General features: G+C 69.4%; 114 protein-coding genes (2 of these 114 running past the window's edge). 40 read left to right on the top strand and 74 right to left on the bottom strand.

The genetic code is table 11. The features are described from left to right. The 8 genes from ABGB19_RS04200 to ABGB19_RS04165 form a co-directional block, all read left to right on the top strand. A protein-coding gene (locus ABGB19_RS04200) for a hydrogenase maturation protease (protein WP_347684726.1) crosses the window boundary here: on the top strand, positions 1–339 show its 3' portion. The gene continues 147 nt to the left of window position 1, outside the view; only the last 339 of its 486 coding nucleotides appear in the window; its start codon lies beyond the left edge, outside the window; it ends in the stop codon at positions 337–339. 3 nt (positions 340–342) lie between these two features. Next, positions 343–597, top strand: a complete 255-nt coding sequence (locus ABGB19_RS04195) for a HypC/HybG/HupF family hydrogenase formation chaperone (RefSeq protein ID WP_347684299.1) — start codon at positions 343–345, stop codon at positions 595–597. Further along, on the top strand, positions 594–2,861 hold the full coding sequence (hypF, locus tag ABGB19_RS04190; protein WP_347684297.1) for a carbamoyltransferase HypF: 2,268 nt from the start codon (positions 594–596) through the stop codon (positions 2,859–2,861). The genes ABGB19_RS04195 and hypF overlap by 4 nt, the downstream gene beginning before the upstream one ends. Before the next feature lie 14 nt (positions 2,862–2,875). Beyond that, positions 2,876–3,193, top strand: a complete 318-nt coding sequence (locus ABGB19_RS04185) for a HypC/HybG/HupF family hydrogenase formation chaperone (RefSeq protein ID WP_347684295.1) — start codon at positions 2,876–2,878, stop codon at positions 3,191–3,193. Next, on the top strand, positions 3,190–4,290 hold the full coding sequence (gene hypD / locus ABGB19_RS04180; RefSeq protein ID WP_347684293.1) for a hydrogenase formation protein HypD: 1,101 nt from the start codon (positions 3,190–3,192) through the stop codon (positions 4,288–4,290). The genes ABGB19_RS04185 and hypD overlap by 4 nt, the downstream gene beginning before the upstream one ends. A gap of 25 nt (positions 4,291–4,315) precedes the next feature. Next, entirely contained in the window at positions 4,316–5,356 is a 1,041-nt protein-coding gene (gene hypE, locus ABGB19_RS04175; protein WP_347684724.1) for a hydrogenase expression/formation protein HypE, read from the top strand. Then, positions 5,357–6,052 carry a DUF6390 family protein gene (locus ABGB19_RS04170; RefSeq protein WP_347684291.1) on the top strand — a complete coding sequence of 232 codons (696 nt, stop codon included), beginning with the start codon at positions 5,357–5,359 and terminating at the stop codon, positions 6,050–6,052. 84 nt (positions 6,053–6,136) lie between these two features. Then, complete coding sequence (locus tag ABGB19_RS04165; protein ID WP_347684289.1) at positions 6,137–6,421, top strand: hypothetical protein; 285 nt, start codon at positions 6,137–6,139, stop codon at positions 6,419–6,421. Positions 6,422–6,425: 4 nt separating this feature from the next. Here ABGB19_RS04165 and ABGB19_RS04160 read toward each other — a convergent pair whose 3' ends face one another. Both ABGB19_RS04160 and ABGB19_RS04155 read right to left on the bottom strand, forming a co-directional pair. Next, on the bottom strand, positions 6,426–6,620 hold the full coding sequence (locus ABGB19_RS04160) for a DUF3046 domain-containing protein (protein WP_347684287.1): 195 nt from the start codon (positions 6,618–6,620) through the stop codon (positions 6,426–6,428). A 9-nt stretch (positions 6,621–6,629) separates the two neighbouring features. Continuing rightward, entirely contained in the window at positions 6,630–7,793 is a 1,164-nt protein-coding gene (locus ABGB19_RS04155; RefSeq protein ID WP_347684285.1) for a nucleotide disphospho-sugar-binding domain-containing protein, read from the bottom strand. Positions 7,794–7,835: 42 nt separating this feature from the next. Here ABGB19_RS04155 and ABGB19_RS04150 point away from each other — a divergent pair, with 42 nt between their 5' ends. Further along, on the top strand, positions 7,836–8,276 hold the full coding sequence (locus ABGB19_RS04150; RefSeq protein WP_347684283.1) for a limonene-1,2-epoxide hydrolase family protein: 441 nt from the start codon (positions 7,836–7,838) through the stop codon (positions 8,274–8,276). Between the two features lie 97 nt (positions 8,277–8,373). Here ABGB19_RS04150 and ABGB19_RS04145 read toward each other — a convergent pair whose 3' ends face one another. From ABGB19_RS04145 to pgsA, 4 genes are all read right to left on the bottom strand, one after another. Continuing rightward, entirely contained in the window at positions 8,374–9,204 is an 831-nt protein-coding gene (locus ABGB19_RS04145) for a hypothetical protein (RefSeq protein WP_347684281.1), read from the bottom strand. Between the two features lie 28 nt (positions 9,205–9,232). After that, positions 9,233–10,051, bottom strand: a complete 819-nt coding sequence (pspA, locus tag ABGB19_RS04140) for a phage shock protein PspA (RefSeq protein ID WP_347684279.1) — start codon at positions 10,049–10,051, stop codon at positions 9,233–9,235. A gap of 162 nt (positions 10,052–10,213) precedes the next feature. Further along, positions 10,214–10,540, bottom strand: a complete 327-nt coding sequence (gene clgR, locus ABGB19_RS04135; RefSeq protein ID WP_347684277.1) for a transcriptional regulator ClgR — start codon at positions 10,538–10,540, stop codon at positions 10,214–10,216. A gap of 130 nt (positions 10,541–10,670) precedes the next feature. Then, entirely contained in the window at positions 10,671–11,267 is a 597-nt protein-coding gene (pgsA, locus tag ABGB19_RS04130; protein WP_347684275.1) for a CDP-diacylglycerol--glycerol-3-phosphate 3-phosphatidyltransferase, read from the bottom strand. Between the two features lie 42 nt (positions 11,268–11,309). Between pgsA and ABGB19_RS04125 the strand changes: the two genes are divergently transcribed. Next, positions 11,310–11,819 (top strand): amino-acid N-acetyltransferase, encoded by a 510-nt coding sequence (locus ABGB19_RS04125; protein ID WP_347684273.1) that lies wholly within the window; start codon positions 11,310–11,312, stop codon positions 11,817–11,819. A 48-nt stretch (positions 11,820–11,867) separates the two neighbouring features. Here ABGB19_RS04125 and ABGB19_RS04120 read toward each other — a convergent pair whose 3' ends face one another. Continuing rightward, positions 11,868–14,411 carry a DNA translocase FtsK gene (locus ABGB19_RS04120; RefSeq protein WP_347684271.1) on the bottom strand — a complete coding sequence of 848 codons (2,544 nt, stop codon included), beginning with the start codon at positions 14,409–14,411 and terminating at the stop codon, positions 11,868–11,870. Between the two features lie 95 nt (positions 14,412–14,506). Here ABGB19_RS04120 and ABGB19_RS04115 point away from each other — a divergent pair, with 95 nt between their 5' ends. From ABGB19_RS04115 to ABGB19_RS04095, 5 genes are all read left to right on the top strand, one after another. Beyond that, positions 14,507–14,821, top strand: a complete 315-nt coding sequence (locus ABGB19_RS04115; RefSeq protein WP_347684268.1) for a putative quinol monooxygenase — start codon at positions 14,507–14,509, stop codon at positions 14,819–14,821. Next, complete coding sequence (locus ABGB19_RS04110; protein WP_347684264.1) at positions 14,821–15,633, top strand: mycofactocin-coupled SDR family oxidoreductase; 813 nt, start codon at positions 14,821–14,823, stop codon at positions 15,631–15,633. The genes ABGB19_RS04115 and ABGB19_RS04110 overlap by 1 nt, the downstream gene beginning before the upstream one ends. A gap of 5 nt (positions 15,634–15,638) precedes the next feature. Further along, positions 15,639–16,529, top strand: coding sequence for an SAM-dependent methyltransferase (locus ABGB19_RS04105; RefSeq protein ID WP_347684261.1), 891 nt, complete (start codon positions 15,639–15,641; stop codon positions 16,527–16,529). 91 nt (positions 16,530–16,620) lie between these two features. After that, the gene (locus ABGB19_RS04100; RefSeq protein WP_347684259.1) at positions 16,621–16,950 is read left to right on the top strand and encodes a hypothetical protein; all 330 of its coding nucleotides are present in this window, start codon (positions 16,621–16,623) and stop codon (positions 16,948–16,950) included. A gap of 16 nt (positions 16,951–16,966) precedes the next feature. Further along, positions 16,967–17,383, top strand: a complete 417-nt coding sequence (locus ABGB19_RS04095; RefSeq protein ID WP_347684257.1) for a hypothetical protein — start codon at positions 16,967–16,969, stop codon at positions 17,381–17,383. Positions 17,384–17,391: 8 nt separating this feature from the next. Here ABGB19_RS04095 and ABGB19_RS04090 read toward each other — a convergent pair whose 3' ends face one another. The 3 genes from ABGB19_RS04090 to thyX all read right to left on the bottom strand — a co-directional run bounded on the left by ABGB19_RS04090 (position 17,392) and on the right by thyX (position 20,803). Beyond that, positions 17,392–19,071, bottom strand: a complete 1,680-nt coding sequence (locus ABGB19_RS04090; RefSeq protein ID WP_347684255.1) for a ribonuclease J — start codon at positions 19,069–19,071, stop codon at positions 17,392–17,394. Beyond that, positions 19,071–19,973 carry a 4-hydroxy-tetrahydrodipicolinate synthase gene (gene dapA / locus ABGB19_RS04085; protein WP_347684253.1) on the bottom strand — a complete coding sequence of 301 codons (903 nt, stop codon included), beginning with the start codon at positions 19,971–19,973 and terminating at the stop codon, positions 19,071–19,073. Before dapA ends, ABGB19_RS04090 begins: the two co-directional genes overlap by 1 nt. Before the next feature lie 65 nt (positions 19,974–20,038). Beyond that, positions 20,039–20,803 carry an FAD-dependent thymidylate synthase gene (gene thyX / locus ABGB19_RS04080; protein ID WP_347684251.1) on the bottom strand — a complete coding sequence of 255 codons (765 nt, stop codon included), beginning with the start codon at positions 20,801–20,803 and terminating at the stop codon, positions 20,039–20,041. A gap of 172 nt (positions 20,804–20,975) precedes the next feature. Here thyX and ABGB19_RS04075 point away from each other — a divergent pair, with 172 nt between their 5' ends. Further along, positions 20,976–21,275 carry a DUF4193 domain-containing protein gene (locus ABGB19_RS04075; protein WP_347684249.1) on the top strand — a complete coding sequence of 100 codons (300 nt, stop codon included), beginning with the start codon at positions 20,976–20,978 and terminating at the stop codon, positions 21,273–21,275. Positions 21,276–21,278: 3 nt separating this feature from the next. Here the strand turns inward: ABGB19_RS04075 and ABGB19_RS04070 are convergent, their stop codons facing one another. From ABGB19_RS04070 to ABGB19_RS04050, 5 genes are all read right to left on the bottom strand, one after another. Beyond that, on the bottom strand, positions 21,279–22,490 hold the full coding sequence (locus tag ABGB19_RS04070; protein ID WP_347684247.1) for a crosslink repair DNA glycosylase YcaQ family protein: 1,212 nt from the start codon (positions 22,488–22,490) through the stop codon (positions 21,279–21,281). Between the two features lie 17 nt (positions 22,491–22,507). Then, complete coding sequence (locus ABGB19_RS04065; RefSeq protein WP_347684245.1) at positions 22,508–23,098, bottom strand: TetR family transcriptional regulator C-terminal domain-containing protein; 591 nt, start codon at positions 23,096–23,098, stop codon at positions 22,508–22,510. 1 nt (position 23,099) lies between these two features. Then, positions 23,100–23,822 (bottom strand): hypothetical protein, encoded by a 723-nt coding sequence (locus ABGB19_RS04060; protein WP_347684243.1) that lies wholly within the window; start codon positions 23,820–23,822, stop codon positions 23,100–23,102. A 72-nt stretch (positions 23,823–23,894) separates the two neighbouring features. After that, the gene (locus ABGB19_RS04055) at positions 23,895–24,389 is read right to left on the bottom strand and encodes a dihydrofolate reductase (RefSeq protein ID WP_347684241.1); all 495 of its coding nucleotides are present in this window, start codon (positions 24,387–24,389) and stop codon (positions 23,895–23,897) included. Next, positions 24,386–25,186, bottom strand: coding sequence for a thymidylate synthase (locus ABGB19_RS04050; RefSeq protein ID WP_347684239.1), 801 nt, complete (start codon positions 25,184–25,186; stop codon positions 24,386–24,388). Before ABGB19_RS04050 ends, ABGB19_RS04055 begins: the two co-directional genes overlap by 4 nt. Positions 25,187–25,229: 43 nt before the next feature. On the opposite strand from ABGB19_RS04050, the gene ABGB19_RS04045 reads away from it, so the two are divergent. Continuing rightward, positions 25,230–25,970 carry a dienelactone hydrolase family protein gene (locus ABGB19_RS04045; RefSeq protein ID WP_347684237.1) on the top strand — a complete coding sequence of 247 codons (741 nt, stop codon included), beginning with the start codon at positions 25,230–25,232 and terminating at the stop codon, positions 25,968–25,970. Positions 25,971–26,006: 36 nt separating this feature from the next. Beyond that, positions 26,007–26,930, top strand: a complete 924-nt coding sequence (locus tag ABGB19_RS04040; RefSeq protein ID WP_347684235.1) for a CoA ester lyase — start codon at positions 26,007–26,009, stop codon at positions 26,928–26,930. Here ABGB19_RS04040 and ABGB19_RS04035 read toward each other — a convergent pair. Genes ABGB19_RS04035 through dapB form a run of 4 tightly spaced genes read right to left on the bottom strand, consistent with a single transcriptional unit; the run spans position 26,924 to position 29,076 of the window. Next, positions 26,924–27,385, bottom strand: a complete 462-nt coding sequence (locus ABGB19_RS04035) for a hypothetical protein (RefSeq protein WP_347684233.1) — start codon at positions 27,383–27,385, stop codon at positions 26,924–26,926. The genes ABGB19_RS04040 and ABGB19_RS04035 overlap by 7 nt on opposite strands. A gap of 2 nt (positions 27,386–27,387) precedes the next feature. Next, a complete protein-coding gene (locus ABGB19_RS04030) occupies positions 27,388–27,846 on the bottom strand; it encodes an NAD(P)H-dependent oxidoreductase (RefSeq protein WP_347684231.1) in 459 nt (152 codons plus the stop codon). Continuing rightward, positions 27,843–28,310, bottom strand: coding sequence for a hypothetical protein (locus ABGB19_RS04025; protein WP_347684722.1), 468 nt, complete (start codon positions 28,308–28,310; stop codon positions 27,843–27,845). The genes ABGB19_RS04030 and ABGB19_RS04025 overlap by 4 nt, the downstream gene beginning before the upstream one ends. Positions 28,311–28,341: 31 nt before the next feature. Next, on the bottom strand, positions 28,342–29,076 hold the full coding sequence (dapB, locus tag ABGB19_RS04020) for a 4-hydroxy-tetrahydrodipicolinate reductase (protein WP_347684229.1): 735 nt from the start codon (positions 29,074–29,076) through the stop codon (positions 28,342–28,344). A gap of 403 nt (positions 29,077–29,479) precedes the next feature. On the opposite strand from dapB, the gene ABGB19_RS04015 reads away from it, so the two are divergent. Beyond that, positions 29,480–30,382: an NAD(P)-dependent oxidoreductase gene (locus ABGB19_RS04015; RefSeq protein WP_347684227.1), complete on the top strand. Its 903-nt coding sequence runs from the start codon at positions 29,480–29,482 to the stop codon at positions 30,380–30,382. A 15-nt stretch (positions 30,383–30,397) separates the two neighbouring features. On the opposite strand, the gene ABGB19_RS04010 is transcribed toward ABGB19_RS04015, so the two are convergent. Beyond that, positions 30,398–30,700, bottom strand: coding sequence for a hypothetical protein (locus ABGB19_RS04010; protein ID WP_347684225.1), 303 nt, complete (start codon positions 30,698–30,700; stop codon positions 30,398–30,400). A 62-nt stretch (positions 30,701–30,762) separates the two neighbouring features. Beyond that, entirely contained in the window at positions 30,763–31,278 is a 516-nt protein-coding gene (locus ABGB19_RS04005; protein WP_347684223.1) for an Lrp/AsnC family transcriptional regulator, read from the bottom strand. Between the two features lie 91 nt (positions 31,279–31,369). Here ABGB19_RS04005 and ald point away from each other — a divergent pair, with 91 nt between their 5' ends. Then, positions 31,370–32,485 (top strand): alanine dehydrogenase, encoded by a 1,116-nt coding sequence (ald, locus tag ABGB19_RS04000; RefSeq protein WP_347684221.1) that lies wholly within the window; start codon positions 31,370–31,372, stop codon positions 32,483–32,485. Between the two features lie 195 nt (positions 32,486–32,680). Here the strand turns inward: ald and bla are convergent, their stop codons facing one another. The 5 genes from bla to ABGB19_RS03975 all read right to left on the bottom strand — a co-directional run bounded on the left by bla (position 32,681) and on the right by ABGB19_RS03975 (position 38,894). Beyond that, entirely contained in the window at positions 32,681–33,577 is an 897-nt protein-coding gene (bla, locus tag ABGB19_RS03995) for a class A beta-lactamase (RefSeq protein ID WP_347684219.1), read from the bottom strand. A gap of 18 nt (positions 33,578–33,595) precedes the next feature. Further along, entirely contained in the window at positions 33,596–34,960 is a 1,365-nt protein-coding gene (locus tag ABGB19_RS03990; RefSeq protein WP_347684720.1) for a pitrilysin family protein, read from the bottom strand. Beyond that, positions 34,926–37,196 (bottom strand): polyribonucleotide nucleotidyltransferase, encoded by a 2,271-nt coding sequence (locus ABGB19_RS03985; RefSeq protein WP_347684217.1) that lies wholly within the window; start codon positions 37,194–37,196, stop codon positions 34,926–34,928. The genes ABGB19_RS03990 and ABGB19_RS03985 overlap by 35 nt, the downstream gene beginning before the upstream one ends. Positions 37,197–37,504: 308 nt before the next feature. Further along, positions 37,505–37,774, bottom strand: a complete 270-nt coding sequence (gene rpsO / locus ABGB19_RS03980; RefSeq protein ID WP_347684215.1) for a 30S ribosomal protein S15 — start codon at positions 37,772–37,774, stop codon at positions 37,505–37,507. Between the two features lie 145 nt (positions 37,775–37,919). After that, the gene (locus ABGB19_RS03975) at positions 37,920–38,894 is read right to left on the bottom strand and encodes a bifunctional riboflavin kinase/FAD synthetase (protein WP_347684213.1); all 975 of its coding nucleotides are present in this window, start codon (positions 38,892–38,894) and stop codon (positions 37,920–37,922) included. Positions 38,895–38,974: 80 nt separating this feature from the next. On the opposite strand from ABGB19_RS03975, the gene mntR reads away from it, so the two are divergent. After that, positions 38,975–39,679 (top strand): manganese-binding transcriptional regulator MntR, encoded by a 705-nt coding sequence (mntR, locus tag ABGB19_RS03970; protein WP_347684210.1) that lies wholly within the window; start codon positions 38,975–38,977, stop codon positions 39,677–39,679. Positions 39,680–39,786: 107 nt separating this feature from the next. On the opposite strand, the gene truB is transcribed toward mntR, so the two are convergent. The 3 genes from truB to ABGB19_RS03955 are packed head-to-tail and all read right to left on the bottom strand — an operon-like array spanning position 39,787 to position 42,301. Next, positions 39,787–40,674 (bottom strand): tRNA pseudouridine(55) synthase TruB, encoded by an 888-nt coding sequence (truB, locus tag ABGB19_RS03965; RefSeq protein ID WP_347684208.1) that lies wholly within the window; start codon positions 40,672–40,674, stop codon positions 39,787–39,789. Then, complete coding sequence (locus tag ABGB19_RS03960; protein WP_347684206.1) at positions 40,671–41,351, bottom strand: 4'-phosphopantetheinyl transferase; 681 nt, start codon at positions 41,349–41,351, stop codon at positions 40,671–40,673. The genes truB and ABGB19_RS03960 overlap by 4 nt, the downstream gene beginning before the upstream one ends. Continuing rightward, positions 41,348–42,301 carry a metallophosphoesterase gene (locus tag ABGB19_RS03955; protein WP_347684204.1) on the bottom strand — a complete coding sequence of 318 codons (954 nt, stop codon included), beginning with the start codon at positions 42,299–42,301 and terminating at the stop codon, positions 41,348–41,350. Before ABGB19_RS03955 ends, ABGB19_RS03960 begins: the two co-directional genes overlap by 4 nt. Before the next feature lie 131 nt (positions 42,302–42,432). On the opposite strand from ABGB19_RS03955, the gene ABGB19_RS03950 reads away from it, so the two are divergent. Further along, entirely contained in the window at positions 42,433–43,002 is a 570-nt protein-coding gene (locus ABGB19_RS03950) for a DUF3558 domain-containing protein (protein ID WP_347684201.1), read from the top strand. Positions 43,003–43,070: 68 nt separating this feature from the next. Here the strand turns inward: ABGB19_RS03950 and ABGB19_RS03945 are convergent, their stop codons facing one another. Both ABGB19_RS03945 and ABGB19_RS03940 read right to left on the bottom strand, forming a co-directional pair. Continuing rightward, positions 43,071–44,150, bottom strand: a complete 1,080-nt coding sequence (locus ABGB19_RS03945) for a hypothetical protein (protein ID WP_347684199.1) — start codon at positions 44,148–44,150, stop codon at positions 43,071–43,073. Further along, on the bottom strand, positions 44,140–45,273 hold the full coding sequence (locus ABGB19_RS03940) for a sulfotransferase (RefSeq protein ID WP_347684197.1): 1,134 nt from the start codon (positions 45,271–45,273) through the stop codon (positions 44,140–44,142). Before ABGB19_RS03940 ends, ABGB19_RS03945 begins: the two co-directional genes overlap by 11 nt. Positions 45,274–45,397: 124 nt before the next feature. On the opposite strand from ABGB19_RS03940, the gene ABGB19_RS03935 reads away from it, so the two are divergent. Both ABGB19_RS03935 and ABGB19_RS03930 read left to right on the top strand, forming a co-directional pair. Next, the gene (locus ABGB19_RS03935; protein ID WP_347684195.1) at positions 45,398–46,015 is read left to right on the top strand and encodes a TetR/AcrR family transcriptional regulator; all 618 of its coding nucleotides are present in this window, start codon (positions 45,398–45,400) and stop codon (positions 46,013–46,015) included. Between the two features lie 10 nt (positions 46,016–46,025). Then, positions 46,026–47,684, top strand: coding sequence for a CocE/NonD family hydrolase (locus ABGB19_RS03930; RefSeq protein ID WP_347684193.1), 1,659 nt, complete (start codon positions 46,026–46,028; stop codon positions 47,682–47,684). On the opposite strand, the gene ABGB19_RS03925 is transcribed toward ABGB19_RS03930, so the two are convergent. Next, on the bottom strand, positions 47,673–48,236 hold the full coding sequence (locus ABGB19_RS03925; protein WP_347684718.1) for a DUF1802 family protein: 564 nt from the start codon (positions 48,234–48,236) through the stop codon (positions 47,673–47,675). The two genes, ABGB19_RS03930 and ABGB19_RS03925, sit on opposite strands and share 12 nt — an antisense overlap. Further along, the gene (locus ABGB19_RS03920) at positions 48,233–48,508 is read right to left on the bottom strand and encodes a DUF2277 domain-containing protein (protein WP_347684191.1); all 276 of its coding nucleotides are present in this window, start codon (positions 48,506–48,508) and stop codon (positions 48,233–48,235) included. The genes ABGB19_RS03925 and ABGB19_RS03920 overlap by 4 nt, the downstream gene beginning before the upstream one ends. Before the next feature lie 22 nt (positions 48,509–48,530). Between ABGB19_RS03920 and ABGB19_RS03915 the strand changes: the two genes are divergently transcribed. The 4 genes from ABGB19_RS03915 (at position 48,531) to ABGB19_RS03900 (ending at position 51,997) form a co-directional block, all read left to right on the top strand. Beyond that, positions 48,531–49,292, top strand: coding sequence for an enoyl-CoA hydratase (locus ABGB19_RS03915; protein WP_347684189.1), 762 nt, complete (start codon positions 48,531–48,533; stop codon positions 49,290–49,292). 89 nt (positions 49,293–49,381) lie between these two features. Next, the gene (locus ABGB19_RS03910; RefSeq protein WP_347684187.1) at positions 49,382–49,951 is read left to right on the top strand and encodes a class I SAM-dependent methyltransferase; all 570 of its coding nucleotides are present in this window, start codon (positions 49,382–49,384) and stop codon (positions 49,949–49,951) included. Positions 49,952–50,042: 91 nt separating this feature from the next. Continuing rightward, the gene (locus tag ABGB19_RS03905; protein WP_347684182.1) at positions 50,043–50,663 is read left to right on the top strand and encodes a hypothetical protein; all 621 of its coding nucleotides are present in this window, start codon (positions 50,043–50,045) and stop codon (positions 50,661–50,663) included. Positions 50,664–50,695: 32 nt separating this feature from the next. Further along, a complete protein-coding gene (locus ABGB19_RS03900) occupies positions 50,696–51,997 on the top strand; it encodes a sigma-70 family RNA polymerase sigma factor (protein WP_347684180.1) in 1,302 nt (433 codons plus the stop codon). Positions 51,998–52,089: 92 nt separating this feature from the next. On the opposite strand, the gene ABGB19_RS03895 is transcribed toward ABGB19_RS03900, so the two are convergent. The 7 genes from ABGB19_RS03895 to rimP form a co-directional block, all read right to left on the bottom strand. Then, positions 52,090–53,436, bottom strand: coding sequence for an MATE family efflux transporter (locus ABGB19_RS03895; protein ID WP_347684178.1), 1,347 nt, complete (start codon positions 53,434–53,436; stop codon positions 52,090–52,092). Next, a complete protein-coding gene (locus ABGB19_RS03890; protein WP_347684176.1) occupies positions 53,402–54,400 on the bottom strand; it encodes a bifunctional oligoribonuclease/PAP phosphatase NrnA in 999 nt (332 codons plus the stop codon). The genes ABGB19_RS03895 and ABGB19_RS03890 overlap by 35 nt, the downstream gene beginning before the upstream one ends. Continuing rightward, a complete protein-coding gene (rbfA, locus tag ABGB19_RS03885; protein ID WP_347684174.1) occupies positions 54,375–54,878 on the bottom strand; it encodes a 30S ribosome-binding factor RbfA in 504 nt (167 codons plus the stop codon). The genes ABGB19_RS03890 and rbfA overlap by 26 nt, the downstream gene beginning before the upstream one ends. Continuing rightward, positions 54,879–57,614, bottom strand: a complete 2,736-nt coding sequence (infB, locus tag ABGB19_RS03880; protein ID WP_347684172.1) for a translation initiation factor IF-2 — start codon at positions 57,612–57,614, stop codon at positions 54,879–54,881. It lies immediately after the preceding gene. 67 nt (positions 57,615–57,681) lie between these two features. Continuing rightward, on the bottom strand, positions 57,682–58,074 hold the full coding sequence (locus ABGB19_RS03875) for a YlxR family protein (protein ID WP_347684170.1): 393 nt from the start codon (positions 58,072–58,074) through the stop codon (positions 57,682–57,684). 57 nt (positions 58,075–58,131) lie between these two features. Continuing rightward, positions 58,132–59,175 (bottom strand): transcription termination factor NusA, encoded by a 1,044-nt coding sequence (nusA, locus tag ABGB19_RS03870; protein ID WP_347684168.1) that lies wholly within the window; start codon positions 59,173–59,175, stop codon positions 58,132–58,134. Between the two features lie 3 nt (positions 59,176–59,178). Beyond that, positions 59,179–59,712, bottom strand: coding sequence for a ribosome maturation factor RimP (gene rimP, locus ABGB19_RS03865; protein ID WP_347684166.1), 534 nt, complete (start codon positions 59,710–59,712; stop codon positions 59,179–59,181). A gap of 134 nt (positions 59,713–59,846) precedes the next feature. On the opposite strand from rimP, the gene ABGB19_RS03860 reads away from it, so the two are divergent. Together ABGB19_RS03860 and ABGB19_RS03855 are read left to right on the top strand one after the other, a co-directional pair. Next, positions 59,847–60,356 (top strand): hypothetical protein, encoded by a 510-nt coding sequence (locus ABGB19_RS03860; protein WP_347684712.1) that lies wholly within the window; start codon positions 59,847–59,849, stop codon positions 60,354–60,356. Next, positions 60,353–60,823, top strand: coding sequence for a ferritin-like domain-containing protein (locus ABGB19_RS03855; RefSeq protein WP_347684164.1), 471 nt, complete (start codon positions 60,353–60,355; stop codon positions 60,821–60,823). Before ABGB19_RS03860 ends, ABGB19_RS03855 begins: the two co-directional genes overlap by 4 nt. 19 nt (positions 60,824–60,842) lie before the next feature. On the opposite strand, the gene ABGB19_RS03850 is transcribed toward ABGB19_RS03855, so the two are convergent. The 9 genes from ABGB19_RS03850 to mqo form a co-directional block, all read right to left on the bottom strand. Beyond that, positions 60,843–62,585, bottom strand: a complete 1,743-nt coding sequence (locus ABGB19_RS03850) for a proline--tRNA ligase (RefSeq protein ID WP_347684162.1) — start codon at positions 62,583–62,585, stop codon at positions 60,843–60,845. Between the two features lie 23 nt (positions 62,586–62,608). Beyond that, a complete protein-coding gene (locus ABGB19_RS03845; RefSeq protein WP_347684160.1) occupies positions 62,609–64,135 on the bottom strand; it encodes an MFS transporter in 1,527 nt (508 codons plus the stop codon). A 75-nt stretch (positions 64,136–64,210) separates the two neighbouring features. After that, positions 64,211–65,803 (bottom strand): MFS transporter, encoded by a 1,593-nt coding sequence (locus ABGB19_RS03840; protein ID WP_347684159.1) that lies wholly within the window; start codon positions 65,801–65,803, stop codon positions 64,211–64,213. Between the two features lie 32 nt (positions 65,804–65,835). Continuing rightward, a complete protein-coding gene (cobA, locus tag ABGB19_RS03835) occupies positions 65,836–67,041 on the bottom strand; it encodes a uroporphyrinogen-III C-methyltransferase (protein WP_347684157.1) in 1,206 nt (401 codons plus the stop codon). Positions 67,042–67,070: 29 nt separating this feature from the next. After that, positions 67,071–68,441, bottom strand: coding sequence for a cobyrinate a,c-diamide synthase (locus tag ABGB19_RS03830; protein WP_347684155.1), 1,371 nt, complete (start codon positions 68,439–68,441; stop codon positions 67,071–67,073). Positions 68,442–68,544: 103 nt separating this feature from the next. Then, positions 68,545–69,159: a cob(I)yrinic acid a,c-diamide adenosyltransferase gene (gene cobO, locus ABGB19_RS03825; RefSeq protein ID WP_347684153.1), complete on the bottom strand. Its 615-nt coding sequence runs from the start codon at positions 69,157–69,159 to the stop codon at positions 68,545–68,547. 34 nt (positions 69,160–69,193) lie between these two features. Next, positions 69,194–71,008: a magnesium chelatase subunit D family protein gene (locus tag ABGB19_RS03820; RefSeq protein ID WP_347684151.1), complete on the bottom strand. Its 1,815-nt coding sequence runs from the start codon at positions 71,006–71,008 to the stop codon at positions 69,194–69,196. Beyond that, positions 71,005–71,451 (bottom strand): GNAT family N-acetyltransferase, encoded by a 447-nt coding sequence (locus tag ABGB19_RS03815; protein WP_347684149.1) that lies wholly within the window; start codon positions 71,449–71,451, stop codon positions 71,005–71,007. Before ABGB19_RS03815 ends, ABGB19_RS03820 begins: the two co-directional genes overlap by 4 nt. Beyond that, positions 71,448–72,947, bottom strand: coding sequence for a malate dehydrogenase (quinone) (gene mqo / locus ABGB19_RS03810; protein WP_347684147.1), 1,500 nt, complete (start codon positions 72,945–72,947; stop codon positions 71,448–71,450). The genes ABGB19_RS03815 and mqo overlap by 4 nt, the downstream gene beginning before the upstream one ends. Before the next feature lie 89 nt (positions 72,948–73,036). Here mqo and ABGB19_RS03805 point away from each other — a divergent pair, with 89 nt between their 5' ends. Both ABGB19_RS03805 and mtr read left to right on the top strand, forming a co-directional pair. Continuing rightward, positions 73,037–74,056, top strand: a complete 1,020-nt coding sequence (locus ABGB19_RS03805) for an alpha/beta hydrolase (protein WP_347684145.1) — start codon at positions 73,037–73,039, stop codon at positions 74,054–74,056. 5 nt (positions 74,057–74,061) lie between these two features. After that, entirely contained in the window at positions 74,062–75,477 is a 1,416-nt protein-coding gene (gene mtr / locus ABGB19_RS03800; protein WP_347684143.1) for a mycothione reductase, read from the top strand. On the opposite strand, the gene ABGB19_RS03795 is transcribed toward mtr, so the two are convergent. From ABGB19_RS03795 to ABGB19_RS03775, 5 genes are all read right to left on the bottom strand, one after another. Then, positions 75,474–76,568: a HoxN/HupN/NixA family nickel/cobalt transporter gene (locus ABGB19_RS03795; RefSeq protein ID WP_347684141.1), complete on the bottom strand. Its 1,095-nt coding sequence runs from the start codon at positions 76,566–76,568 to the stop codon at positions 75,474–75,476. The genes mtr and ABGB19_RS03795 overlap by 4 nt on opposite strands. A 33-nt stretch (positions 76,569–76,601) precedes the next feature. Further along, positions 76,602–77,555, bottom strand: a complete 954-nt coding sequence (locus ABGB19_RS03790; RefSeq protein ID WP_347684139.1) for an LLM class flavin-dependent oxidoreductase — start codon at positions 77,553–77,555, stop codon at positions 76,602–76,604. 2 nt (positions 77,556–77,557) lie between these two features. After that, the gene (locus ABGB19_RS03785) at positions 77,558–78,394 is read right to left on the bottom strand and encodes a methyltransferase domain-containing protein (protein ID WP_347684137.1); all 837 of its coding nucleotides are present in this window, start codon (positions 78,392–78,394) and stop codon (positions 77,558–77,560) included. Between the two features lie 97 nt (positions 78,395–78,491). Further along, positions 78,492–79,928 carry a PGRS repeat-containing protein gene (locus ABGB19_RS03780; protein ID WP_347684135.1) on the bottom strand — a complete coding sequence of 479 codons (1,437 nt, stop codon included), beginning with the start codon at positions 79,926–79,928 and terminating at the stop codon, positions 78,492–78,494. A gap of 119 nt (positions 79,929–80,047) precedes the next feature. Continuing rightward, on the bottom strand, positions 80,048–82,933 hold the full coding sequence (locus ABGB19_RS03775) for a BTAD domain-containing putative transcriptional regulator (protein WP_347684132.1): 2,886 nt from the start codon (positions 82,931–82,933) through the stop codon (positions 80,048–80,050). Between the two features lie 143 nt (positions 82,934–83,076). Between ABGB19_RS03775 and ABGB19_RS03770 the strand changes: the two genes are divergently transcribed. Beyond that, entirely contained in the window at positions 83,077–83,586 is a 510-nt protein-coding gene (locus tag ABGB19_RS03770) for a hypothetical protein (protein WP_347684127.1), read from the top strand. Positions 83,587–83,653: 67 nt separating this feature from the next. On the opposite strand, the gene ABGB19_RS03765 is transcribed toward ABGB19_RS03770, so the two are convergent. The 8 genes from ABGB19_RS03765 to ABGB19_RS03730 form a co-directional block, all read right to left on the bottom strand. Next, entirely contained in the window at positions 83,654–86,560 is a 2,907-nt protein-coding gene (locus ABGB19_RS03765) for a BTAD domain-containing putative transcriptional regulator (RefSeq protein WP_347684125.1), read from the bottom strand. Between the two features lie 94 nt (positions 86,561–86,654). Further along, positions 86,655–88,136: a PGRS repeat-containing protein gene (locus ABGB19_RS03760; RefSeq protein WP_347684123.1), complete on the bottom strand. Its 1,482-nt coding sequence runs from the start codon at positions 88,134–88,136 to the stop codon at positions 86,655–86,657. Between the two features lie 172 nt (positions 88,137–88,308). Beyond that, a complete protein-coding gene (locus tag ABGB19_RS03755) occupies positions 88,309–88,638 on the bottom strand; it encodes a metalloregulator ArsR/SmtB family transcription factor (protein ID WP_347684121.1) in 330 nt (109 codons plus the stop codon). Positions 88,639–88,701: 63 nt separating this feature from the next. Further along, entirely contained in the window at positions 88,702–89,451 is a 750-nt protein-coding gene (locus ABGB19_RS03750; protein ID WP_347684119.1) for an FCD domain-containing protein, read from the bottom strand. A gap of 4 nt (positions 89,452–89,455) precedes the next feature. Further along, a complete protein-coding gene (locus ABGB19_RS03745) occupies positions 89,456–90,229 on the bottom strand; it encodes a 3-oxoacyl-ACP reductase (RefSeq protein ID WP_347684117.1) in 774 nt (257 codons plus the stop codon). Beyond that, positions 90,230–91,597: an aldehyde dehydrogenase family protein gene (locus ABGB19_RS03740; protein WP_347684115.1), complete on the bottom strand. Its 1,368-nt coding sequence runs from the start codon at positions 91,595–91,597 to the stop codon at positions 90,230–90,232. It abuts the gene before it with no gap. Beyond that, a complete protein-coding gene (locus ABGB19_RS03735) occupies positions 91,594–92,358 on the bottom strand; it encodes a gamma-glutamyl-gamma-aminobutyrate hydrolase family protein (RefSeq protein WP_347684113.1) in 765 nt (254 codons plus the stop codon). Before ABGB19_RS03735 ends, ABGB19_RS03740 begins: the two co-directional genes overlap by 4 nt. After that, positions 92,345–93,724 (bottom strand): glutamine synthetase family protein, encoded by a 1,380-nt coding sequence (locus tag ABGB19_RS03730; protein WP_347684111.1) that lies wholly within the window; start codon positions 93,722–93,724, stop codon positions 92,345–92,347. The genes ABGB19_RS03735 and ABGB19_RS03730 overlap by 14 nt, the downstream gene beginning before the upstream one ends. Before the next feature lie 186 nt (positions 93,725–93,910). On the opposite strand from ABGB19_RS03730, the gene ABGB19_RS03725 reads away from it, so the two are divergent. Next, entirely contained in the window at positions 93,911–95,443 is a 1,533-nt protein-coding gene (locus ABGB19_RS03725; protein WP_347684109.1) for an amino acid permease, read from the top strand. A gap of 1 nt (position 95,444) precedes the next feature. Here the strand turns inward: ABGB19_RS03725 and ABGB19_RS03720 are convergent, their stop codons facing one another. Next, entirely contained in the window at positions 95,445–96,041 is a 597-nt protein-coding gene (locus tag ABGB19_RS03720; protein WP_347684107.1) for a TetR/AcrR family transcriptional regulator, read from the bottom strand. Positions 96,042–96,099: 58 nt separating this feature from the next. Between ABGB19_RS03720 and ABGB19_RS03715 the strand changes: the two genes are divergently transcribed. From ABGB19_RS03715 to ngg, 3 genes are read left to right on the top strand one after another with little or no spacing between them, the layout of a single operon-like run. After that, on the top strand, positions 96,100–96,510 hold the full coding sequence (locus tag ABGB19_RS03715) for a DUF6463 family protein (protein ID WP_347684105.1): 411 nt from the start codon (positions 96,100–96,102) through the stop codon (positions 96,508–96,510). Positions 96,511–96,567: 57 nt separating this feature from the next. Continuing rightward, a complete protein-coding gene (locus tag ABGB19_RS03710) occupies positions 96,568–98,373 on the top strand; it encodes an N-acetylglutaminylglutamine amidotransferase (protein ID WP_347684103.1) in 1,806 nt (601 codons plus the stop codon). Then, positions 98,370–100,151 carry an N-acetylglutaminylglutamine synthetase gene (ngg, locus tag ABGB19_RS03705; RefSeq protein WP_347684101.1) on the top strand — a complete coding sequence of 594 codons (1,782 nt, stop codon included), beginning with the start codon at positions 98,370–98,372 and terminating at the stop codon, positions 100,149–100,151. Before ABGB19_RS03710 ends, ngg begins: the two co-directional genes overlap by 4 nt. Positions 100,152–100,165: 14 nt before the next feature. On the opposite strand, the gene ABGB19_RS03700 is transcribed toward ngg, so the two are convergent. The 4 genes from ABGB19_RS03700 to map form a co-directional block, all read right to left on the bottom strand. After that, entirely contained in the window at positions 100,166–100,729 is a 564-nt protein-coding gene (locus ABGB19_RS03700; protein WP_347684099.1) for an alpha/beta hydrolase, read from the bottom strand. A 64-nt stretch (positions 100,730–100,793) separates the two neighbouring features. Further along, the gene (locus ABGB19_RS03695) at positions 100,794–101,420 is read right to left on the bottom strand and encodes a hypothetical protein (protein WP_347684710.1); all 627 of its coding nucleotides are present in this window, start codon (positions 101,418–101,420) and stop codon (positions 100,794–100,796) included. Between the two features lie 35 nt (positions 101,421–101,455). After that, the gene (locus ABGB19_RS03690) at positions 101,456–102,940 is read right to left on the bottom strand and encodes a cobyric acid synthase (RefSeq protein ID WP_347684097.1); all 1,485 of its coding nucleotides are present in this window, start codon (positions 102,938–102,940) and stop codon (positions 101,456–101,458) included. Positions 102,941–102,950: 10 nt separating this feature from the next. Then, positions 102,951–103,808: a type I methionyl aminopeptidase gene (gene map, locus ABGB19_RS03685; protein ID WP_347684095.1), complete on the bottom strand. Its 858-nt coding sequence runs from the start codon at positions 103,806–103,808 to the stop codon at positions 102,951–102,953. A gap of 41 nt (positions 103,809–103,849) precedes the next feature. On the opposite strand from map, the gene ABGB19_RS03680 reads away from it, so the two are divergent. Beyond that, positions 103,850–104,296 (top strand): nuclear transport factor 2 family protein, encoded by a 447-nt coding sequence (locus tag ABGB19_RS03680; RefSeq protein ID WP_347684093.1) that lies wholly within the window; start codon positions 103,850–103,852, stop codon positions 104,294–104,296. Here the strand turns inward: ABGB19_RS03680 and ABGB19_RS03675 are convergent. Continuing rightward, positions 104,278–104,871, bottom strand: a complete 594-nt coding sequence (locus tag ABGB19_RS03675; RefSeq protein ID WP_347684091.1) for a DUF1707 domain-containing protein — start codon at positions 104,869–104,871, stop codon at positions 104,278–104,280. The genes ABGB19_RS03680 and ABGB19_RS03675 overlap by 19 nt on opposite strands. Before the next feature lie 27 nt (positions 104,872–104,898). After that, positions 104,899–105,501 (bottom strand): TetR family transcriptional regulator, encoded by a 603-nt coding sequence (locus ABGB19_RS03670; RefSeq protein ID WP_347684089.1) that lies wholly within the window; start codon positions 105,499–105,501, stop codon positions 104,899–104,901. An 82-nt stretch (positions 105,502–105,583) separates the two neighbouring features. Here ABGB19_RS03670 and ABGB19_RS03665 point away from each other — a divergent pair, with 82 nt between their 5' ends. Beyond that, the gene (locus tag ABGB19_RS03665) at positions 105,584–106,615 is read left to right on the top strand and encodes a DUF1214 domain-containing protein (RefSeq protein WP_347684708.1); all 1,032 of its coding nucleotides are present in this window, start codon (positions 105,584–105,586) and stop codon (positions 106,613–106,615) included. Next, complete coding sequence (locus ABGB19_RS03660; protein WP_347684087.1) at positions 106,612–107,793, top strand: sulfotransferase; 1,182 nt, start codon at positions 106,612–106,614, stop codon at positions 107,791–107,793. Before ABGB19_RS03665 ends, ABGB19_RS03660 begins: the two co-directional genes overlap by 4 nt. A gap of 4 nt (positions 107,794–107,797) precedes the next feature. Here the strand turns inward: ABGB19_RS03660 and ABGB19_RS03655 are convergent, their stop codons facing one another. The 5 genes from ABGB19_RS03655 to ABGB19_RS03635 form a co-directional block, all read right to left on the bottom strand. After that, a complete protein-coding gene (locus tag ABGB19_RS03655; protein ID WP_347684085.1) occupies positions 107,798–109,600 on the bottom strand; it encodes a penicillin-binding transpeptidase domain-containing protein in 1,803 nt (600 codons plus the stop codon). Between the two features lie 305 nt (positions 109,601–109,905). After that, complete coding sequence (locus tag ABGB19_RS03650) at positions 109,906–110,565, bottom strand: GNAT family N-acetyltransferase (protein ID WP_347684083.1); 660 nt, start codon at positions 110,563–110,565, stop codon at positions 109,906–109,908. Between the two features lie 35 nt (positions 110,566–110,600). Continuing rightward, positions 110,601–111,455, bottom strand: coding sequence for a GNAT family N-acetyltransferase (locus tag ABGB19_RS03645; protein ID WP_347684081.1), 855 nt, complete (start codon positions 111,453–111,455; stop codon positions 110,601–110,603). A 46-nt stretch (positions 111,456–111,501) separates the two neighbouring features. After that, complete coding sequence (ispG, locus tag ABGB19_RS03640; RefSeq protein WP_347684079.1) at positions 111,502–112,662, bottom strand: flavodoxin-dependent (E)-4-hydroxy-3-methylbut-2-enyl-diphosphate synthase; 1,161 nt, start codon at positions 112,660–112,662, stop codon at positions 111,502–111,504. Positions 112,663–112,671: 9 nt separating this feature from the next. Further along, a protein-coding gene (locus ABGB19_RS03635) for a M50 family metallopeptidase (RefSeq protein WP_347684077.1) crosses the window boundary here: on the bottom strand, positions 112,672–113,242 show its final stretch. The gene runs 656 nt beyond the window's last position; only the last 571 of its 1,227 coding nucleotides appear in the window; the start codon falls outside the window, past its right edge — the gene reads right to left on this strand; its stop codon occupies positions 112,672–112,674.

Raw genomic sequence — 113,242 nt, 5'->3', positions numbered from 1 at the left:
TACGACCTGCTCGACGGATGCTCGGGGCTGGTGCTCGTGGACGCCCTGCCGAGCCGGGGGGCGCCCGGAACCGTGCACGTCTTCGAGGCCGACCATGAAAGCCTCACCGCCACGACCGGTCTCGATGCCCACGCGATGGATCCTGCCGCGGTCTTCGCGAGCCTCAACGCGCTCGGTGGGTCCCCCCCGTACACGGTGGTCGTCGGGTGCGAGATCGACGCCGCCGAGGAGGGCATCGGCCTGTCCGAGGCGTGCGCCGCCGCGGTTCCCGTGGCCGCGCAGGCCGTCCAGGACGTGGTGGCAGATCTGCTGACCCGCGCCGCGGCGGGAAGGGGTTGACCCATGTGTCTGGGAATTCCGGGACAGGTCGTCGGCATGGTCGAGGGCTATGGCGACCAATTGGCGCTCGTCGACGTCGCAGGACAGCACCGAAAGGTCAACGTCGGCATGCTGCCCGAGGAGCACTTCGCGCCGGGCGACTGGGTGATCATCCACATGGGGTTCGTCATCGAGAAGACCGACAAGGCGGGCGCGGACGCAGCACTGGCGGGGTTGGAGCTCATGGGCCGGGGCCACAACGTCGAGGACACCCGATGACCGACCGTCGGCGCATCCGGGCCTGCGTGCGCGGGGTGGTACAGGGCGTCGGCTTCCGGCCCTTCGTCTACACCCAGGCGGCACAACTCGGGCTGTCCGGTTCGGTGCGCAACGACAGCTCCGGGGCCATCGTGGAGGTCGAGGGTACGGTCGCCGACATCGACCGCTTCCTGCAGCTTCTGCGCGACGACCACCCCCCGCTCGCCGTGATCGACGACATCGACACACAGTCCATCCCGCTGGTCGGCGGCACGGGCTTCACGATCGCCGACACCTCCCGCACCGGCGGCGGCCGCACCCTCGCCTCCCCCGACGTCGCCATGTGCGCCGACTGCGCCGCCGAGCAGCGCGACCCGCGGAACCGGCGCTTCCGGCACGCGTTCATCAACTGCACCAACTGCGGTCCGCGGTTCACGATCATCGCCTCCCTGCCCTACGACCGGTCCTCGACCACGATGGCCGAATTCCCGATGTGCGCCGACTGCGCCCGCGAATACGCCGACCCCCGCGACCGCCGCTTCCACGCCCAGCCTGTCTGCTGTCCCCACTGCGGGCCGGCCCTGACCTACCGGGCCACCGACGGACGTCGGGTAGCCGGCGAGGCCGGGTTGCGCGAGGCGCGGCGACTGCTGCGCGACGGCGGCGTACTGGCCGTAAAGGGTGTCGGCGGGTACCACCTCGCCTGCGACGCGGCCGACGACAACGCCGTCGCGACGCTGCGTTCGCGGAAGCGCCGCGGCGCCAAGCCGTTCGCCGTCATGGCCGCCGATCTGGCCACCGCGCAGGCCATCGCCGAGGTGGACCCGGTGTCGGCCGCGATGTTGTCGGGACCCGCACGACCGATCGCCCTGCTGCCGAGGCGCTCGTCCGCCGCGGTCGCGGACTCGGTTGCCCCGCACAACCCCGACCTGGGCGTCATGCTCCCCTATGCGCCGCTGCACACGCTGCTGTTCGGCCTGGACGGCGATGAACCCGGTCCGCAGGTGCTGGTGATGACCTCGGGCAATCTCGGCGGCGAGCCGATCTGCTACACCGATGACGATGCGCTGGAGCGGCTTTCGCATCTGGCCGACGGGTGGCTCCTGCACGACCGGGCCATTTTGGTGCCGTGTGACGACTCGGTGATGCGTGCGGACATGCCGGTTCGGCGCTCCCGCGGGTACGCGCCACTGCCGATCGCCCTGCCGGTAGCGGTCGCCCCGACCCTCGCGGTGGGCGGCGACCTGAAGAACACCATGGCCGTCGCCGACGGGAAGTACGCGTGGCTGAGCCAGCACATCGGTGACATGGACGACCTCGCCACGCTGTCCGCCTTCGACTCCGCGCAACAGCACCTGCAGCGCCTGACCGGTGTGGATCCGCAACTCCTCGTCGCCGACGCGCACCCGCTCTATCGCTCGACGGCCTGGGCGCACCGCAATGCCGCAGGCCGGCCGGTCCGCACAGTGCAGCACCACCACGCCCACATCGCTGCCGTGATGGCCGAACACGGAATGAACGGCACCGAGCAGGTGCTCGGATTCGCCTTCGACGGAACGGGTTACGGTCCCGACGGGGCCGTGTGGGGCGGTGAGGTGCTGCTGGCCGATTACAAGGGCTACCGACGCTTGGCCCAACTGAAGTACGTCCCGCTGCCCGGCGGAGACGTCAGCGTGCTGCGGCCGTACCGGATGGCGCTGGCCCACCTGTGGTCGGCGGGGCTGCCGTGGGAGCCGGACCTGCCGCCGGTGCGGGCCTGCCCGGCCGACGAGCAAAAGGTGCTGCGCCATCAACTCGAGACCGGTCTGGCGTGCGCGCCGACCTCGAGCATGGGCCGGCTCTTCGACGCCGTGTCGGCGCTCGTCGGCGTGCGGCAGGTCGTCGCCTACGAGGCGCAGGCGGCGATCGAGCTCGAGGGATTGTCGCGGCGCTGCGACGGCCTGGACGGTTACCGGTTCACCGTGGACCACGGACAGTCACCGGCGCTGATCGACCCGGCGGCGGTACTGGCGAGCGTCGTCGACGACGTCCGCGCCGGGGTCGCACCGGGCGTCGTCGGTGCCCGGTTCCACCGTGCCGTCGCGGCGCTGATCCTCGAGCTGGCATCCACGTGCCGCGGATACCGAATCGCCCTGTCCGGTGGGGTGTTCCAGAACGCCCTGCTGCTGCGACTCGCCCGCACGGCACTGACCGACAACGGATTCGACGTGATCACGCACCGCCAGGTGCCGCCGAACGACGGCGGGATCGCGCTCGGTCAGCTCATACTTGGGAACACCGCTTAGAAGGGAGAACGCCGATGTGCCTGGCGGTACCGGGGAGGATCATCACTATCGAGGAGCGCGACGGCACCCTGATGTCGGTCGTCGACTTCGGCGGGGTCAAGAAGGACGTGTGCCTGCAGTACATTCCCGACGCCGAGGTGGGCCAGTACGTCGTCGTGCACGTCGGCTTCGCGATCCAACGGCTCGACGAGGAGTCCGCGATGCGCACGCTCGCGGAGTTCGAGCACCTCGGCGTGCTCTCCGAGGAGTTCGCCGACGGCTTCGAGGTGGCCGCCCGGCAGGCCGGGACCACCAATCCGAACACCAATGGAAGTTCCGAGGTGACGTCATGAAGTACCTGGACGAGTTCAGCAACCCCGAGTTGGCGCTGCGGCTCATCGAGCAGATCAGGTCCGCCACCAGCCGACGCTGGTCGATCATGGAAGTCTGTGGCGGCCAGACCCATTCGATCATCCGCCACGGCATCGACCAGCTGCTGCCGGACACGATCGAGATGATCCACGGGCCGGGCTGCCCGGTCTGCGTCACCCCGCTCGAGGTCATCGACAAGGCGCTCGAGATCGCGTCCCGCCCGGAGGTGATCTTCTGTTCGTTCGGCGACATGCTGCGCGTGCCGGGCAGCGAGAAGGACCTCTTCAGGGTCAAGAGCGAAGGCGGTGACGTGCGCGTGGTCTACTCCCCGCTGGACGCGCTGACGATCGCGCGCGCGAACCCCGACAAGCAGGTGGTGTTCTTCGGCATCGGGTTCGAGACCACCGCACCGGCCAACGCGATGACCGTCTATCAGGCGAAACGGCTTGGTGTCGAGAATTTCTCGCTACTGGTCTCCCACGTCCTGGTGCCGCCGGCGATCGCAGCGATCATGGAGTCGCCGACCTGCCGGGTTCAGGCTTTCCTGGCCGCGGGCCACGTGTGCACCGTGATGGGCACCGACGAGTACCCGCCGCTGTGCGACAAGTACGGCATCCCGATCGTCGTCACCGGATTCGAACCGCTGGACATCCTCGAAGGCATCCGGCGCACCGTCATCCAACTCGAAGCCGGCCGCCACGAGTTGGAGAACGCCTATCCGCGGGCGGTGCAGGACGCGGGCAATCCGGCCGCCAAGGCGATGCTGACCGACGTGTTCGAGGTGACCGACCGGGCCTGGCGCGGGATCGGCATGATTCCCAGCAGTGGGTGGCGGCTGTCGCACGCCTACCGCGAGTACGACGCCGAACACCGGTTCGCCGTCAGCGACATCCGTACCGAGGAGTCCACGCTGTGCCGGTCGGGCGAGGTGCTGCAGGGCCTGATCAAGCCGCACGAGTGCGCGGCGTTCGGGACCGTCTGCACACCCCGCAATCCGCTTGGCGCGACGATGGTTTCGTCGGAGGGCGCGTGCGCGGCGTACTACCTCTACCGTCGGCTCGAGGTGACCAGTGCCTGACACGGAGCCGAAGGCGACCATCGATATGGAGTCGTGGGTCTGCCCGGCGCCGCTGCGCGACGCGCCCAACATCGTGATGGGCCACGGCGGCGGCGGGGCGATGTCGGGTGAGCTCATCGAGCACCTGTTCCTGCCCGCGTTCGGGCCGGCCGCCGACGCCGCCATGGGCGATTCGGCGATCGTCGACATCGGCGGCGCCCGACTGGCCTTCTCGACCGACTCGTTCGTCGTCAAACCGATGATGTTCCCCGGCGGCACGATCGGCGACCTGGCGGTCAACGGGACGGTGAACGACCTGGCAATGGCCGGCGCGACCCCGGCGGTGCTGTCGACGGCGTTCATCCTCGAAGAGGGCACTCCGCTCGAGGAGTTGGCGCGCGTCGCGCAGGCCGTCGGCACCGCGGCCATGGCGGCCGGAGTCAAGCTCGTCACCGGCGACACCAAGGTCGTCGACTCCGGACACGGCGACGGCATCTACATCAACACCGCAGGAATCGGGTTGGTCGACGACCGCACCGACATCCGGCCTGGGCGCGCGGCACCCGGCGACGCGGTCATCGTCAGCGGCGACCTCGGCGTGCACGGGGTGGCGGTGATGAGCTGTCGCGAGGGGCTGGAGTTCGCGACGGCCGTGGCCAGCGACACCGCTCCCCTGCACGGCCTGGTGGCGGCGATGGTCGACAGCGGCGCCGACATCCACGCGCTGCGCGACCCGACGCGCGGTGGGCTGGCCGCCACACTCAACGAGATCGCCAAGGCGGCCGGGGTGGGCGTGCAACTCGACGAGCGCGCGCTGCCGATCCCGGCGGAGGTCCGCGACGCGTGCAGCATGCTCGGCCTTGACCCGCTCTACGTGGCCAACGAGGGCAAGCTCGTGGCGTTCGTGCCCGCCGCGGACGCGCAGCGGGTCCTCGCCGCGATGCGGGCCCACCCGCTGGGCGCCCGTGCCGCGGTGATCGGCGTCTGCGCGGCCGAGCATCCCGGCATCGTGGTCGCCAAGACCGCGCTGGGCGGCACCCGTGTCGTGGACCTGCCGATCGGCGAACAACTGCCGCGGATCTGCTGAATGACCGGTGACGGGCTGTTCGCCAGCTACGCCTACCCGCCGAACGAACTCGGGTACTGCGGGCCGGCCGACACGGCCGTCGACCAACTCGCCGCGCACGCAAGCGAATTCGACGGTGCGTGGCCGTACCTGCTGGCGATCGCGGACGGTGCCGGCGTCGGTGATCCGCTCGACACCGACGTCGTGCGCAACTACTGGATCGGCGGGCGCCTGTTGGACAAGGTCGACGGTGCGCAACTGCTCGCCCGCCTGCGGGAGGCGTTCAGCGGTCAGGTGACCGGCCTGCTGGCCGACCTGAGCGGCCCCGACCGGGTGCTCGCGCACCACAGCTTTCACGTGTTCGTCGTTTACCCGTGGATCCGCTTCCTCGACCGCGACCCGGCCACCCCGCTGCGGGTGATGCAGAGCTGCCGGATCCGCTGGGGAACGGTCGACGCCGTGCACGACGACCACGCCACGATCATGTCGCGTCCGTTGATCCTGGCCGGGTCCGAACTGCGCCTCGGTGACCCCGTCGCCGAACACGTGAGGTGGAACCAGAGCGGGACGATGTCGGCGGCCAGGCCGACGCCCGGCCAGGCGGTGACGGCCCACTGGGACTGGCTCTGCGGCGCCCTCACCGACGACGAGGTCGCCGCCCTGGAACTGGCCACCGGAACGACGCTCGATCTGGTGAACCGCGCCCGACGCGCCTAGTTCGCGCCGCATGGCCCGGCGGCGCCGGGGGTATCCGACAGTCAGCGCCGTCGCGACCTCTGCGACGGGCTATGAGGAGTTGCCATGACCAATCCGGAAGAAAAGGGATCGCGAGGAACCGGATCCGACGAGCCGTCGGGCGGGCCCGCCGATCGACCATCTGGCGCCTACCAGGGCGACGAGTCGGTGCCGCAGTACGGCAGCGACGAGAAAGCCGACTTCGAAACGGGATTCACGAAGGAGGCGCCGCACGAGGTCGAGCCCGAGGTTCCGCCGTACGAGGGCCGTAAGACGTCCGCGGAGCAGACGACGGAGGGCAGCGGCGCGACCGCGCCGACCACCGCCGGGCGCGGCGAACAGGAGCGCTGAGGGCTCACCACTGATCACGCGGGACGTCGAAGTCGGCGCACAGCGCCCGCCAGACGTCCCGTGGGTCGACGCCGTCCTCGATGGCCTGCGCGGCGGTGCGGCCACCGAGGCCGGTCAGCACATGGTCGACGAGCAGCGACGCGCCACGAACCGGGCCGAATTGGCCATCGACGAGTTCATGGAATTCGGTCAACCGCACGCCACCAACCTACGTCAGCGCTTCCTGGCACACCCGTACCGGATCGGTGACCTCAGCCGCCGAGGCCGCGGCGCGCCGGGCCGCCTCCCGGTAGCCGGGTCCGGCCAGCACCCCGCGTACCGCCTGGGCCAGGGCGTCGGCGCTCAGCGGACGCACCAATTGCGCACTGCCTTGCCGGACAACGCGATTGGCGATCTCCCATTGGTCGCCACCGCCGGGCACCACCACCATCGGCACCCCCGCGAGCAGAGTCTTGGACACCATGCCGTGTCCGCCGCCGCAGATCACCACATCGGCCGCCGACAGCAGTTCGTCCTGCCTGCCCAGCCCGACGACGGCCCACGGCGGCACCGGTACGTGCGCACCGCCGAGTCGCGACACCACGATCCGCGACCCCGGCGGCAGGGCCTTTCCCGGGATCAGCGTCTCCAGGGCGATCTCGGCAAGGCCGCCCGCGCCCGTCGTTGCGGTGGACGGCGCGACGACCACCACCGGCCCGGCGCCGGGCGGGATGTCCAGCGTCGCGGTGGTCGGTTCGAAGTGCAGTGGCCCCACCACCGCGGCTTCGGCCGGCCAGTCCGGACGCGGCACCTCCAGCGCCGGCAGTGTGGCGATCAGGCGCCTGCGCGGGCCCGGATCGTGTGCCGGCAGGCCGATTCCGGTCCGGACGGCCGCCCGCTGCGCAACGCCCTGCCGCCACGACCGCGCCGACAGCGCCCGCAGCACCGCGTCGCGGATGCGGCCGCGCACCCCGACGCCTGGCGCAAGGCCGCTACCGATCGGTGGCAGGCCCTTCGACGGCCGGTACAACGGATGAGGGTTGAGTTCGACCCACGGCAGCCCCAACAGTTCGGCGCACAGCCCGCCCGCGGTGGTGATGACGTCGGAGATCACCAGGTCCGGCGCCAATTCCTGCAGCTGCGGCGCGTTGAGCACCGCCATCCGCGCGCCGCGCTGGTGGATTTTGGCGCCGGCGTCGGCGTCGTCGTCCGATCCGGTGGGGTCCAGCCCGAGCAGTTCGACGGCCGCGACGCCCGCCGCGCTCGCCGTGTCCAGCCATTGCACGCCGGTCAGCAACGTCGGCGAGTCCCCGTTGGCGAGAAACCGCAGACACAGCGCGATGGCCGGGAAGGCGTGTCCCGGATCTGGGCCGGCAATCACGGCGACGCGCATTGGGCTACCCTGCCACAGCCGTCGGCCACTACGCTGAGGGCCATGACCGACCAGGCTTCCGGTACGCGCACCGATCTGGACAACGTCCGTGCGGTGGAGAACTTCCTCTACGCGCTGCAGGACGAGGATTTCGAGACCGCCGACAACCTGCTCGCCGACAACGTCGCCTGGCAGAACGTCGGGTTACCCACCATCCACGGTCGCGAGCGCATCATCAAGATGATGCGCCGCGGCGAGGGCCGCTTTGGTTTCGAGGTGAAGATCCACCGCATCGCCGGGGAGGGCAACACGGTGCTTACCGAGCGCACCGACGCATTGGTCATCGGACCGGTCCGCATGCAGTTCTGGGTGTGCGGCGTCTTCGAGGTGCATGCCGGCCGAATCACGTTGTGGCGCGATTACTTCGACTTCCTGGACTTCACCAAGGCGCTCCTGCGGGGCATCGTGGCGACGCTGGTGCCGTCGCTGCGCCCCACGATGTAGCGCGGCTAGGCCTGTTGCGTCGGACTCTCCCCTACGCTTCGCGTGGGAGGTAACCCCCACGACGCGGCTCGTGCCTCGCCGCTTGATCGTCGTCCGACTAGGCGCCGCGAGCGCGACCGAGTTCGTCGAACGCCTGCGCCCACCCGATGAGACGGTCGGTGGCGGTGGACAACTCGTCGCGGTAACGCTGCTGCCACATCGGTGAACTCGACATCGGCCCGGCGTTCACCGCCGACACCAGTTGGGCGGCGGCGCTGACCATCTCGTTGTACTGCCGGGCGCCGTGATCGAGCTGCGCGGTGAACGCCTGAATGGTCGGGATCAGGTGTGCGCGCGACTGCGGTGCGGAGCGGGCCGCCCGTTCCATCGACATCACCTCGTTGGCCGTCGCGGCCATGGTTGCGGAGGTGTGGTTGGCCGCCGCGGTCAGCTCGCGGAGTTCGTCGGCGGGCAGCATCCGGCCGCGCTCCATGACACCGAGCAGCGAGTGCAGCCCTCGCTCCGAGGCGGCCAGCGCCGCCATCGGCTGGCGGGCGGCCGACCCCCACGGTGGCAGCCGACGGGCGAAGCGGGACCGCTGTGGTGGCAGCGGTTCACCCTTGAGCCACCGGTAGCGCAGGAAGGTCAGGGTGGCCAGGAACGCCGCCCCGACCGCGATCGGCGTGGGGATGAACAGTGCCCACCACGGCGTGCTCCACGCCGCCAGCAGAGCGGTCACCCCGACCCAGAACACACACGACACGGTGAAGAACACCGTCAGCCGCAGCGCCCAGCGTCGCTTGCGCAATAGCTTGGCCCGCGGGTCGGCGGCAGCGTTGAGCTTCGCGGCCATCAGGTCGGACCATTCGGCGGCGGTGTCAATGCCGTTTTGCATACCGCGCTGCAACAACGAGCGCCACGCCTCTGGCCGACTCGAGTGCGAACTCACGCCGATCCTCCCTGGTGTCGGGGTCGAGTTACTGCGACAGCGGGTTTTCCGGTGTCGCCTGCGGGTTGGCCGCCGGGGTTGCGGGAGGGCTGGCCGGCGTGGCGGCGCCACCGGCCGGCAGTTGCTCGCCACGCATCGACGCGCGGATCTGCTCCAGCCGCGAGTGCCCGGCCATCTGCACGCTGGCCTGCTGGACCTCGAGCATCCGGCCCTGCACCGAATTCTGAGCGAGCTCGGCCGAGCCCATCGCGTTGGCGTAGCGGCGTTCGATCTTCTGGCGCACCTCGTCGAGACTCGGCGTGGTGCCCGGCGCCGCCAACTCGCTCATCGACTGCAGCGAGGCACTGACCTGCTCCTGCATCTTGGCCTGCTCGAGCTGGGACAGCAGCTTGGTGCGCTCCGCGATCTTCTGCTGCAGCATCATCGCGTTCTGTTCGACGGCCTTCTTGGCCTGGCCCGCCGCCTGCAGCGCCTGATCGTGCAAACCCTTGAGGTCCTCGACGCTCTGCTCGGCGGTCACGAGTTGCGCGGCGAACGCCTCGGCGGCGTTGTTGTACTCGGTGGCCTTGGCGGCGTCACCGGCCCCGGTGGCCTGGTCGGCCAGGGTCAGCGCCTGCCGGACGTTGACCTGCAGCTTCTCGATGTCGGCGAGTTGGCGGTTGAGCCGCATCTCGAGCTGGCGCTGGTTGCCGATGACCTGGGCGGCCTGCTGCGTCAACGCCTGGTGCTGGCGCTGCGCCTCCTCGATGGCCTGCTGGATCTGCACCTTCGGGTCGGCGTACTCATCGACCTTCGAGCTGAACAGCGCCATCAGATAGCGCCACGCCTTGACGAACGGATTGGCCATGAATCACTCCGCCTTCGTGTCTCTAGGTTGTGTCGGCCTCGCCGGCATCCGGCTCACCGTGCTGCCCAATCTATCGGGTCGGCACCATCACCACACCGTCCATGGTCGGACTCCCCATCGCGGCTCGTCCCTCGCCGCTTGTCGTCGTCCGACGGCACCGGGTCAGGCCACCGCCATCGACACGACCTGGGGAATGACGACCTTGGTGGCGACGTCGATGTTGGCGGCGCCGGCCGTCGCGAACGCCGCGCGCTCTTCGCGCTCCATCTCCTGGCCGGCGTCGGACAGCACCCGCGACAGCGGGATGTCCAGGGCGCCGCAGATCGCGCTGAGCAGTTCGCTGGAGGCTTCCTTGCGTCCGCGCTCCACTTCCGAGAGATAACCCAGGCTGACCCGGGCGGCGTCGGACACCTCGCGCAGGGTGCGGCCCTGGTCGGTGCGGGCACGGCGCAGCACGTCGCCGACCACCTCGCGCAGCAATGCCGTCATCGTGCTCTCCCTCCCAGGATTCAGTGAGCGTCAATGGACTCGGTATCAGTGCAACGCTGTACGCCCGCGGGTTGGTTCCCGAATGGGCACAAATCACGCTGACCAGCGCTCGCGGTGCCGGTCCGTCCCCTCAGCGACCCGCGGGCCGTGCGCGCGAGTCCCTGACCGCCGAGACCACGTAGTCCACGCCGGTGACCACGGTCAGCAGGACCGCGGCCCACATGACGACCCAGGCGCCCGAGAGCCACGCGCCCGACAGCGGCAGCACGAACAGCCCGATCGCCACCGCCTGCACCAGGGTCTTGAGTTTGCCGCCGCGACTGGCGGGAATCACCCCGTGCCGCAGCACGACGAAGCGCAGCACCGTGATCCCGATCTCGCGCACCAAAATGACGACGGTCACCCACCAGGGCAGGTCGCCCAGCACGGACAACCCGATCAGCGCGGCGCCGATGAGGGCCTTGTCGGCTATCGGGTCGGCCAGCGTGCCGAACTCGGTGACCATCCCGTAGCTGCGCGCCAATGCGCCGTCGAAGCGGTCGGTGATGACGGCCACCGCGAACACGACGAATGCGATTACCCGCCAGAACGTTTCATGACCATCACCGACGAAGAGCACGAGAAGGAATACCGGAACCAACACCATTCGCACGCCGGTGAGCACATTTGCGATGTTCGCTACACGGGCGCGCGGAACCAGTGGATCGGTATGGGGTTGGCCCGACACCGCAACAGAATATCGGTTGCGGTGAACGGATAGTCTCCACGTGTGAGTGCGGAGTCTCCGCAGCTCGTCGTGCGGCGGGCGCGAACCTCGGACGTGGCCGCGATCAAAGCCCTGGTCGATATCTACGCCGGCAAGATCCTGCTGGAGAAAAACCTGGTCAACCTCTACGAGGCGGTTCAGGAGTTCTGGGTCGCCGAGAGCGACGGCGAGGTGATCGGCTGCGGCGCCCTGCACGTGCTGTGGGCGGACCTCGGCGAGGTCCGCACGGTCGCGGTGCACCCGAAGGCCCGCGGACAGGGCGTCGGCCACGCGATCGTCGAGCGGCTCCTCGACGTGGCACGCGAACTGCACCTGCAGCGAATCTTCGTGCTCACCTTCGAAGTCGAGTTCTTCAGCAGGCACGGCTTTGCCGAAATCGACGGCACGCCCGTCACCGCGGAGGTCTACGAGGAGATGTGCCGCTCCTACGACACCGGCGTCGCGGAGTTCCTGGACCTGTCCTACGTCAAGCCCAATATCCTAGGCAACACGCGAATGCTGTTGACGCTATAGCGATTTGTGAGTGATTTCGTGCGCTGACCGCACGAAATCACGCCCGAGTCACTCCTCGTCGTCGCCGCCGCGAATCAGCGTGAGCGTGCCCGCCAGCTCGTCGGGCTTGACCAGCACCTCGCGCGCCTTGGAACCTTCGCTCGGGCCGACGATGTTGCGGGTCTCCATCAGGTCCATCAACCGCCCCGCCTTGGCGAAGCCGACCCGCAGCTTGCGCTGCAGCATCGAGGTCGAGCCGAACTGGCTGGAGACCACGAGCTCGACCGCCTGCAGGAAGACGTCCATGTCGTCGCCGATGTCGGGGTCGACGTCGGTGCGCTCGCCGGTGGTCTTGGCGGTGGTGACGCCCTCGGTGTACTCCGGTTCGGCCTGCGCCTTGGTCGACTCGACGACGGCGTGGATCTCCTCGTCGGTGATGAAGGCGCCCTGGAGGCGGATCGGCTTGTTCGCGCCCATCGGCAGGAACAGGCCGTCGCCCATGCCGATCAGCTTCTCCGCGCCCTGCTGGTCGAGAATGACGCGGCTGTCGGTCAGCGACGACGTGGCGAACGCCAACCGCGACGGGACGTTGGTCTTGATCAGGCCGGTGACGACGTCGACCGACGGCCGCTGCGTGGCCAGCACCAGATGGATGCCCGCCGCGCGCGCTTTCTGAGTGATGCGCACGATGGCGTCCTCCACGTCCCGCGGCGCGGTCATCATCAGGTCGGCCAACTCGTCGACGATCGCGATGACGTACGGGTAGGGCTTGTACTCGCGCTGGCTGCCCAGCGGCGCGGTGATCTCCCCGGAGCGCACCTTCTTGTTGAAGTCGTCGATGTGGCGCACCCGGGAGGCCTGCATGTCCTGGTAACGCTGCTCCATCTCCTCGACCAGCCACGCGAGCGCGGCGGCTGCCTTCTTGGGCTGGGTGATGATCGGGGTGATCAGGTGCGGAATGCCTTCGTAGGGCGTCAGTTCCACCATCTTCGGGTCGATCAGGATCATCCTGACCTCCTCGGGCGTCGCGCGCACCAGCAGCGACACCAGCATCGAGTTGACGAAGCTCGACTTGCCGGACCCGGTCGAGCCCGCCACCAGCAGATGCGGCATCTTGGCGAGGTTGGCCGAGATGTACTCGCCCTCAATGTCCTTGCCCAGGCCGATCACCAACGGGTGGTGGTCGCCGCGGGTGGACGGGTCGGTGAGCACGTCGGCAAGGCGCACCATTTCGCGGTCGACGTTGGGCACTTCGATGCCCACGGCGGACTTGCCGGGGATCGGCGCCAGCATCCGCACACTCTCGGTGGCGACCGCGTAGGCGATATTGCGTTGCAGCGCCGTAATTTTCTCGACCTTGACGCCGGGGCCCAACTCGACCTCGTAGCGGGTGACGGTCGGGCCCCGGGTGCAGCCGGTGACGGAGGCGTTCACCTTGAACTGCTCGAGTACCTCGGTGATCGCCTCAATCATCCGGTCGTTGCCCGCGCTGCGCCGCTTGGGCGGATCCCCCGCGATCAGCAGGTCCAGCGACGGCAGGGCGTAGGGTCCGTCGACGACCCGGTCCAGCGACATCGTCTGCTGCTTGGCCGGTTTCTTCTTGCGCGTCTTGGCGGTCGGCTCGGGAATCGTCGGCGACTCGTCCTCGATCGGGTAGTTCTCCATCGGGGTGGCGCCGTTGAACGTCGTGGGGGACCCGGCAGACGGCCACGCCTGCTGCTCGTCACCCGACAGGGCGTCGTAATAGCCGTCGGAGAAGTCCTCGGCATCGATGACGACGGTGTCCTCGTCGTCGTAATCCTCGTCGTAGTCCTCGTTGCGATATCCCCGCGCCGAGAACAAGGCCATCACCGTCGACGGCACCTCCCGGATCGTCGTTCCGGTCACCAGCAGCACGCCGAACAGCACGCCGATGAACAACAACGGCGCGGCGATCCATGCCGTCAAACCGTCCGACAGCGGGCCACCGATCGCGAAACCGATGAAACCGGCGGCATGCTGGCGCGCGGTGGGATCCAGCGGCGAGCCGGCCCACAGGTGCCACAGGCCGAGCGCAGGCAGCGCGATCATCGCCGACCCGAGGATCAACCGGGGCCGGGCTTCCGGGTCGGGTTCGGTGCGCATCAGCGTGACGGCGACCGCCGCGAGGGCGATCGGCAACAGCACCACCGCCGAACCGATGAGCACCCGCAGCACGGTGTCGATCCACCCACCGACGGGTCGGGCCGCGCCGAACCAGGCACTCGCGGCGATCACGACCGCCAGACCGAACAGCGCCAGCGCGATCCCGTCGCGGCGGTGACCCGGCTCCAGGTCGCGGGCCCGCCCGACCGACCGCGCGGTCGATCCGGCCCCCTTGGCCAGCATCAGCCAGCCCGCCCGGACGCCCCGACCCACGGACGCCCCGGCCGACGAGATCGGCGAGGAAGTGCGGCGTGGGGCCGGTTTACGACGGGGCGCCGGCTTGGCGCCCGCCCGCGATCCGGCCTTTGACCTGCTCGAACGGGCGCCGGCGCGGGCGGCGGTCTTACTTGGCATGAATGCAAGCCTAGTCGCTTCAGCCCCAGAATCACCATCTGCCACACGGGTCACAGGTTGGTGTCGTTGCGGCATCGTGACCAGCACGCGGTACGGACGTGAGACGGTGACGCGGATGGACGAGACAGTACGGTGTCATCTGTTCAGTCACGCTCACCGAGGAGTCGTCCATGCCCGTCGTCGTCGTCGCCACCATGACCGCCAAGCCCGAGTCCGTCGAGACCGTTCGCGACGCGTGCAAGCAGGCTATCGAGGCGGTGCACCAGGAACCGGGTTGCGAGCTGTACGCGCTGCACGAGGCCAACGGCACCTTCGTGTTCGTCGAGCAATGGGCCGACGAGCAGGCGCTGCAGACGCACAGCACCGCGCCCGCCATCGCAACGCTGTTCGGCGCTGTCGGCGAGCACCTCGACGGCGCACCGGACATCAAGATGCTGCAGCCGGTCGTCGCGGGTGATCCGGCCAAGGGCGCGTTGCGGTCCTGATGGGCGGGCTCGCAGGGAAAGTCGCCTTCATCACCGGCGCCGCCCGCGGTCAGGGCCGGGCGGAGGCGGTCAGGCTGGCCGCCGACGGCGCGGACATCATCGCCGTCGACATCTGCGAGCAGATCGCGTCGGTGCCCTATCCCCTGGCGAGCGCCGACGACCTCGCCGCCACCGTAAAACTCGTCGAGGACACCGGTGCGCGAATCGTCGCACGCCAGGCGGACGTTCGCGATCAGGAGGAGCTCGCGACGGCGCTGCAGGCGGGTCTCGACGAGTTCGGCCGCCTCGACATCGTGGTCGCCAACGCCGGTATCGCACCGATGCAGTCGGGCGCCGACGGCTGGCGCGACGTCATCGACGTCAACCTCACGGGCGTGCACCACACCGTCGAGGTGTCCACCCCGACGATGATCGCGCGGGGCCACGGCGGGTCCATCGTGCTGACGAGTTCGGTCGTGGGCCTCGTCGGGATGGGGAGCGACGATCCTGGTGCCATCGGGTACGTCGCGGCCAAGCACGGCATCGTCGGGCTGATGCGGCTCTACGCGAACCTGTTGGCGCCGCACAGCATCCGGGTCAACTCCGTGCACCCAGCCGGCGTGGACACCCCGATGATCAACAACGACGCCACCCGGGCGTGGCTCGGCAGCATCGCCGACAAGACGCCGCAGGACATGGGCAACGCGCTACCGGTGCAGGTGCTGCAACCGGAGGACATCGCGAACGCGGTGGCGTGGCTGGTCTCGGACGACGCGCGCTACGTCACCGGGGTAGCGCTGCCGGTGGACGCCGGATCGGTCAACAAGCGCTGACGGCGATGACCCGCGAGAACCCGGCCGCATCAACGGCTTTCGGTCCGATGGTGTTGGCCGCGGTGGAGCAGAATGAATCGCCGTCGCACCGCTTGGTGCACGACGATCTGGCGTCGGCCTTGCTGCCTTCCGGCCTGCGCGCCCTGGTCAGCGCCACACGATTCGGGCCGCTGCGGCGCCTGATGATCGGCGCCAGTGAGCGCGCAGGACCCGGCCTGTGGGCGAACCTGGCCTGCCGCAAGCGGTTCATCGACGACAGTCTCGACGCGGCGGCACCCGCCGTCGACGCGGTGGTCGTCCTCGGCGCCGGAATGGACAGCAGGGCATACCGGTTCGCACGCCGGTCGGATCTGCCCGTCTTCGAGGTCGACCTGCCGGTGAACATCGCCCGCAAGCGAGCCGCCGTGCAGCGGGCGATCGGCGCGGTGCCCGCCTCGGTCCGGCTGGTGCCGCTCGATTTCGAGCGCGACGACCTGATCGCCACGCTGGCCGGGCACGGGTACCGCACGGACGCTCGCACATTCGTCGTCTGGGAGGGCGTGACGCAATACCTGTCCGGGGACGCCGTCTGCGCCACGCTGGATGCGCTGCAGGCAGTCGCGCCCGGAAGCCGGCTCGTGTTCACCTATGTCCGGCGTGACTTCATCGACGGGGTGAACATGTACGACGCCCCAACGCTGTACCGGCGCTTCAGGCAACGGCAGCAGGTGTGGAAGTTCGGGCTGCAACCGGACGACGTCGCACCGTTGGTTGCCGAGTACGGTTGGCGGCTCGTCGAGCAGGCGGGACCGGATCGTTACCTGCGCAACTACATCGAGCCGACGGGGCGCGGCCTGCGCGCCTCGGACCTGGAATGGACTGCCTACGCGGAGAAGTCCCAGCCCCTAACCCCGTAGCGTCACCTGCTGCCGCAGCCCCTAATCGGGTCGGCGCGGCACGGGTATGCAACCCGTTTTCCCCGCAGGCCGCACAGCGCAGCATCTGATCATGAACCTCGACGACGAAGCCGTAGCCGAACAGGCTTCAGACGCTGAGCATCGAGTCGTCATCGTGTACCGGGTCCGGATCGGCAACTCCTATGCGGCTTGCTCGTGCGGCTGGTCGGCCCGACGGAGGATGCTCAAGGCCGCGGCGTGCCAGGACGCCTGGACACACTCGGCACGCGGTGCTTGCCATGTCAATTTTCCTCTGATCGTCCCTGCCGGAACAGCCGCGAATCCGTTGATGCGTGCGGGTCATCGGGTGGATAATCATCGCCATCCAACGGTCGGGACCTTCCGTCCGGTGCGGGGATCGGCGTTCAAGGCCCTCCGATGAGGGAAGGAGACGACGCGTGTCAGGTCTGAAAATTTTTGCGGCACTCGTCATCGCATTGGCGGGCGGCATGGCGGGCAGCGCAACCGTCGATCCCGCGATCGCGTGCGCCGCCCCCAATCAGGAGTGGGATATCGGCGCATATGACCGATGCATGAAAGCGGTCGAGGATGCCTGGTTGAACGGTGAACTGAACGGGCCGGTCGGCGACGCTCAGCGCGAATGTTGTGAGAAGACGGGCGGCGTCTGGAGTCCTTCCCCCGGTGCACCACCGGCCTCGGGAGCCGGGTCCTGCGCAGCTCCGCCCGCGAACGCCGCTCAGGGACCGATGGCCCCCCCTGGCAGCGTGGCCACCCAGACGCTCGAGCCCGAGCCGCCGCCGGTCGTCCGCAACCCGGGCGTGATCCAGACGTTCACGCCGGCCCCAGTCGGCTGACGAACGGCTCAGATTTCGATGACCGTCGGCACGATCATCGGCTGGCGGCGATAGGCCTCGCCGATCCACTTGCCTATCGCTCGCCGCGCCGCCTGCGCGATGCGCGTGACGTCGGTGACACGTTCCGCGGCAAGGCTTTCGAGCGCCTCCTCGACCTTGCGAGCCCCCGGTTCCAGCGCCTTCGGATCCTCGGAGAAGCCGCGCGAGTGCAGGTGCGGCGGAGCCGCCAGCTTGCCGGTGTCGCGTTGGACGACAACGGTGATACCGATGAAACCCGAGGAGAGCGTGAGCCGTTCGCCGACCACGGCATCCCCGACGTCCCCGGTGACCAACCCGTCGACGAACATCTTGCCCGTCGGCACGGCGCCGGAGATCGACGCCCGGCCCGCCACCAGGTCGACACTGACACCGTTCTCCGCCAGCACGATGTTTTCTTCCGGCACTCCCGTGCGAGCGGCCAGACTCGCGTTGGCCCGCAGCATCCGCCAGGTTCCGTGCACCGGCATCACGTTGCGCGGTCGCACTCCGTTGTAGAGGAAGAGCAGCTCACCGGCGTAGGCGTGCCCGGAAACATGGACGCGGACCTGCGCATTCGTCACGACGCGCGCGCCGATCTTGGCCAGTGCGTCGAGCACGCCGAAGATCGCCTCTTCGTTACCCGGAATCTGCGACGACGACATGATGATGAGGTCGCCCGGCGTCAGCGTGATGCTGCGATGCTCACCGCGCGACATCCGCGACAGTGCGGCCATCGGCTCGCCCTGGGTCCCCGTGGTGACAAGCACGACGCGCTCGGGCGCCATCATCTCCGCGGCGCCGATGTCGATGATGTCGTCGTCGTCGGCCAGCGTGAGGTAGCCGAGCTCCTTGGCGATCCCCATATTGCGCACCATCGACCGGCCGACGAACGCCACCTTCCGGCCCAGGGCCACCGAAGCATCGACGATCTGTTGCACGCGACCGACATTGGAGGCAAAACAGGCCACGATGACCCGTCCCTGTGCGCTGCGGATCAGGCGGTGCATGTTCGGCCCGATCTCACTCTCCGACGGTCCAACGCCGGGGATCTCGGAATTCGTTGAATCGCAGAGGAACAGATCCACCCCGGCATCGCCGAGTCGTGACATGCCCGGCAGGTCAGTCGGTTTGCCATCGGGCGGCGACTGGTCGAGCTTGATGTCACCGGTGTGCAGCACCGTGCCCGCACCGGTGTGGATCGCGATGGCCAGGCAGCCGGGTATCGAGTGGTTGACCGCGAAGTACTCACATTCGAACACACCGTGAGTCGAACTCTGCCCCTCGTCGACCTCCTCGAACTTCGGCTTGATGCGGTGTTCGCGACACTTCTCGGCAACCAACGCCAGCGTGAACTTGGAGCCGACCACGGGGATGTCGGGGCGCAGCTTCAGCAGGAATGGGATCGCGCCGATGTGATCCTCGTGCGCATGCGTCAACAACAAGGCCTCCACATCGTCGAGGCGGTCCTCGATGAGGCGCAGGTCGGGCAGGATCAGGTCGACACCGGGCTCGTCGTGCGTGGGGAACAACACCCCGCAGTCGACGATGAGCAGTCGGCCCAGATGCTCGAAAACGGTCATGTTGCGACCGATTTCGTTGATGCCACCGAGCGCCGTGACCCGCAGCCCTCCGTGAGCCAGCGGCTCCGGTGGGTTCAGTTCTTCGTTCACTACCGCAGCACCGTGGCGGCTCGCATGTCGGCCGCCAGCGCGTCGAGTTGGTCGGAAGTGGCCGGCACCTGCGGCAGCCTCGGATCTCCGACCTCGAAGCCCTGCAGCCGCAACCCCGCCTTGGCCAAGGTCACGCCGCCGAGCCGCGACTGGGCATTGCTCAGCGGGCCGAGGGTGACGTTGATCTTGCGCGCCGTCGCGACGTCGCCGGAATTGAACGCCGACAACATGTCTCGCAGCTGGCTCGCTGCCAGGTGCCCCCAGACGCTGACGAAGCCCACCGCGCCCATCGCCAGCCACGGCAGGTTGAGCGCGTCGTCGCCCGAGTAGTACGCCAACCCGGTCTCGGCGATGATCTGCCCGCCGCCGTGCAGGTCACCCTTGGCGTCCTTGATCGCGACGATGTTGGGGTGCTGGGCCAGCGTGCGGATGGTGTCCCACTCGATCGGCACCACCGAGCGGGGCGGGATGTCGTAGAGCACGACGGGCAGATCCGTCGCGTCGGCAACCGCGGTGAAGTGCGCGAGAAGACCGGCCTGCGGGGGCCGCGAGTAGTACGGCGTCACGACCAGCAGCCCGTGCGCGCCCTCGGCGGCGCACGCCTTGGCCAGGTGCACGCTGTGCGCGGTGTCGTAGGTGCCCGCGCCGGCGACGATGCGCGCCCGGTCGCCGACGGCCTCGAGCACGACGCGCAGCAGTTCGCGCTTCTCGTCGTCCGTGGTGGTCGGTGATTCGCCGGTGGTGCCGGAGAGCACCAGGCCGTCGCAGCCCGCGTCGACCAGTCGGGTGGCCAGCCGCGCCGCGGTGTCGGTGTCCAGCGAGCCGTCGGGCTTGAACGGAGTCACCATCGCGGTCAGGACGGTGCCCAACCGGGCGGTGGCGTCGAATCCGCTGGTGCTCACGGGGCCTAAGGTTACCCGCTAGACCTCCCGGTTCGGTGATCCGGCCGGTCGGTCATGCCGGTCAATCAGGCTTCCGTGGCCAGCGGGCTGGTCGCCACCTCGGTGCCGTCCGACAGCGCCGAGATCTCGAAGTCGGAGAACGCCTGCGGTGCGACGTCGATGAGCTGGCGCAGGCAGGTGATCGCCAGCCGTCGTATCTCCACGTCGGCGTGCTCGCTGGCGCGCATCGCGATGAAGTGCCGCCACGCGCGGTAGTTGCCGGTGACGACGATGCGCGTCTCGGTGGCATTGGGCAGCACCGCGCGGGCGGCTTGGCGCGCCTGCTTGCGCCGCAGCACCGCTGATCCCTTCCCCGGCTCATCGCCCATGAACTTGGCCTCGAGACGTTCGAGCAGTTCGGAGTAGGCGGCGCGGCTGGCGTCGGCGGCCGCGGCGAAGATTTCGGTCAGCTCCGGGTCGCCCTCGATGCCCGGCGGCACGACCACCTGAGCGTCGTGCTCGGGGACGTAGCGCTGCGACAACTGCGAATAGGAGAAGTGGCGGTGCCGGATCAGCTCGTGGGTGCACGAACGCGAGATCCCGGTGATGTAGAAGGACACCGATGCGTGCTCGAGCACGGAGAAGTGGCCGACATCGATGATGTGCCGGACATAGGCGGCGTTGGTCGCGGTGCGCGGATTCGGCTTGGACCAGCTCTGATAACACGCGCGACCGGCGAACTCGACGAGCGCGGGGCCGCCCTCGGCGTCGGTGCTCCACGGCACGTCCGGCGGCGCCACGAACTCGGTCTTGGCGATCAGCTGGACGCGCAGAGGCGTGGTCTCGGCCACGGCTCACCCTAACGCGAGCCGAACGGGCGAATTCATTCCCGACGCGCCGACCACGGCGGATGAAAGCACGCAGTCGCCCCGCCGAGGACCGGGTTTGACGATGTTTCGCACCGGGAACAAAGCGGTTCTCCACCGGCGTTACTCAAGCGCTGATCTTCGAGGAGGGTGATCAATGGCCACCGATTACGACGCGCCCCGCGTCAAGGACACCGACGAGGTCGCCGACGAGTCGCTGGACGCCCTCGCCGCCCGGCGACGCGAAGTCGACGTGGCGGTGCTCGACGTCGACGACGGTGATGCGGTCGATTCGATCGACCTGCCCGACGCCGATCTGTCGGGCGAGGAACTGACCGTGCGGGTGATACCGAAGCAGGCCGACGAGTTCACCTGCTCGAGCTGCTTCCTGGTGCAGCACCACAGCCGGCTGGCTCTGCAGTCCGGCGACAGGATGATCTGCGCCGACTGCGCCTGAGCCTCAGCCGAGCGCCCCGGCCAGCCGTTCGACCAGATCGCCCTTGTCGCCGACCGCCACGTCAGGCAAGCCGAGCCAGGACGCCATCGTCCGCAGCTCGTTCGCCAACGCCCCCGCCACCCGTGTGGACTCCCTGCCGGGCTCAGTGAAGGCACCGACGACATTCAGCACGCCCGCCGCCCGATCGGCCTTGAGGTCCACCCGGCCGACCAACTCGCCGTCGAGCAGGAACGGCCAGACGTAGTACCCGTACCGGCGCTTGGTCGCCGGCGTGTAGATCTCGATGCGGTAGTGGAAACCGAACAACCTCTCGACGCGCGGCCGGAAGAAGATCAGCGGGTCGAACGGACACAACAACGCCGTCCCGCGGTCGCGGCGCGGCACGATCCGCCCGGCCCGCAGGTAGGCCGGTGCCGTCCATCCGTCGACCTCGACCGGCTCCAGTTCACCGTCGGCGACCAGCTTGGCGACCGCGGGCTTCACCTGCTGCGCGGACAGCCGGAAGTAGTCCCGGATGTCGGGCTCGGTGGCCACACCAAGCGCACCTGCCGCACGCAGGGTCAGTTCGCGAACGGCGTCCTCGTCGTCGACCTCGCGGGCCAGCACGTCGGGCGGCAGCACCCGCTCCGCGAGGTCGTAGTGCCGTGCGAAACCGACCCGCGTCGCCGTCGTCAGCACGCCCGATGCGAACAGCGCCTCGGTCACCCACTTGGTGTCGCTGCGGTCCCACCACGGCCCCTTGCGGCCGCGCTGCTCGGCGCCGAGGTGCGCCTCGATCTGCCCAGAAGTCGAGGGCCCCAACTCCGTCACCGCGGCGACGACGTCGTCGGCCAGCTTGGCGTTCTTCTTGACGATCTCCTTGCCCCAGCGGCCGTGGGTGTACTCGCGCATCCGCCAGCGCAGCAGCGGCCAGTCCTCGACGGCCATCAGCGCGGCCTCATGAGCCCAGTACTCGACCAGCAGCCGCGGGGATCGAGGGGAATGACTCCACGCCGCGCGGTCGAGCACGTCGCGGTCATACGGGCCGAGCCGACTGAACACCGGCGCGTAGTGGGCGCGCACCGCCACCGACACCGAGTCCAGCTGCAGCACCTGAATCCGCGAAATCAACCGCCGCAGGTGCGCACGGGTGACCGGGCCACGCGGCTTAGGCTCCCCCAGTCCCTGCGCCGCGACGGCGACCCGGCGCGCCTGGACGGCGGTCAACGTGGGCACGGCGCCATGGTGCACCACTACACCGACAAGTCAGCCGGCGGCAGGATCCGTTGGAAGATCAGGTGCACCACCTTGTCGACCGGTGCACCGTCGCCCGTGAGTTTGGCGCGCAGCGCTGCGCCCTCCCAGCTGTCGACGATCAACTCCGCCGTCCCCTCCGCTTCGACATCGCGGGAGATTTCGCCCGCTTGCTGACCGTCGCGAATGGCTTCACTCAGCGCCGAGTGCCAGCTGTTCATCGCGGCCGCCACCGCAGCGGTGAGCGCCGGCGCTCCGGACGGGGCCTCGGCGGCGAAATTGCCGAACATGCAGCCCCTGCGGTAGTCGTGTGCGGCCAGATCCGCCTTCAGATGGGCCAGGTGATTCCGAATGCGTTGCAGGGCAGCGACTCCGGGCTCGGTGAGCAGCTCGAGACGACGCCCCTGCCCGTATCGGGAGAGCACCTCGAGGGCGAGTGCTTCCTTGCTGCGGAAGTGGTTGTAAAAGGATCCCTTGGGCGCGCCGGCCGCCGCCGCGATCGTCGCCACGCCGGTGGCCGCATACCCGCCCGCACTCAGTTCGTCGAACCCGGCATCCAGCAGCGCGTCTCGCAAGCTCGGCCTGGGCATGTCAGCTCACCGCCACCTCGTCGATGTCGATGGTGACAATGACCATGTCACGCGCGGGCCGGTCGTGCTCGTCGCGCCCGTAGACGATGCGCTTGACGGGCAGGACGATGCCGCCGAATTCGCGATGCTCGTCCATGTAATGCGCGGCCGGTGAACCGCCGCTGATGTCGACCGTGTAATCGCGGCGCCGCAGCAGACCGTCGGAGTCGACATAGAGCACCTGTTCGGCGCTGTGGGTGGCGATGTTCGCCGGGTAGTGGACACCCAGCCGACGCCAGGTCTGACCGTCCTCGTCCCACTTGCCGAGTTCTTCGGTGTGCACGCCGGGACGCGTCAATGAGTACGGCTCGGACAGATACGTCCACATCGCATAGCCGGCGAAATACGCCAGTTGCAGCATCGACCACGGCGTGTCCAGGCCGTGGTCGGCGAAGGACTCCCGCGGCGACGTCAGGGTGTCCATGATCCGGGGGTTTTCCTCGTCGGTTTCGATCGCGACACGGTCGGGGGTGAAGGACGACCGCAGCCCGGCTTCGGGAAGCGGCCGATGCCAGGCTCGCTGCTCCTGCACACTGATCTCCACGGTCGAGTCGTTGAGCACGCCGTCGACGCCTTTGAGCGGCCATAACGCGCCACCGACGGTCTGGTGGATCTTGATGGTGTCGACATGCCGCCAGCGATCCGCGCCACCGTATGCGCCCATCACTTCGTCGAGAAGTCTCATGATCCCGCTCCCGTCCCGGCAGAGCCGCCGCGATTTATATGACCGGTCGTCTTAACGGCGGGCTGGGGCGGGTTATTCCGCGGCGTCCGCTCGCCGGTAGCTGTGGAACCGGTAGCGCAGCCCGGAGGCACTGGTCAGCCAGTCCCCTGTCGTACCGGTCCACGATTCGTCGAGCGCGGGCGCGACCACGTCGGCGTCCTCGCGCTTCAGGTCGATCTCGACCTCGGTGACCTCACACCGCGTCGCCAATGGCAACGCCGCCAGGTAGATCTGCGCACCCCCGATCACCCACGTCGGGTCGTCGGTCACCGCGTCCTCCAACGAGGCCACCACCTCGGCGCCGTCGGCCACGTAATCGGGGCGATGCGTCAGCACGATGTTGCGGCGCCCCGGCAGCGGCCGCACCTTCGCCGGCAGCGACTCCCACGTCAGCCTGCCCATCACCACCGCTTGGCCCATGGTCAGCTCCTTGAACCGCGCCTGGTCCTCGGGCAGTCGCCACGGAATCCCGCCGTCACGGCCGATGACCCCGGAGGTCGACTGGGCCCAAATCAGCCCTACGTTCACACGGCCACCGGGGCCTTGATCCCCGGGTGCGGGTCGTAGTTGAGGATCGCGACATCGTCGTAGACGTAGTCGAAGATCGAATCGCGATGCGCTAGGACGAGTTCCGGATACGGCCGGGGATCCCGACCGAGCTGCAACCGCACCTGCTCGACATGGTTGTCGTAGATGTGGCAGTCGCCGCCGGTCCAGATGAACTCACCGACCCCCAGCCCGGCCTGCGCCGCCATCATGTGCGTGAGCAACGCGTAGCTGGCGATGTTGAACGGCACCCCGAGGAACAGATCGGCGCTGCGCTGGTACAGCTGGCACGACAGCCTGCCGTCGGCGACGTAGAACTGGAAGAACGCGTGGCACGGCGGCAGCGCCATCTGCGGGATCTCCCCCACGTTCCACGCCGAGACGATGTTGCGCCGCGAGTCCGGATCGGACTTGAGCAATTCCAGTGCCGCGCTGATCTGGTCGATGTGCTCACCCGACGGGGTCGGCCACGACCGCCACTGCACCCCGTACACCGGACCGAGATCGCCTGTCTCAGAGGCCCATTCGTCCCAGATTGTGACGCCGTTCTCCTGCAGCCAGCGTACGTTCGAGTCGCCTCGAAGGAACCACAGCAGCTCGTAGACGATCGACTTGGTGTGCACCTTCTTGGTGGTGATCAGCGGGAAGCCGGCCGTCAGGTCGTAGCGCATCTGGTGGCCGAACACGCTGCGGGTACCGGTGCCCGTGCGGTCGGACTTGGGCGTTCCCCGCTCCAACACCAGCCGCAGCAGATCCTCGTAAGGCGTGGCGATCGGCACGCCGGTCAGCTTACTTCCAGTGCCTGCGAGTAGAACGGAAGCCATGCCGAGCATCTCCGCCACCGTCGCCACCCCCGACGGCGCCTGTCCTGTCACCCTGCACACCCCGAACGGCACCGGCCCCTGGACCGGTGTGGTGATGTACGTCGACGCCGGCGGCGTGCGCGACACATTCCAGGAGATGGCCGCCCGGTTGGCCGGCTTCGGGCACGCGGTGCTGCTGCCCGACGTCTACTACCGCCACGGCGACTGGCAGCCCTTCGACATGAGGACCGCGTTCACCGACGCGCGCGAGCGCAAGCGCCTGTTCGGCATGATCCAGAGCATCACCCCGGACATGATGGCCGCCGACGCGACCGCGTTCTTCGACTTCCTGGCCGGCCGGCCGGAGGTCAAGGGCGACGCGTTCGGTGTTTGCGGGTACTGCATGGGTGGGCGAACGTCGGTGATCGTGGCTGGCCGGGTGCCCGATCGGGTCGCCGCAGCAGGATCCTTCCACGCCAGCGGCCTGGTCACCGACGAACCCACCAGCCCGCACCTGCTCGCCGACCGCATGCAAGCCACGGTGTACGTCGCCGGCGCCGAGAACGACCACGGCTTCACGGCGGACCAGGCCGAGACCCTCGACAAGGCGCTGACCGCTGCGGCGGTGGCCCACACCGTCGAGTTCTACCCCGCCGGGCACGGCTTCGCCGTCCCCGACAACGCGCCCTACGACGAAGAGGCCGCCGAACGGCACTGGATCGCGCTGCAGCAGTTGTTCGAATCCGCGCTGCCAAATTGACGGCGCGGCCGCCGACCGATAGGCAACGATGAACGGATGTACGACTTAGAAACCGGTGACCAGTCCGACCACGGCGACGTCGGATTTCGCATCGACCCGGTGCTGGCCCGCAGTTGGCTGCTGGTCAACGGCGCGCAGTACGAACGCTTCGCGCCTGCGATGCGGTCGCGTGCCGACATCGTCGTGCTCGACATCGAGGACGCGGTCGCCCCCAAGGACAAGATCGCGGCCCGCGACAACGTGGTGCGCTGGTTGGGCGAGGGCCACACCGACTGGGTCCGCGTCAACGGGTTCGGCACCCAGTGGTGGGCAGACGATCTCGACGCGCTGACCAAGACGGGAATCGGCGGGGTGATGCTGGCGATGGTCGAATCCGTCGACCACGTGACCGAAACCGCCAAACGGATGCCCAACGTGCCGATCGTGGCACTGGTCGAAACGGCGCGGGGGCTGGAGCGGATCACCGAGATCGCCGCGGCCAAAGGCACTTTCCGGCTGGCGTTCGGCATCGGCGACTTCCGGCGCGACACCGGCTTCGGCGAGCACCCGACCACCCTCGCCTATGCCCGCTCGCGATTCACGATCGCGGCCAAGGCCGCCCATCTGCCCAGCGCGATCGACGGCCCCACGGTCGGCTCGAGCGCGCTGAAGCTGAGCGAGGCGACGGCGGTGTCGGTCGAATTCGGCATGACCGGCAAGATCTGCCTGATGCCCGAGCAGTGCCCGATCGTCAACGACGGGCTCTCGCCGTCACTCGAGGAAATCAGCTGGGCGAAGGAGTTTTTCACCGAGTTCGAGCGCGACGGCGGCGAGATCCGCAACGGGTCCGATCTCCCCCGCATCGCGCGGGCCAACAAGATCCTCGACCTGGCCCGCGCCTACGGCATCGAGGTGTCGGAGTTCGACGACGTCGACGACCCCGCCCACATCCCGGCCCCCTCGGACACCTACCACTACTGAGAGCGGCGGTCCCTTCGGCGCAGGAACCTGCGGACTGCGCGGAACAATCCGCGGAGCGCGTAGATGCCTGAGATCACCGAGAAGATGACCAACAGGATGAACATGACCAGCCAGTTGGACCGGCTGTGGCTGACATGCCACCAGACGATGGTGAACAGCACTGCGCAGACGAACACCACGACATCGCGCCAGTTGCCTTTATAGGAGGCGGCGGCCAGGCGCAGCTCGCGCGTCTTCTCCGCGGTCGCGATCAGGTCGTCGATCCGCTCGTAGATGGCCTGCTGCAGCCGTTGCCGGCGCTCGACCTGCTCGGGCGGGATCCGTTCCAGCAGGTCCAGGTCCTTGATGATTCCGCCGCGGACATCAGGCCCCTTGATGCCGCCCGCGGCGATGCCGAGCAGTGCGCCACCGGCGATCGGCGCTGCGCCTAAAGCGATCTCTGCGATGCCCGGCATGTCTAGTCCTCCATCAACGTCGCGGCCAGCGTGCCACCGAGCTCGTAGGCCCGCTCGCGCACACCGGCGTCGACGCCGCCGATCACCTCGAGGACGTCGGCCGCCTTGGCCAGGGCGAGCCCGGTCGCAAGCTTTTCTACCGCGTTGACCGCCCCCGCGGTGTCGTTATTGCCGTGCACCCACAGCCCGTACGGGCGCCCGGCGACGTGGTCGAGGCTCGGGTAGTACACCGTGTCGAAGAAATGCTTGAGCGCGCCGCTCATATAGCCGAAGTTCGCCGTGGTGCCGAACAGGTAGCCGTCGGCGTCGAGCATGTCCGGCAGCGTGGCGGCCAGTGCCGGGCGGACCACGACGTGCACGCCGGTGATCTCGGGATCCCTGGCGCCGCCGAGAACCGCCTCGAGCAACTCCCGCGTCCCCGGCGAGGGCGTGTGGTGCACGACGAGCAGCGTCCTGCTCACCTACGCTCCTCCATCTCGACCGCCTTCCGCATCGTCTCGCGTGCCCGACTGCGGTCCCCGGCGTAGTCGTAGGCCCGCGCCAACCGGTACCAGCGCAGCCAGTTGCCGGGGTCGTCCTCCAGTTCCGCGCGCACCGTTTCGAACATCGCATCGGCCGCGTCGCGCTCGATGCGCCCGGACGCCGTCCGCGGCAGCGCGCTGACGTCGAGTTCCATGCCGCGGTCGGCGGCGATGCGGGCCAGCCGCTGATGGGCCAGGCCGGCGCGCAGCGTGCTGACCATCGCCCAGATGCCGATCAGCGGCAGGATCATCAGCGCCAGGCCGAGTCCGATCGCCGCCGGCTCGCCAGTGGTGATGAACGCCATCGCGATCCGGCCGAGCAGCACGAAGTAGACGATCAGCGCGATGCACATGAAGCCGATCAGCAGCTGGATGCGCAGCGCGCGCCGCCCCTCCTCGGCCATCAGTGCGTTCGGTTCTTCGCGCAAGCGCTCATCACAGGTCGAGCAGAGGTTCGATACCGACGGTCAATCCGGGACGCTCGGCCACCCGTCGTACAGCGAGCAGGACGCCGGGCACGAACGAGGTGCGATCGAGGCTGTCGTGGCGGATGGTGAGCGTCTCCCCCTGAGTCCCGAACAGCACCTCCTGGTGGGCGACGAGTCCGGCGAGCCGCACCGAGTGCACGGGAACGCCGTCGACATCGGCGCCGCGTGCGCCGTCCAGACCTGTGCTCGTCGCATCGGGGTTGGGCGGCATGCCTTTTCGCGCCTCGGCGATGAGCCGGGCGGTGCGTGCCGCGGTACCCGACGGTGCGTCGGCCTTCTGCGGATGGTGCAACTCGATGACTTCCACGGATTCGAAATGGCGGGCGGCCTGTTGCGCGAAGTGCATGCACAACACGGCACCGATCGCGAAGTTCGGGGCGATGATGACCGAGACCTCGGAATGGTCGGCCAGCCAGGCCGTCACCTGATCGAGACGGTCGTCGGTGAAGCCGGTGGTGCCGACGACGGCGTGAATCCCGTTCTCGATGAGGAATTGGAGGTTGTCCATGACCACGTCGGGATGGGTGAAGTCGATGACCACCTCGGTCCCGGTCTCCACCAGTCGGCTCAGCGGATCGCCGGCGTCGACCCCGACGGTGAAGGTCAGATCGTCGGCGGCCTCGACGGCTTCGACCATCGTCGTGCCGACCTTGCCCTTGGCGCCCAGTACTCCGACTCGCATGGCGTCACCCTATCGCCGCCCCAAACTTGTCGGTGGGTCGAACTAAGTTGCGGCCTGCCCGCGGTAGCCGCCGAGCACGGTGTACCGCCTTTCAGCACATAGGAGAACAACGTCGCCTCTTCCATCGGCCATTGGGCAGGCATAGCCTGGAGGTAGCGGCGGAGTCAGGGCCGGTTGCGTTCACTTCTCCGTTGCTAGATGGCCGTTGGTGCAACTGTGGTGTTAAGCAGTCAGCATCAGACTGGCCGCCGTCGAAATTCTGCTGTGTGCGCAGACGCAGCCAAATCCCCTCGTGGCCGGTGACGATGGTCGCGAGGGGGCTTGTCGAGTCAACTGTGACGTTCTGACGGTTTACGAGGCGATCCCCCACCCCGGCTCAAGGCGGGCACCTACCATCAGCCCAATGCGTGGCTCCAAGATCTTGATCACCGGGGTGACCGGTCAGGTCGCCCTGCCCGTCGCGCGAGCTCTGGCCGCCGACAACGAGGTGTGGGGCATCGCCCGGTTCTCCGACGCCGCGGCCCGTGAGGAACTCGAGAAGGCCGGCGTGCGATGCGAGACCGTCAACATGGCTGCGGGCGACTTCGGTGCGTTGCCTGCGGATTTCGACTATGTCCTCAATCTGGCGGTCGCCAAGAGCGGCAGGTGGGACAAGGACCTCGCCGCCAACGCGGAGTCGGTCGGCCTGCTGATGGCGCATTGCCGCGGCGTGAAGGCCTTCCTGCACTGCTCGTCGGCGGCGGTGTATGACCCGCCCGACGACGAGCTTCGCACCGAACGAACAGTGCTCGGCGACAACCACAAGCCTCTGCTGCCCACGTACTCGATATCGAAGATCGCCGGCGAGGTGGTCGCCCGGTCGGTCGCGCGGGTGCTCGGCGTGCCGACCATCATCGCCCGGCTCAACGTTCCGTACGGCGACAACGGCGGGTGGCCCCTCTACCACCTGGAGATGATCCTGGGCGGCATACCGATTCCGGTGCCGCCCGGCGGCCCCGCCCGCTACAACCCGATCCACGAGGACGACATCATCGCGATGATCCCGAAACTCCTGGCGGCGGCGTCCGTTCCGGCCACCACCGTGAACTGGGCCGGCGACCAGATCATCAGCCTGCAGGAGTGGTGCGGATACCTCGGCTCACTGGTGGGCAGGCAACCCGTCTTCGAGGTGAGCGAACAGGCGTTGCGCGGCAACCCCGTCGACGTGAGCACCTTGCGCGAGCTGGCCGGCAGCACCACGGTGGACTGGCGCGACGGGATGCGCCGCATGGCGGCCGTCTTCCACCCCGACCTCATCGGCGTATAGCGCCGCCGGCGGACCTCAGCACGACACGTCGAGATACACGGTCTTACCGGTGACGATCGTCGTGATGCCGGTGTGGCCGCGCGGACCGGGCACGTCGGACTCCATCCGCTGGTAGGTCTGGCCCGGCCGCACCGCGGCGACCGCGCACTGGTCCAACGGGCCGTTCCCGGTCTTGTTCACGATCACCTGAAAACCCTGCGACTCAAGGGTTTTCACCGTACGAGACACATCCGGTCCCATTGGGGCAGCCGAGGCGACCCCGGCGAACGCGAGGGCAGCGGCACCGGCGGCGACAAGCGGCAGCGTGGACGACTTCATTGGTGTTCCTTCCGACAGCGGTTTGCGCTTATCTGCTGTCGTGTGGCGATGCCCGCGATGCGTTACAGCGGTGAGGCGCCGCGCAGGTGCTCGAAGATCAGCGACGTCTGCGTGCCCGCGACGTCGGCGTCGGCGTTGAGGTTCTCCACCACGAACGACCGCAGGTCGTCGGTGTCGCGCGCGGCGACGTGCAGGATGAAATCGTCGGCGCCCGCTAGGAAGTACACATCCATCACCTGGGGCATGCGCCGGATCTGCTGAATGAAGCTGTGGATTTTGCCGCGGGCGTTCGATTGCAGGCTCACCGAGATCATCGCCTGCAGGGTCAACCCGATGGCCGCCGGATCGATGTCGGTGTAGAAGCCTCGGATCACCCCGAGGTCCTGCAGACGCCGAACGCGGCCGTGGCATGTCGATGGCGCGATGCCGACCGCGTCGGCCAGAGCGTTGTTGGAGATCCGCGCGTCTCGGTGCAGGACGGCCAGAATGCGGCGGTCGACGTCGTCGAGCGCGACGGGCCGAACATCCTTCGACGAACCCGGCCGTCCGAGCGGCTCTATCGATACTTCTTCTGACATCGGCCCATCTTAAGGAATTTTAGCCAGGTTTGTTGCGGTGATATCGAAGTTTCTTCACAATTTGTCTAATCCCCCGATACGAGGAGCGATCATGCGAGTCGGCATTCCGACCGAGATCAAGAACAACGAGTACCGCGTCGCGATCACCCCGGCCGGTGTCGCCGAACTGGTGCACCGCGGTCACGAGGTCATCATCCAGTCGGGCGCGGGTGACGGTTCGGCGATCTCCGACGCCGACTTCAAACGCGCCGGCGCCCAACTGATCACCAGCGCCGACCAGGTATGGGCCGAAGCCGAACTGCTTCTGAAGGTCAAGGAACCGATCGCGGCCGAGTACCCGCGGATGCGTCGCGGCCAGACGCTGTTCACCTACCTGCACCTCGCCGCGTCCAAGGCCTGCACCGACGCGCTGATGACGTCGGGCGCCACGTCGATCGCGTACGAGACCGTCCAGACCGCCGATGGTGCCCTGCCCCTGCTTGCGCCGATGAGCGAGGTCGCCGGACGGCTGTCGGCCCAGGTCGGCGCCTATCACCTGATGCGGAGCCACGGCGGCCGCGGGGTGTTGATGGGCGGTGTGCCCGGCGTCGCGCCCGCCGAGGTCGTGGTGATCGGTGGCGGCGTCGCCGGCTACAACGCCGCCCGCATCGCCAAGGGCATGGGCGCCCACGTCACCGTCTTCGACCTCAACGTCAACACGCTGCGCAAGATCGACAACGAGAACAGCGGCGCCATCGAGACCCGCTACTCGTCGCTCTTCGACCTCGAAGACGCCGTCAAGACCGCCGACCTGGTCATCGGCGCGGTGCTCGTGCCCGGCGCCAAGGCCCCCAAATTGGTGACCAACTCGACCGTCGCGCACATGAAGCCCGGCGCCGTGCTGGTCGACATCGCGATCGACCAGGGCGGCTGCTTCGAGGATTCCCGCCCGACCACGCACGACGACCCGACCTTCGCGGTCCACGACACCGTCTTCTACTGCGTGGCCAACATGCCGGGCGCGGTGCCCCGCACGTCGACGTTCGCGCTGACCAACGCGACCATGCCGTACGTGCTCAAGCTCGCCGACAAGGGCTGGCAGGACGCCTGCCGGGCCGACGCGGCGCTCGCCAAGGGGCTGTCGACGCACGACGGCGCGCTGCTGTCCGAGCAGGTCGCCCACGACCTGCACCTGCCCTTCACCGATCCGGCGTCGGTGCTGGCCTGAACCCTGTTCGCGCAGGTCGGCGCCGTCGGGTAAGGGTCGCCGCCCAAAACGATAGGGATTCGCCCGATTCCTCCGGCACCCCCGCGTGCCATACCGTTTAGTCCAGCGGCTGGCGCTGGGGGCCGCGTGGGGGGACAGCCGCTCATCCAGTCGCCCCCGACCATGGGGGATGGTCGGGGCGGCCTGGTGAATGTCTCAGGCGAGCAGCGCCGGAACCAGCAAAGTGGCCAGTTCACCGACCAGCGGCCGCAGGCCGGGCGCGTCCGGGCCGTCGGCGGCCGATCGCGTCATGACCGCGATCAGCAGCCGCTGGCCGTCGGGACCATAGGCCACACCCACGTCGTTCGTGCTGCCGTAGTCGCCGCTGCCGGTCTTGTCGGCGCTGGTCCAGCCGGGCGGGAAACCCGCCCGCATGCTCGACGTCTGATTGCCGCGCATCCACTCCTCGAGCTGGTGGCGTTGCGGCGGCGCCAACGCGTCGCCGGCGAGCAGCGCGCGGTACCCGCCGCCCAGCGCATCCGGGGTGCTGGTGTCGCGGGGATCGCCCGGCACGGCCGCGTTGAGCTCGATCTCCCACCTGTCCAGCCGCGACCGCTCGTCTCCGATGCTGCGCGCGAAGTCGGTGATGCGCGACGGTCCGCCGATCACCCGCAGCAGCCAGTTTCCTGCGGCGTTGTCGCTTCGCTGCAGCGCCGCCTGGCACAGCTCGGCCAGCGTCATGTTCTGTCCGACCCGGGTCTGCGTCACCGGCGAGTTGACCACGATGTCGTTCGGCTCGATGGTGACCGCGCGGTCCAGCGTCAGCTCACCGCGTTCGGCCATCTGCAGCACCCGCGCCGCCGCGTAGGTCTTGAACGTCGAGCACATCGCGAACGGCTCCTGTGCCCGGTGCGCGACGGTCCTGCCGGTGTCGAGGTTGGCGGCGAACACCCCGATGAGTGCGTTGTGCCGCCGCTCCAGCGGGCCGATGCGGTCCTCGACCGGGGGCAGGGGTTCGGCAGGGTCGGCCAGGACGGGTTTCTCCGAGCATGCGGCCAGGGCCGCGAGCGTGAGTCCGCCGACCAGCACGCGCCGCCGGGACAGTCCAGTCATCGCCCCTAGCGTAGGCGATCAGCCCGCGATGGCCCGAAGCGGCTGCGGCAGCGACTTTTTCGATCTTTGCGGGCCGAGAACGGCACCGCCGTAAGCTCGGGTCAGCAGCCGGCGCGCGACGGCGTTCACCTCGTCGAGCGTCACCGCTTCGATCTTCGCCAGCGTCTGCTCGATCGTGCGGTGTTCGCCGTAGTGCAGTTCGCTGCGGCCGATGCGGTGCATCCGCGAACCGGAGTCCTCCAGCCCGAGCACCAGACCGCCCCGCAGCGAGCCCTTCGCGATTCGGCACTCCGACTCGGTGATGCCGTCGGAGGCGACGGCCTGCAGCACGTCGGTGGTGACGCGCACGACCTCGTCGAACCGCTCAGGCAGGCACCCGGCGTAGACCGACAACGCACCGCTGTCGGAGAAGGTGTCGACCGTCGAGTACACCGAGTACGCCAGGCCGCGCGTCTCGCGGATCTCTTGAAAGAGGCGCGAACTCAATCCGCCGCCGAGGGCGGTGTTGAGCACCGACAGCGCCCAACGGTGATCCCAGTGCCGACCCGGCGTGCGCACGCCCAACGTCAGATGCGTCTGCTCGGAGTCGCGGTTGACCAGTTGCAGGCTCGGCTCGCCGCCGAGGCGCCCGGTGCCCTTGCGCGGCGGCACCGGGCTACGGCCACGAATCAGGCGCGGGCCGAAGTACTCCCGGGCCAGCGCCACCACCTTGGCGTGGTCGACGTTGCCTGCGACCGCGAGCACCATGCGCTCCGGTGTGTAGCGGCGGACGTGGAACGAGTGCAACTGCGTCCGCGTCATCGTCGTGATCGAGTCCACGCTGCCGATCACCGGACGACCGACCGGGTGTGCGCCGAACATCGCCGAGAGGAAGACGTCGCCGAGCGTGTCCTCGGGATCGTCGTCGCGCATCGCGATCTCCTCGAGCACCACGTCGCGTTCGATCTCGACATCGTCGGCGGCGCACCGGCCGCGCAGCACCACGTCGGCGACCAGGTCGACGGCCAACTCGAGGTCGGTGTCGAGCACGTGCGCGTAGTAGCAGGTGTGCTCGCGGGCGGTGAACGCGTTCAGCTCACCGCCGACCGCGTCGACGGACTGGGCGATCTCAACCGCGGAGCGCGTCGGCGTCGACTTGAACAGCAGGTGCTCCAGGAAGTGCGCCGCGCCGGCCACGCTGGGCCCCTCGTCGCGGGAACCGACGTTGACCCATACGCCCACCGACGCCGAATGCACCGACGGGACGTATTCGGTGACCACGCGCAGGCCACCGGGCAGCACGGTGCGGCGCACCGTCGAGAGATCCCGAGTGGATGACTCCGCGGTGGTGTCACCGCGGCGCAATGCCCTAGCTGCTGGCCGTGGCGGCATCTGCCGGTGCAGTCGCGGTGTCTGTCGTGGCAGCCGCCTCTTCCTCGGCGACGAGGATCAGCGAGATCTTGCCGCGGTTGTCGATGTCGGCGATCTCCACCCGCAGCTTGTCGCCGACCTTGACGACATCCTCGACCTTCGCGATGCGCTTGCCACGGCCGAGCTTGGAGATGTGCACCAGCCCGTCACGTCCGGGCAGCAGCGACACGAACGCGCCGAAATCGGTTGTCTTGACGACGGTTCCGAGGAACCGCTCGCCGACCTTGGGCAGCTGCGGGTTGGCGATCGCGTTGATCTTGTCGATCGCGGCCTGGGCCGCCTCGCCGTTGGAGGCGCCGACGAACACGGTGCCGTCGTCCTCGATCGAGATCGACGCGCCGGTCTCCTCGGTGATCGAGTTGATCATCTTGCCCTTGGGCCCGATCACCTCGCCGATCTTGTCGACCGGCACCTTGATCGTGGTGATCCGCGGCGCGTACGGGCTCATCTCGTCCGGCTTGTCGATCGCCTCGGCCATCACCTCGAGGATGGTGATCCTGGCGTCCTTGGCCTGCGCCAGCGCGCCGGCGAGCACCTGCGACGGGATGCCGTCGAGCTTGGTGTCCAGCTGCAGCGCGGTGACGAAGTCCTTGGTGCCGGCGCACTTGAAGTCCATGTCGCCGAAGGCGTCCTCGGCACCGAGGATGTCGGTCAGCGTCACGAAGCGCCTTTCGACGCCACCACCCTCGACCTCGACGTCGTCGGACACCAGGCCCATCGCGATGCCCGCGACCGGAGCCTTCAGCGGCACACCGGCGTTGAGCAGCGACAGCGTGGACGCACACACCGAGCCCATCGACGTGGAGCCGTTGGAGCCCAGTGCCTCGGAAACCTGACGGATGGCGTACGGGAACTCTTCGACGCCCGGCAACACCGGCATCAACGCCCGCTCCGCCAGTGCGCCGTGGCCGATCTCGCGGCGCTTGGGCGAGCCGACGCGACCGGTCTCACCGGTCGAATACGGCGGGAAGTTGTAGTGGTGCATGTAGCGCTTGCTGGTCTCGGGCCCCAGCGAGTCGATCTGCTGGGCCATCTTGACCATGTCCAGCGTGGTGACACCCATGATCTGGGTCTCGCCGCGCTCGAACAACGCGCTGCCGTGCGCCCGCGGGATGACGGCGACCTCCGCGCTCAGCGCGCGGATGTCGGTGACGCCGCGACCGTCGATGCGGAAGTGGTCGGTCAGAATGCGTTGCCGCACAAGTTTCTTGGTCAGTGACCGGAACGCGGCCCCGACCTCCTTCTCGCGACCCGCGTACTGCTCGGCCAGCCGCTCCTGCACCTCGACCTTGATCTCGTCGGTGCGGTCGTTGCGCTCCTGCTTGCCCGCGATGCTCAGCGCCTCGGACAGCGCGTCGGTGGCCACCGAGGCGACGGCGTAGTAGACATCCTCGCCGTACTCGGGGAACACCGGGTAGTCGGCGGTCGGCTTGGCGGCGCGGTCGGCCAATTCCTGCTGTGCGTCGACCAGCGCGGCGATGAACGGCTTGGCGGCTTCGAGGCCCTCGGCCACAACGGTTTCCGTCGGTGCCTGCGCTCCGCCGCCGACGAGCTCGATGACGTTGTCGGTGGCCTCGGCCTCGACCATCATGATCGCTATATCCGATTCGGCGGCGTTCTCGACCTTGCGGCCGGCGACGACCATGTCGAACACGGCCCGCTCGAGCTGCTCGACGGTCGGAAACGCCACCCATTGACCGTCGATCAGCGCGACCCGCACGCCGCCGACGGGACCGTTGAACGGCAGTCCGGAGATCTGCGTCGACGCCGACGCGGCGTTGATCGCCAGCACGTCGTACAGGTCCTTGGGATCGAGGCTCAAGATCGTCACGACGACCTGGACCTCGTTGCGCAGGCCGGAGATGAACGTCGGCCGCAGCGGACGGTCGATCAGCCGGCAGGTGAGGATCGCGTCGGTGGACGGGCGTCCCTCGCGACGGAAGAACGAGCCGGGGATCCGCCCGGCGGCGTACATGCGCTCCTCGACGTCGATGGTCAGCGGAAAGAAGTCGAAGTGGTCCTTCGGCGACTTGCCGGCCGTGGTCGCCGACAGCAGCATGGTCTCGTCGTCTAGGTAGGCGACGACGGCTCCGGCGGCCTGCTGGGCGAGGCGGCCGGTTTCGAAGCGGATGGTGCGGGTGCCGAAGCTCCCGTTGTCGATGACGGCGGTCGATTCGTACACGCCGTCCTCAATCTCAACTACAGACATGGGCGTCCGTATGGCCTCTCTGGGTTCACTGTTTAGCTGTTTCGCGTCGTCACAGCGTTCGAACCACCGGCCTCGATGCGGCTACGGCCATCGATCGAAGCTGCCGGCATTGATGATCCGGCAGCCACTACCGAAGACCGCGCGATCGAGCGGGTTCCGATATGACGCTCGCGGGAGCGGTGCTCGCGGGACTGCGATGCCGCACCCGAGTCGTTCGCGCCGAGACGGCCGACGAACCAGACCATCGTACTCTGCCGCAGCTACCCGGCCGAAATCCCGGCCCGGCCCGGGTGCGTACTGGCGCGTCGTCAGCGACGCAGGCCGAGCCGCTCGATCAGCGAGCGGTAGCGCTGCACGTCGACCTGCGCGACGTACTTGAGCAGCCGACGCCTGCGGCCGACGAGCAGCAGCAGACCGCGCCGCGAGTGGTGGTCGTGCTTGTGCACCTTGAGATGCTCGGTGAGATCGGCGATGCGCTTGGTCAGCAGCGCGACCTGGGCCTCCGGCGAGCCGGTGTCGGTGTCATGCAGGCCGTAATCGCCAAGGATCGACTTCTTCTGTTCGGCGGTGAGCGCCACGAATCAACTCCATCTTTTCAGTCCGCGGGATATCTCGGGCCGTGGCCGCCGCGAACTGCAGCGCACGCCAGGTCGGCGAGAAGTCTAACAGCGCGCCCGCAACGGCGTGAAATCGCAGCTCACCGAGGCGGAGCCGCGCAGACTATCACTGCGCCGACAGGAGGGTACGGGCGTGCTCGGTGTCGGCGCCCATCTGCTCGACGAGGTCCTCGACCTTCGCGAACTTCTCCTGCCCGCGCAGGCGGGCGACGAAGTCGACGGCGACGTGCTGGCCGTACAGGTCGGCGCTGGTGTCGAGGACGAACGCCTCGACCGTGCGGGTGCGACCGGAGAACGTCGGGTTGGTGCCCACCGACACCGCGGCCTGATAGCGCTCGCCGGGGACGACGGTGCCGGTGATCGGGCCGTGGCCGAGCACGGTGAACCACGCCGCATACACCCCGTCGGCGGGGATCGCCGAATACATCGGTGGTGCGACGTTGGCGGTGGGAAAGCCCAGGACCTTGCCCCGGCCGTCGCCGCGGACCACCACGCCCTCGACCCGATGGGGACGGCCCAGCGCCTCGGCCGCGGCGACGACGTCACCGGCGTCCACGCAGGACCGGATGTAGGTCGAAGAGAACGTCACGGTCTCGTCTTGATGATGCTCGGCGACCAGCGACATGCCCTCGACCGCGAAACCGAACCGCTCACCGGACTTGCGCAGCAGCGCGACGTTGCCCGCGGCCTTCTTGCCGAACGTGAAGTTCTCCCCCACCACGACCTCCACCACATGCAGCCGCTCGACCAGCAGTTCATGGATGTAGCGCTCGGGGGTCAGCTTCATGAAGTCCGAGGTGAACGGCATCACCAGGAAGACGTCAATGCCCATTTCCTCGACCAGTTCGGCGCGCCGGGTCAGCGTGGTCAGCTGGGCGGGGTGGCTGCCGGGGAACACGACCTCCATCGGGTGCGGATCGAAGGTCATCAGCACGGTCGGCACTCCGCGCGAGCGACCGGCCTTGACGGCGTGGTTGATCAGCTCCTGATGGCCGCGGTGCACCCCGTCGAACACGCCGATGGTGACGACGCATCGGCCCCAGTCGGTCGGGATCTCGTCCTGTCCCCGCCAGCGCTGCACGGGGCTAGCCTACGGCGCGGCCACGCCTCGCCGCTTCGCTGCATGCCCAGATGAGGTGACCATTGCCTAAACTTTGTTCTGTGAATCCTGCCGGCGATGCGCGCGACCTGACGACGGTTGCCCAGGACTACCTGAAGGTCATCTGGACCGTGCAGGAGTGGTCGCTGGAGAAGATCAGCACGAAGCTGCTCGCCGAGAAGCTCGGCGTGTCGGCCAGCACGGCGTCCGAATCCATCCGCAAGCTGGCCGACCAGGGGCTGGTCAACCACGAGAAGTACGGCGCTGTGACGCTGACCGACGCCGGGCGTGCCGCCGCGCTGGCGATGGTGCGCCGGCACCGCTTGATGGAGACGTTCCTGGTCCGCGAGCTCGGATACAGCTGGGACGAGGTGCACGACGAAGCCGAGGTGCTCGAGCACGCGGTGTCGGATCGGATGCTCGATCGCATCGACGCCAAGCTGGGCCATCCGACGCGCGATCCGCACGGTGACCCGATCCCGGCCGCCGACGGCCGGGTGCCCACCCCCGACGCGCGGCAGCTGTCGGTGTGCCGCGACGGCGAGACCGGCACCATCGCGCGCATCTCCGACGCCGATCCGGAGATGCTGCGGTACTTCGACAGCGTCGGCATCAGCCTGGATTCTCGCTTGCACGTGCTGGCCCGACGTGACTTCGCGGGAATGATCTCGGTGGCCGTGAAATCCGCCGACGCCCGCGAGGACGATCCCGGCACCACCGTCGACCTGGGAAACCCTGCGGCAGAAGCAATCTGGGTGGTCAGCTGAGGGTTGGCGCCGATCGCGCCCATGACCCGGGTGCGCGCGCACGCGAGCTCCGTCGACCCCAGTGGCCATGAACCTAGGTTGCCTGCAGGATTGAACTGAACTGCGGATTACCGGGTGAGGGTGGCCGGGCGGATGACGACGACCGACTTCGTGTGCTCGGCTCCGTCTGTCAAGAGCGCGACGACTCTTCCGTCCGGTGCGACCGCGGCGTAGATGCCCTCGATGCCAGCGGGATTCAAAGGCCTTCCGTGACTGGCCGATTCGGCCTCGTCGGCCGTAAGGTCGCGACGGGCAAAGGTCAGCAGGCAGGCCTCGTCCAGCGAGTAGCTCAGCCGCGGTTCGTCGGCCAACTCCTCCAGCGTGCGGGCTTGATCGAGTCCGAAGCCGCCCACCCGGGTGCGACGCAGGGCGGTCAGATGTCCGCCCACACCCAGGGCGGCGCCCACGTCACGAGCCAACGCCCGGATGTAGGTCCCGCTTGAGCAGTCGACCTCGACGTCCACGTCGACCAACCCGGGTTGCCGCCGCACGGCAACGACTTCGAACCGGTCGACCCGAATCCTGCGGGCCGCCAACTCGACCGCCTGTCCCTCGCGGGCCAGCTTGTAGGCCCGCTGCCCGCCGACCTTGATCGCGCTCACCGCCGAGGGGACCTGGTCGATCTCGCCGCGCAACGCGGCCACCGCCTGCTCGATCTGCGCATCGGTGACATGGGCAGTTGAAAACGTCTGCAGCACTTCGCCTTCGGCGTCCTCGGTCGACGTCGTCTGCCCGAGCCGGATGGTGGCCGAATAGCTCTTGTCGGTGGCGGTGAGCAGGCCGAGAATCTTGGTGGCACGCTCGATCCCGACCACCAGCACGCCCGTGGCCATCGGGTCCAGGGTGCCCGCGTGTCCCACCTTGCGGGTGCCGAAGAACCGGCGGCATCGGCCGACGACGTCGTGGCTCGTCATGCCGGCGGGCTTGTCGACGACCACGAGACCGGCCTCGGTCACAGGACGATCGCGGTCAGCGCGATCCCGTCGCGCACCGACCAGCGCCCCGCCAGCGTCTCGAGCGGCGGCCCGATCTGCGCGACCGGATCGATCAGGATGCGGGACACGAAGCCGCCCGACGTCCCGCTGTCGTCGACGTCGAAGACGATATGGGCGTCCTCGAAACCCAGCCAGCGCCGGGTCAGTGGATACCACGCCTTGTACGTCGCCTCCTTGGCGCAGAACAGGACCCGGTCCCAGTGCAGGCCCCCGGGCAGTTCACGCAGTTCGGCGCGTTCTGCGGGCAGGCTGATCGCGTCGAGCACCCCGGTGGGCAGCACACCGTGCGGTTCGGCGTCGATGCCGACCGACCGCACGTCGGCCTGCCTGCCCACCACCGCACCGCGGTAGCCCTCGCAGTGAGTCAGGCTGCCGACCACTCCCTCGGGCCAGCACGGTTCGCCCTTCTCGCCCTTCAGGATCGGTACCGGACCGACGCCCAGTTCGCCCAACGCCTGCCGGGCGCAGTACCGGACGGTGATGAACTCGTTGCGGCGCTTGGCCACCGACCGGGAGATCAGCGGCTCCTCTTCGGGCAAGGGCATCAGTTCCGGTGGGTCGCTGTACAGTTCGGCGGCGGCCAACGACGGTGTCGCATCGAGCAGCACACCCGAGAGCAGCGATGCGGCCGTGGTCATCGACCCAGCCTTTCCGAAACCCGCTGCTGCACCTTCTGCGCGTGTTCGCGCATCTCCTGGGTGATCTCGAAGTGGCCGCCGAACTCGTTGAGGTAGCCGGGCGCGTACTTCGGGTCCGGCAGGATCTGCCGCAGCCACCGATACGGCTTGCGCCGCCGCCACTCTCGCGGATAGCCGACCGACACCTCCTCGAACCGCACCCCGTCGTACCACGTGGTGCGCGGGATGTGCAGATGGCCGTACACCGAACAGATCCCGTTGTAGCGGGTGTGCCAGTCGGCGGTCGCGGTGGTGCCGCACCACAGCGAAAACTCCGGATAGAACATCGCGTCGCACGGTTCGCGCACCATCGGGAAGTGGTTGACCAACACCGTCGGCGTCATCCAGTCGAGGTCCTCGAGCCGCTTGCGGGTGTAGGCCACCCGGTCGCGGCACCACGCGTCCCTGGTCGCATACGGCTCGGCCGACAACAGGAACTCGTCGGTGCCCACGATGTTGCGCTCCCGCGCGATCGCCAGGCCTTCGGCCTTGGTGGCCGCCCCGGCGGGCAGGAAGGTGTAGTCGTAGAGCAGGAACATCGGCACGATCGTGGCCGGGCCGCCCTCCTCGGTCCACACCGGGAACGGGTGCTCAGGAGTGACGATGCCCATCTCGTCGCACATGTTGACCAGGTAGTCGTAGCGGGCCTTGCCGAAGATCTGCATCGGGTCGCGGTTGGTGGTCCACAGCTCGTGGTTGCCCGGGATCCAGATCACCTTGGCGAACCGCTTGCGCAACAGATCGAGCGCCCAGTGGATCTCGTCGGTGCGCTCCGCGACGTCGCCCGCGACGATCAGCCAGTCGTCGGGTGAGGCCGGATGCAGCGACTCGGTCACCGGTTTGTTGCCGGTGTGACCCGTGTGCAGGTCGCTGATCGCCCACAGGGTGGGGCGCCGGCCGTCGCGTGTCACAACCGACCAGCCTACTGAACCGGCGGCGCGCGGCCCGCGGGGCAACTAGAACAGGTTCTCGTTTCCTCGCCGGCCCCCGGCGGGCGCCCGCTACACTGCCCGCTAGGTCGGACCGATGAGCAGGGGGTGTGATGGTCGCCAAGCTGCGCTTGGTCTCGGTGCTGTGCGCGCTGGTCACCGCGGTGATCGTGGTGTGGCAGAGCAGCCCGGCCGGCGCGCCGCATGTGAATGCCGACGACATTCCGATGACGAATGTCACCACGTCGATCAAGTGGCCCGTCGTCGAGACCACCGACCCGGCCCCGTTCAACCCGTGCAAGCAGATTCCGCTGGACGCCGTGCAGGCGATCGGGCTGGCCTACACCCCGCCGATTCCCGAGGACCAGCTGCGCTGCAAGTACGACGCCGGCAACTACCAGATGGCGGTCGAGGCGATCGTGTGGCGCACCTACGAGTCGACGTTGCCCCCCGACGCCGTCGAACTCGACATCGCCGGGCACCGCGCCGCGCAGTACTGGATCATGAAGCCGACGGACTGGAACAACCGTTGGTGGATCACCTGCATGATCGCGTTCGACACCGAGTACGGGGTGCTGCAGCAGTCGCTGTTCTACTCACCGATCTACTCCAACCCCAACCCGGACTGCATGCAGACCAACCTGCAGCGCGCCCACGAGCTCATCCCCCACTACGTGTTCTGAAGGCTCGACTGACGGCTCAGCCGCTTCACTGAATTTGACGGCTCAGCCGCTTCACTGAATTTGACGGCTCAGCCGTCGTGCTCGATCTGATCCATCGGGCTCGAACGCTCCAGCATGCCGATCGCCTCCTCGCCGTCCCAGCGATAGCGCACCCCCGCCTGCTGCAACGCCGGAAACGTCCAGTTCGCCATCAACGCGAGCTGGTCGGCGGGGATCTCGCTGCGATCGGTGATGTCGTGGGTGGACACCACCGTCTCGCCCTCGATGCGCACCGTGCCCCGGTCGGTTTCGAGCACCAGGGACACGTCCTCGCCGCGCGGCTGCAACCGGCGCAGCCAGGGCGCCTCCACGACCCGGGCGGGCACCAGGTCGCCGTCGCCACCGGATCCCCCGAAGTAGAGGTAGCCCTCGTTGTAGTTCGGCTGCCCGTCGGGTCGTGGCGGATACGCGATGTAGCCGAACGCCCGGCCGCTGCCGAACAACGCCGACTGCCAGCAGTGGCCCCAGAAGCCTTCGAGCTTGCGCACCCCCTGGCGCCGGATCCGCAACCCGCTGCCGGAGAACGACCGGTGCTCGCCGGCGATGTCGACCGCCCCGGTGGCGCGGAACAACTGCTCGTAGCGTGGCCCGCCCATGAGATCGCCGACGATCGACGTCTTGAGCTGCTCGTCGGCGTCGGCCCGCATGGCACCTTGCACCCAGGGCGGCACGGCCATCTTGGCCTCGACCTCGAAGCGCACGTCGACCAGCGGGCCGTCCTTGCGGCCTGCGGCCAGATCGGCCGACGACGTCTGCACGGCCCGGCCGTCGAACGCCACGGTCCACGTGTCGAAGGGCGCCACGCAGGCGAACGTCAGCGGCCCCGCGCCCAACACGGTCGGTCGCCCGTCGGGCCCCTCGACCGGCCTGCTGGGACCGTCGGCGCGCAGCCGGAACACCCGGCCGTCGGCGAACGCGATGTTGACCTGAAGACCGTGGGCCTCCCAGTTCGACGCGACAGCCTCGATGCCGATGCGCGGCAGACCGATCTCGCCGCGGTCGTCGAACACCCAGAAGCTCACGGAGTCGCGCATCTCCGGGTTGTCGGGCCGCCGCGCGAACATGAATTCACGGGCCGGGTCCATGCCGCCGGTCAGGTCAACGCTCATGAACGCTCCTCACGTACGAGTCCACGTAGTCGGCGAACAACGGCCGAATCTCGGTGAAGTCCAGTCCGAATGCCTCGGGGTCCGCTTTCGGGTGCGGTTCGCGCTTCTCGGCGTTCTCGGCCCACCACGTTCGCATCCGCGTTTCGAACTCCTCGGTGACGGGTTCGCCGAGCCACGCGTACAGGCGGGTCACCTCGCCGATCGGGTCGGCCTGCATGACGCGAAAGTCGATGTCGTAGAAGCGGTCGTCGGCGCCGGCGGCGCGGAAGGCCATCGTGCGCTGGATCCCGGTGGACCACTGCGCGACGTTCAGCTCGCCGAGAAAGCGCCGGTCGAGATCATCGGTGAAGCCACCCACGATGTCGGCATAGACGTCGACCACCGACAGCATCACGTCGGTGGGGTCACGGTGCGTCATGACGAACCGGGCGTCGGGAAACACGCGGTCCAGGTGCGCGAGTGACAGCACGTGCGCCGGGGACTTCAGCCGCCACGGCCGCGACCGCTCTCCCCACTGCAACAACTTGAGCACCCGCCGCTCGTAGACATAGGTCGGGGTGAAATCGGCGTTGTCACATAACCATTGGGAGTACGACGGGATCTGCGCATAGGCCTGGAAGATCTGCGACTTGAAGTCCAGCGCCATCAGGTCCAGGCACTCCATCGGGCCGCGGATGTCGTTGGGCACGTGGTGGCGGCTGCCGACGACGATCGGGCGCGCGTCCGGTGGGATGCGCGGATCGTCGCCCTGCACCGTCGACGGCGGCGGACACGGCTGCGCGGACTCCCAGCTGCGCAGGTAGCGGACGTCGGGGTCCTGGGCGAGCAGGAAGGACAGCGCCGTCGACCCGGTGCGCGGCAGGCCGAGCCCGAACAGCGGCGCCACGATGACCTCGTCGGCGATCTCCGGATGCCTGCGATACCAGTCCTCGACCTGGAGGCGCTGCGACAGGTGCAGTTCGATGCGGTGGTAGACGAAGGCCTCGCCGCGCGCGTTGAGCCGGGCCTCGTCGCGCAGCGCGCGGGTGAGAATCTGCAGGCCTTCGCGAAACGAGTCGTCGCCGAAGTCGTCGAGACCCGTCCGCCCGACGGCGCGGGCCATCAATTCTGTCGCCGATGCCACGGTGCACCTCCCACCTACTCGTCGGCGAACGTGCATTACCGCTCGAAGGTTCGGCATTTTTTCGAGCCGTAAAGCACGTTCGCCGCACCTTGCACCCAATTAGTGACAGTAGACTGTCATCATTATGGGCGACCCGTCAAGAGCGCAGCGGCGCTCCTACGACAACAGCGCCCGTCGCCGGAAGGCCACGCAGACGCGTGAGCGCATCGTCGGCGCGGGCAGCGAGTTGGTGCACGAGTTCGACAGCTGGGACTGGCGGGCGCTGACGTTCCGCGCGGTGGCCGAACGCGCCGGCGTCGGCGAGCGAACGGTGTACCGGCACTTCCCCACCGAACGTCACCTGCACGCCGCGGTGATGCAACAGCTCGAAGCGGAAGCCGGCGTGTCCTACGAGGACGTGACGCTCGACAATCTCGGTACGGTGACCGCGCGCGTTTTCGCGTCGCTGCAACGCTTCTCGGTGCGCGAGACCTTCCCGACCCCGACCGATTCGGCGTTCGTCAGTTCCGACGAGCGCCGTCGCGAGGCGCTGCTGCGCGCCGTCGACGAGGCGGCGCCCGGGTTGCCGGAGGGCCGGCGACGCAAGGTGGCGGCGCTGCTCGACGTGCTGTGGAGCCCGGCGTCCTACGAGCGCCTCGTCGGGGTGTGGGGACTCGACGGCGAGGACGCCACCTCGGCCATCGACTGGGCGATGACCGGCGTGGTGCGGGCGCTTGACTCGGACGCCGGATCGCCTGCGTAGCCTCGACGGGGTGACCGTCGACGCTCCTGCCCGTCCAACCACCGCGCGGCTCGCCGGACGCACCCTCTCGCGCCTGCTGCGGCTGCCGCCGCACGAGTGCGACTTCACGGTGAACAAGGTGCACGTCCCGATGCGCGACGGTGTCGAGCTGAGGGCCGATCACTACGCGCCCGCGACGGCAACCCCGACGGGCACGCTGCTTGTCCGCTGCCCGTACGGCCGTCGCTTCCCGTTCTCGGCGCTCTACGCCGGCGTATACGCGTCGCGCGGCTATCACGTGGTGTTCCAGAGCGTGCGCGGCACGTTCGGCTCCGGTGGCGAGTTCAACCCGATGGTCAACGAGATCGCCGACGGAGCCGACACCGTGGCGTGGCTGCGTGAGCAGGACTGGTTCACCGGGTCCTTCGCCACGATCGGGTTGTCGTACCTCGGCTTCACCCAGTGGGCGCTGCTGGTGGACCCGCCGCCGGAGATGAAGGCCGCCGTGATCACCGTCGGGCCGCACGACGTGAGCGGACCGCGCTGGGGTCGAGGGACGTTCGCGCTGAACGACTTCCTCGGCTGGAGCAATCTGGTGGCCCGCCAGGAGGAGCCCAGCCGGCTGCGTGCCCTGCTGGGCCAGGTTCGGGCACGTCGTGCCCTGGCGCGCGCGACGACCGGACTTCCCGCGGGTGACGCGGGCCGGTCGCTGCTCGGCGCCGGTGCGCCGTGGTGGGAGTCGTGGCTGGACCACCCGGAGCCCGACGATCCGTTCTGGACGTCGCTGAACATCCGGGAAGCGTTGGACCGCACGGAGATTCCGGTGTTGTTGATCGGCGGCTGGCAGGACCTGTTCCTGGAGCAGACGCTGGCCCAGTATCACCGGCTGCGGGAGCGGGGAGTGCCGGTCGGCCTGACGCTCGGATCGTGGACGCACACGCACTTGATGACCAAGGCGGCGCCGACGGCCGTCCGCGAGTCGCTGGATTGGCTCGGCACCCATCTCGGCGGAGGCGGCGGGCGCCGGCGGCATCCGGTGCGCGTCTTCGTCAACGGCCGCGGCTGGGCGGAACTGCCCCAGTGGCCACCGGCGATGCCCGAGCAGGCGCGCTACCTGCAGCCGGGCGGCAGGCTCGGTGACGCGGTGCCTCCGGAGTCGGCCCCTGCCGCGACGTTCACCTACAACCCGGCCAACCCGACGCCGACGATCGGCGGCCGGCTGCTCTCGCCCGAGGGCGGCTACCGCAAGGACCACCACCTGGCCCAGCGCGCCGACGTGCTGAGCTTCACCGGCGATCGCCTGCCCACCGACCTCTACCTGGCCGGCACGCCGGTGCTGGAGCTGTCTCACTCGTGCGACAACCCGCACAACGACCTGTGGGTGCGCATCAGCGAGGTGGACGCGCGGGGCCGGTCGCGCAATGTCAGCGACGGATACCTCGGTGGCGCACCGGATTCGGGCCTTGTGCGCATCGAACTCGATGCCGTCGCGCACCGCTTCCGGGCCGGGTCGCGGATCCGCGTGCTGGTGGCCGGCGGGTCGCATCCGCGGTTCGCTCGCAACCTCGGTACGGGCGAGCCGCTCGGCACGGGCAGCAGGCTGGAGTCGGCCACCCACACCGTGCATCTGGCCGACGGCGTTTCGCGACTGCTGCTGCCCGCGGGTCCGCGCCCGCCGTCAACCGACTGAGTGGCGTACGTCCGCGGCGATCTTCCTCAGCGTCGCCTCGTCGTGGACGGGCGGGCCCCACTGCGGGTCGACGGGCAGTGACACCCAGCTGGTGCAGCCGGCGTAGTCGGGCGTACGCGCGATCCGGGCCGGCTGCGTCAGCGGGCAGGCCTGGACGACCAGCGCGGTGAGCGGGTGCCTGGGGCGGAAGTCCAGCCGGTCGGCGCGCACCGACTCGTCGGTCCAAATATGCTGTCCGGCAATGTCTTCCAACCCCTGCGGCCGCTTGACGTCGATCGCGGCCACGACGGCGGCCCCGGCGCGGATCGTCACCGCGTCCTCGGTGCTGTCATCGGCCGCCGCGGCGAGCAGGTCGCGGTGTTCGGAGCGGACCCGCTCGGCGTGGCTGTGGGCGACGGTGGGAAACAACAGGAAGCGCGACGCCGTGACGGCGAACCGCTTCTCACCGATACCGCCCTTGCGCAGCAGCACCGTCTGCCTGCCGTCGAGCAGCGCGTGCACCACCGCGCTCCACTCCTCGAGCGCGGGCTGGGTCGCCGTCGTGGTCGTTATGTCGCCGCCTTCGCCGCGATCCGGGCCCGCACCTCGGGCCTGCGCAGCGGCGGCACGGTCTTGGGCGGCTGGCGTCGCGGCGGCAGCGAGGCCAGCAGCCGCTGGGTGGTCGCGGTGACCTCGGCGACCGCGTCCTCGAAGGCGTCGGCGTTGGCGGCCGTCGGCCGGGTGATGCCGCTGACCTTGCGGATGTACTGGCGTGCGGCGGCTTCGATCTCCTCGTCGGTCGCCGCCGGCTCCAGCCCGCGCAGCTCGGTGATGTTTCGGCACATGCGTCCACGATAGGTTCATTCGATGAGCTCTTCGGAAAACATTCTGCTGATCGAGACGCAGGACCGGGTCCGGACCCTGACGCTGAACCGGCCGCAGGCCCGCAACGCGCTGTCGGCCGAGTTGCGCGGACGCTTCTACGCCGCGCTGGGCGACGCGCAGGCCGACGGCGACGTCGACGTCGTCATCGTCACCGGGACCGACCCGGTGTTCTGCGCGGGGCTGGACCTCAAGGAGCTCGGCGACACCACGGAGCTGCCGGACATCTCGCCGAAGTGGCCGCCGATGAGCAAGCCGGTGATCGGGGCGATCAACGGCGCGGCGGTGACGGGTGGCCTGGAGATCGCGCTGTACTGCGACATCCTGATCGCCTCCGAGCAGGCCCGCTTCGCCGACACCCACGCCCGCGTCGGACTGCTGCCCACGTGGGGGTTGTCGGTGCGGTTGCCGCAGAAGGTCGGTATCGGCATGGCCCGGCGCATGAGCCTCACCGGCGACTACCTCTCGGCGGCGGAGGCGTTGCGGACCGGCCTGGTCACCCAGGTGGTGCCGCACGACGAGCTGCCGGCGATTGCGCGCCAGGTCGCCGCGTCGATCGTCGGCAACAACCAGCGCGCCGTGCAGGCGCTGCTCGCGTCGTACCACCGCATCGACGAGGCGCAGACCAACGAGGGCCTGTGGATCGAAGCGGCGTCGGCCCGCGAGTGGATGCGCACCGCCAGCGGCGACGACATCGCCGCCAACCGCGCCGCGGTCCTGCATCGCGGCCGCACCCAGGTCCGCTAGAAGCCGCTTTGTGGCGCGAGCGCGCGTGCTCTGCACACGACACGCCGCGGAAATCTCAGCGCCTCGTTGACGCTCGTAGGCTGACGAGCGTGAACGAAGCGCACGAGTTCTGCGGCAGCGACGAATGGCGGCAGATGATCCGCGAGGTGATCCTGCCGTGGGCGCTCGGCGACGTCGACCTCGGTGACGACGTGCTGGAGGTCGGGCCCGGCTACGGCGCAACCACCGACGTGCTCGGCGCATCGGTTGCCCACCTGACGGCGGTGGAGATCGACGACGACCTGGCCGCGATGCTGCGCGAGCGGTTCAAGGGCATGCCGTCGATCGAGATCGTCAACGGCGACGCCACCCGCCTCGGCTTTGCCAACCAAAGCTTGACGGGTGCAGCGTGTTTCACGATGCTGCACCACGTGCCAACAGTTGAGCTGCAGGACCGGCTGTTCGCCGAGGTCGCGCGGGTACTGCGACCCGGTGCCGCGTTGGTGGCCGGTGACAGCCTCGGCAGCGACGAGTTGGCCTCCGCCCACGAGGGCGACACCTACAACCCCGTCGACCCCGCGACGCTGCCGGCCCGGCTGGAGGCCGCCGGTTTCGGCGACGTACAGGTCAAGACCAACGACTACGGCTGGGCGGCCGTCGCGAGGGCACCGAAGATCTAGTCGTCGAAAAAGTGTCAGAGGAGCGCAGGCTGGTCGCTCCTACCGGTAACCGCAGCCCAACCGGGGCCGCGCACATACCGAAGGACCAGCCATGACCACCCACCTCGACACCCAATCGCAGACCGCCACCGTCGCGGCCGCCTGGGCGGCCAGCCCGCTCGGACAGCCCGGGCAGGACGAGTACGTCGCCGACGAGCGCATCATCGAGGAACCGGTTGACGAGCGATCGCCGGTGGCCCGGCACGCCCTGCTCGCCACGGCGCTGGCCGTCGGCGTCGGCGCCGGCACCGCGGTGGCGTTGATGCTCTTCGACGCGGGACCCGCTCAGGAGACGGTCGTGGTGCCCGGCACCGCACCCGAGCACGCTGTGCTCGTCACCGACAGTGCCGCGCCGACGACGTCCGTCGCGCCCGCACATGACCGTCGGGGACTCGACGTGAACACGCCACCGGCCGTCGCGCCGCATGAGCAAACGGTCGTCGTCAACACCGCGCCACCCGCCCAGCCGCCGGCCCCCGCTCAGCACCCGACGCCCGAGCAGCCGTCTGCACCCGAAGAGCCCTCCGGCGAAGACCCTCAGGAGCCGCCGCAGCCGCCTCCGCCGCCGGTGGTGGACGATTTCAAGCTTCCCGAACCGCCCGCACCCGAGCCCGACCCGCTGCCGGATCCGGGGCCGCCGATCTTCGTCCCTCCACTGAACCTGGGGTCGTAGCATCACCCATACCCATCAGGGAGAGCGACGCCATGACGGCTATACCGGACTGGGAACTCGGCGGCCAGCCCCTCAGCGACGCCGAACTGGTCGCTGCCTCGGCGGCCGGGGACCAGGGTGCGTTCGCGCAGATCTACGACCGCTACGCCGACCGGCTGCACGACTTCTGCATCGGGATGCTGGCCGACCGGGACGGTGCCGCCGACTGTGTGCAGGACACCTTCTGCATCGCTGCGACGCGGCTCCGGCAACTGCGCGACCCGCAGAGGCTGCGGCCGTGGCTGTATGCGATCGCGCGCAGTGAGGTGCTGCGCCGGATCCGCGAGCGGCGCCGCGAGACACCGTCGGATGACCTGCCCGACACGGCGTCCGCGGATCCCAGCCCGGACACCCTCGCGGCGCGCATGGAGCTCGCCGACCTGGTCGCCGAGGCGGCGGGCGGGCTGTCGGACCGCGACCGGTCGGTGCTGGAGTTGGCATTCCGCCACGGCCTCGGCGGTCCCGACCTCGCCGACGCACTCGGGGTCACCCCCGCGAACGCGAACACCATCGTGCACCGGCTGCGCGAAACCGTTCAACGCTCGCTCGGGGCCCTGCTGGTGTCCCGGAGGGTGCGCAGTTCCGGCGGCTGCCCCGAGTTGGCAGAGATCCTCGACGGCTGGGACGGACAGTTCACCGTGCTGATGCGCAAACGCATCTCGCGCCACATCGAGTCGTGTGCCGTCTGTGACGAGGAACGACGCCGGCTGGTCAGCCCGGTGGCCCTGCTGGGCGCCGCTCCGGTGTTCATCCCGGCGCCAGCGTGGCTGCGCGAGCGCACACTGACCGAGGTCGAGCTGACGTCGGCGTCGCGGTCGTTGTCCGGGCAGCGGCGCGACCAGGGTTACCTGCTGCCGGCCACGCTGTTCCTGGGTGCTCTGGTCGCGGCGATGGCGCTGATCTTCTTGTGGTTCGGTCAGGACGACGCGGCCGTCTCACCGGTCGAGGTGAGCCAGACCATGCCGCCCCCGCCGCCACCGCCGACCGCTGCGATCACCCCGACGCCGAGCGTCAAGCCGACGCCCCGTTCGGTGGCGCCGCCGACGTCGGCACCGCCTGCGCGTGTCACGACACCGACGGCCGAACCGTCTGCGGCCGAACCCCCGCCGGCGGCCGATCCCCCGCCGCCGGTCATTCCGCCGGAGCCGCCACCGGTCACACCGCCGCTGCCGCCGTGGCCCGAGTGGCCCCCGCAGCCGCCGCCTCCTCCGCCGCCGCCCGGGGGCGGGATCACCGGTCCGGGCGATCTGGTGGCGCCACCCGGCGAGCCTCCGCGCGGGTCGGCCGTGCCGTGACGGCAGGTTGTGCACGCTCGGCGTTCGTGAGCGTGCACAACCAGCTGAAATTCCGCGGCGTGTCGTGGGCGCACGCACGCTCGCGGAGAAAGTCAGGCGGTGCCGGGGACCAGCCAGCGGCCGGAGAAGGCGCGCCAGCCGACGAATACCAGCCGCAGCACCATGAACGTCGACAGCCCGGCCCAGATGCCCAGCAGCCCCCAGCCGAAGGCCAGCGACAGCCAGATCAACGGCAGGAAACCGACCAGCGCGCTCACCAGCGTCGCGTTGCGCATGAAGGTCGCGTCGCCCGCCCCGAGCAGCACCCCGTCGAGTGCGAAAACGATTCCGGCGATCGGCAATTGGGCCACCATGAACCACCATGGCACACCGATCGCGTCGAGCACCGAGCGGTCGTCGGTGAACACGCTGGGAAACACCGACGCGCCGACCGCGAACACCACCGCCAGCACCCCGGCCGCCAGCGTCGAGAACACCGTGACCCGCCACGCCACCGTCTTCGCGTGTGCCAGCTGTCCCGCGCCCAGCGCCGCCCCGACCAGCGACTGCGCGGCGATCGCGAGCGAATCGAGCACCAGGGCAAGCAAATTCCACAGCTGCAGCACGACCTGGTGAGCTGCGACCGCGGCGGCGCCGAATCGGGCGGCGACGGCGCCCGCGGAGACGAAGCAGGCCTGAAAAGCCAACGTGCGCAACACCAAATCGCGCCCCATCACGACCTGCGCGCGCAACACCTCGGGCGCCAGACCCAACGGCGCCCGCTCGATCAGCAGCGCCCGCAAGAACAGCAGCGCCGCCAACCACTGCCCCACCAGATTGGCGACCGCCGACCCCGCCAGCTCGAGACGTGGCATGCCCAGCCACCCGTAGACCAGCAACGGGCACAGGACCGCCGACACCGCGAACCCCGTCACCACATACCGCAACGGCCGCACGGTGTCCTGCACGCCACGCATCCAGCCGTTGCCCGCCGCCGAGACCAGGATCGCCGGCACGCCGACGATCGCGATCCGCACCCAGGGCAGCGCCTCGCCGGCGATGTCGCCGCCGGCCGCCAACACCGACACCAGCGGCACCGCAAACGCTTGCACTGCAAGCACAATCACCATGCCGAGGCCCAGCGCTAGCCACGTCGCCTGCACCCCTTCACCCACCGCGGCGGCCCGATCGCCGGCGCCGAAGAAGCGCGCCGAGCGTGCGGTGGTGCCGTAGGACAGGAAGGTCATCTGCGAGCTGAGCGTGGCCAGGATCAGCGCGCCGATCGCCAACCCCGCCAGCGTCAGCGCGCCCAACCGGCCGACGACCGCCAGGTCGAACAGGAGGTAAAGAGGTTCTGCGGCCAGCACTCCCAGCGCGGGTAACGCGAGTCCGGCGATCCGGCGGCCGGTGACCGGCGACGGCGTCTCAGCCAAGAGCGGTGACGAGCGCCTCAACGACATCGTCGGCGGATCCGGTGGCCGAGTATCCGGCGGCCAACCGGTGCCCGCCACCGCCGAAGGCGCTGGCGACAGCGGAGATGTCGTAGTTCTTCGCCCGCATCGACACCGACCAGTGCGACGGCTCGATCTCCTTGAGCACCGCCGCGACCTCGGCCTGCTGCGTCGTGCGCACGATGTCGACGATGCTTTCCACTTCCTCCGGCCGCGCGCTTGCCCACTCTTGGTGTGACACAACGGCATACACCAGGCCGCGCCCATCGACCGCGTCGGGCAGCAGCTGCGCGGAGCCGAGCACCCGCGACAGCATCGGCAGCCACGCGAACGGATGGGTGTCGAGCAGGGCGCGGCTGATGGCGGCGTTGTCGACACCGATCTCGACGAGCCGGGCGGCCAGCCGATGCGCGCGGGGGGTGGCCCACCGGAAGGATCCGGTGTCGGTGGTCAGCCCCGCGTACAGGCAGTGCGCCACCCCGATGTCGATCGGCTTGCCCCACGCGTCGAGCAGATCTGCCACCAGCATCGTGGTGGAATCCGCCGACGCGTCGACGTAGTTGGCACTGCCGAACATCTGGTTCGACGCATGGTGGTCGATGACCAGCACCTCGCAGCCCCCGTCGGCGAGCTCACGCAGCGCCCCCAGCCGGTTGATACCGGGGATGTCGACCGTCACGACGAGGTCGGAGTCGCGGCGCATCTCGTCGGGACCGACCAGCAGGTGACCACCGGGCAGCGACTGCAACGACTCCGGCAACGCGGCCGGGGCGGCGAAGCTGACCTGTACCGCCTTGCCGGACTGGTCGAGCACCAGCGCCAGCGCCAGACCGGCGCCGATCGTGTCCGCATCGGGATAGACGTGGCAGACCACGCCGACGACCTCAGCCGCTGCCAGCAGGTCAGCGGCGCCGCGCGCATCGACGCGGACGCCCACCTCCGGAACGTCAGCCGTCTTGTCTATCGCGGTCACCGCTGTCCTCAGAGTCGTCCGGCTCCCCAGGAACTTCTTGGCCTTCTCCCCCAGGGACACGGTACGGGTCCGCCTCGCCGGCGGGTTTGGCACCCTGCCGAACTCTCGCCAAATCCTCGTCCGCGGCGCGGGCGCGGGCCAGCAGTTCCTCCATCCGGTGCGCGGTGTCGGGCACGGTGTCGCGCTCGAACGCCAGCGTCGGCGTGAACCGCACACCGAGACTGGCGCCGACCTTCGAGCGCAGCACGCCCTTGGCCTTCTCCAGCGCCGCCGCGGCACCCGCGTAGTCGGGCTCCTCGGTCAGCGACGTGCCCAACACCGTGTAGTACAGCGTGGCGTCGTGCAGATCGTTGGTGACCTTTGCGTCGGTGATCGTCACACCGGCCAGCCGTGGATCCTTGATCTCGTACTCGATCGCCGAGGCGACGATGGTGGAGATGCGCTTGGCCAGCCGGCGTGCTCGTGCCGGATCGGCCATTTAGGTGCGCTCTTTCTCGACCAGTTCGTACGTCTCGATGACGTCGCCTTCCTTGATGTCGGAGTAGGTCAGCGTCAGACCGCACTCGTAGCCCTCGCGGACCTCGGTGACGTCGTCCTTCTCCCGGCGCAGCGAGGACACGGTGAGGTTCTCGGCGACCACGACGCTGTCGCGCAGCAGCCGCGCCTTGGCGTTGCGGCGCATGATGCCGGATTGGACCAGGCAGCCGGCGATGTTGCCGACCTTCGACGACCGGAAGATCGCCCGGATCTCGGCGCGGCCGAGTTCCTTCTCCTCGTAGACCGGCTTGAGCATGCCCTTGAGCGCGCTCTCGATCTCGTCGATGGCCTGGTAGATCACCGAGTAGTAGCGGATCTCCACACCCTCGCGGTTGGCCAGCTCGGTGGCCTTGCCCTCGGCGCGGACGTTGAAGCCGATGATGATCGCATCCGACGCCGACGCCAGGTTGACGTTGGTCTCGGTGACGCCACCGACGCCGCGGTCGATGACGCGCAGTTCGACCTCGTCGTCGACCTGAATGCCCAGCAGGGCCTCCTCGAGCGCCTCGACCGTACCGGCGTTGTCGCCCTTGAGGATCAGGTTCAGCTGGCTGGTTTCCTTCAGCGCCGAATCCAGGTCCTCGAGGCTGATGCGCTTGCGGGTGCGGGCGGCCAGCGCGTTGCGCTTGCGCGCGCTGCGCCGGTCGGCGATCTGCCGGGCGATGCGGTCCTCGTCGACCACCAGGAAGTTGTCACCGGCACCGGGCACCGACGTGAAACCGATGACCTGCACCGGCCGCGACGGCAGCGCTTCGGTGACGTCCTCGCCGTGCTCGTCGACCATGCGACGGACGCGCCCGTAGGCGTCGCCGGCCACCACCGAGTCGCCCACCCGCAGCGTGCCGCGCTGGATCAGCACGGTCGCCACCGGGCCGCGACCGCGGTCCAGGTGCGCCTCGATGGCCACACCCTGGGCCTCCATGTCGGGGTTGGCCCGCAGGTCCAGCGACGCGTCGGCGGTCAGCACGACCGCCTCGAGCAGGTGCTCGATGTTGACGTTGTTCTTCGCCGAGATGTCGACGAACATCGTGTCGCCGCCGTACTCCTCGGGCACCAGGCCGTACTCGGTGAGCTGGCCACGGATCTTCGACGGATCCGCGCCCTCCTTGTCGATCTTGTTGACCGCCACCACGATCGGGACGTCGGCGGCCTGCGCGTGGTTGACCGCTTCCACCGTCTGCGGCATCACGCCGTCGTCGGCGGCGACCACCAGGATCGCGATGTCGGTCGCCTTGGCGCCGCGGGCACGCATGGCGGTGAACGCCTCGTGACCCGGGGTGTCGATGAAGGTGATCGGCCGTTCGGTGCCGTCGAGGTCGACCGCCACCTGGTAGGCGCCGATGTGCTGGGTGATGCCACCGGCCTCGCCCTCGCGGACGTTGGCCTGGCGGATGGTGTCCAGCAGTCGGGTCTTGCCGTGGTCGACGTGGCCCATGACGGTCACCACCGGCGGGCGGACCTCGAGGTCCTCCTCGCCGCCCTCGTCTTCGCCGTAGGTGAGGTCGAAGGACTCGAGCAGCTCGCGGTCCTCGTCCTCGGGCGAGACGACCTGGACTTTGTAGTTCATCTCGCTGCCGAGCAGTTCGAGGGTGTCGTCGCCGACCGACTGGGTGGCGGTGACCATCTCACCGAGGTTGAACAGCGCCTGCACCAGCGATGCCGGGTTGGCGTTGATCTTGTCGGCGAAGTCCGACAGCGACGCGCCGCGCGCCAGCCGGATGGTCTCGCCGTTGCCGTGCGGCAACCGCACGCCACCGACGACCGGAGCCTGCATGTTCTCGTATTCGGCGCGTTTGGCCCGCTTCGACTTGCGACCCCGCTTCGGCGCACCGCCGGGACGGCCGAACGCACCGGCCGCTCCGCCGCGCTGGCCGGGACGACCACCGCCGCCACCGGGACGACCTCGAAAACCTCCAGCGGCCGCTCCACCACCGCCGCCACCGGGGCCACCGGCCCCACCGCCGCGGTAGTTACCGCCACCGCCGCCGCCACCGCCGGGTCCGCCCGGACGACCGCCACCGCCGCCGGGACCACGGCCGCCGGGGCCGGGACGCGTGCCGCCGGGACGACCCATTGCGCCGGGTCGCGCGCCGGGCGGGCGCGGTGGCATGTTGCCGGGCGTGGCGCCGCCGGGGCGCGGGGCACCGGGACGTGGCGCACCGGGACCGGGCCGGGGGCCTTGGGGGCGCGGCATCGGCCGGTCGACCGGCTGCTGCGAGGAGAACGGGTTGTTCCCGACGCGCGGTACGCGCGGGGCCGGCTTGGGCGCGCTCGGCGCGGGGCCGGGTCGCGGGCCGGGGGTCGGACCGGGACGGGTCGGCGGCGCCGTCGGGGTCGCCGGAGGTGCGGCGGCGGACGGAGGCGGCGCGGCTTGTGCGGCCGGCGCGGCCGGGGTCTCCACGACCGGCGCTGCCGGCTTGGGCGCAGGCGCCTTCGCGGCAGGCTTCGGGGCGGTTCCGGCGCCCTTGGCGGCAGCGCCGTTGCCGTCGGCCTTGGCCTTCTCCGGCGCGGCCTTCCCGCCGCCGAATGATTCGCGCAACCGGCGCGCGACCGGGGCCTCCACGGTGGAGGACGCCGATTTGACGAATTCGCCCTGTTCGCGCAGTCGGGCGAGCACTTCCTTGCTGGTGACACCGAGTTCCTTGGCCAACTCGTGTACACGGGCCTTACCTGCCACTACTTCTCCATCTCTAGAGGCGTCAGCGGTGGTAGGCGCCGCGCCTCGGGTTAGCTATGACGCATGGTCATCGGGACTTCACGGTGTGCTCATGTTCTTCGCTACCTGTTCTCTTGCCGGGCGTGTCGGGCGCTTCCGCGCTGCTCACAGCGCTGACGTGCTCGACCACCGCGGTTACGTCCGGTGAACCGGTGATGCGCAACGCTCGAACGAACACTCGCCGTCGAATTGCTGCGTCGAGGCACTGTGGATCGGGATGCAGCCACGCACCCCGCCCCGGCAGCGTTCTCGCTGAGTCAACGGTCACGGCGCTGGGACCGTTCCCGGACCCGACTGCGACCACACGAAGCAGTTCGACGGCCAGCTCTCGCTTCCGGCAGCCGACGCACGTCCGCACCGGCCCGACAGGGGTGTCGGGGCTGCGTTGATGCGCTGAAGCCGAAGTCTCGCGCTGGATCACAGCTGAGTCTACCGTCCCCGATGCGCCGAACCGAACCGGCTGTGCAGGTCGGTGGCGTCAGCGGTCGCGGACCGCCCCGTGCGCCGCGTCCGCGCCCGGTTCGGCCTTGCCCGTGGGCGCCGCGTCGCTGCGGATATCGATGCGCCACCCGGTCAGCCGGGCCGCCAGCCGGGCGTTCTGCCCCTCCTTACCGATGGCCAGCGAGAGCTGGAAGTCGGGCACGACGACGCGCGCCGCGCGGGCCGCCTCGTCGATGACGGTCACCGAGACGACCTTGGCCGGCGACAGGGCGTTGGCCACGAACTTCGCCGGGTCCGGGTCATAGTCGATGATGTCGATCTTCTCCCCGGACAACTCGCTCATCACGTTGCGCACACGCTGTCCCATCGGCCCGATGCACGCCCCCTTGGCGTTGAGGCCGGGCACCCGGGAGGTGACCGCGATCTTCGAGCGGTGGCCCGCCTCGCGGGCGACGGCGGCGATCTCCACCGACCCGTCGTTGATCTCGGGCACCTCCAGCGAGAACAGCTTTCGGACCAGGTTCGGGTGGGTGCGCGACAGCGTGATCAACGGTTCGCGGGCGCCGCGGGTGACGCCGACGACGTAGCAGCGCAGCCGGTCGCCGTGTTCGTAGCGCTCGCCGGGGACCTGTTCGGCGGCGGGGATGACGCCCTCGGAGCCCTTGGTCTCGCTGCCCATCCGCACCACGACCAGGCCGCGGGCGTTGGCCCGCGCGTCGCGTTGGATCACGCCCCCGACGATGTCTCCTTCGCGCGCGGAGAACTCGCCGTAGGTCTTCTCGTTCTCCGCGTCGCGGAACCGCTGCAGCATCACCTGGCGCGCGGTCGTGGCGGCGACGCGGCCGAACCCCTCCGGGGTGTCGTCCCACTCGCTGATCTGGTTGCCGTCCTCGTCGAGTTCGGTGGCGATCACCTTGACCTCGCCGGTCTTGCGATCGATCTCGATACGCGCCTCGGCCGCGTGTCCCTCGGTGTGCCGGTAGGCGGTCAGCAGGGCGGACTTGATGGTCTCGACCAGTTCGCCCACCGGGATGCCCCGGTCCACCTCGATGGCGTGCAGCGCTGCCATGTCGATGTTCACGCGTCAGCCCTCCTTCCCAGATTGACCGACCAGCTCCAGCTCTCGCGGATTGGGAGGCGAGAAATCCACTTGCACAATGGCTTTGATGATTCCGTCCAGGGGGAATTCACGAACGGTGAAGTTCGGCTGGCGGCCCTCGCGGACCACCAATCGCACGAGCCCGCCGTGGATTTCGCCGAGCCGGCCGGAAACCTGCGACCCGTCCGACAGCGTCAGTTCCACCTTGCGGCCACGGGCGCGGCGGTAGTGCTTCTCGGTGGTCAGCGGCCGGTCGACACCGGGCGAGGTGACCTCGAGGACGTAGGGCGCCGCGCCGGTGTCGACCTCGTCCAGAAGCATCGACGCCGACCGGGACAACTCGGCGATCGCGTCGAGGTCCAGACCACCGTCCGCGTCGGCGACCACGGTGATTCGCGGTGGCCGCGCGGCGGCATCGACGATGACGTCCTCAATTTCGTAACCCGCGCGCGCGAACTGGTCGTCGAGTAGCTCGATCACCTGTTCCTGCGACGGCAATCCCGCAGAACGCTCCGTCACGGCGAGCTCCTCATCTTGAGTTGTCCGGACCTGATTCCTCGCGGCACAACCTTGGAACCAACTCCCCACGATACGCCAGCGCCGCCGCTCCAATCGCCAAACTCGCACCGGGGCGGCCAGACCCCAATGGCAAGATATTGCTCGTGCCGAGCCCCCCGCCGACCGTCAGCAGGCGACGCGTACTGACTTCCGCGGCGGCGCTCGCGCTGTTCGGTGCGACCGCGGCCGGGTGCGGGTCGCCGCCACCGCCTCCGGAGGTCGACGAGCTCGCCGCACAGCTCGAGCGCGCCCGCACCGACAGCCAGTTGGCCACCGACGCCGCCGCCGAGGAGCGCGGGCCGATCGCCCAGGCGCTGACCGCGGTGGCCGCCGAGCGGTCGGCGCACGCGCAGGCCCTGTCCGACGAGTTGGTCCGTATGCGCGGCGCGCAAGCGCCCACCGCGACACCGACCAGCACCACCGCCGAACCGGCCAAGCCGCCCACCGCCAAGGACGCCGTCAACGCGTTGCGCGCGTCGGCGGAAAGCGCCGCCGAGTTGGCGGCCCAGCTGACGGGCTACCGCGCGGGGCTGGTCGCGTCGATCGCGGCGGCCTGCACCGCGGCGTACACCGTCGCCCTCGTGCCACCCGGGAGGCCGCGATGACGTCGGCCGAACCCACCGTTCCGGCCCGCCCGCCGAACGCCGCCGACGGAGCGCTGTTCGACGCGGTCGCGACCGAGCACGCCACCATCTACGGCTACGGCATCGTGTCGGCCCACTCGACGCCCGACGACAACGACCTCGTCGCCAAGGCGATGGCCGAGCACCGCGAACGCCGCGAGGCCGGGCTGGCCATGCTGGGCGACCGGTCAATCGAGGGACCGCTGCCCGCGGCGGGATATCAGCTCCCGATGAAGGTCGAGACCCCCACCGACGCCGCCAAGCTCGCGCTGCGAATGGAGGAGGACGCCGCCGTCGCGTGGCGCGCGGTCGTCGAGCAGGCCACCACCGAGCAGGACCGTGCGTTCGGCGTGGTGGCGCTCTCGCAGTGCGCGGTGATGGCCGCCCGCTGGAGCCGCGTCCTCGGCGTCTCCCCCGTCACCGTCGCGTTCCCCGGCGGCAACGAGTAGGCCCGCAGCCGCCGAGCGCTCAAGAGGTGAGCGCGGTCGCGATGTCGGAAGCCGCAGTGCCCACGGCGATCTCGCGGGTTTCGCCGGAGAACCGGTTGCGCAATTCGACCACACCGTCGGCCCAGCCGCGGCCCACGACCACGATCCACGGCACGCCGAGCAGTTCGGCGTCCTTGAACTTCACCCCCGGCGAGGCGGTCCGGTCGTCGAGCAGCACGTCGACGCCCAGCCGGTCCAGTTCGCCGGCCAACTCCAGGGCGCCGGCGCGCGCGGCGTCGTCCTTGTTCGCGATCACCAGGTGGACGTCGAACGGCGACACCGACGACGGCCAGCGCAGCCCGATGTCGTCATGGTGCTGTTCAGCGATCACCGCGACGAGGCGCGACACCCCGATACCGTAGGAGCCCATCGTCAACCGCACCGGCTTGCCGTTCTCGCCGAGCACATCCGCCTCGAACGCGTCGGTGTACTTGCGGCCCAGCTGGAAGATGTGGCCGATCTCGATGCCGCGCGCCGACACCAGCGGTCCGGCCCCGTCCGGGGACGGGTCCCCGTCGCGCACCTCCGCGGCCTCGATGGTGCCGTCGGCGACGAAATCCCGCCCGGCGACCAGGCCGACGACGTGCCTGCCCGGCTCGTCGGCGCCGGTGATCCACGACGTGCCGTCGACCACCCGCGGGTCGACCAGGTAGCGAACTCCGTTGGCCAGCAACGCTTTCGGGCCGATGTAGCCTTTGGCGAGGAACGGGTACTTCGCGAAGTCGGCGTCGTCGAGCAGCGCGTACTCGGCCGGTTCGAGCGCGGCGCCCAGACGCTTGTCGTCGACCTCGCGGTCACCGGGAACACCGATGCCCAGCAGTTCCCACTCGCCGCCGGGCAGACGGGTCTTGAGCATCACGTTCTTCAGGGTGTCGGCCGCGGTCACGTCCCGGTCCAGCGCGCTGTTGGCCCAGTCGACCAGCGTGGCGATCGTCGGGGTTCCGGGAGTGTCGTACACCTTGGCCTCGGGTTGGCCGTCGATCGGCACAGCGCCGGGCCTGGCCGTCGGTACCGCTTCGACGTTCGCGGCGTATCCGGACTCGAGGCACCGCACAAACGTGTCCTCGCCGATGTCGCTCTCGGCGAGGAACTCCTCGGACGCGCTGCCGCCCATCGCGCCGGACATCGCCGAGACGATGACGTAGCGCACGCCCAGCGTGTCGAAGATCCGCTGGTATGCCTGCCGGTGCGCCAGATACTGGGCCTTCAGGCCGTCGTCGGACGTGTCGAACGAGTACGAGTCCTTCATGACGAACTCACGTCCGCGCAGGATGCCGGCCCGCGGCCGGGCCTCGTCGCGGTACTTGGTCTGGATCTGGAACAGCAGCAGCGGGAAGTCCTTGTAGCTGCTGTACTCCCCCTTCACCGTCATGGTGAAGAACTCCTCGTGCGTCGGCCCCAGCATGTAGTCGCTGCCGCGGCGGTCCTGTAGCCGGAAGACGCCGTCGCCGTATTCGGTCCAGCGGTTGGTGGTCTCGTACGGGGCCTTCGGCAGCAGCGCCGGGAACAGGATCTCCTGCCCGCCGATCGCGGTCATCTCGGCGCGCACGACGTTCTCGATCTTGCGCAGCACGCGCAGCCCGAGCGGCAGCCAGCTGTACAGCCCCGGCCCGATGGGCCGGATGTAGCCGGCGCGGATCAGCAGTTTGTGGCTGGGCACCTCGGCGTCGGCCGGGTCGTCACGCAGCGTGCGCAGGAACAGCTCCGACATGCGGGTGATCACAGGCGATCACCTTACTGATGCGCCTACAGCTCGCCTGCCTCCACCGCCTCGCGGGTGTGCTGCGCCCTGGCGATCTGGCGCGCCGTGAAGCCGATCCAGAATGCGACGACACCGACGATCACCGCGACGCCCGCCACCCACAGCAGCGAGTAGGTGTAACCGGCGCCCAGCGCGTCGAGTTGGGCGGGCGTCATGTCCTTCACCGGGCCGGTGGTGCCGCCGAGATACAGCGTGCGCGACGTCTGCACGGCCTGGATGACGACGAGCACCACCGGCCCGCCGAGGTTCTGCACCATCAGCGTGATCGATGCGACGGGGCCGATCTCGCGCGGGCCGACCTCGGCGACCGCGCACAGCGGGAGTATCACCGCGATCGCGCCGATGCCGAAGCCGCCGATGACGATGGGCGCGAACAGGTCCGGGAAGTACGGGATGTGCCGATCCAACGTCGAGCCGTACAGCATCGCGCCGAGCACGAACACCCCCGCGCCGATGACCAGCCAGCGCGGCGCCACCAGCGGGGCCAACCGGGCGGCGACCGCGGTGCCCACGCCGAAAGCGAGCGCGAACGGGATGAAGCAGATCCCCGCCCGCAGCGCGGAGTAGCCGAGCACGTCCTGCACCAGCAGCCCGATCATCACGGTCAGCGTCAGCAGCACGCCGCCGGCGAGGAACAGCGCGATGAACGTCATCACCCGGTTGCGGTTGTCGAACACCGAGAACGGCACGATCGGGTGCTCGGCGGTGCGCTCGACGATCAAGAAGGCGATGAAGAACAGCGCCGACGCGACGCCCCCGCCGATCACCCACGGGTCGACCCAGCCGCGTGGCGGTCCCTGGGTGAACACGAACACCGCCGACGCGCAGCCCAGCGTGGCCAGCAGTGCGCCGGTGACATCGAGCTTGAGCCGCTCGTGGTGCGTCTCGGCGAGCCGGGTGACCGCGATGGCGATGATGACGATGCCGATCGGGATGTTGATGAGAAACGCCAGCCGCCAGGAGATCACCGTCAGCGCACCGCCGAGCACCAGACCGAGCACCGAGCCGATGCCCTGCATGGCCGCCGACACCGCCAGCGCGCGGTTACGGGCCTGGCCGACCGCGTACGTCGTGGCGATCAGCGCCAGCCCCGTCGGCGCGGACACCGCCGCGCCGATGCCCTGCACCGCGCGGGCCGCGATCAGCGTGGTCGGATCGGTCGCCAACCCGCACACCAGAGAGGCGATGGTGAAGACACCGACACCGGACAGGAACGCGCGCTTGTGGCCGATTGCGTCGCCGACGCGCCCGCCGAGCAGCAGCAGACCGCCGAACGCCAGCACGTAGGCGGTGATCACCCAGCTCTTGCTCGCGTCGGTGAGGCCGAGTTCGGCCTGCATGCGCGGCAGCGCGACGATGACGATGGTGCCGTCGAGCGTCGACATCAGCTGCATGCCGGTGATCGCGAAGATCGCCGGGCCGAGCACGGATGACGCGAGGGGCGCGGACGCCGGCCCGGAAGACGAGGTGACGCGATCCGTCGACTCCGAGGAACCACCGACCGCAGACATGGACAGCCAGCCTACCGAGAAGTGATCCCGGCGTGGTCAGGGTCGGGTTACAGCTCGCCCTGGCTCAATGTCGAGCTAAAGCTCTCCCTGATCGATGGCGTCCTTGACTTCCTGCGCGTGCGCCACCTGCGAGGCGGTGTAGCCGATGAACAGCGACACGCAGCCGACGATGACCGCGACCGCGGCCACCCACAGCAAGCCGTAGGTGTAGCCCTGGTCCAGGGCGTGCAGCTGCGCGGCGTTCATGTCCTTGACCGGACCGTTGGTGCCGCCCAGATACAGCGTGCGCGAAGTGATCACGGCCTGGACGACCGCGAGCACGACGGGCCCGCCGAGGTTCTGCAGCATCAGCGCGATGGCCGACACCGGGCCGATCTGGTCGAAGCCCACACCGGCGATCGCCGACAGCATCAGCGGCACCACGATCATGCCGATGCCCATGCCGCCCACCGTGATAGGCAGAACCAGGTTCGGGAAGTACGGGATGTCGGCGTCCAGCGTCGACCCGTAGATCATCGCCCCGAGCACCAGCACGCCTCCGGCGATCACCAGCAATCGCGGCGGGAACCTCTGCACCAACTGCGACGACAGGCCGAGGCCGATACCCAGCGCGATGACGAACGGGATGAACCCGATGCCTGCCCGAAGCGGGCTGTAGCCCATGATATCCTGGACATACAGGCCGATGAGCACGGTCAGCGTGAACATCACGCCGCCGGCAAGGAACACCGCCGCGAATGTCGCTACGCGGTTGCGGTCCTTGAACAGGTCGAACGGCATCACCGGGTTGTCGGCCGTGCGCTCGACGTAGAGGAAGGCGAGCAGGAACGTCCCGGCGGCCAGCCCCGAACCGAGCGTGACCGGCGACAGCCACCCCTGCTCGGGCCCCATCGAGAAGCCGAACACCGCGGCCGTGCAACCGAGGGTGGCCAGGATGGCACCGGTGGCGTCCAGCTTGAGCCGCTCGCGGTGCGTCTCGCGCAGCGTCTTGCGGGCCAGGTGGATCATCAGCAGCCCGATCGGGATGTTGATCAGGAACGCCCACCGCCAGGACACCTCGGTCAGCGCGCCGCCGACGATCAGGCCCATCACCGAGCCGACGCCGGTCATCGCGGCGAAGATCGCGGTGGCCGCGTTGCGGGCCGGGCCCTTCGGGAACGTCGTCGCGATCAGCGCGAGAGCGGTCGGTGACGCGATCGCCGCGCCGACGCCCTGCAGCAACCGGGCGGTCACCAGCGTGGCCTCGTTCCAGGCGAGCCCGCACAGGACCGAGGCGATGGTGAACAGCGCGACGCCGACGATGAAGGTCCGCTTGCGCCCGATCGTGTCGCCCAGTCGGCCGCCGAGCAGCATCAGCCCGCCGAAGGTCAGCACGTAGGCGGTGATGACCCAGCTGCGGCCGGCGTCGGACAGGCTCAGCTCGTCCTGGATCTTAGGAAGGGCGACGATGGCGACGGTGCTGTCCATGGTGGCGAGCAGCTGCATGCCGCCGATCGCGATGACCGCGGCGATGAACCGCCGCGACGGCAACCAGGCCGGGTACCTGCTGGTCCGCTGCGCCGCGGACCGCACAGCACGGTCCTGGAAGTGCGACGGTGACGAACGGTTTGCCCCACCCTCGGCGTCACGGCGCATGGCAGCACGCTCTGCGTCATTGAGAGCCGTCATGCGGGTTACCTTACAGTAATCTTAAGAATCCTTTAACCGCCGAAGGCGGCGACGGGCCCGATCACGATGATCGCCGGGGGCCGGATTCCGTCCTCCCGAATGCGCTCCGCGGCGTTGGCGAGCGTTGCTCGCAAAGTCCGCTGTGCGGCCGTCGTACCGTGCTGGACCACGAGCACCGGTGTATCCGCTGGTCGGCCGCCCTCGAGTAGTGCCTTGGCGAAAAGCTCGATGCGTTCGACCGCCATCAGCAACACGATGGTGCCGGAAAGCGCGGCCAGGGCATTCCAATTCACTAACGATTCGGGATGGTCGGGCGCAACGTGGCCGCTGACCACGACGAACTCGTGCGTCACATGCCGATGCGTGACCGGAACGCCCGCCAGCGCGGGCACCCCTATGGCACTCGTCACACCCGGCACGACCGTCACCGGGATCCCCGCCTCGGCGCACGCGAGCACCTCTTCGTAGCCACGCGCGAAGACGAACGGGTCGCCACCCTTGAGCCGCACCACGAACTTCCCGGCCTTGGCGCGTTCGACGAGCACGTCGTTGATCGCGTCCTGTGCCATTGCGCGGCCGTACGGGATCTTGGCGGCGTCGATGACCTCGACGTGCGGAGGCAGTTCGGCAAGTAGTTCGGCAGGTGCCAGCCGGTCGGCGACGACGACGTCGGCGTTGGCCAGCAGCCGGCGGCCGCGCACGGTGATCAGCTCCGGATCGCCCGGTCCGCCGCCGACGAGCGCGACGCCGCCGGGGACCACGCCCGGGGTCGCCTTGTCGTCCTGCGCGATCAGCCCCTGCTGCAGCGCCTCGTGGATCGCCGAGCGGATCGCCGCCGAGCGCCGGTGCTCGCCGCCGGCCAGCACGCCGACCGACAGGCCCTCGTAGTCGAACGACGCCGGTGTCACCGCGGTGCCCTCGCGGGCCACGTCGGCGCGAACACAGAAGATGTGGCGGCGTTCCGCCTCGGCCACGATGGCGGCGTTGACCGCCGGATCGTCGGTGGCCGCGATCGCATACCAGGCGCCTTCCAGGTCGCCGTCGCGAAACTCCCTGAGTTGCAGTGTGATTCCGGTCATAGCCTCGACGGCGGGGGTGGCCTCGCGGGTGATGACGTGGACGTCCGCGCCGTTGGCGACCAGCAGCGGCAGCCGGCGCTGGGCCACGGTGCCGCCGCCGACGACGACAACCTTCTTGCCGGCCAGCCGCAGGCCGACGAGGTAGGCGTTCTCGGTCACCCGGCGAGCTTAGAGGGTGCCATCGCCGGTCACCCGGCGAGCGTGGAAGATGCGGCCGCACCCACGAAGCGGGAGATGGCGCGGGCGTGCGCGGCCGGGTGGATGTGCAGATAGCCGGCGTGCACGCCGCCCTCCACCGCCCCGTCGGACCGGCGGCTGGTGTCGCGGCCGCTGAAGACCCACGCCGGTGGGTAGTCCCCGGTGAATGTGACTGCGGTGCGGTGGAATTCGTGACCCATCGTGCGGTCGCCGATCGAATGCATCGGCGAGTCGGCGACGACGATCGCCTCGCGGTAGCCCAGCGTGAGTCGATCGGTGAAGCGCGCCGAAGCGGACAGCACACCGCACATCGGGTGGCCGTCGAGGTCGTCGACGAGGTAGGTCAGGCCGGCGCATTCGGCGTGCACGGGTGCGCCGGTCGCGGCCAGTTCCTTGATCTGAGCACGCACGACGTCGTTGGCCGACAGTTCGGCGACGAACTCCTCGGGGAAGCCGCCCGGCAGGACAAGGGCCGACGTGCCGGGCGGCAGCGGATCGGCCAGCGGGTCGAACTCGGCCACCTCGGCGCCTGCCGCGGTGAGCACTTCGCGGTGTTCGGCATAGCCGAAACTGAACGCCTTGCCCGACGCCAGCGCCACCGTGGCGTGGCCGTCGGTTCGTGTGGTGCACGCGGCCGGGTCCCACGCTTCGTCGGCGACGCTGCTGCGCGCCAGCCCGGCGATGCCGACCAGGTCGACGTGGCGCCCGACGAGTGCGGTCATCGCCTCGACCGCCGCGCGCGCCCGGGCGCCGTGCTCGACGGCGGTGATCAGGCCGAGATGCCTCGAGGGAACGGATAATTCGTCGGTTCGCGGGATCGCGCCGAAGATCGGGACGCCGGCCTGCTCACACGCCTGGCGCAGCACCTCCTCGTGGCGGTGCGAGCCGACGCGGTTGAGAACCACCCCGGCGATGCGCACCGCCGGATCGAACGTCGAGAAGCCGTGCAGCAGTGCACCGATGCTGTGGCTTTGACCGCGCGCATCGACGACCAGGACGACCGGCGCGCCCAGCAGCGTGGCGACGTGCGCGGTGGAGCCGAACGCGGTGCCCACCGTCTCGTCGGTGATCCGCCCGTCGAACAGGCCCATCACGCCCTCGATGACGGCGATGTCGGCGTTGGCGCTGCCGTGCCGGTACAGCGGGCCGATCAGGTGTTCGCCCGCCAGCACCGGGTCGAGGTTGCGGCCCGGCCGTCGCGTCGCCAGCGCGTGGTAGCCGGGGTCGATGAAGTCGGGGCCGACCTTGAACGGCGCGACGGCCCGGCCCGCCCGCCGCAGCGCACCCATCAGGCCCGTCGCGACGGTGGTCTTCCCGCAGCCCGACGCGGGCGCGGCGATCACGACGCCGGGCGTGCTCATCGCTCTCTTCGCATCGGCCCGCGCTCGTTCCGCGGGCGTGCGTGAAGTGCTGCTTTTCTGCGGCGTGTCGTGTGCAAACAAGCACGCTCGCGCAAATGGGTGGTCACCACTCGATGCCCTTCTGGCCCTTGCGGCCGACGTCCATCGGGTGCTTGACCTTCGTCATCTCGGTGACCAGATCGGCGGCGTCGAGCAGGGCCTGCGGGGCGTCGCGGCCGGTGATGACGACATGCTGCGTGCCGGGGCGCGAGCCCAGCATCTCGACGACCTCGTCGACGTCCACCCACCCCCACTTCAGCGGGTAGGTGAACTCGTCGAGCACGTAGAAGTCGTGGCGCTCGTCGGCCAGGCGCCGCGAGATCTCCGCCCACCCGTCGGCCGCCGCCGCGGCGTGGTCGACCTCGCTGCCGTGCTTGCGCGACCACGACCAGCCCGAGCCCATCTTGTGCCACTCCACGTGGCCGCCCACGCCGTGCTCGTCGTGCAGGCCGCCGAGCTCACGAAAGACCGCCTCCTCGCCCACCTTCCACTTGGCGCTCTTGACGAACTGGAACACGGCGATGTCGAACCCCTGGTTCCAGGCCCGCAACGCCATGCCGAACGCCGCCGTCGACTTTCCCTTGCCCGCGCCGGTGTGCACGGCGAGCAGCGGCGCGTTGCGGCGCGCGCGGGTGGTCAAGCCGTCGTCGGGAACGGTGAGCGGCTGGCCCTGCGGCATACGTGACTCTCCCCTACTTGCGTGTGGCCCTCGGTCAGGCGGCGGTGCGCACCACGGCGGACAGGCTGTCGGCCCGCAACTGGGCCAGCCGCACCGCGGGCGCGCCCAGTTGGCCGGCCAGCTGTTCGGCCAGACCCAGCCGGACATAGGACGTCTCGCAGTCCACCACCACGGCCGCCGCGCCCTCGGCGACCAGCATCGCGGCGGCCTCGCGCGCCCGCCCGAGCGGGTCCGGACCCCCGGTCGCGCGGCCGTCGGTGAGCACCACCACCAGGCTGCGCCGCGCGCGGTCGCGCGCCTTCTCGCGCACCACGACGTCGCGAGCCGCGAGCAGGCCCTGCGCCAGCGGCGTCTTGCCGCCGGTGTCGAAGCGGGCAAGACGCCGGGAGGCGATGTGCACCGACGACGTCGGCGGCAGCAGCAGCCGGGCCTCCTGCTGCCGGAACGTGATGACGGCGACCTTGTCGCGGCGTTGATAGGCGTCGCGCAGCAGCGACAGCGTGGCGCCGCCGACCGCGGACATCCGGTCGCGCGCGGCCATCGACCCCGACGCGTCCACGACGAAGATCACCAGATTGCCCTCGCGCCCTTCGCGGATCGCGCCCCGCACGTCGCCGGGTTGCGGCCGCGGCCGCCCCGGCTGACGTTGGCGCTCCGCGGCGGCCAGCAGCGTGCCGAACACGTGCACGCCGTGCCCGACCTCACGGTCGGCCGTGGCCGCGACGGTCTTGCCCGTGCGGTTGCGTGCCCGCGATCGACGACCCGGGGTGCCCTCCCCCACCCCGGGCACCACCAGCGAGCGGGTGCGAAACACCGCCGACGGCGGCGCACTGGGTCGCGTCGCGGCATCCGAATTGCTCTGCGGCCGTTCGCCGTTGGCTTCTGCCTCCGACGAACCCCCGCCGGGCGGGTCGGGCTCCGGCTCGTCGTCGGCGGACTCGCCGGCCTGCGCCATCGCCTCGTCGAGCTGATCGGGGTCCAGGCCGGGGTCGTCGAACGGGTCGCGACGCCTGCGGTGCGGCAACGCGAGTTCGGCGGCGACGCGGATGTCCTCCTCGGTCACGTCGTCGGCGCCGCGCCACGCGGCGTGCGCCACGGCCGTCCTTGCGACCACCAGGTCGGCACGCATTCCGTCCACGTCGAACGCCGCACACAACGCCGCGATGCGGCGTAACTCGTTGTCGGGCAGGGAAACCGAGCTCACGATTGCGCGCGCGGCGGCGATGCGGCGGGCCAGCTCGGCGTCGGCGTCGGCATGGCGCTCGGCGAAACCGGCGGGATCGGCCTCGTAGTCCATGCGTTGGCGGATCACGTCGACGCGCACGTCGACGTCGCGGGAGGCGCGCACGTCGACGGTCAGTCCGAACCGGTCCAGCAGCTGCGGCCGCAACTCGCCCTCTTCGGGGTTCATCGTGCCGATCAGCACGAAGCGCGCGTCGTGGCTGTGCGAGACGCCGTCCCGCTCGACGTGCACCCGGCCCATCGCCGCGGCGTCGAGCAGCACGTCGACGAGGTGGTCGTGCAGCAGGTTGACCTCGTCGACGTACAGCACGCCGCCGTGCGCGCGGGCCAACAGGCCCGGCGAGAATGCGTGCTCGCCGTCGCGCAGCACCTTCTGCAGGTCCAGCGAGCCGACCACGCGATCCTCGGTGGCGCCGATCGGCAATTCGACCAGCGACGCACCGTCGACCGCCTCGAGCACCGCCGCCAGACCCCGCACGGCCGTCGACTTGGCGGTGCCCTTCTCCCCGCGAATCAGCACACCCCCGATGTCGGGGCGGATCGCGCACAGCAGCAGCGCCAGCCGCAGCCGGTCGTGCCCGACGATCGCGCTGAACGGATAGCTCACGGCTTCAGCATAGGGACGTGCGGAATGCCGTCCTCGAGGAACTCCTCGCCGTCACGGACGAAGCCGAGGCGGGCGTACATCTCGGCCAGGTAGGTCTGCGCGTCGATCCGGCACGGGTAGTCGCCGACCTCGGCCAGGGCGGCCTGCAGCAGCCGGGTGGTGTGGCCGTGCCCCCTCGCATCGCGCTTGGTGCACACCCGCCCGATGCGGAAGCCCTTGTGCCCGCCCGGATGTTCCTCCATCAGCCGCAGCGTTGAAATGACTTCCCCCGCAGACGTTTCCAGCCAGAAGTGCCGCGTCTCTGCCAGCAGATCGCGGCCGTCGAGTTCGGGGTACGGACACGCCTGCTCGACGACGAAGACCTCGACCCGCAGCTTCAACAGCTCGTAGAGCATCGCGGCGTCAAGGTCGGCGGACCAGCTGCGGCGCAGCGCGACCGTCATCCGGTCGCCACTGCCGCGGGCGCGTCGAGCCGCAGCACCCGGGTGCCGTGTGACCACACTTCGTCGAACAGCGCGGGCTCGTCGGCCAACTGGTGGCCCAGCGACGGCACCATCTCCTCAAGCCTGGGCAGCCACGCCTCGTAGCGCTGCGGGAAGCAGCGCGCCATGACGTCGAACATCGCGGGAACGGCCGTCGACGCGCCGGGCGAGGCCCCGAGCAGTCCGGCGATCGTGCCGTCGGCGGCCGCCAGCACGGTGGTGCCGAAGTCGAGCACGCCCTTGCCGCCCTTACCGCAGATGACCTGCACCCGCTGGCCGGCGACGTTGAGTTCCCAGTCCGATTCCCTTGCCCCCGGCGCGAATTCGCGCAGCGAGTCGATACGTTCGGCGTCCGACAGCATCAACTGGCCGACCAGGTACTTCAACAGCCCGAACTGGGTGAGCCCGACGTTGACCAGCGACGCGAAGTTGGTCAGGGTGATCGACTCGGGCAGGTCGAAGACGTCGCCCTGCTTGAGGAACTTCGGCGACCAGCCGGCGAACGGCCCGAACAGCAGCCACGACTTGCCGTTGATGACGCGGGCGTCCAGGTGCGGCACCGACATCGGCGGCGCACCGACCGGCGGCTGGCCGTAGACCTTCGCCTTGTGATCCGCCGTCAGCGCAGGCACGTCCGTGCGCAGGAACTTGCCGCTCACCGGAAAACCACCGAAGCCCTTGGCCTCCTTCATGCCCGCCTTCTGCAGCAGGTTCAGCGCCCCGCCGCCGGCGCCTACGAAGACGAACTTGCTGCTCAGCTTGCTGGTCCGGCCGGTGCGCAGGTTCTCCACCTTGAGCGTCCACGAGCCGTCGGACTGCTGGCGCAGGTCCCGCACCTCGTGGCCGAACCGCGTGGTCATGCCCCGTTGGGCGGCGTAGCCGATGAGCTGGCGCGACAGCGAACCGAAGTCGACGTCGGTCCCCTCCTGCGTCCAATTCAGCGCCACCGGTTCGGAGAAGTCGCGCCTGGCGGCCATCAACGGCAGTCGGCGGGCGAACTCGTCGCGGTCGTCGATGTATTCCATCGTGCCGAACAGCGGATTGGCCGCCAGGGCGTCGTAGCGGCGGCGCAGATAGCCGACGTTGTCGGCGCCGTGCACGAAGCTGACGTGCGGGGTGGGGTTGAGGAAGCTGCGCGCGTCGGCGACGAGGCCGTTCTCCACGGCGTAGGCCCAGAACTGGCGCGTCACCTGGAACTGCTCGTTGACGCGCACGGCCTTGGTGATGTCGATCGAACCGTCGGGTTTCTGCGGGGTGTAGTTGAGCTCGCACAGCGCGGAATGGCCCGTGCCCGCGTTGTTCCATGCGTCGGTGCTCTCGGCGGCCGCACCGTCGAGCCGCTCGATGAGCGTGATCGACCAGTTGGGCTCCAGCAGCCGCAGCAGGGCCCCGAGCGTGGCGCTCATGATGCCCGCACCGACCAGCACGACGTCGGTCTTGGTCAGGTCCTCAGACACGATCCTCAGGTTATCCCGCGCTGCGCGATCTCAATCACGCCGTCGCCGGCGACCCGGCACCCTCGGCGTGGGCGACTAGGGTTGCTGTCGTGCCTGAATGGGAGGCGGATGTGCTGCCCGGATACCGGAAGCACACGATGGCGCTCGGCATGGATCCCGACGGGGAGGGCGAGCTCGTCGCCACCCTCGTGCGCCGCGAGAATCCCGACCGGTCGGCCGCACGGGCGGTGCTGCTGGTGCACGGGTTCACCGATTATTTCTTCAACACCGAACTCGACGACCATCTCACGGCGCGCGGATTCGCCGTCTACGCGGTCGACCTGCACAAATGCGGACGTTCCTGGCGAGAGGGGCAGACCCCTCACTTCACCACCGACCTGGCGCGCTACGACACCGAACTCGAGCGCGCGCTCGACGTCATCGCCGGCGAGGCGCCGGCCGACGTGCTGGTGTGCGGGCACTCGGCCGGCGGGCTCGTCGTGTCGCTGTGGCTGGACCGGTTGCGCCGACGCGGCCTCACCCGGCGCAAGGGGGTCACCGGCCTCATGCTCAACAGCCCTTGGCTGGACCTGCAGGGCCCCGCGATTCTGCGTACCGCACCGACCGGCGCGGCGATCCGCGCGGCGTCACGGCTGCGCAAGCTGATGGTGGTGCGCTCACCGACCGAGGGCGGCTACGGCACGACGCTGCACCGCGACTACCACGGCGACTTCGACTACGACCTGAAGTGGAAGCCGGTCGGCGGGTTCCCGGTCACGCTCGGCTGGATCCACGCGATCCGCCGCGGGCACGCGACGCTGCACCGCGGCTTGGACGTCGGCGTGCCGAACCTGATCCTGCGCTCGGACCGCAGCGTGCGCGAGGTGAGGGACCCCCGAAAAATCGAAGAGATCCAGCGTGGTGACGCGGTGCTCGACGTCAACCAGATCGCCCGCTGGGCCGGATGCATCGGGAACCGCACCACCGTCGTACCGGTCCCCGACGCCAAACACGACGTGTTCCTGTCGGTCACGGAGGCACGGCAGGCGGCCTACCGCGAGCTGGACCGCTGGCTGGAGTGGTACGTCGGCGAAACATCCGACACACCTGGACAATTCGAGGAAAGCTGAGCACCATGACGCACTTCGACATCGCGATCATCGGGACCGGGTCGGGCAACTCCATCCTCAGCGAGCGCTACCTCGACAAGACGGTGGCGATCTGTGAGGAGGGCGTCTTCGGCGGCACCTGCCTCAACGTCGGATGCATCCCGACGAAGATGTTCGTCTACGCGGCGGGAGTGGCCCAACAGGCGAGGGAGTCTTCGCTATACGGCGTCGACGCGCATGTCGACGGGGTCCGCTGGCCCGACATGGTGTCGCGGGTCTTCGGACGCATCGACCCACTGGCGTTGGGCGGCGAGAACTACCGTCGCTCCTCACCGAACGTGGAGGTGTTCGCCAGCCACACCCGCTTCGGGCCGACGAAACCCGACGGCCGTCATACGCTGCGCACCGAAGACGGCGACGAGTTCACCGCCGATCAGGTTGTCATCGCGGCGGGTTCGCGGGCGGTGGTGCCCGAGGCCGTCACCGCCTGCGGGGTGCCCTACCACACCAGCGACACGATCATGCGGATCGACGACGTCCCCGAGCATCTGATCATCATCGGCGGCGGGTTCATCGCCTGCGAGTTCGCCCACGTCTTCTCCTCGTTGGGCAGCCATGTGACGCTGCTGCTGCGCGGAAGCACGTTGCTGCGCGGGCATGACGACGACATCGCCATGCGCTTCACCGACATCGCCGCCAAGAAGTGGGAGATCCGCAACCACCACGAACTGGCCGACGCGCGAGCGGTCGGCGACGGTGTCGAGGTCACCTGCACCGACGGGGCGAAGATGCGCGGCGACACCCTGCTGGTCGCCACGGGCCGCACTCCCAACGGCGACCTCCTCGACGCCGAACAGGCCGGTGTGAAGGTCACCGCGAGCGGGCAGGTCGTCGTCGACGAGTTCCAACGCACCACGGCGCGCGGCATTTTCGCGCTCGGCGACGTGTCGTCGGACCACCAACTCAAACACGTCGCCAACCACGAGGCCCGCGTCGTCAAGCACAACCTCCTGCAGGACTGGGAGGACACTGAGGCGATGATGCCGGCCAACCACCGACATGTGCCGTCGGCGGTGTTCACCGACCCGCAGATCGCCAGTGTGGGGTTGACCGAGAACCAGGCCCGCGCACAGGGTTACACCATCAAGGTCAAGATCCAGGATTTCAGCGACGTCGCCTACGGGTGGGCGATGGAGGACACCACCGGCATCGCCAAGATCATCGTCGACGACGAGTCCGGGCTCATCCTCGGCGCGCACATCATGGGCCACCAGGCGTCGTCGTTGATCCAGCCCGTCATCCAGGCGATGGCGTTCGACCTGCCGGCTCGGGACATGGCCCGCGGACAGTACTGGATCCACCCCGCGCTGCCGGAGGTCATCGAGAACGCACTGCTGGCGCTCTGCGGCGAACCGCCGTGGCCGCCGTCACGGCGTCACTAAGACGTTGACGCCCAGCGGCTTTCGACCCGGCCGAGACGCCAGATCGCCACGGCGATCACCCAGGCCCCGACCAGCAGCCCGACGATCAGGAAACCGACGAACTCGAGGTCGGCCGACCCGATCGCGGCCAGCGGACCCGACTCGATCCCGAGGCGATCCGTAACGAGCCCGGCGAGCACGATCACGCCGATGACCAACGCGACGACCACCGACAGCACCGTCACCGTCAGGTTGTAATAGACCTTGCGAACCGGCTGCAGGAATGCCCAGCCGTAGGCCCTCGACATGAGGATGCCGTCGAGCGCGTCGAACAAGCTCATCCCCGCCGCGAAGAGAACCGGCAACACCAGGATGGCGTACCACGGCAGCGTGAAGGCGGCGGTTCCGGCGGCCAGCACCAACAGCGCCACTTGGGTCGCGGTGTCGAACCCCAGCCCCATCAGCAAGCCGACCGGGTACAGGTGCCACGGCTTGCTCACCCGGCGCATCACCCGGGAGAACAAGCGGGCGAGAAGACCGCGTTGCTCGAGTTGGCGTTCGAGTTCGGCCTCGTCGTAATCGCCGCTGCGCATGCGGCGGAAGACCTTCGCGATGCCCACCGCGGCGAACAGGTTGGACAGCCCGATCAGGATGAGGAAGGTGCCGGCCACCAAGGAGCCCACCAGGCCGAGGGTCTGCAGCAGCGGCGAATCCTCGTCCTGCACGGGTCCGACCACGGCACGCACGCCGATCGCCAGGAGCAACGCCAAGCCGAAGACGACGGTGGAATGGCCCAGCGAGAACCAGAAGCCGGCCGAGAGGGATCGTTTGCCCTCGCCGACGAGCTTCCGAGTCGTGTTGTCGATCACCGCGATGTGGTCGGCGTCGAACGCATGCCGCACGCCGAGCAGGTATGCGGTCACGCCCAACCCGACACCGAACACGCCCGCCGAGCCGAGCGTGATGTGTTGCGGCGCCACGCCGAAGACGAGCACCGCCCAACCGAACAGGTGCAGCAGCAGAACAACCGCGCCCATCGCGGCGATCGTCGTCCAATCCGTGCCGTCGAGCCGGTTGCGAACGGATGCGGGTGCCTGCTCGACGACGACCATCTCTCGACCCTATGCGCGCGCGGCGTCACCTGTCTAGCTGAACACATGTTCATGCGCGCGAGCGCCGCTCGGAGCTGCGGCGAGCAGCCGCCGGACCTCGGCGACACCCTCGACGGCGGTCTCGTGCCGGTCGGCGCAGGCGATGATGTTGAACCTCGAGCAGGCCGCCCCGATGTACAGGTGCAGGAACTCGGCCACCTCCTCGGCCGTCCCGTACGGCGAATAGCGCTCGAAGGGTTCGAACGGCATCCGGTAGAAGCTGCGCATGCCCGACGCGAGCGGTTCGCGCGCCGCGGTGCGCGTCGGACCGAAGCCGCACCAGACGTTGAGCGCATGCTCGAAACCGCTCGGGTCCCGCTGCGCGTCGTCCGCGTGCTCGGCGACCCGGTCGGTCACCGCACCGAACCGGCCCGCCGAGACCCAGATACCCAGCCAGCCGTCGCCGAACCGACCGGCCCGCCGCACCGCGGCCTCGGACCGGCCACCGACGATCAGCGGGATCCGCGGTGTGGGCGCCGGATGGATCTGCGCCGCCCGCAGTGAGAAGAACTCGCCGTCGAAATCGACTGGGCCGCCGTCGGACAGCGCCCGCAGGACCTGCAGCGACTCGTCCATTCGCCGGCCGATCGTGCGCGGATCCACCCCGCAGATCTCCACTTCGTGCCGGTCGTCGCCGCCGAGGCCGACTCCGAGGATGAGCCTGCCCGGGGCCAACTCCGCGATGCTGGAAAGTTGACGCGCCACGGTCACCGGGTGCCGCAGCGGCAGCAGGTACAGCGCGACGTAACACGACAACCGCCGGTAATGGGTCAGCACCGATGCCGCGTTGATCAGGGCATCGGAGCCGGCGCCCACCCGGAAGCTCACGTGGTCGTTGACGCAGACATGGTCGACGTCCGATTCGGCGATGTGATTCAGCGCCGCACCGGAAGCGTCGTTCGCCCCGGCGAAGGCACCCACCGGAGCGAACATCCCGATTCGCGTCATGGTCAGCGCTTGGTCGCGGTGACCAACAGGTATTCCGCGTCGTAGGCGGTGCGTTCCGGCCCGCCGGCCCGGTTCCACTCGGCGAGGAAGCTCAGGAAATCGCCGTCCAGGGCGGCCACCCGGTCGGGCTGGTCCTGGTTGAACCGGTACGCCGCGATGGTCGGCCCGTAGTTGCGCTTCCAGTACTCCCGGAACTCGATCGGCGTCGCACAGTGGTCGATGTGCACCGTCTGGCGCCGCATCGTCAGGTCGGTGACGCGGTCGGCGAACAGCGTGCGCAGGTGGTCCTCGCTGCCCCACAGCGGCGGCGGGCCTGCTCCGGGAGGCGGCGGCGGCGCGTACGGCTTCATCGTCGCGAACAACTTGCCGATGAACCCCTCGGGGGTCCAGTTGATCATCCCGATGGTGCCGCCGGGACGGACCACCCGCACCAGTTCGTCGGCGGTCGCCTGATGATGCGGGGCGAACATCGCGCCCACGCAGGACATTACGACGTCGAAGCTGTTGTCGGCGAACGGCAACGCCTCGGCGTCGGCCTCGACCCATTCGAGTTGCACACCGCGCTCGGCGGCGAGGCGACGGCCGGCGTCGAACAGTTCGGGGGTCAGATCGCTGGCCGTGACGACGGCTCCCGCGGCTGCGGCCGGGATGGCCGCGTTGCCCGATCCGGCGGCGACGTCGAGTACCCGGTCGCCGGGTTTGATCGCGCAGGCCCGGACGAGTTCGGGCCCCAGTGCGGGGATCAGTTCGGCCGCGACGGCCGGGTAGTCACCCGACGCCCACAGCGCGCGGTGTTTGGCCTTGAGGGCTCGGTCCGCTTCGAGGTCGGTGGTGGTCATCTCGGAATCTCCTTCGCTGTCGATTGGTGCACTTCACAGAGTGGTTGGCCGGCTTTCGGCGCTCCTTCGGGAAGCGTGAAATGGCCTGGTCATCGGACTATCCGTCGGCCCCGTCGGCTCCGCTGCCGCCGTTGCTGGTGGTTCCCGCCCCTCCGGTGCCGCCTGTTCCGCCCTGGCCACCGACGCCGCCGTCGCCGCCGTCGCCGCCGCTGCCGCCGTGACCGTTGCCCAGCGGTGAACGGCCGGTGCCGCCCGTGCCCCCGTCCCCGCCGTCGGAGCCGAAGCCGCCGTTTCCGCCGACACCGCCGTGCCCGCCGTACGCGGAGCCGTTCGTGGTCGAGCCGTTACCTCCGGCCCCGCCCTGGCCGCCGTCGCCGCCCAGCACGCCGCCGTCGCCCCCCTGACCGCCTTCGCCGGCGTAGCTGACATCCTTCGTGCCGATCACCGTGCCGCCCGCGCCGCCGTCGCCGCCGTTGCCGGATGCCAGACTGTCGCCGCCGTCGCCCCCGATACCACCGACGGCGGCGCCGTTGTTGCTCAGTGCGTAGCCCCCGCCTCCTCCGTTGCCGCCCGCGCCGAAGACGGCAGCGCCGCCGTCACCGGCATTGCCGCCGAAAGCCGTGCCTTGGGAGACCGCAGCGTCGCCGCCTAGGCCGCCGTTGCCGGCCGCCCCGAAAACGCCTGCAGCACCGCCATTGCCGCCCGCTCCGCCGGTCGCCGTTCCGGTCGTGACGTCCGCGACGCCACCCCTGCCGCCGTCGCCACCGCGCCCGGACAGCAGGCCACCGCGGCCGCCGTTGCCGCCTGCGGCCGCGGTGATATCCCCACTGCCGCCCGCGTTGCCGCCGTTGCCGCCCGCGCCGCCGACACCGAACAGGCCCGCGTCGCCGCCGTTCCCGCCTTTCTGACCGGCCAGGCCGTCGCCGCCGCGTCCGCCGTTGCCGAACAGCAGGCCGCCCCGGCCGCCGGCCTGCCCGGGTGCTCCCGGTGCGCCGTTGCCGATGAGGAGGCCGCCGTTCTCGCCCGGCTCGTCGCCGTTGCTGACGAAGACTCCGACCAGCGCCGCCACGAAGTCGGCGCCGGCCACCGGTTGCAGTCCGGTGATCGGTTGTGCGGCGCCGCGATTCGTATCGCGGGCGACCGCGGCTGGGAGCGCCTGGACCGAGGCGCGCGCGACCGTCCGCCGCGCCGGCGATCCCGACAGGGCCACCAGGGGCGAGTCGGGTCCCTCGTCAGCGGCGGGTGCCGCGTTGCCGTGATCGGCGACCGTCGCACGGGCAGGCGCAGCCCCGGTGTACGACGCAGGCGCCGCGGCGTGCACTGCGAACACCGCTGTCCTCGCCGGCGCCACGACGGGTTCGGCTGTCGCAGCGACGGGTTCGCTCGAGTGCGAGACGTGGTGCATGGTCACCGCTCGGGTGGCCGCAGCCTGGTCCGTCACGGTCGGCGTCGCCGACGTCGGGACGACGACACCGCCGACGCCGAGTGCGATGGCGAGGGCTCCGACGCGCCCGATGCAGGGATAGCGGTTCATTGTCAGCTCCGAAGGTCGAGGGGATGGCACCCCGGTTGGTCGATGCCCAGACCGTCGTACGCGGTCGTGTGGCAGAGCTGACGAAGGTCTGAAATCCGCAGGTCGAGACCGTCTGCGGCTCAGAAGCGGAGCAACGCCTCGCGGGCGTGTGCGACGGCTTCGACGCCGGTGACGGCGGCCTTGTCGGCGACCTCGCCCGATTCGAGCGGTGACTGCCTGCCCGCACCGATCAGGGCCCGATGCAGCACCATCGCGTCGTCCGCCGCACCGATGCGGATCAGGAACCGCGTGACGTACCGCAGGTTGAGCCACTGCTGGCTCCAGTCCCCCACCCGGTCCCAGTGGTCCAGGACGACGACGAAATCCCGCGCGGCCTCTGCGGGCTCGCCGTGCACGCCACGCGTCGCCGCCGCCTCCATCAGCGCGATGCCGTGCCACCAGAAGTTCTGCACCGCCGCCGCCAGCGCGGCCGCCTCGTCGAACAACGCCAGCGCGGCGTCCGGGTCGGACTTCTTGAGCACCAGGCCCAGCGCGTAGCGCGCCATTGACCGTGCCGTGGGGTTGCGCGTGGCTTCGGCGACCTGCACCGCCTCCTGTGCCGCGGCGCGGCCCGCCTCGGGGGTGCGCAGCGCGGCCTGACAGATCGCCACGTAGAACAGCGTCCACACCAGCCGGATCGGGTCCTCGTCGCGACGGGCCAGCTGCATCTCGGTTTCGTAGTGCGCCAGCGCGGTCTCGGGATCCCCTTCGTAGAGGGCCACATCGGCGAGCACGTCACCCGGGTACGCGACGCGGCCGTTGCCGCGGCCGGGACGGTGCCCGTCGGCGAGCGAGGCCAGCGCCCTGGCCCGGGACTGATCGCCACGGTTCCACGCCCCGCGCGCGGCGAATCCGACCGCTGCGGCGAACAGCGGATGCTCGGCACCGACGGCTTGCAGCGCACGCTCGGCCCACCCCGATGTCTCGAACCCAATTCGCAGATGGACGAACTCGGACAGCGAGGTCACCAGCCGCAGCGCCGAGTCGACGTCGCCGGCGGCCATGGCGTGTTCGAACGCCGCGCGCAGGTTGTCATAGTCGGGCAGCATCCGGTCCACCCACGCCTTCTCGTCGGCGGTGTGCATACCGGCAGCCGCGGTCTGCGCCAGGTCGGTGAAGTAGGCCGTGTGCCGGGCAGCGACGGCGTCGGCCATCCCCAGCTCGGCCAGCCGCTCCCGACCGTAGGCCCGCAGCGTCTCCAACACGACGTAGCGGGTCCTGTCGAGGCCGCCGCGCACCGACACCATCGACTTGTCCACCAGGCCGGTCAGCAGATCGAGGGTGTCGTCCTCCGTCACGTCGTCGTCGCCGCACACCCCGTGCGCCGCCTCGAGGTCGAACCCGCCCGCGAACACCGACAGCCGCATGAACAGCGCCTGCTCGGGCGGCGCGAGCAGTTGATAGGACCAGTCGATCGTCGCCGCGAGGCTCTGCTGCCGGGGCAGCGCGCCCCGAACACCGCCCCGCAGCAGGCGCAGACTGTCCAGCCGCCGGGCCAGGTCGAGGCTGCTCATCACCCGAATCCTGGCCGCGGCCAACTCGATTGCCAGTGGCAGGCCGTCGAGCTGTCGGCAGATCTCGGCAACGGCTCCGACGGGCTCGTTGTCGAGGTCGAAGTCCGGCCGCCCCGCGCGGGCGCGGTCGGCGAACAGCACCGCGGCATCCTCGACGTCCAACGGAGGCACCGCCACGAGGCGCTCACCGACGACGCCGAGCGCCTCCCGGCTGGTAGCCAGCACGCTCACCCGCGGGCAGCGTGTGACGATCCGGTCGACGAGTGCGGCGGCGGCGTCGAGCAGATGCTCGCAGTTGTCGACGATCAGCAGCAGTTCGCGGGTGCCCAGGTACTCGATCACCGTTTCGTCGATGTCGAGCCCCTGGCGCTGCTGAAGTCGAAGCGCGGCGGCCACCGCGTGCCCGACTGCGGCGCCGTCGTCCAGCGGTGCCAGCTCGCACAGGAAGACACCGTCGCCGAAGCGCTCGCCCACACGCGCCGCTACCTCGAGCGCCAGCCGGGTCTTGCCGACCCCGCCGACACCCGTCAGCGTCAACAGCGGGCCGTCGGAGAACGCAGCGCAGATCCGCTCCAACTCGGCCTGGCGCCCGATGAAGGTGGTCAGCCGGCGCGGAAGGGCTGTGGACGGCCGCTGCTCCGACGGCGGTGCGACGGGCGCGGCGGGCGCGGCGGCGGTCGCGACGGGCGGGGCATCCCGGTCGCCGTCGAGGATCCGCTGGTAGGCGTCGCGAAGCGGGCGGCTGGGATCCACCCCCAGTTCCTCGACCAGTCGGTCGCGCATCTGCCGGAAGGTGTCCAGGGCCTGCGCCTGCCGACCGCTGCGGTACTGGGCCAGCATCAGTTGCGCCGCGAGGCGTTCGTCGAGCGGGTGGGCGAGCAGCGCGGCGGTGAGCTCCCCGACTATCTGGGCGTGCCGCCCGGCCGCGAGCGCCGCGTCGTTGCGGTCGAGCACGACCGAGAACCTTTCCACCTCAAGCGAATTGCGTATTTCGGAGAGCCAGGGGGTGTCCAGCGAGGCGAACGGTTCACCGCGCCACAGCTGCAGGGCCTCGTCGAACAGCGCCGCGGCCTCGGCGGGATCGGTTGCTTCCCTGGCGCTCGACACCAGTCGGCGGAAGCGGTGCAGGTCGACCGTCGACGCGTTGGTCGACAGCAGGTATCCGCCGGGCTGACGCAGGATCTGGACGTCGTCGATGTCGGCGAACAGGTTGCGCAGCCGGGACATGTAGGCCGCGAGCGCGTTTCGGGCGTTGTGCGGGGGCTCGTCCGCCCACACCCGGTCGATCAGCTGGTCCGTCGAGACCGCGTGGTTGACGTCGACCAGCAGCGCGACCAGCACGCAGCGCTGGCGGACGTGGCCGATCTCGAGGCGCTGCCCGTCGAGGCAGGCCTCGACGTCGCCCAGCAACCGGAACTCCACCGCCACGCGGTACAGCTTGCTCCACGTCACCTGCGAGTGTCTGGCGAACGGTGCAGTGGGCTTGGCCTGCACATTTCAGGAATGCCGCACCGTCGCCGAACCGTCGCGGCGCACGGTGGTCGCGAACCACAAAGCGGCCCTTGCGGGCCCACTACCAAGAAGGAAGTAAGCAGATGACCGAGCGCAAGAAGCTCATGACACTGGTGGGCGGCCTCGCGGTGTACACCGCCACCGCCGGCCTGTCGCTCGGCGTGGCGCCGGCCTCGGCCGCCCCGTCGCCCAGTCCCGGTTCGATGCTCACGATCGTCGACCAGAACATCACCGGGGCGGGTTTCAACCGGGTGATCGTGCAAGGCGTGTATCCGATGCAGGAGCCCGACGCGGTGGGGTACCTCAACAACCTCACCGCGGGTTGCGGCGGGATGCACTACATCGTCTGGGGTGACGACGGCAACGAGCAGTACCTGTTCGACCGCAATTATCCCGGCGTCCACGAGGACATCGACGGCTTCCTCAGGGCGACGGACCGCGGGCTGGAGTACCTGCAGCAGTTCGTCGTGCCGGCAAGCGTTCTCGACGAGGACCCCGACGGCACCGACGAGGTGTTCGTTCGGGCCCGCTTCGTCGACGGCGACTGCGGCAGCCGTGTGCAGAACACCAATGTGGTGACCGGCGAGTTCTGACACTCGCTTCATGGGAGCGAACCCTCCCTGGACCCTTGGCCTCTCCTGGAAAGGTCGTGCCGCTGGCTCAGCCGTATCGCCCGAGCATCGTGCGTGCCAGGTGGACCGCCTCGGGACCGCTGAGGACGACGCCCTTTATCGGCGGACGGCCGACCAATTGGGCATCGCTCAGTGGTGGTTCGTGACCGGCGGCCACGACTGCCCGGTGCAGGGCGACCGCCTCCTCGTCGGCGCCGAGGCGGACCAGGAACCGGGCGGCGGAGCGCAGCGTATCCCACTGCTGGGGAAGCATTCCGGGGCCGCCGTGGCACCAGTGGTCGAGCGTGTCGATCAGCACCCGTGCGGCGGCAGTCGGATCGCCGTGTGCCGCCCTGATGGCGGCAGACTCCGTCCAGGCGACACCGACCAGCCAATTGTTCTCCACCGACCCCGCCAGTTCGACCGCTTCGTGGAGCACTGTCAGCGCCCGGTCCGGATCCGCCTCGGCCAACGCGCGGCCCAACGCGCAGCGGGCCATCGACCGGGCGGTCGGATTGGCCGTCGTCTCGGCGACTTTCAGCGCTTCCTGAGCGACCGGCAGGCCCGCCTCGCGCTGGTGCAATGCAGCGTGGCTGATCGTGATGTTGTAGAGGATCCATGTGAGCCGGTGCGCGTCGTTACCGCCGCGGGCACCCACCGCCTCGTTCTCGTAGTGCGCAAGGGTCGACGCGGCGCCGCCCTCGTAGAGGGCCGCATCCGCCAGCACGTCACCCGGATAGCCGAGATAGGAGGCGCCCGGCGGGGGCGGGCGCTCGCGGGCCAGAGCGGCCAGCGAGCGTGCCCGCGGCATATCGTCCAGGACCCATGCCGCGCGCGCCGCGACACCGACGGCGGCGGGAAAGAGCGGATGGTCTGGATCGGCGAGGCCGACGACGCGGTCGACCCAGACCGAAGAGTGGTACCCAATGCGGTTCATCACTTCCAGCAGCGAGGTGACCAAGCACAACGCCAGGTCGATGTCGCCCTCGGCCAGCACACGTTCAAACGCCGTCCGGACGTTGTCGTAGTCGGGCGCGGTGAAGGTACTTCGCGCGTTGGGCACCATCCGCCGCACCCATGCCGGTTCGTCGACACCGCGCATCCCACGCTCGGCCCGCTGGATCAACTCGATGTAGTACCGCGCATGACGCGAGGCAATCTTGTCTTCGATTCCACTGTGGTACAGCAACTCTCGCCCATAGGTGCGGAGCGTCTCGAGTACCCCGTAGCGGGTGACACCGCCGAGCCCACCGCGCACCGTCACCATCGACTTGTCGACCAGCCCCGTCAATAGGTCGAGTGTGTCGTCTTCGGTTGCACCGTCCTCCGTGCACACCGCGTGGACGGCATCGAGGTCGAAACTGCCTGCGAATATCGACAACCGGGCAAAGAGCGTCTGTTCCGCTTCGTCCAATAGCCGGTAGGACCAGTCGATGGTGGCGGCGACACTCTGCTGTCGCGGATGGGCTCCGCGACTTCCGCCGCGCAGAAGCCGCAGCCGGTCGAGCCGACGCGCGACGTCGAGGCTGCCCATCACCCGCATGCGCGCCGCGGCGAGCTCGATCGCGAGCGGGACGCCGTCGAGCCGGCGGCATATCTCGGCCACCGCTCCGACGGGTTCGCGGTCGAGGTCGAAATCGGGTCTGATCGACTTGGCGCGGTCAGCGAACAGGCGAGCGGCCTCATGTGTGGGCAGTGGGTCGACGGGCAGCAGCCGCTCCCCCTCGATCCCGAGCGGCTCCCGGCTCGTGGCCAGCACCGCGGCCTGCGGGCAGTGGCGGGTGATCCGGTCGACGAGCCGTGCCGCACCGTCGAGCAGGTGTTCACAGTTGTCCATGACCAGCAGCAGTCGGCGCCCGCGCAGGTGGTCGATCACCGCCTCGTCGATCCCGATGCCCGCCCGCGGACGCAACCACAGCGTCGCCGCGACCGCATGGCCCACCGCGGCGGCGTCGTCGACCGGAGCGAGTTCGACGATCCAGACGCCGTCCGGAAACGCACCCTGCAGGCGGTGTGCCGCCTCGAAGGCGAGCGTCGTCTTGCCGACGCCGCCCACGCCGGTCAGCGTGACGAGGGGGGCTGCGGCCAGGGCGCGTGCGACCTCGTCGAGTTCGCGTTCACGGCCCACCAGGCTGGCCACCCGCCGCGGCAGGGCCGGCGGGGTACGACGGCCCTGCGCCGGCGCTGATTCGGGCACCGTCGCGGGGTCGGCGGCGACGGGTTCGGCCGCCGCCTCGCCGTCGAGAATGTGCTCGTGCATCCGCCGCAGCCCGGGACCCGGATCCACGCCGAGTTCCTCGACCAGCCGATTGCGCACCGTCCGATAGGTTTCCAGCGCATCGGCCTGCCGGCCGCTGCGGTACTGCGCCAACATCATCTGCCCGGCCACACGCTCGTCGAGCGGATTGGCCTGCAGGGTTCTCGCCAGCTCGGCGAGCAGACCGCCGTGGCGGCCGGCGTCGATGGCAGCGTCGTTGCGGTCCAGCTGGACCGCGAACCGTTCGGCCTCGAGCGCGGTTCGCATGTCGTCGGCCCACGGCGTCTCCAACGAGGCAAACGGCACACCGCCCCACAGGCTCAGCGCACGCTCGAAAAGCGTTGCGGCGTCCGAGGAACGGTCCGCGCGCCGTGCCGTGGCGACCAGGTCCCGGAAGATGTGCAGATCGATCGAGCCGGCGACCGCCGACAGCGTGTACCCACCCGGTCCGCGGACGATCGCGACGTCATCGGGGAGCACCTGCCGGAGTCGGGAGATGTAGGCGGCCAGCGCATTGCGGGCCCGGTGCGGGGGGTCGTCGGCCCACACGCGGTCGATGAGCTGAGCGGGAGACACGGGCCGGTTCACGTCGACGAGCAGGCAGGCCAGCACACACCGCTGCCGGGCATGCCCGATATCGAGGGGTTGCCCCTCCACGAGGGCCTCCACCTCACCCAGCAGACGGAACTCGACCGACATCGGTGTCCAGCGTTCCCCAGATGGAGGCGCTGCGCGGGGTAAACAACCCGAATGGCGCCTGCCGTGAGTGCAGGCGCCATTCGGGGCGATGGTGCTAGCCGTCAGCACCGTCCGCGCCGTTCTGACCGTTCGTGCTGCCCGGTCCTCCGCTGCCTGTGCCTCCTGTGCCACCGGTGCCACCAGAGGCGCCGCTGCCGCCGGCGCCGCCATCCCCGCCCGGTCCCCCTTCGGCCTGCCCGGTCGTCGACTTCGCGGTGCCGCCGTCACCCCCGTCGCCTCCGGGCGAACCGGGCCCACCGTCGCCTCCGTTGGCACCGAAACCGGCCTTGGCCCCACCCGACTCGCTGGTGGCGTTGCCGCCGTCGCCTCCCTTGCCGCCTGCTCCGCCGAAATCGCCGCCGTTCCCTCCGACTCCGCCGCCGTTGGCGGCACCGAAGCCGCTGCCCGATGTGACGTACCCGCCCCTACCGCCGTCCCCGCCGGCACCGTAGATGTCCGCGTCGGCGCCGACGCCACCACCGCCGCTGTAGGCCGTGCCCGACCCGGTGCCCGCGTTGCCGCCCTGACCGCCGTTGCCGCCGTCGCCGAACGCGCCCGATGCACCTCCGTTGCCACCGTCACCGCCGTAGGCGGTGCCACCCTGGGTCTCCGCGTATCCACCAGGTCCGCCGTTCCCGCCGTTCCCGCTGATCGTGCCGCCGGCTCCGCCGTTCCCGCCGCGGCCGGCGACCGCGTTGGCGGCGTTCTGGACAACCGAGGCTCCGCCGGTCCCGCCGACACCGCCGTTGCCGAACACGCCGGCGTTGCCGCCGTTGCCGCCGGCCGCGCCGGCGCCGCCGTATCCGCCCGCACCGCCGTTGCCGAAGATTCCGCCGTCACCTCCGTTGCCCCCCTTTTGACCGCTCACCGTGCCGTCGCCGCCCTTGCCGCCGTTGCCGAACAACAGGCCGCCACGACCGCCGTTCTGGCCGGGGCCGCCGCGCGCCCCATTGCCGATGAGCAACCCGCCGTTCTCGCCCGGTTCGTCACCGTTGCTGATGAAGACCGAGATGAGCGCGGTGATCGGGTCTCCGCCGGGAGCCAAGTTGGTTCCGCTCGGCTGAAACGCCATGGCGCTCGACGACCCGACGCCGGTCGGCGCGGCAATGGTATGCCGGGTCGCGGGCTTGAACACCAAGGCGCCCGGCCCCTGCGCGAGCCGCGTCTGAGCAGCGAAAGCGGGTTCCCGCGAGGGGTTTTCGGCTGACCGCAACGACACATCCGAGGCCGGTCCCAGCGACTTGCCCCCAGCCGGTTGCGCGGTCTTCCGGGCCGGTGTGCCGCCTCCGGGCGACGCGGCCCCCGCCGAGGTCGCCGGTGGCGCTTGCCACGCGCCGGGTATCACGCTGTCGGCCGCGGGTGCCGCAACCGCCAGTTGCACACTTACGCGTTCGGGTGGCGTGACGGTGTAGGCGCCGGGCGGCGCGAACGCGATGCCGACGCCCAGGGTCAGCGCCAGCGTTCCGATCCACCCCCCGTGGCGGGCGGGTGTGACAGGGCGCCCGGTGGTATTGATGATGATCGCGGAACTCGTCATTTTCCTGCTCCCCGGGTCGACGGCCTCTCACCGGCCGATGTGGACCGTCTCACCGTGCCGGGCCGCGGTGTAGTGACTGTTGCGCCGCGATTAAATCAGCAGGTCAGGCGCTTGACTGTGCATCTCAGAACTGGCTCCGAGCCCTGGAGCGCGCGGTCCGGGTGCAGTCCGGTCAGCCGTGCCGAGCGCCGATCCAGTGCAGGAGATCGTGGACGATCTCGTCCTCCAGCCGGTAGCTCACGGCCCGGCCGACTCGCGTCGATGTCACCCAGCCCTGCTGCCGGAGTACTCGAAGTGCCTGTGACACAGCGTTCTCCGAGCGGTTCAACACCGCGGCCAGGTCACCGACGCAGATGCCCGGCGCCCGATGCAGGGTGAGCAGGATCTCCAAGCGGTTCGGATCGGAGAGCAGGTCGAAGCGCTGGGTCCACACGGCGGTGTCGACGTCGGCCAGCGCCGAGGACGCACGGTCCACCGTCGACTGGCTTCCTGGCTCGCTCACGTGTCTCAATGTAAACCCGTTGCGCACGCTCGCGGGTGGACGAACGCGCAACATGCCGCGCACTCAGTCGAGGAAGCCGTGCAGCAGGGCGGCCGAGCCGGCGACGTGGGCGCGCATGGCTTCGGCGGCACCGCCTCCGTCGCCGGCGAGGATCGCCATGACGATGGCCTCGTGCTGCTCGTCGGAGTGCGCGATGTTGCGCGACAGCAGCGGTATCTGGTCGAGAAGGGCGTTGAGCCGCATCCGGTTCTCCGCGACGAGCGGCACCAGCGACGGTGACCCAGCCGCCTCGGCGATCGCCAGGTGCAACCGGGAATCGAGGCGCCGGTAGTCATCCGGCGCGGCGCCGCGCACGTCGGTGAGTCGCGACCACAACGTCTCCCGCTCGGCCGCGGTGAGGGTGCGGGCGGCCGCCATGCGCGCCGCGCCGGTCTCCAGGATCTCGCGCAGCCGCAGCGCGTCGTCGATCTCCGCACGGGTGATGCCGGCCGCGCTGCCCGTGTGCCGCGGCAGCTCGTCGGCCAGGAACGTGCCGCCGTAGCGGCCGCGCCGCGACACCAGGTAGCCCGCGTCGGCCAGCGACTTGATTGCTTCCCGGACCGTGTCGCGGCTGACGCCGAGCCGTGCGGCGAGTTCGCGCTCCGGCGGCAGGCACTCCCCGGGCCGCAGCACGCCGAGCCGGATCGTCTGCAGCAGCCGCCCGACGGTGTCCTCGAACGCGTTGCCCGGCCGTACCGGTCGCAGCAGAGCTTCGGCCGCCGCCTCGGCGGCGATGCCTGCCTGGGACAGTGGAGCGTCCGGGTGGGCCGACATGGCTCTACAGCGGCGTGACGTAGTGGCCGCTGATGCCGCCGTCGACCAGGAACGACGACGCGGTGATGAAGGAGGCGTCGTCGCTGGCCAGGAAGGCGACCGCGGCGGCGAGTTCTTCCGGCTCGGCGAACCGGCCGACCGGGACGTGCACCAGCCGCCGCGCCGCGCGCTCGGGATCCTTGGCGAACAGCTCCTGCAGCAGGGGCGTGTTCACCGGACCGGGGCACAGGGCGTTGACGCGGATGCCTTGGCGCGCGTACTGCACGCCGAGTTCGCGCGACATCGCAAGCACCCCGCCCTTGGACGCGGTGTAGGAGATCTGCGACGTCGCCGAACCCATCACCGCGACAAAGGAAGCGGTGTTGATGATCGAGCCCTTCTGCTGGGGCACCATGTGGCGCAGCGCCGCCTTGCAGCACAGGAAGACCGACTTGAGGTTGACGTCCTGCACGCGCTGCCACGCGTCGAGTCCGGTGTGCTCGATCAGGTCGTCCTCGGGCGGCGAGATGCCGGCGTTGTTGAACGCGATGTCGACCGATCCGTGAGCCTTGGCGGCGGTGTCGAAGAGCATGTCGACGGCCACCTCGTCGGAGACGTCCACCGGCACGAAGGTTCCGCCGAGTTCGTCGGCCACCTCCTTGCCAGCGGCCGGGTCGATGTCACCGACCACGACGGTCGCGCCCTCGGCGTGCATGCGCCGCGCCGCGGCCAGGCCGATGCCGCTGGCGCCGCCGGTGATCACGGCGACCTTGCCCGCCAGCCGTTGAGTCAGATCCATCTAGGGTGCCTCCTGCACAGCGATGAACACGTTCTTGGTCTCGGTGAACGACAGCGGCGCGTCCGGCCCGAGCTCACGGCCGAGGCCCGACTGCTTGAACCCGCCGAACGGCGTGTTGTAGCGCACCGACGAATGCGAATTGACCGACAGGTTCCCGGATTCCACCGCCCGTGACACCCGCAGCGCCCGCGATAGGTTGTCGGTCCAGATCGAGCCGGACAACCCGTAGGGGGTGTCGTTGGCGAGCGTGATCGCGTCGGCCTCGTCGTCGAAGGGCAGCACCGTGACCACGGGGCCGAAGATCTCCTCGCGCACCGTGCGGTCGGTGCGCTGCGGCGTGAGCACCGTCGGCGGGAACCAGTACCCGGGTCCGGACGGCGCGGCACCGCGGAAGGCCACCGGGGCGTCGTCGGGCACGAACGAGGCGACGGTGTCCCAGTGTGCTTTCGACACCAGCGGACCCATCTCGGTGTCCTTGACCCGCGGATCGCCCACCACGACGCCCTTGACCGCGGCCTCGAACAGCTCCATGAATCGGTCGTAAACGGTGCGCTGCACCAGGATTCGGCTGCGCGCGCAGCAGTCCTGGCCCGCGTTGTCGAACACGCCGTACGGGGCGGTGGCCGCCGCCTGCTCGAGGTCGCAGTCGTCGAACACGATGTTGGCGCTCTTGCCGCCCAGTTCGAGCGTGACGCGCTTGACCTGCCGGGCCGCGCCCGCCATCACCCGGGTGCCGACCTCCGTGGATCCGGTGAACACGATCTTGCGCACATCGGGATGGCTGACGAACCGCTCCCCGACCACCGAGCCCTTACCCGGCAGCACACGGAACAGGTCGGCGGGGATACCCGCCTCGACGGCCAGCTCCCCGAGCCGCAGAGTGGTCAGCGGCGTCCACTCGGCGGGTTTGATCAGCACGGCGTTGCCCGCGGCCAGCGCAGGCGCGAAGCCCCAGGACGCGATGGTCATCGGGAAGTTCCACGGGGTGATGACACCGACAACGCCGAGGGGCTCGTTGAACGTGACGTCGAGTCCGCCGGCGACCGGAATCTGCTTGCCCGACAAGCGCTCCGGCGTGGCGGAATAGAACTGCAGCACGTCACGGACGTGACCGGCCTCCCACTTCGCGTTGCCGATCGGATGCCCGGAGTTGGCGACCTCGAGCGCGGCCAACTCGTCGACGTGCGCATCCACGGTGGCGGCGAACGCCCGCAACGCGGCGGCCCGTTCGGCGGGGGCCAGGCGGGCCCAATCCCGTTGCGCGACCCTGGCGCGCGCGACCGCGTCATCGACGGCGTCCTCGTCGGTCCGCTCGACCGTGCGCAGCATCTCCTCGGTCGCGGGATTGATGACCTCGGATACGTTCACGCTCGTCCCTTCTCCTTCGCGTATGCGGTCGCCGCCTCGACGACCGCCGCGAACAACCGCAGATCGTCGAGGCGTTCCTCGGGATGCCACTGCACGGCCAGCACCCAAGTGTCCGGGTAGCGTGCCCGGTCGATCTCGACCGCCTCGATCACGCCGTCCTCGTCGCGGGCGCTGACGATCAGCCCGTCGCCCAGTGTGTCGATGGCCTGGTGGTGATAGCACTGGGCGTCCGACGATTCGCCGATCAGCCCCGCCAGCCGGGTGCCCTCGACGATGCGCACCGTCGACGTGGTGAACATCGCGTTGCCCTGCTGGTGGCGGGTGTGGCCGATGACGTCGGGCAGGTGCTGGTGCAGCGTGCCGCCCATCGCGACGTTGAGCACCTGGGCGCCGCGGCAGATGCCCAGCACCGGCAGGGTCCGCCGCAGCGCGCCGCGCACCAGCGCGAACTCGAACGCGTCACGGCGGCGGTTGTCCTCGGTGGGCTCGTCGGTGGCCGGGTGCGGGTCCTGGCCGTAGCAGGCGGGCGCGACGTCCCGGCCGCCGGTGAGGATCAGCCCGTCGATGCCGTCGAGCACCCGGTCGGCGATCTGGCCGTCGACCGGTTGCGGCGGCAGCAGCACCGAGATGCCACCCGCCAGCTCCACACCCTCGAAGTAGATGGCGGGCAGGAAGCTGGCGCGCACATCCCACACCCCGGTCTGGGCCTGCTGCAGATACGTCGTGAGCCCGAGCACCGGCCGCACGTCAGAGCCGTTCAAAACCCCGCGTCCTCTCCCAGTCGGTGATCGCGGAGTTGAACGCGGCCAGTTCGACGCGGGCGTTGTTGAGGTAGTGCTCGACGACGTCGTCGCCGAACGCCGCGCGGGCCACCTCGGACTTGTCGAAGAGCGTGACGGCCTCGCCTAGCGTCGTCGGAAGCCGTTCGGCGCCACTGGTGTACGCGTTGCCCTCCAGCGCTTCCGGCAGGTCGAGTTCCTCGTCGATACCGTGCAACCCGCCGGCGATCAGCGCGGCAACGGCCAGGTACTGGTTGACGTCGCCGCCGGGCGTCCGGCACTCCATGCGCATGCCGTGGCCGTGCCCGACGACGCGCAGCGCGCAGGTGCGGTTGTCCATGCCCCACGCGATCGCGGTGGGCGCGAAGCTGCCGTCGACAAACCGCTTGTAGGAGTTGATGTTCGGCGCATAGAAGAGCGTCAGCTCGCGCAGCGTCGCCAGCTGTCCGGCGACGAAGCTGCGGAACATCGGCGACATCCCCAGCGGATCCTCGGCATCGGCGAAGACGGCCGACCCGTCGTCACCGCGCAGCGAGATGTGGATGTGGCAGCTGTTGCCTTCGCGCTCATCGAATTTCGCCATGAACGTCAGGCTCTTGCCGTGCTGGTCGGCGATCTCCTTGGCACCGTTCTTGTAGATGGTGTGGTTGTCGCAGGTGACCCGCGCATGGTCGTAGCGGAACGCGATCTCCTGCTGGCCGAGGTTGCACTCGCCCTTGACGCCTTCGCAGTACATGCCCGCCCCGGTCATGCCGCGCCGGATGTCCCGCAGCAGCGGTTCCATCCGGGTTCCGGCGTGGATCGCGTAGTCGACGTTGTAGTCGGAGGCCGGCGTCAACCCGCGGTAGCCCTTCGCCCACGCGTCGCGGTAGCCGTCGTCGAACACCATGAACTCGAGCTCGGTGCCGACGTAGGGCACCAGCCCGCGCTCGGCCAGCCGGTCGATCTGGCGGTTGAGGATGCTGCGCGGCGCCTGGCGAACAGGGCGGACGTCGGGCCCCTCCGAATCCCACGACAGGTCGGCCATCACCAGTGCCGTGCCGGGCAACCACGGGAGCACCCGCAGGGTGCTGAAGTCCGGTGTCATCACCATGTCGCCATAGCCGGTTTCCCAGCTTGAGATCGCGTACCCGTCAACGGTGTTCATGTCCACGTCGACGGCGAGCAGGTAGTTGCAGCACTCCGCGCCGTGCTCGGCGACGTCCTCGACGAACAGCCGGGCCGAGACCCGCTTGCCGGTCAGCCTGCCCTGCATGTCGCAGAACGCGACGATCACCGTGTCGATGTCACCGGCGGCGACCATGCGCTCGAGGTCGGCCTGCGACACCATGCCCGACGAGGTGCTCATTCGCTGGGGTTCCTTCCTCGATGGTGGAGACGACGCGAGATTGACGAGTAGTCAACCATTGACGGTTGTCGAGCCCGGTGTTCACCCAAGTCTTTTACACAATCGTCACCGCCAAAGGTAGGACGCCAGACCTTTGGCCAGTCTATTCTCCGTATGCCTCACAACTGCAAGAAGGAGCGAACGCCAATGGCCGACGAGAAGAAGAAGTCCTCGGGAGGCGTCACCTACCAGCAGGCCGGCGCCGAGTACTTCGAGAAGCGCAAGCTGCTGCGCACCGCGGGCTTCTGGGGGCTGTGGGGCATCGGGGTCGCCGCGGTCATCTCCGGCGACTTCTCCGGCTGGAACTTCGGCATCGGCGAGGCAGGCTGGGGCGGCCTGGCGATCGCGTCGGTCGTGATCATCGTCATGTACTTCGGCATGTTGTTCTCCATCGGCGAGATGGCCGCCGCGATGCCGCACACCGGCGGCGCGTATTCCTTTGCGCGAGCGGCGATGGGCCCGTGGGGCGGCTTCGTCACCGGGTTCGCCGAGACCATCGAATACGTCTTCACCACCGCGGTGATCGTCTACTTCTCGGCCAGCTACGCCGACGCGGTGACCACCGAACTGTTCGGATTGTCGATGCCGAGCTGGGTGTGGTGGATCATCCTGTACGCCATCTTCGTCGGGTTGAACGCGGTGGGCGCGGAGGTGTCGTTCAAGTTCGCGATCACCGTTGCGGTCATCTCCATCGGCATCCTGGTGCTGTTCGCCGTGATGGCCGTCGCCAACGGCGCCATCGACTTCTCGAAGCTGTTCGACATCGCGGCGGACCCGAACGCGGCGGGTTCCAGCACGTTCCTTCCGTTCGGCGTCCTCGGCATCCTCTACGCCCTGCCGTTCGCGATCTGGTTCTTCCTCGGCATCGAGGAACTCCCGCTGGCCGCCGAGGAATCGCACAACCCGAGCAAGGACATCCCCAGGGCCGGTATCTGGGGCCTGATCACGCTCGTCGCCACCGGGTCGATCGTGTTCTTCCTCAACCCCGCGGTGACCGGCGCCGAGGCGCTCGGCTCGTCCGACGAACCACTGCTCGACGGCTTCCGCGCGTTCCTGCCCGCCGGCTGGGCGGCGGTGCTCTCGGCGTTCGCACTGATCGGCCTGCTAGCGAGCCTGCAGGGCATCATGTACGCCTACGCCCGCAATATGTTTTCACTGAGCCGGGCCGGCTACTACCCGAAGCCGCTGTCGCTCACGGGCTCTCGGCAGACGCCGTACGTCGCACTGATCACCGGCGCGGTGATCGGGTTCGTCGCACTGCTCATCGTCAACGTCAACGAGGGCGCCGGAGACGTGGTGCTCTACGTCGCGGTCTGGGGCGCGGTGCTGGCCTACGGGCTGCAGATGATCTCCTTCGTGCTGCTGCGCCGCAAGTTCCCCAACGCGCGGCGGCCGTGGGTCAGCCCGACGGGCAACGCGGGTGCGATCGTAGCGCTGATCATCGCCGCGCTGGCCTTCGTCGGTGTGCTGTTGAACCCGGACTATCAGACCGCGGTCATCGCCATCATCGTCTTCTACGTCATCGGCCTGCTGGTGTTCGGGCTCTACACCCGCCACCGACTGGTGCTCTCGCCCGAGGAGGAGTACGCGGTGACCGGCGGCCTGCACGGGTACGACCCGGAGGCAGAGGGTCTCGGCGGCACCATCGAGGACGAGATCCTCAAGGGCCACACCGACTGACTCAGCCGGGCCGGCCCGTCAGCGCGCGGTACAGCGTCTCGGCGAACGCGTTGCGCGACAGCCCGGGCCGGGCCATCACGCCGGGGGCGCCGATGTGCAGCTGGTGCATGCCGACCGTCACGGTCAGCGCCAGCGTCGCCCGTCGGCGAGCCTCGCGCCGGTCCGCACCGAGCTCGACGAGCAGGTCGGTGACGTAGTCCAGCCGGCGGCCGACCACCCGCTCCACCGACGCCGTCACGCCCTCCTGCTCGGCCTGCAGGTACAGCAGCAGCTCCCCGGGCGGCTGCGCGCGGTCGAAGGTCGTCGACACCGTCGCGAGCAGGCGCCGCAGCTTCTCGTCGGCGGTGGCACCGCGCTCGGACTCGGCGATGATCGCCGCGGTGCTCTGCGCCTCCCACTCGGCGATCACGGCCTCCACCAACGCCTTCCGGTCGGTGAAGTGCCAGTAGAACGAACCCTTCGAGACGCCGAGCGTGCGGGCGATCGCCTCGACTCGGACCGCCGCTGGTCCACCGCGCCGCAACGCCGCCAGCGCCGCCTGCGTCCAGGTGTGCACCGTCACACCGCGATTCGGGGCCGACGCCCTTCCACTTGCCATCGCCACACGGTACCGTATGGGAGTCCATACGGGGGCGTATGGAGTTCGGAGGTTCGACATGACGACCACGATGACGCCAACACGGCGGCTCGGCGACGCGGTGATCACCACCGGCGTGCTGCACAACCTGCTGGGCGGCTACCTGTACCGCAGACAGCTCGCGGGCATGGCGCGCGACGGGTTGCTCAACTCGGCCTCCGACGCGCGGCTCGGTACCGTCGACGGCGAGCGCCGCCACGCCGCATTCTGGTTCCTGATGGGCGGCCTGGCGTTCATCACGCTGGGGGCGAGCATCCGCCGGTCCGCCACCACCGGCGAGCCGATCGCGCCCGCGGTGGGCCCGGGCATGACGGTGATGGGCGCACTGGGCGCCGCCCTCATGCCGGTGTCCGGATTCTGGCTGTTGCTGGCCGAGGGCCTGGCCGCCACCTACCTGCGGCGTCGGGCGCCCAGGACGGTCGCGGATTAGAGCGAGCTCACACCGCCGACGGGTTTCGGCGTCGTCAACCGGGGTAATGTCGAACCCGTGTGTGGAGCCACCGGCGAGGTGCGGCTCGACGGTCTGACACCTGACGTGGCAGCCGTCTCGGCGATGGCCGAGGCGATGACGCCGCGGGGTCCCGACTCGGCGGGCGTGTGGTCACAGGGCAGGGTCGCGCTCGGGCATCGTCGCCTAAAGATCATCGATCTGTCCGAAGCGGGCGGTCAGCCCATGGTCGACCCCGAACTGGGGTTGGCTGTGGCGTGGAACGGCTGCATCTACAACTACAAGCAGTTGCGCCGCGAGCTGTCCGAACAGGGCTACCGGTTCTTCTCCCACAGCGACACCGAGGTGCTCCTCAAGGCCTATCACCACTGGGGCGACCGGTTCGTCGAGCGCCTCTTCGGCATGTTCGCGTTCGCGATCGTCGAACGCGACAGCGGCCGCGTGCTGCTCGGCCGCGACCGGCTCGGCATCAAGCCGCTGTATCTGACGCAGACGGCCAAGCGGATCCGGTTCGCCTCGTCGCTCCCGGCGCTGCTGGCCGGCGGGGAGGTCGACACCCGCATCGACTCCGTCGCGCTGCACCACTACATGACCTTCCACTCGGTGGTGCCCGCGCCGCGCACGATCCTGCGCGGCGTCACCAAGGTGCCGCCCGGCTCGCTCGTCGCGATCGAACCGGACGGCCGGTGCATCACCACGACGTACTGGGAGCCCGACTTCAGCCGCCGCGCCGACCGGGCCGACTGGTCCGAACAAGATTGGGAGGACGCGGTTCTCGACTCGCTGCGGGTCGCCGTCGACCGCCGTCTGGTCGCCGACGTCCCGGTCGGCTGCCTGCTGTCGGGCGGTGTCGACTCCAGCCTGATCGTCGGGCTGCTGGCCGAGGCGGGCCAGCACGGGCTGGCGACCTTCTCCATCGGGTTCGAATCGGTGGGCGGCGTCAAGGGCGACGAGTTCAAGTACTCCGACATCATCGCCGAGCGCTTCGGCACCGATCACCACCAGATCCGCATCGGCACCGAGCGGATGCTGCCCGCACTCGACGGCGCGATCGGCGCCATGAGCGAGCCGATGGTCAGCCACGACTGTGTGGCGTTCTATCTGCTCAGCCAGGAAGTCGCCAAGCACGTCAAGGTGGTGCAGTCCGGGCAGGGCGCCGACGAGGTGTTCGCCGGCTACCACTGGTATCCCCCGATGGGCGCCCCGGACGCCGTCTCGGTCGACGGTTCGGTGGCCAGCTACCGCAGGGCGTTCTTCGACCGGGACCGCTCGGGCTACGAGGCGCTCGTGTCCCCGGCGTACCTCACGCCCGATGACCCCAGCCAGCGGTTCGTCACCGAACACTTCGCGCGCGACGGCGCCGCCACCGGCATCGACCGCGCCCTGCGGCTCGACACCACCGTCATGCTCGTCGACGACCCGGTCAAGCGCGTCGACAACATGACCATGGCGTGGGGCCTCGAGGGCCGGGTGCCGTTCCTCGACCACGAGCTCGTCGAACTGGCCGCCACCTGCCCGCCCGAGCTGAAGATCGCTCACGAGGGCAAGGGCGTACTCAAGCAGGCCGCGCGCAAGGTCATCCCCGCCGAGGTCATCGACCGGCCGAAGGGCTACTTCCCGGTGCCTGCGCTCACCCATCTCGAAGGCCCGTACCTGGATCTGGTACGCGACGCGCTGTCTGCGCCCGCCGCCAAGGAACGCGACCTGTTCCGGCCCGAGGCCGTCGAGCGACTGCTCGCCGACCCCAACAACCGACTGACCCCACTGCGCGGCAACGAGCTGTGGCAACTCGCCCTGCTCGAACTGTGGCTGCAGCGCCACGGCATCACCGGGCCCGCCGCATGACTCTGAACCCCGAGTCCCGCAACCCCGACGCCGACCACACCGAGGCGATCACCCTCGGGCTGCACGACGCGTCCCCCCAGCACCTGGTCGACAAGATGGCCGATGATGTTGTCGTCGAAATGGGTTGGGGCCGTTTGATTTTCGGGCAGACCTTCGCCGACCCCGAGAAGCTCGCCGAGGTGCTGCGCCACGAAGGGCTCGGCCGACGCGACATCTGCATCTACGCCCGCGAGCCGCACGTGCTGGTCGCGCTGGCCCCCGCCGAACTGTTCATCGACCCCAGTCACACCTACCGGCTGCGGTTCTCCGACGACGACGCAGCGGGTCGGTCGGCCACCGGCTTCTCGGTGCGCCCGCTCACCAGCGCCGACGACACCGACGACATCAACCGCGTCTACGTGCGCTGCGGGATGGTGCCCGCGCCCGTCGAGGTGTTGTGGGACAACCACTGCGACAACGACGCGGTCGACTACCTGGTGGCAGTGCGCGACGACGACGGCTCGGTGGTGGGCACCGTCACCGGCGTCGACCACAAGCGGTTGTTCAACGACCCCGAGGACGGCTCGAGCCTGTGGACACTGGCGGTCGATCCGACCACCAGCCTGCCCGGAGTCGGTGCGGCGCTGACCCGCGCGCTGGCCGCGCTGTACCGCGGCCGCGGCCGCTCCTACATGGACCTGTCGGTCAGCCACGACAACGTCGCGGCGATCGGGCTCTACGAGAAGCTCGGCTTCGAACGCGTGCCCGTCATGGCCGTCAAGCGCAAGAACGCGATCAACGAGCCGCTGTTCACCCACCCGCCCGAGACCATCGACGACCTGAACCCGTACGCGCGGATCATCGCCGACGAGGCCATGCGCCGCGGCATCTGGGTGGAGGTGCTCGACGCCGGGGCCGGCGAGATGCGGCTGTCACACGGAGGGCGCAGCGTCATCACGCGAGAGTCGTTGTCGGAGTACACCTCCGCGGTGGCGATGGCGCGCTGCGACGACAAGCGCCTGACCCGGCGGCTGGTGTCCGAGAAGGGCATCGCGGTGCCCAAGGGCCGGCTGGCGACGTTCGACGAGAAGGACCACGCGTTTCTCGAGGAGGTCGGCGACGTCGTGGTCAAGCCGACCCGCGGCGAGCAGGGCAAGGGCATCACCGTCGGGGTGAACGGCCCCGATGAATTGGACGCCGCGCTGGCGCGCGCCCGCGAGGAACACCCCAACGTGCTCATCGAGCAGCGGGCCGACGGTGACGACCTGCGTCTGGTGGTGATCGACGGCAAGGTGGTAGCCGCCGCGCTGCGCAAGCCCGCCGAGGTCGTCGGCACCGGCCACCACACCATCCGCGAGCTCATCGAGGCGCAGAGCCGGCGCCGGGCCGCGGCGACCGGCGGCGAATCGCGCATTCCGATCGACGCCGTCACCGAGGCGACCGTCGCCGAGGCCGGCTGGTCCTTCGACGACGTGTTACCCGAGGGCGAGCGGCTCCGGGTGCGTCGAACCGCCAACCTGCACCAGGGCGGCACCATCCACGACGTGACCGCCAAGGTCAACCCGCACCTGTGCGAGGTCGCGGTCAAGGCCGCCGACGCCATCGGCATCCCGGTGACCGGCATCGACCTGCTGGTTCCCGACGTCACCGGGTCGGACTACGTGTTCATCGAGGCCAACGAGCGGCCCGGCCTGGCCAACCACGAGCCGCAGCCGACGGCCAAGGCGTTCATCGACTACCTGTTCCCGGGCAGCCCGGCGTTGCCGCAGGCCTGGACGCCGGAAGAGGCTGCTGAGTAGCCGCGCGACGGGGGCTACCAGGTGCTGGTCCGCAACACGATCTCGGCCGCCAGCTGCGCGGTGGACTCCTGGGCGTTGCGCCTGCCCAGCAGCTCGACCAGCCGGTAGTCGCCGTACACGTAGCGCTGGCTGGCCCTGGCCACCGCGCGGGAGGCGGGCGTGCTGACCAGCGCGGTCGTGTTCATCTCCACCGGCGGGCAGTGCTCGTCGCGGATGACGCCGGTCAGGTCGGCGACCCGGGGGTGTCCCCGGTCGATGACCACCAGCCCGATGAACCGGTCGAGCCGGGTGGCGGCCAACTCCCAGGCCAGCTCCCCGCCGATGCGATCGCCCACCAGCAGCGCCCATTTCACGTCGAGCGCGTCGAGGATGCCGACCACCGTCTTGGCGGTCAACCGTGGATCGGGCCCCACGACGACCGTGCGCAGCGACGCGGTGTGCAGCCGCTGACAGACCGCGTCGTACGCCGCGGGCGACTGGTGAGCCGCGCCGAGCACCACCACGACCGAGCCCTTGTCGGGCCCGGCCACGTCGACGGGCACGTTCAAGCCGTCGACGCTGACCATGGTGGAAGGCATTCGGTCACGGTAGCGCGGGCAACCCCTCGACGCAGCGGTTTTCGCTGAGCGCTAACCAGGACCGTCACAGCGTCTCCGCACGCTCCGCCTGTCTGGCCGCAATGTCCAAAAACGTTTGCGGCAGCGTGGCTTTGGCGGGTATCGAGGGGTTCGGCACCGGCAGCGCGATGCCGTACACCGCCATGGTGCCGACGTTCTCGAACGAGAAGTAGACGCTGTTGTCGACGCCGCCGAGCCGCATGGTCTGTTCGTAGACGAGCGCGTCCGGTCGTGCCGTCCCGATCCTCGTGGTCTTCATCGGGATGCCGGGGCTCGACGGGTCGAAGAACACCTCGAACTGCGCGCACCGCTCGGCTGTGGCGGCCAGCTGCTCGAGGTCGAGGTGCCACGTCAGCACGGTTATCACGATGCGGCCGCCGTCGTAGCCGACGACGTACTCGGCGGCGCTGCCGGGACCGCGCTCGGCGGAGTCGGCGATGTCGCGGGTGAGCCCGTCCGAGCAGCCCTTGGGTTTCGACAGCATCGCAGGGGGCGGCTCGCCCAGCAGGGCGTCGGCCTCGCTGGGCCCGCGCACGATGCGGTCGTACTGTGCGTCCGGCGGGAAGTCGGCGGCGCTCAGCACCGCCTTCTCGAGGCGGACGCCGGGCCACGTCGGGCTGCCCGCGACCGTGGTGGCGCAGCCGGTGAGCATCGCGGCGGCGATCAGTGCCGCGGCTGGTCGCCACCTCACCGGGCCACCCCCCGCACGACGGTCGGCCGGTCCGGCGCGCCGTCGGTGAGCAGCGCGAGCACCGCGTCGACATCGAGGTGGCTGGTGAGCAGGTCGGCCATCACGTCGAGCTGCGCGTCTCGCCGGGCCCGCACGTCGACGTCGTCGGCGACGAGAAAGTCACGGCCCGCAGCCGCGGCGGCCTCGGTGAGCCACTCGCGGCGCACGCCGTCGTTGTCGAGCAGCCCGTGCCAGTGCGACCCGTACACCGCCCCGCGGCGAATCCCATCGCCCAGCCAGGCCGCGTCGGAGGCTCGGGCCACGCGCCCGTGGTGGATCTCGTAGCCGTGCACCGGCTCGTCGTGGTGTACCAGGGTTTTGTCCGGAGCGAACACGATGTCCGCATCGAGCAGGCCCAGCCCGTCCACCGTCCCCGCTCGCGACTCGACCGGATCATCGATCCGCGTGCACAGCATCTGGAAGCCCCCACACACGCCCAGCACCGACTTGCCCCGCGCCGCGTGCCCGACGACCGCGTCGGCGAGACCGCTGCGGCGCAGCCAGTCCAGGTCGGCGACGGTCGACTTGCTGCCCGGGATGACGACCACGTCGGCATCGGCGACGTCGGCGGGGTCGGACACCCAGCGCACCAGCACACCGGGTTCGCACGCCAGCGCCTCGACGTCTGTCGAGTTGGATATGCGCGGCAGCCGGACGGCCGCGACGCGCAACCACTCCGCTCTGCGCGGCGGCTGCGGGTCGCCGACGACGCGGTGCGCCAGCACCGACACCGAATCCTCGGTGTCGAGCCACAGCCCGTCGGTGTGGGGAATGACGCCGTACGTGGGCCGCCCGGTGAGGTCCTCGAGCCGGGTCAGCCCGGGTTCCAGCAGCACCGGGTCACCGCGGAACTTGTTGACGACGAACCCGGCGATGAGCCGCTGATCCTCGGGGTCGAGCACGGCGACGGTCCCGTACAGGTGCGCCAGCAGGCCACCGCGGTCGATGTCGCCGACCACGACCACCGGCAGGTCGGCGGCGCGCGCCAGCCCCATGTTCGCCAGGTCCGTTGCGCGCAGGTTGATCTCGGCGGGCGAGCCGGCGCCTTCACAGATCACCGCTTCGAATTCGTTTCGCAGTTCGCGGAGTTCGCCTGCGACGACATCGGCGAGGGTGTCACGGTGGGTGAAGTAGTCTCCGGCGCCGACGGTTCCTGCGACCTTGCCACGCACCACCAGTTGGGAGGTGCGGTCGCTGCCCGGCTTGAGCAGGACCGGGTTGAACCGCGTGTGCGGGACCAGCCCCGCCGCGCGCGCCTGCATCGCCTGCGCCCTGCCGATCTCGCCGCCGTCGACGGTGACCGCGGAGTTGTTGGACATGTTCTGCGCCTTGAACGGCGCCACCCGAATGCCCTTGCGCGCCAACAACCGGCACAGCCCGGCGACCACCATGGACTTCCCGGCGTCGGAGGTGGTGCCGGCGACCAGCAGCGCCCCGCTCACATCCCTACCGTCACAGCTGGGTGAGGATCTCGGCGCCGTCGTCGGTGACGACCAGCGTGTGCTCGAACTGCGCGGTCCACTTCTTGTCCTTGGTGACGACGGTCCAGCCGTCGTCCCAGATCTCGTAGTCCAGCCCGCCGAGGTTGATCATCGGCTCGATGGTGAACGTCATCCCCGGCTCGAGCACGGTCTCGACGGCCGGCTGGTCGTAGTGCAGTACCACCAGGCCGTTGTGGAAGGTGGTGCCGATGCCGTGTCCGGTGAAGTCGCGAACGACGTTGTAGCCGAACCGGTTCGCGTAGGACTCGATGACGCGGCCGACGGCCGAGAGCTGACGGCCCGGTTTGACGGCCTTGATCGCGCGCATGGTGGCCTCGTGGGTGCGCTCGACGAGCAGCCGGTGCTCCTCGGCGACATCGCCGGACAGGAACGTGGCGTTCGTGTCGCCGTGCACCCCGTCGATGAAGGCGGTGACGTCGATGTTGACGATGTCGCCGTCCTCGACGACCGTCGAGTCGGGGATGCCGTGACAGATGACCTCGTTCAGCGAGGTACAGCACGACTTCGGGTAGCCCTTGTAGCCCAGCGTCGACGGGTAGGCGCCGTGGTCGAGCATGTACTCGTGGGCGATGCGGTCGAGTTCGTCGGTGGTCACCCCCGGTGCGACGGCCTTGCCGGCCTCGGCGAGCGCACCCGCCGCGATGCGGCCTGCCACCCGCATCTTCTCGATGACCTCGGGTGCCTGCACCCACGGCTCGTTGCCCTCGCGTGCGGTCGGCTTGCCCACGTACTCGGGGCGGGCGATCGAGCGGGGCACCGGCAGCATCGGTGACACCACGCCGGGGCGAAGGGCGGTGCGAACAGGCATGTGGCCAGGGTAGTCGGCGGCGGCGATTAGTCTCGTCGACCATGAAGATCGACGAGGTGGACGCCGCGTTCGCCGCCCGCTTCGCCGCGCAGTTCGCCGACACGTGGCGCTCCCCCGACCTGGCGAAACACGAGGCGATGTGGAGCGACGACATCGTGCTGATCCAGCCGATGATGGGCACGCTGCGGGGCAAGCAGGCCTGCCGGGAGTCGTTCGCGCGATTGTTCGGGCTGGTTCCCGACCTGCACGCCGAGGTGCACCGGGTCGGCCATGGCCCCCACGAGGTGTTCATCGAGTTCACGCTGAGCGGAACCTACGGCGGCAAACCGATCGCCTGGGATGCGCTCGACAGGTTCACCTTCACCAACGGGTTGATCGCCGAACGGGTTTCCTACTTCGACTCGACACCGCTGATCGGCAAGCTGGTCGCCCGACCTGCGGGCTGGGACCGGCTGGTCCGCGTCGGATCTCAGCTGTTCAAGCGGTAGCTGCCGCGCCGCAGCCACGCCTTGCGGGGCCCGCGGATGTCCACCGAGCCGAACACCACCTTGCCCGTCAGGATCACATGCGGCTTGCCTTCGGCCGGTGCGTCGCGCCGGTGGTCGCGGGCGCTGCCGACGTTGACCTCCACGTCGTCGATCGACGCGCTCGCACCGTCGGGCAACCGCAGGTCCAGCCCGCCGAACCGCAGATCGAGTTCGATCACGACGATCGGGCCCGCGAAGCGCGCCTTCGTCAGGTCGAGGTCGACCGACCCCATCCGCCGGTGCAGGGCCAGCCGGGTCGGCACCGTCCATTCGCCCTGACGCTTGAGCGACCCGAGCACCCCGCGCAACTCCACCCGGTCGGCGGCCGAGGTGACGATCGCGCCCGGCCCGGGCAGGTCGCCGACCAGCGCGTCGAGGTCGGAGTGCAGCCGCGCCCGCGACACCGCCACCGAGCGCTCCTCGAACTCGTCGATGTCGATCAGACCCAGTGCGACGGCGTTGTGCAGCCGCCGCAGCGTGCCGTTGCGATCGGCGTCGGAGACGCGCATCGCGGTGTGGTCGTCGATCCCGGTCATGGTGTCCTCCACGGTACCGCCGGTCCGTCACACCACGGCCAGTGAACCCAGCGCGCTGCGCACCCGGTCGGGCAGCGATCCGCCGTCGCTCAGCCAGTCGTCGAGTGCGATCCGGACAGACGCCATCGCCACCGCGCCGAGCAGCCGGGGCCTGGGGTCGTCCGGGGCCGCGTCAGCGAAGCGGGGAGCCACCAGCGCGGCGATCGCGTTCTCGGACCGGACATAGATCTGCAGCGTCCACGCCGACAGCGCGGGCGAGGACCGGGTCAGCGTCGCCAGTTCCCGGACCTGCCCGCTGATCTCGGCGAAGCCGTCGCCCAGTTCCGTGAAGCCGGCGACGACGGCGTCACGGGCGGACAGGCCCGCGGGCTGACGCGCGATCGCCGCGGCGATGAGATCGAGCCAGTGCTTCGTCAGGCCCTCGGCGACGGCGTCCTCCTTGGAGTTGAAGTAGCGGAAGAACGTGGCACGGCCCACCTCGGCCGCGCCAGCGATCTGCTCGACGGTGGTGGGGGCCAAACCATCGGAGGCGACCAGCGCCGCAGCGGCCGAGGCGATGCGGTCCCTGGTCGCCCTGCGTTTGCGCACGCTCAACGGACCGGTGGAAACGCCGGTTGAGACTCCGTCCATACTGATACTTTGTCTCATCGTGGCGACGAACGACAACTCCACGCCGGGCAAGGCCATCGAGGCCTGGGCATTCGTGCAGACCATGCTCGGCGACCTCACCCGCATCGTCACCGAGGACGCGGAGAACGAGCGCGAGCTCATCGAGGGCCTGCGCGTCGTCGCCCGCGCCACCGCGTTGTGCTCCGAACTGACGGTCGAAACGGACACGGAGCGGCCGTGGTTCTTCGACATGTGCTCGCCCACCCGGCTGATCGGCGGGCCCAACCCGGACGGCAGCTACCTGCTCGCCATGATCCGCGGCGACCTCGCCTACCGGGTCGGCGGAACGCGCGGCACGACCGCGTATCTCGGCATCCAGGTGCTGGCGGGCACCGGCATGACCCCGCGGCGGATGGCCGCCTACGTCAGTGACACCGACCTCAAGTGCGACAGCACAGGCGAATTCGCGTTGGTGTTCTCGTCAGCCGAGCCGTCGCCGGCCGAGTTGGACGGCGCGCAATGGGTGCACATCCCCGACGACGCATCGTCGCTCGTGGTCCGCGAGTACATCGCCGACGCGGCGACCGAAGCCCCTGCGACCCTGCGCATCGAACCCCTGGTCGCGAATCCTCCGCGGGCCCTGTCGGATTCCGACGCGGCCGAACAGTTCACCGCGATGGCGTGGACGATCGTGAAGCTCACCACGCTGCACCGCACGATCATGCCCGAACTCTTGGACAACCCCAACACCCTGGTCACCGCCCAGGCAGCCGAACTCGGCGCCGCGGACACCACCCCGGACAACCTCTACATGATCGGCACCTTCAGGCTGGCCGACGACGAGTCACTGGTCCTCGAGTTCGCGCCGCCGGACACCCGCTACTGGAACGTGACGCTGGAGAACATCTGGCACGAATGCCTCGAGCCCCGGCGCAGGCACAGCTCGGTCACCAACAAGGGCGTCGCACCCGGCGCCGATGGCATTGTGCGAATCGCGATCGGCGCGAAGGATTTCGGCCACGGACACTGGCTGGACACCGGCGGGCGGCACCGGGGCTTCGTGGTGTTGCGCTGGCTGGACAACCCCGATGCGCCCGATGTCGGCGTCAGCGTGCGCCGCGGTGCCCCGCGGTGAGTGCCGGTGAACGGTTCCGGCCGTCCGAGTTGATCGCGCAGGCGTGCGAGTCGGCCGGATGTGAGGACTTCGGCGACGACCAGTTCGCGGGCGCAGGGACCTGGCGCGACGGAATGGACAGGTTGCTTGAGGGTTTCGTGCACGAAGCCCGGCTCACCGAGTTGGGCGTGGAGATCGCCGCGCTCGACGTGGTGCGCGCCCTGACGAACCGGCTGCGTATCGTCGATTGGCGCAAGAGCCATCCGGACGTCGCCGCCGAGCGCATCGAACGGCCGATCTTCATCGTCGGTCAACCCCGCACCGGCACCACGATCCTGTTCGACCTGCTCGCGCAGGACCCGTCGCTGCGTCCCCCGCTGACATGGGAAGTCGATGCGCCGCTTCCGGTGCCGCGACCCGACACCTACGACACCGATCCGCGGATCGCCGAGACGCAGGCGACTCTCGAGATGAGCGAGCAGATCGTCCCGGGCCTGATGGCATTTCACCCGATGGGCGCCCTGGTCGGCCAGGAATGCGTGCGCATCACCGCCGGGCAGTTCTGCAGCATGATCTTCTCGGTGCAGTACCGGTTGCCCAGCTATTACAAGTGGCTGTTGTACGAGGCCGACCACCGGCCGGCATACGGCTATCATCGGATCTTCTTGCAGCACTTGCAGTCCGGCGTACCCGGCCAGTGGCTGCTGAAGTCGCCCGCACATCTCTGGCACCTCGACGACCTGGTGGCGCAGTATCCGGACGCGAAGATCGTGCAGACGCACCGCGACCCGCTCAACGTCATCGCGTCGGTCAGCGCGTTGACCAGCCACCTGCGCCGGATGGCCTCGGACCAGACGAGCGTGGCCGAATGCGCGCAGCAGTCGTGCGAAGAGATCACCGTGGGCCTGCAGCGGGGAATGGCGCTGCGCGAGAAGCTGCCCGCGGATCAGGTGATCGACGTGCAGTTCGCCGATTTCATCGGCGACCCGTTCGCGACGATCCGCCGACTGTATGCCCGGCTGGACCGGGAGCTCACGCCGGTCGCCGAGCAACGGATGCGGGACTTCCTGGCCGCCCACCCCGGTGACGGCGGCGGACGGTACACGTGGGCCGACACCGGACTCGACGCCGGAATTCTGCGCGAGCAGGTCAGCGACTACCAGGAGCGCTACGGCGTTCCCAGCGAACCACTGAAATAGCTACTCAGGCAGAGTAACCCGGGGGCAGTCCGTCGAGCATCCCCTTGAGCATCCGCACCGCGTACTCCGATGACCCGCCGCCGACGATCAGCGCGGCGAACGCCATGTCACCGCGATATCCGGCGAACCACGAATGCGATCCGCCCGCGAACTCCGCCTCACCGGTCTTGCCCCGCACGTCGCCCGCGCCTTGCAGATCCTCGGCGGTGCCGTTGGTCACCACCAGTCGCATCATCGGCCGCAGCCCGTCGAGGATCTTCGGGCTGATCGGGGTCTGGTCCCCGTTGATCACCGTCTGCCTGCCCTGGATGAGTTGCGGGACAGGGGTTTTCCCCGCAGCGACGGTCGCAGCGGCCAGGGCCATGCCGAACGGGCTGGCCAGCACCTTGCCCTGGCCGAACCCGTCCTCGGTGCGCTCGGCCAGGTCGACCGTCGGCGGCACCGACCCGGTCACCGTCGTCAGCCCCTCGATGTCGTAGTCCGTTCCGATGCCGTATTTGGCCGCGGCCGTGGTCAGGCCGCGCGGCGGCATCCGGCTGGCCAGCTCGGCGAACGTCGTGTTGCAGGAACTGGCGAACGCCCGCGACATCGGCACCGTGCCCAGGTCGAAGCCGCCGTAGTTCGGCACCGTGCGATGGCCGATGTCCATGGTGCCCGGGCAGGGCAGCAGCGTGTTCGGCGTGGCCATGTCGCGCTCGATGGCCGCGCCCGCGGTGACCATCTTGAAGGTCGACCCCGGCGGATACAGGCCGGTGGTGGCGATCAGGCCCTCCGAGTCGGCCGAGGCGTTCTGCGCCACGGCGAGGATCTCCCCCGTCGACGGCTTGACCACCACGATCATCGCCTTCTTGCCGGTGAAGTTGACCGCGTGCTGCGCAGCGGTCTGCACCGTCCGGTCGAGGCTGATCTTCACCGACGGTGCTGGCGCCCCCGGCACCTCGTTGAGCACGTCGACGTCGACGCCGTTCTGGTTGACGGTGACGACCCGCCAGCCGGCCCGGCCGTCGAGTTCGTCGACCACCGCCTTCTTCACCTCGGTGATGATTGCCGGCGCGAAAGCCTCGTCGGTGGGCAGCATTTCGGCCTGCGGGGTGACCACCACGCCGGGCTGCGCGCCGAGCGCCGCCAACCGGTCGTGGTCCGACTGGCGCAGCGTGATGAGGTACAGCGGTTGCTTCGAAGCGCTCGCCTGCTCGGCCAGGCGCTGCGGGTCCAGCGTGTTGTCGAACGGCCGCAGGGCATCGACGACCGCACGCGCCGTCGGCATCAGCGCACCGCCGGCCGCCGAGGCGTCCAGCGCATAGCTGTAGCGGTAGCCCGGCTTGAGCACCTCACTGCCGCCGCGTTCGATCACCGACGCGCGCGGCGGGGAGTCGGCGCGCAGCGCGAAGGTCTGGTTCTCCCCGAGCCTGGGGTGCAGACCGGTGGCGCTCCACCGCACCTCCCAGCGGCCCTCGTCGCGCACCATGTTCAGCTGCCCGTCGTAGGTCCAGGTCCGGTCCTTGGGCAGGTGCCAGGTGTAGCGGTAGGTGATGCTGCCGGTGTCCTGGGCGTACTTGGAGCCGACGATCTGCGTGTCGAGATGGGTGGCCTGCAGCCCGGCCCACGCCTCGTTGAGCGCCTGCCTCGCTTCGGCGGGCCGGTCACTGAGCTCCGCGGCTCCGGCGGTGTCGCCGGTAGCCAGCGCGGCGAAGAAGTTCTCGGCGGTCGGCTCGGGCCCGGCGGGTTTCGGTGTGCACGCGTTCAGGCCGACGACGACCGCCCCGACCGTCAGCAGGCTCGCCACCCGTGATGCTGAAGTTGCCATTGAGGCAGATGTTACGAACTCGAGACCCGAATGCGGCGGAGGCGCACCGAGTCCTGCGTCGGCGTCGCGGTATCGGACGGCTTGGGTATCGGACGGCTTGGGTATCGGACGGCTTGGGTATCGGACGGCTTGGGTATCGGACGGCTTGGGTATCGGACGGCTTGACGGGTTGATTGCCTGCACCCGCTGCACGCGATCAACCCGTCAAGACCGCCAGCGCATGCCGCGACGCGCTCGCGCAGCGTTCTGTGTGAAGCGGCCCGCGAAGAGCCCTGGTGCAGAATCGGCGCCCGTGCGATCCGGCCCTATGGCCCAGCCGCCGGCGCCCGCACCACCAACGGCGCGGCCGGGAAGTACGCCGCCATCTCCGAACGAGACTTACGCAACGCCGCCGTGCCGTAGCCCCGCTTGCGATGGTCCGGATGGATCCAGATCCGCACGTTGACCTCACCGCCGATCAGGTCACCGAAGACCATGCCGACCTTGTTCGGGCCCTGCACCGCCACCAGCCAGGCCGCCTCCTCGGCGTCGACCCTGCTCAGCCCGGCGCGGATCTCGTCGTCCAGATCGCCCGCCGGGGCGCCCGAGCCGTCGCCCGCCTCACGCACGTCGTCGGTGCGCGCGGCGAAGATGTCCCGGTCCGCCTCGGGGGTGAAGGGCCGCAGCACCATGGCGTCGGCCGACTGCGCAGGCTCGCCCATGGTGAAGCTCAGCTGGTTGTTCAGGTCCTCGAGTTCGGCGGCGATCCGGCGCCGCGCCACCTTGGTCAGCCGGTCGAAGGACAACCGCAACACCGCTTCTGCGGCCATCGCCGAGGCGCCGAGCATGCCCGCGATCGCCTCGATCGCCTCGTCGTAATCCTCCGAATCCACCACGACGTCGAGGAGTTCGTGCCGTCGTTCGAGGGCACGAACCAATGTGTCGGCGATTTCCCTGCGGGCGATCGTGCGGTCGTCGTCGGCCATGACCGAAGCGTAGGCCAGCCGACGAACTGAGACGATCAGTCGAGCAGAACGGTGGCGAAGGTGCCCACCTGTTGGAACCCGACGCGCGCGTAGGTGGCCCGCGCGACGGTGTTGAAGTCGTTGACGTACAGGCTCGCGGTGCGCCCGGAGCGGACCACGGCCGACGCCAGCGTTGCGGTGCCCGCGGTGCCGAGGCCGCGCCCGCGCCAGTCGGGATGCACCCAGACGCCCTGGATCTGCCCGACGGCCGGCGACTGCGACCCGACCTCGGCCTTGAACACCACCCGACCGCGCTCGAAGCGGGCCCACGCGCGGCCCGCCGCGATCAGCCCGGCAACCCGGCGCCGGTACCCGCGGCCGCCGTCGCCGAGCCGCGGGTCGATGCCGACCTCACCGATGAACATGTCGATGGACGCGACCAGGTAGGCGTCGAGTTCGTCGGCGCGGACCTGCCGCACACTCGGGTCGGTGGCGCACTGCGGCGCGGTGCTCAACGCCATCAGCGGCTGATCCTCACGCACGTCGCGCGCGGTACCCCAGGCGTGTTCGAGGCGCCGCCACATCGGCAGCACCAGTTCGGCGCGGCCCACCAACGACGAGCAGCGCCGCGCGGTGCTCATCGCCTTGTCGGCGAACGCGTTCAGATCGGCGGCCTCGCCGCGCAGTGGGATCAGGTTGGCGCCGGCGTAGCACAGCGACTCGGTCGCCCGCCGCCGCGTCCACAACTCCCCGCCGATCGCCGACGGTTCGACACCGTGCTCTGCCACCCGGCAGGCGACCATGCACGACCCCACGGGATCCTCGTCGAGCACCCGCATCACGGCTTCGACGTCGCGCACCACGGAGACCCGTCGCTCGTCGACGAGACGGAACAGCGGCGGAGCCGACATGCAAACTCTTTCTAACCGACGCCGAAACCAGTGCCAGGGATCACAGTCAGCTTACGGTCACAACCGGCGAACCGCTCGCATCTGTTCCACGCTCCTGCGCGATTCGCAGGGCCTCTTCGATCAGCGTCTCGACGATCTGCGCCTCGGGCACGGTCTTGATCACCTCGCCCTTGACGAAGATCTGGCCCTTGCCGTTGCCGGAGGCGACGCCGAGGTCGGCCTCGCGCGCCTCGCCGGGACCGTTGACGACGCAGCCCATCACCGCCACCCGCAGCGGCACCTCCATACCCTCCAGGCCGGCGGTCACTTCGTTGGCCAATGTGTAGACGTCGACCTGGGCGCGCCCGCACGACGGGCACGACACGATCTCCAGGCCGCGCGGCCGCAGGTTCAGCGACTCGAGGATCTGGTTGCCCACCTTCACCTCTTCGGCGGGGGGCGCCGACAGCGACACCCGGATGGTGTCGCCGATGCCCTTGCTCAGCAGCGCCCCGAACGCGACGGCGGACTTGATGGTGCCCTGGAACGCCGGGCCCGCCTCGGTCACGCCGAGGTGCAGCGGGTAGTCGCACTGCGCGGCCAGTTGCTCGTAGGCGGCGACCATGACGACGGGGTCGTTGTGCTTGACGCTGATCTTGATGTCGCCGAAGCCGTGCTCCTCGAACAGCGACGCCTCCCACAGCGCCGAGTCGACGAGCGCCTCGGGGGTGGCCTTGCCGTGCTTCTCCAGGAAGCGCTTGTCGAGCGATCCGGCGTTGACGCCGATGCGGATCGGGATACCCGCGGCCCCAGCGGCTTTGGCGACCTCGGCGACCCGGCCGTCGAACTCCTTGATGTTGCCCGGGTTGACGCGCACCGCGGCGCAGCCGGCGTCGATCGCGGCGAAGATGTACTTGGGCTGGAAGTGGATGTCGGCGATCACCGGGATCTGCGACTTCTTCGCGATCGCGGGCAGCGCGTCGGCGTCCTCCTGCCGCGGGCACGCGACGCGCACGATGTCGCAGCCCGACGCGGTCAACTCGGCGATCTGCTGCAGCGTCGAGTTGATGTCGTGGGTCTTGGTGGTGCACATCGACTGCACCGCGATCGGATGGTCGCTGCCGACCCCGACGTCGCCGACCATAAGCTGGCGGGTCTTGCGCCGCGGCGCGAGCACGGGCGCGGGAGGTGCCGGCATGCCCAAGCCGATTTGTTGGCCGGTGGCCATCGGATTCTCCTACTGGAAAGGTCTGATCGGGTTGATGAAGTCGGCGGTCACGGTCACCGCCATGTAGCCGATCACCACCAGCAGGATCACGTAGGTGGCGGGCATCAGCTTGAGGTAGTTGACCGGTGCCGCGGCCACCATGCCGCGCGCCGACCTGATCATATTGCGGATCTTCTCGAAGAAGGCGATCGCGATGTGGCCGCCGTCGAACGGCAGCAGCGGGACGAGGTTGATCGCACCGAGCACGAAGTTCAGCTGGGCCAGGAAGAACCAGAACGCGACCCACAATCCGGCATCCACGGCGTCGCCGCCGATGATGCTGGCCCCGACGACGCTGATCGGCGTCTCCGGATCCCGTTCCTCACCGCCGATCGACCGCACCAGCGCGCCCATCTTGGTCGGGATCTTCGCCAGCGACTTGCCCAGTTCGACGGCCAGGTCACCGGTGAACGCGACCGTCGCGGGGGCCGCGGACAGCGGGTTGTACTGCGTCGGCCCGAACTGCGCCGCGGAAATGCCGACCGTGCCGACCGGCTCCGGCTTCTCCGTGTCGCCGCTGGCGACCCAGCGCTGGGCCGGG

This window comes from Mycobacterium sp. B14F4, from assembly GCF_039871645.1.
Lineage (GTDB): Bacteria > Actinomycetota > Actinomycetes > Mycobacteriales > Mycobacteriaceae > Mycobacterium.
The sequence above is the reverse complement of the archived record's forward strand: the minus strand, read 5'-3'. Positions and strand labels throughout refer to the sequence as shown.

Bases quoted from the DNA above. Each gene is read 5' to 3' on its own strand.
- ABGB19_RS03725 (WP_347684109.1), top strand. From the start codon at position 93,911: ATGGCCGACGAGAAGAAGAAGTCCTCGGGAGGCGTCACCTACCAGCAG.
- ABGB19_RS04075 (WP_347684249.1), top strand. From the start codon at position 20,976: ATGGCCACCGATTACGACGCGCCCCGCGTCAAGGACACCGACGAGGTC.
- ABGB19_RS04105 (WP_347684261.1), top strand. From the start codon at position 15,639: ATGACCCGCGAGAACCCGGCCGCATCAACGGCTTTCGGTCCGATGGTG.
- ABGB19_RS03785 (WP_347684137.1), bottom strand. From the start codon at position 78,394: ATGACCACCACCGACCTCGAAGCGGACCGAGCCCTCAAGGCCAAACAC.
- ABGB19_RS03645 (WP_347684081.1), bottom strand. From the start codon at position 111,455: ATGTCGGCTCCGCCGCTGTTCCGTCTCGTCGACGAGCGACGGGTCTCC.
- ABGB19_RS03945 (WP_347684199.1), bottom strand. From the start codon at position 44,150: ATGAGCGTTGACCTGACCGGCGGCATGGACCCGGCCCGTGAATTCATG.
- ABGB19_RS03680 (WP_347684093.1), top strand. From the start codon at position 103,850: ATGAAGATCGACGAGGTGGACGCCGCGTTCGCCGCCCGCTTCGCCGCG.
- ABGB19_RS04040 (WP_347684235.1), top strand. From the start codon at position 26,007: ATGTACGACTTAGAAACCGGTGACCAGTCCGACCACGGCGACGTCGGA.
- ABGB19_RS03780 (WP_347684135.1), bottom strand. From the start codon at position 79,928: ATGAACCGCTATCCCTGCATCGGGCGCGTCGGAGCCCTCGCCATCGCA.
- ABGB19_RS03795 (WP_347684141.1), bottom strand. From the start codon at position 76,568: ATGGTCGTCGTCGAGCAGGCACCCGCATCCGTTCGCAACCGGCTCGAC.
- ABGB19_RS03675 (WP_347684091.1), bottom strand. From the start codon at position 104,871: ATGACCGGGATCGACGACCACACCGCGATGCGCGTCTCCGACGCCGAT.
- ABGB19_RS03900 (WP_347684180.1), top strand. From the start codon at position 50,696: ATGACGGCTATACCGGACTGGGAACTCGGCGGCCAGCCCCTCAGCGAC.
- ABGB19_RS03950 (WP_347684201.1), top strand. From the start codon at position 42,433: ATGGTCGCCAAGCTGCGCTTGGTCTCGGTGCTGTGCGCGCTGGTCACC.
- ABGB19_RS03760 (WP_347684123.1), bottom strand. From the start codon at position 88,136: ATGACGAGTTCCGCGATCATCATCAATACCACCGGGCGCCCTGTCACA.
- ABGB19_RS03730 (WP_347684111.1), bottom strand. From the start codon at position 93,724: ATGAGCACCTCGTCGGGCATGGTGTCGCAGGCCGACCTCGAGCGCATG.
- ABGB19_RS04165 (WP_347684289.1), top strand. From the start codon at position 6,137: ATGACCAATCCGGAAGAAAAGGGATCGCGAGGAACCGGATCCGACGAG.
- ABGB19_RS04060 (WP_347684243.1), bottom strand. From the start codon at position 23,822: ATGAGACTTCTCGACGAAGTGATGGGCGCATACGGTGGCGCGGATCGC.
- ABGB19_RS04025 (WP_347684722.1), bottom strand. From the start codon at position 28,310: ATGGCCGAGGAGGGGCGGCGCGCGCTGCGCATCCAGCTGCTGATCGGC.
- ABGB19_RS03655 (WP_347684085.1), bottom strand. From the start codon at position 109,600: ATGGCAACTTCAGCATCACGGGTGGCGAGCCTGCTGACGGTCGGGGCG.
- map (WP_347684095.1), bottom strand. From the start codon at position 103,808: ATGCCTGTTCGCACCGCCCTTCGCCCCGGCGTGGTGTCACCGATGCTG.
- ABGB19_RS04170 (WP_347684291.1), top strand. From the start codon at position 5,357: ATGACCGGTGACGGGCTGTTCGCCAGCTACGCCTACCCGCCGAACGAA.
- rbfA (WP_347684174.1), bottom strand. From the start codon at position 54,878: ATGGCCGATCCGGCACGAGCACGCCGGCTGGCCAAGCGCATCTCCACC.
- ABGB19_RS03935 (WP_347684195.1), top strand. From the start codon at position 45,398: ATGGGCGACCCGTCAAGAGCGCAGCGGCGCTCCTACGACAACAGCGCC.
- ABGB19_RS04155 (WP_347684285.1), bottom strand. From the start codon at position 7,793: ATGCGCGTCGCCGTGATTGCCGGCCCAGATCCGGGACACGCCTTCCCG.
- mtr (WP_347684143.1), top strand. From the start codon at position 74,062: ATGACGCACTTCGACATCGCGATCATCGGGACCGGGTCGGGCAACTCC.
- ABGB19_RS03920 (WP_347684191.1), bottom strand. From the start codon at position 48,508: ATGTGCCGAAACATCACCGAGCTGCGCGGGCTGGAGCCGGCGGCGACC.
- ABGB19_RS04110 (WP_347684264.1), top strand. From the start codon at position 14,821: ATGGGCGGGCTCGCAGGGAAAGTCGCCTTCATCACCGGCGCCGCCCGC.
- pspA (WP_347684279.1), bottom strand. From the start codon at position 10,051: ATGGCCAATCCGTTCGTCAAGGCGTGGCGCTATCTGATGGCGCTGTTC.
- cobO (WP_347684153.1), bottom strand. From the start codon at position 69,159: ATGCCGCAGGGCCAGCCGCTCACCGTTCCCGACGACGGCTTGACCACC.
- ABGB19_RS03915 (WP_347684189.1), top strand. From the start codon at position 48,531: ATGAGCTCTTCGGAAAACATTCTGCTGATCGAGACGCAGGACCGGGTC.
- ABGB19_RS03720 (WP_347684107.1), bottom strand. From the start codon at position 96,041: ATGGCAAGTGGAAGGGCGTCGGCCCCGAATCGCGGTGTGACGGTGCAC.
- ABGB19_RS04195 (WP_347684299.1), top strand. From the start codon at position 343: ATGTGTCTGGGAATTCCGGGACAGGTCGTCGGCATGGTCGAGGGCTAT.
- ABGB19_RS03765 (WP_347684125.1), bottom strand. From the start codon at position 86,560: ATGTCGGTCGAGTTCCGTCTGCTGGGTGAGGTGGAGGCCCTCGTGGAG.
- ABGB19_RS04045 (WP_347684237.1), top strand. From the start codon at position 25,230: ATGCCGAGCATCTCCGCCACCGTCGCCACCCCCGACGGCGCCTGTCCT.
- ABGB19_RS03770 (WP_347684127.1), top strand. From the start codon at position 83,077: ATGACCGAGCGCAAGAAGCTCATGACACTGGTGGGCGGCCTCGCGGTG.
- ABGB19_RS03700 (WP_347684099.1), bottom strand. From the start codon at position 100,729: ATGCCTTCCACCATGGTCAGCGTCGACGGCTTGAACGTGCCCGTCGAC.
- ABGB19_RS04115 (WP_347684268.1), top strand. From the start codon at position 14,507: ATGCCCGTCGTCGTCGTCGCCACCATGACCGCCAAGCCCGAGTCCGTC.
- ABGB19_RS03895 (WP_347684178.1), bottom strand. From the start codon at position 53,436: ATGTCGTTGAGGCGCTCGTCACCGCTCTTGGCTGAGACGCCGTCGCCG.
- ABGB19_RS03845 (WP_347684160.1), bottom strand. From the start codon at position 64,135: ATGTCTGCGGTCGGTGGTTCCTCGGAGTCGACGGATCGCGTCACCTCG.
- ABGB19_RS04120 (WP_347684271.1), bottom strand. From the start codon at position 14,411: ATGCCGCAACGACACCAACCTGTGACCCGTGTGGCAGATGGTGATTCT.
- ABGB19_RS03650 (WP_347684083.1), bottom strand. From the start codon at position 110,565: ATGGCCGACGACGACCGCACGATCGCCCGCAGGGAAATCGCCGACACA.
- ald (WP_347684221.1), top strand. From the start codon at position 31,370: ATGCGAGTCGGCATTCCGACCGAGATCAAGAACAACGAGTACCGCGTC.
- ABGB19_RS04010 (WP_347684225.1), bottom strand. From the start codon at position 30,700: ATGAAGTCGTCCACGCTGCCGCTTGTCGCCGCCGGTGCCGCTGCCCTC.
- ABGB19_RS03715 (WP_347684105.1), top strand. From the start codon at position 96,100: ATGACGACCACGATGACGCCAACACGGCGGCTCGGCGACGCGGTGATC.
- clgR (WP_347684277.1), bottom strand. From the start codon at position 10,540: ATGACGGCATTGCTGCGCGAGGTGGTCGGCGACGTGCTGCGCCGTGCC.
- ABGB19_RS04100 (WP_347684259.1), top strand. From the start codon at position 16,621: ATGAACCTCGACGACGAAGCCGTAGCCGAACAGGCTTCAGACGCTGAG.
- dapB (WP_347684229.1), bottom strand. From the start codon at position 29,076: ATGCGAGTCGGAGTACTGGGCGCCAAGGGCAAGGTCGGCACGACGATG.
- ABGB19_RS03905 (WP_347684182.1), top strand. From the start codon at position 50,043: ATGACCACCCACCTCGACACCCAATCGCAGACCGCCACCGTCGCGGCC.
- ABGB19_RS03665 (WP_347684708.1), top strand. From the start codon at position 105,584: ATGCTCGGCGACCTCACCCGCATCGTCACCGAGGACGCGGAGAACGAG.
- ABGB19_RS04005 (WP_347684223.1), bottom strand. From the start codon at position 31,278: ATGTCAGAAGAAGTATCGATAGAGCCGCTCGGACGGCCGGGTTCGTCG.
- hypD (WP_347684293.1), top strand. From the start codon at position 3,190: ATGAAGTACCTGGACGAGTTCAGCAACCCCGAGTTGGCGCTGCGGCTC.
- ABGB19_RS03960 (WP_347684206.1), bottom strand. From the start codon at position 41,351: ATGACCACGGCCGCATCGCTGCTCTCGGGTGTGCTGCTCGATGCGACA.
- ngg (WP_347684101.1), top strand. From the start codon at position 98,370: ATGACTCTGAACCCCGAGTCCCGCAACCCCGACGCCGACCACACCGAG.
- ispG (WP_347684079.1), bottom strand. From the start codon at position 112,662: ATGGCCACCGGCCAACAAATCGGCTTGGGCATGCCGGCACCTCCCGCG.
- hypF (WP_347684297.1), top strand. From the start codon at position 594: ATGACCGACCGTCGGCGCATCCGGGCCTGCGTGCGCGGGGTGGTACAG.
- ABGB19_RS04035 (WP_347684233.1), bottom strand. From the start codon at position 27,385: ATGCCGGGCATCGCAGAGATCGCTTTAGGCGCAGCGCCGATCGCCGGT.
- ABGB19_RS03750 (WP_347684119.1), bottom strand. From the start codon at position 89,451: ATGTCGGCCCACCCGGACGCTCCACTGTCCCAGGCAGGCATCGCCGCC.
- ABGB19_RS03830 (WP_347684155.1), bottom strand. From the start codon at position 68,441: ATGAGCACGCCCGGCGTCGTGATCGCCGCGCCCGCGTCGGGCTGCGGG.
- ABGB19_RS04065 (WP_347684245.1), bottom strand. From the start codon at position 23,098: ATGCCCAGGCCGAGCTTGCGAGACGCGCTGCTGGATGCCGGGTTCGAC.
- ABGB19_RS03985 (WP_347684217.1), bottom strand. From the start codon at position 37,196: ATGTCTGTAGTTGAGATTGAGGACGGCGTGTACGAATCGACCGCCGTC.
- ABGB19_RS03855 (WP_347684164.1), top strand. From the start codon at position 60,353: ATGACGTCGGCCGAACCCACCGTTCCGGCCCGCCCGCCGAACGCCGCC.
- ABGB19_RS03745 (WP_347684117.1), bottom strand. From the start codon at position 90,229: ATGGATCTGACTCAACGGCTGGCGGGCAAGGTCGCCGTGATCACCGGC.
- ABGB19_RS04185 (WP_347684295.1), top strand. From the start codon at position 2,876: ATGTGCCTGGCGGTACCGGGGAGGATCATCACTATCGAGGAGCGCGAC.
- ABGB19_RS03670 (WP_347684089.1), bottom strand. From the start codon at position 105,501: ATGGACGGAGTCTCAACCGGCGTTTCCACCGGTCCGTTGAGCGTGCGC.
- ABGB19_RS03695 (WP_347684710.1), bottom strand. From the start codon at position 101,420: ATGCTCACCGGCTGCGCCACCACGGTCGCGGGCAGCCCGACGTGGCCC.
- ABGB19_RS03815 (WP_347684149.1), bottom strand. From the start codon at position 71,451: ATGACGGTCGCGCTGCGCCGCAGCTGGTCCGCCGACCTTGACGCCGCG.
- ABGB19_RS04015 (WP_347684227.1), top strand. From the start codon at position 29,480: ATGCGTGGCTCCAAGATCTTGATCACCGGGGTGACCGGTCAGGTCGCC.
- hypE (WP_347684724.1), top strand. From the start codon at position 4,316: ATGGAGTCGTGGGTCTGCCCGGCGCCGCTGCGCGACGCGCCCAACATC.
- bla (WP_347684219.1), bottom strand. From the start codon at position 33,577: ATGACTGGACTGTCCCGGCGGCGCGTGCTGGTCGGCGGACTCACGCTC.
- ABGB19_RS03840 (WP_347684159.1), bottom strand. From the start codon at position 65,803: ATGACGGCTCTCAATGACGCAGAGCGTGCTGCCATGCGCCGTGACGCC.
- ABGB19_RS03790 (WP_347684139.1), bottom strand. From the start codon at position 77,555: ATGACGCGAATCGGGATGTTCGCTCCGGTGGGTGCCTTCGCCGGGGCG.
- ABGB19_RS04150 (WP_347684283.1), top strand. From the start codon at position 7,836: ATGACCGACCAGGCTTCCGGTACGCGCACCGATCTGGACAACGTCCGT.